Below are 115,343 nucleotides of genomic sequence, written 5' to 3'. Positions count from 1 at the left end.
GCCAATCCGCGTGTCGGCATAAAACGGCGAGCTGCCTTGCGCAATATCAAACAGCGGCTTGCTGACATCGTTATTAACCAGCGTGGTGTGCACAGAGGCCATCGCCGGGATCAGGTTTAATGATTTAAGTTGCGCAAGCGGGAAGGGGCCATGGTCGACTTTTTCATGCAGCACAACGCTCTGCCCCTGCTTCAGCCACGGACTTTCGCTTCCGGCAACATTCTTTACCTGCACGGTAAACTGGCTGGAAAAGACGCCGCGCTGATAATCCTGGGTGGTAAGCTCAAGGTTAGCCTGCGGGGCATTGCGCTTGATTTGCGCATTCGCCTCACTCACCATCTGCGCCATACGGCCTTCGAGCTGTTTCCCCGTATACCAGGCCCCTGCGGTCCAGACGACACCCAGCGCAACAATAATTCCTGCGGCAACAAGCGTTTTTTTCATAGTGTTTATCCATAAATGAAACAGGCGGTATAAACCGCCCGGAGAATTGATTCGCTTACATAAAGCTTAGCAATGCTTGTTAAAAAATACAGTTACTTAGTCTTACTTATTGTATACGCGCGCCACACGCCCCGTGCCGCTTACGGCCACCGGTGATTCAGCGGCAGAAATAAACGCAGATTCCCCTGGTTTTAACACCAGACGCTCGTCACCTTTACTCAGCACAGCTTCGCCTTCCACACAAAATACAATGGCGGCGCTGTTTTGCGCGAGGGCGGTTTCGGCTGCACTCAGCGCATGCAGCGAGAAGGCAAAGTCATCCACCGGGATGGGGAAATCCAGCTCGCTGCCGTTTTGCACCGGTTGGGTCAGCAGCTCATCAGCCGGTTTCGGCGTGAATTTAACGTTCGCCACCAGCTCAGGAATATCAATATATTTCGGCGTCAGCCCGGCGCGCAGCACGTTGTCCGAGTTCGCCATCACTTCCAGCGCCACTCCCTGCAAATACGCATGCGGCGTTTCGGCAAACAGGAACATGGCCTCGCCTGGATTCAGTTTCACCACATTAAGCAGCAGCGGTGAGAACAGGCCGCTGTCCTGCGGGTAAAACTCCGCGATGGTGCGAATGGTCTGCCAGGGTTCACCCGTGTGGCTATCGAGTGCAGATTTCAGCACCGCCAGCGCGCGGGATTTCTCTTCACCCTGCATATTTAAAAGCGCAGCAAACAGCTCACGCAGGCGATCCGCGCCCGGTGCCTGCAAGAAATGCGCGATAGCCGGATGTGCCCCGGCCACCGGTTGCAGCAACGACACAATGTCGGCGAACTCACGAAACGCATTCATCGCCAAAAAGGGCGTCAGCGCGAACACCAGCTCAGGCTTATGGTTGGGATCTTTATAATTACGTTCTGCGGCATCAAGTGCGATACCTGCCGCGTTCTCTTTGGCAAAGCCAATTTCTGAGTTTTTCTTATTCGGATGCACCTGGATGGAGAGCGGCTGATCGGCGCAGAGCACCTTAAACAGAAACGGTAACTCACCGAAACGCGCAGCGACCGCCTCGCCCAGCAGGCGGTTTTTATCCGCATCGATTATCTCGCGAAGCGGGCGGGTTTGCCCGCTGGCATCAACGACTTTTGAGCTGCTCTTCGGGTGGGCACCCATCCATAACTCGGCCATCGGCAGGTTATCCGGATTGGCAACGCCATAGAGATCCGTTAACGCAGTTTTACTTCCCCAGGCATAGTTCTGCACTGAGTTGATTAGCTTTTGCATTATCAAGCCCTTCCATTTGTCGAAATCATGGCGTCATTAAAGCAATAAAGCGGGCTGATGTAACCTGCGGGACTAAAAAGTCGTACTAGTCTCAGTTTTTGTTAAAAAATTGTGTAGGATAGAAGGACTCGCTTTACCAGAGGGCAGAAGGAATTGCTGCCTGTAAAATAACCAGACTGTGCCGTAAGTGAGAGCAAAATGTCGAACAAACCCTTCTATTATCAGGAACCTTTCCCGCTTGGGAAGGATGAGACCGAATACTATCTGCTCAGCCGCGACTATGTTTCAACCGCGCAATTTGACGGGCAGGAGATCCTTAAAGTTGACCCGCAGGCGCTAACGTTACTGGCGCAGCATGCCTTCCACGATGCTTCGTTTTTGCTGCGCCCGGCGCACCAGCAGCAGGTTGCCGATATTCTGAGCGATCCTGAGGCAAGCGAAAACGACAAATACGTGGCGCTGCAATTTTTGCGCAACTCTGAGATTGCCGCCAAAGGCATTTTGCCGACCTGCCAGGATACGGGGACGGCGATCATCATGGGTAAAAAAGGCCAGCGCGTGTGGACCGGCGGCAAAGATGAAGCAGCGCTGGCGCAGGGCATCTACAACACCTATCAGCAGGATAATCTGCGCTATTCGCAGAACGCCGCGCTGGATATGTACAAAGAGGTCAACACCGGCAGCAACCTGCCTGCGCAAATCGATCTCTACAGTGTGGATGGCGACGAATACAAATTTCTGTTTATCGCCAAAGGCGGCGGTTCCGCGAACAAAACCTACCTCTATCAGGAAACTAAAGCCCTGCTCAGCCCGGGCAAACTGAAAAACTACCTGGTTGAGAAGATGCGCACCCTCGGCACCGCCGCCTGCCCGCCATACCATATCGCCTTTGTGATTGGCGGCACGTCCGCAGAAGCGACGCTGAAAACGGTAAAACTGGCGTCAACGAAATATTACGACGCGCTGCCAACAGAGGGCAACGAGCACGGCCAGGCTTTCCGCGATGTGCAACTGGAGCAAGAGCTGCTGCAGGAGGCGCGAAACCTGGGGCTAGGCGCGCAGTTTGGCGGCAAATACTTTGCCCATGATGTGCGTGTGATCCGCCTGCCGCGCCACGGCGCGTCCTGCCCGGTGGGCATGGGCGTTTCCTGCTCGGCTGACCGCAATATCAAAGGGAAGATTAACCGCGACGGCATCTGGCTGGAAAAACTCGAACAAAATCCGGGCAAATACATTCCACCCGCGCTGCGCCAGGCGGGCGAAGGCGAGGCGGTGAAGGTGGATCTGAACCGCCCGATGAGCGAAATCCTTGCCCAGCTAACGCGCTACCCGGTCTCCACGCGCCTGTCGCTCTCGGGAACCATTATCGTTGCCCGCGATATTGCTCATGCGAAGCTTAAAGAGCTGATGGACAGCGGCGAGCATCTGCCGCAGTACGTAAAAGATCACCCAATTTACTACGCAGGCCCGGCGAAAACGCCGGAAGGGTACGCTTCCGGTTCGCTGGGGCCGACCACCGCCGGGCGTATGGACTCCTATGTGGATCAGCTGCAGGCCAACGGCGGCAGCATGATTATGCTGGCGAAAGGCAACCGCAGCCAGCAGGTGACGGATGCCTGCCATAAGCATGGTGGCTTCTATCTTGGCAGCATCGGCGGCCCGGCGGCGATCCTCGCGCAAAACAGTATCAAGAGCCTGGAGTGCGTGGCGTATCCTGAGCTGGGGATGGAGGCTATCTGGAAAATTGAGGTGGAAGATTTCCCGGCGTTTATCCTTGTGGATGACAAAGGCAACGATTTCTTCGCGCAAATCCAGTCAGGGCAGTGCGCCCGCTGTGTGAAATAAGCAAAAGGGCCGTGATGGCCCTTTTTGCCGTTTGATGCCTCTCAATAAGCGCAGCACGTAATTAAAAGCGCAAAAGAAGAGAACACTACTTACACTTATTTGCAAGTGAGCAGAGCCGGTCTTAAACACTTTGTAACTAAGGAGAAGGTAATGACAACGCATCGCAGTGAGAAAGATTCAATGGGCGCAATCGACGTCCCCGCAGACAAACTCTGGGGGGCGCAAACCCAACGATCGCTTGAGCATTTTCGTATTTCGACAGAAAAAATGCCTGTCTCGCTGATCCACGCGCTGGCGCTGACGAAGCGTGCAGCCGCAAAGGTTAATCAGGATCTTGGGCTGTTGCCTGAAGAGAAAGCGCGCGCCATCATTGCAGCGGCGGATGAGGTGCTGGCCGGGCAACATGCGGGCGAGTTTCCGCTGGCTATCTGGCAAACCGGTTCGGGCACGCAGAGCAACATGAACATGAACGAGGTGCTGGCGAACCGCGCCAGCGAAATCCTCGGCGGCGTGCGCGGCATGGAGCGCAAAATCCACCCCAACGATGACGTCAATAAGAGCCAAAGCTCGAATGATGTGTTCCCGACGGCCATGCATGTTGCCGCCGTTATCGCGCTGCGTGAACACCTTTTGCCGCAGCTCAAGGCACTGAAAAATACCTTAAGCCAAAAATCAGCCGCTTTTGCCGATATCGTCAAAATTGGACGCACCCATTTGCAGGATGCGACGCCGCTGACGCTGGGGCAGGAGATCTCCGGTTGGGTCGCCATGCTTGAGCACAATCTTAAGCATATTGAGCTGAGCTTGTCGCATCTTAGCGAGCTGGCGCTGGGCGGAACGGCGGTGGGCACCGGGCTGAACACCCATCCTGAATATGCCAGGCGTGTCGCCCAGGAGCTGGCAAGCTTTACAAAGCAGCCGTTTATCACCGCGCCGAATAAGTTTGAAGCACTCGCAACCTGTGATGCGCTGGTGCACGCGCACGGTGCGTTGAAAGGGCTGGCGGCATCGCTGATGAAAATCGCCAACGACGTACGCTGGCTGGCGTCCGGCCCGCGCTGCGGCATCGGGGAGATTGCCATTCCGGAGAACGAGCCGGGCAGCTCCATTATGCCAGGGAAAGTGAACCCGACCCAGTGTGAAGCGATGACCATGCTCTGTTGCCAGGTGATGGGTAACGACGTCGCGGTGAATATGGGCGGCGCATCCGGTAACTTTGAGCTGAACGTTTACCGGCCAATGGTTATTCATAACTTTCTGCAATCGGTACGCCTGCTGGCTGACGGGATGGACAGCTTCAATACGCACTGTGCCGTAGGGATTGAACCCAATCGCCAGCGTATCAATCAGCTGCTAAATGAGTCGCTGATGCTGGTGACAGCGCTGAATACCCATATCGGCTACGACAAAGCGGCAGAAATCGCCAAGAAAGCGCACAAAGAGGGGCTGACGCTGAAAGCGGCGGCGCTGGCGCTTGGCTACCTGACGGATGAAGAGTTCAACAATTGGGTGCGCCCGGAATCCATGGTTGGCAGCATGAAACCCGCTTCTTAATCCACTCGCCACAGATGCAGCCGCGGAATAAGCAGTGTCAGCGGCTGCGCCTGCGGCTTATAACGGTGCTGAATATTTTCAGCGTTATAATCCAGCAGCTTGCCAATGTCCGGCACCGCTGCGCCATTTTCTTGTGAAATCAACGCAATAATCGGCGTCGGGCAGGCATATTGCACCTGTTTTTGCGATCCGGAATACCAGACGCGGGCAATCGGCTGCACTTTTACCGGTCGTTTGATTTTCAGCCGTGTATTTTCCGGCAAGGCGGCAACATCGTTGTACTCTTTTTCCAGACGCGACTGCCACTGTTCGCGGGTCCAGGGCGGCACCGCGCGGGGTGATTTCAGGCTTTTCTCAAGCTGTGCCAGCACCTCGTCGCGCGTGAGATTCTTGATGATATGCTTATTGGCCCAGCCAAAACGCAGGGTTGCCGGGGAGTGGAGCACGGTCAGCGTGCGGTAGGCATTCAGCGTGATAAGCCCGGGCAAATGGCGATGGACCCACTCGAAACGAGCAGCAGGCGCAAGCTCCGACTCCACCGTGACCATCTTTTCAAACGCCAGTTTCAGCGCATTAATGGTGGCGATACGGCTTTCCAGCGCCGCGCGGGTGTCCGCATCGGTCTGATAACAGAGCACGCCCGGTAGCCGAACGGCGGCTTTGCTGCTGCGGTTTTCCGACTGCTGCTGAATAAAGAGGTGCGTGTAATGGCGAAGCGCCAGCTCTGCAGCCTGCTTGCCGATATGCTGCTTGACATGAATGGTGGTGAGCGGATCGTGCTCGTTGCCTTTGGTGATGTCCGGCAGGGAAAACACGCGGCCTGCCAGCAAGCGGCACGCGTTAAGCTCCGTTTTCAATGCTGCCAGTTCATGCTCCAGCTTGCGGAAAGTGGTTGTCAGACGTTCTGTCAGGTCTAAAGCCGCCATTACAGGCTCCATTAGTTACAACATACTAAAATTTATAGCACAACACTGCTTCGGTGACCATAGCGCCGTTTGCGTTTTTCAGGGCAGGGAAACTGAATGATAGACAGGCCACTGGAAAGTGAATTGCGCGCCCCCCAACTCACTCTGCCCGCAGTGGACTTCGCCGCCAAAAGCCAGCGCAATAGAACGCACGATTGCCAGCCCCAGCCCACAGCCGCCGGTGGCGCGATCGCGGCTGGGATCAAGGCGCACAAAAGGCTCAAAAATGCGCTCGCGGGCGTCAGGCGCGATGCCCGGCCCGTCATCTTCAACAATCAGTTGCGCCCGTTTTCCGTGACGTTGTAACGTTACCTTCACCGTCTGCTGGCAGTAGCGCACGGCATTATTGAGCAAATTATCCAGAACGCGCTCCATCAGGCGCATATCCAGCGCGCCAAATGTTTCGCCCGCCTTGCCTGTCAGCAGCAGGTTCACGTGTGGATTGATATGGCGCGCATCGTCCATATAACGGCAAAGCCAGGCGGGAAGGTCGGGCGTGGTCAGCTGCAGTTCAGTTTGCGGACGATCGAGGCGCGCGTAGGTCAGCAACTCTTCGATTAACCCTTCCAGTTGCCCGATGTCACGGTTCAGCGCAGCGTGCTCCGCTTCGCTCAGGTTTTCACTCATCTCCAGCCGGTAACGCAGCCTGACCAGCGGGGTGCGCAGCTCGTGGGCGATACCGTCAATCAGCTGTTTTTTGCTGGCGATCAGCGCATTAATATTGTCCGCCATCTGGTTAAAGGCGATACCGAGGCGCTCAAAGCTGGAGGCGCTGTCAAAATGGATACGCTCCTGCAGGTGACCCTCGCCAAAGCGTTGTGCGGCTGACTCCAGGCGTAACATCTCCTGCCAGTGAGGCCGCATCCAGATAAACACCGGCACGGCAAGTGAGAACGCGATCAGCACCATCAGCGCCATATCCAGCAGGCGCATTTCGTGCATAAAAAAGAGGTAGGGAACCGGGCCGACCGCCAGCACATAATGGCTGCGGGGGATACGCTGGATAAAAGTGTACTCCTCATCCAGCGCCACGATATCGCCCTTGCGCAACCGTTCCCCGGCGGGAGGCGGCAGGGTGAATTTGCTCAGCGGTTCAATTCGCAGATCGAAGGAAAGATTGAGATCCAGCTCTTTCAGCGTTTTACCCCACTGGTGCGGGGGGATTTCATGCAGTTCACTGCGCATAAGATAGAGCGAACTTTTCATCAGATCGTCAAGCGACTGGCGACCCGCGCGCTCGGCGGTGAATTTATACACCAGGCCGACCAGCATCGTCATCACCAGGAAACAGACAAACAGCAGCAGGTAAAACTGAACAAACAGTTTTTTCATTACGCCCTCAACATTCGCCTGTCAGTTTTCCCACGCATGCGGAGCAAACAGGTAGCCTTTATTACGTACTGTTTTGATGCGGTAAGGTTCACTTGCGCTATCGTGCAGTTTTTTGCGCAGGCGGGAAATCGCTACGTCCACACTGCGATCCAGCCCATCATAGGTGACGCCGCGCAGATTTTTTAACAGCGCGTCGCGATCCCGGATTTGCCCGGCGTGGGTTGCCAGTTCCCAAAGCAGCTCAAAATCGGCCGTTGAAAGCGCCACTTCTTCCCCGGCGAGCAGCACCTGACGATTCACCGGATCAATAGTCAATGTGCCAAAGCGCAACGTTTTATGCTGAATAATCGTTGGGGAAGCAGGCTCAGCCGCCGCGGCGGGACGCTGGCGTAAGTGCAGGCGCAGGCGGGCGAGCAGCACAGCAGGCGGTGTGGTTTTAAGAATATAATCATTTGCCCCCATCTCCAGCGCCAGAATATGGTTCATATCACTGTCGAGCGAGGTGAGGAGCACGATTGGCCCGCTCCATTGCTGGCGCAGGTCGCGGCAGAGTGTCATGCCGTCTTTGCCCGGTAGCATTATATCGAGCAGCACCAGCTCAGGGTTCTCCTGAGCAATCAGCGCTTCGGCCTTATCGCCGCGCGGCTCAACAATAACATCCATATCGTGTTTGCCCAGGTAAGCGGCTATCAGTGCGCCTACCTCCGGGTCATCTTCTACAAATACGATTTTGCTCATAGGCCATCGCGAACGTTTAAAAACGTCAACATACACCGCCTTTTCAGGCGCTGCCATTAATCTTTTCTAAACAAGATGTGTTCCGCTATGCTGTAGTGCCTTGTTGTATAAGAAATAAAGGAAAAAGAATGGGATTGGTTATTAAAGCAGCGATCGGTGCGCTGGTGGTGGTGCTCATTGGGCTACTGGCGAAAACGAAGAATTACTACATCGCCGGGCTGATCCCGCTGTTTCCAACCTTTGCGTTGATTGCGCATTATATCGTTGCCACCGAGCGCGGCATCGAAGCACTGCGCACCACCATTGTGTTCGGCATGTGGGCAATTATTCCCTATTTTATCTATTTGCTCTCTTTATGGAATTTCACCGGCGTGATGCGGGTCTGGCCGGCGCTGGGCTGCGCGGTGCTTTGCTGGTGCCTCAGCGCCTGGCTGCTTATCTTTTTCTGGAGCCGCTGGCACTAACGCAGCGGGCGGCCTCCGTCGACGGCAAAACTGCGCCCGGTAACATAACAGCTGGTCAGCAGGTAATCGACCAGATCGATTATCTCTTTTTCACCCGGCGCAATTTTCATCAGGGATTTATTCAGCGCCGCTTTGCGGTATTCGGCATCGTCGTGTTCATTAAACAGGATCATCGCCGGAGCGATAGCGTTCACTTTAACCTCAGGCGCCAGCTTTTTAGCAAACGATCGCGTCATGTTATCCAGCGCTGCTTTGCTGGCGGCATAGGCGATATGTTTGTCGCTCCCGCGCTCCACCACATAATCCGTAAAGTGAATAATATCACTGGCGGCATGACCAAATCCGCGCAGTAAGCGCTCGAAGGCATGGTTTAGCAGATAGGGCGCGTGAACATGAACCTGGAGCATGGTGTTCAGCGTTTCGGCGAGCGGGGCAGAGCCGACCTCGCTGTCCCAGCAACTGGCGTTATGGATAACCGCACGCAGCCCGTCGCAGCGGGATACCACCTCGTCAGCAAAGGCAAAGATACCTTCGTCGCTGGAAAAATCCGCCTGTATGCAGGTGGCGCCCGCCTCCTGTAGCACTTCAATGGCAGGGTAGTACGAACGGTAGCTCACGATAACCGGCTGATGCAGGTTGAGAAAATGGTGGGCAAGGGCGAGGCCGATACGGCGGCCTCCACCGGTAATTAAGACTGGGCGTGGCGTGTGACCCATCGTTATCTCCTTATTTCTCAAACGATGGGGCGCACATTTCACCCCACCAGTATCCAGGTTGCCGGTACAGCGGCTATCAGCAGCAGCCCAATAAGCGCTTTCTCATGACGATGTAACCTGACCGTCTCATCATGCGTACGGCGGGCGTACATAAACACCAGCAGGCCGGGAGCATAGAGCACAACCGAGAGCAGCAGGTGCATGGGGCCGGACGCATACAGTAACCATAGGCCATAAAGACTTGCGCCAACCGCCACGGCCTTATGCAGGGGCCGACGGGCTATCTTTAAAAGATAGGCTCCCACCAGCAAATAGGGTACCAGAATCATCTCCGATGCGATGGTCAGCAGCGTATTGTAATCAGAACCTGTGAGCCAGATCAGCACCAGGCAGATCTGCACACTGATATTGGTTAACCACAGCGAAGCGGCGGGCGCGTTCTTTTTGTTTTGATGCGCGAAAATGCGCGGAAAGGCTTTATGCCCCGCAGCCAGCAGCGGAACTTCCGCCGCCATTATCGTCCAGCTGAGATACGCGCCGCACACCGAAACAATCAACCCGGCAGCGATGACCACTTCACCCCAGCGGCCCATTAACATCACCATCAGGCCCGCCATCGAAGGGTTACGCATCTGCGCCAGCTCCGGGCGAACGATCACCCCAAGCGACAAAAGCGTGACCAGCAGGTAAACGGCCAGCGCACAGAGCACCGCCAGCAGGGTCGCGCGGCCCACGTCATGTTTGTTGCGCGCGCGGGCGGAGACGACAACTGCGCCCTCAACCCCTATAAACACCCACAGCGTGATAAGCATGGTGTTTTTGACCTGCTCCCAGACGGGAACGCCGAGTGCAACGCCGCTAAAATCAAAGGTGAATTTGTCGAGATTAAACGCAATGGCGGCCAGCACGATAAACAGGCCCAGCGGAACCAGTTTTGCAAGCGTAGCCGCAAGGTTAATGCTTGCCGCCGTTTGTACGCCGCGCAGGATCAGCGCATGCACGACCCACAGCAGCACCGAAGCGCCAACGATAGACTGCCAGGTATTACCATCGCCAAAAAGACGCAGCTGCGGCGTATCGGTAAAAAAGCTCAGGGCAGAAAAAACGATAACCAGGTACGAGACATTCGCAATGACTGCGCATAGCCAGTACCCCCAGGCAGAACAAAACCCTACCAGTTCGCCAAAACCTTCACGCGCGTAGGTAAAAATACCGCCGTCCAGATCCGGGCGAATGCGCGTCAAAATCAGCATCGCAAAGGCGAGCAGCACAATACCCACGCCAGTGATAGCCCAGCCGATAAGTAAAGCAGCGGGACTGGCGACTTCGGCCATATTTTGCGGCAGGCTGAACACCCCTGCGCCGAGCATTGAGCTTAAAACCAGGGCAGTTAAAGCGCTAAGGCCAAGTTTCTTTTCCATCTCTATCCTGTCAAGAACGTCAACAATCCAGAATAATTATTTTGCCGCAGCGCATAAAAATGGTGGATCTCACTAAGGCGCGGGATTTTACGAAGAGTCGCCGGACCATGCAATGAGGTCATGAGAATTTTTTGAGAAATCAGAAAAGCGGCGAAAAAAAAGGCGGCCGTAGCCGCCTGAGTCATACGCTCACTTACTTGTAAAGGTCGGCGCTGATGGTCATGTTGCCACCGCGTTCAGACCACTGGCGGGTAATGTGATAATACTTCGCGCCTTTTTTCGCCGCGCGTTTGGCAACCTGATAGGAGATTTCCGTCATATTGCCGTAGTTACCGGTGAATTTAACACTATCAAACGGCACCATTTGTGCAGCCGTGACTTTATTCACTTCTTCGATTTTAGTGCCGTCAGGTAACGTGACACTGTAACGACCACCGGACGTGGATTGGGTTTCAAAGAAGCGGCCAATACCCAGCCCCGGTGTGGCGTCGCTGGCAACGCCCGGCAGCTCGACTTTCTTCGCCTCTTCGCCACCTTTAGCCAGCGCAGCGCGGCCTGCGTCCGAATCACGCGGGATAGCATCGGCGCTCTGAATCACGCGTTTTTTCGCATCTTTTTTATAGATAAAAGCGGTGATCATCTGGTTGCCGCCCTGGTTGGCATCCACCTGACGCACGATATAGAACGCGTCCGCACCTTTCGCTTTTGCCGCTTTGGTGATGGCATCGTTCACTTCCGGCTGCGAGCGGTAGAAACCCTGCACGGTCACGGTGTCGTAAGGTTCTAATTCGATAGCTTTATCTTTCGGCAGTTCAGTGACGCCGTTGATAACCCTAAAAGCGGCTCGTTCAGCTTTCGGGGCATCTTCTTTATACAGATCGGCGGTGACGCGCTGGTTACCGCTGTTGCCGAAATCAAAAGAGTCGACAACGTAGAATGCTGCTGCACCTTCTTTATCTGCGCGGTCAGAAACAGCCTTCACCACATCGCCGATTGCGTTAAAGCGACCGGTAATCACAATGCGATCGTAAGGTTTTACCGCCGCCGCTTGCTCCGGTGTTAGCTCTGTTGCTGCGTTGGCTGACAGCGCAGTTGCAGACAGGAGTGCTGACGCCAGGAGGGTGTACTTAAGCTTCATAAAAATAATCCTTCGCCTTGCGCAAACCATAAACTGGTGTTGTTGTTGATAAAACGTGGGTGATTATTGCATTTAAACAGAGCGACTGTCTGCGTCATTTTTCACTGACTGTGCGCTGGGAAGATGAATAACGATAACCTTTGGTGATATGTTGAAAAAACAGAGGCTTGATTGGCAAAACGCAAAATAGCGCTAACTTTGTAAGTTAATACATTGTTAAAAAGCGGATCTTGCGTGGAGAATAATCATGTTTTGCCGCTCCGCCTGAGCGTAATATCGGCCTGTGATGGCGATTTAAAGTTAAATTAGCCTGTCTGCTGCGGCAAATGCTTAGTTTTCACAGATAACCGCACAATTTCTCTTTTCAGACGGTGGATCGCAGGCGTTATTTTCAGTAGGTTATAGAAAGTTTGTTACTCTTTTATTTTCCGGGCCGCATTTCGTTTCTGTCGTGCAGATGCAAGGCTGTCCCGGTGACGACTGACAAACCATCATACAAAACCGATGGAAGGGAAAACTATGCGTATTGGTGTACCTAAAGAGCGGTTGGCCAATGAAACCCGCGTAGCCGCCACGCCGAAAACGGTCGGGCAGCTGCTGAAACTGGGTTTTACCGTCGCAATCGAAAGCGGCGCAGGCAAACTGGCCAGCTTTGAAGACGAGGCTTTCACCGCGGCTGGCGCGACCGTTGTCGACGGCGAGGATGTCTGGCATTCGGACGTTATCCTGAAGGTCAACGCGCCGCAAGACGATGAAATTGCGCTGCTCAACCCCGGCTGTACGTTAATCAGCTTTATCTGGCCGGCACAAAATCCGGCGTTGATGGAAAAACTCGCGGCGCGCAATATCACCGTTATGGCGATGGACTCGGTGCCGCGTATTTCGCGCGCCCAGTCGCTGGATGCGCTCAGCTCAATGGCCAATATCGCAGGCTATCGCGCGATCGTTGAAGCCGCGCATGAGTTCGGTCGTTTCTTCACCGGGCAGATAACCGCCGCCGGTAAGGTGCCGCCAGCCAAAGTAATGGTGATCGGCGCGGGCGTTGCAGGTCTTGCTGCCATCGGCGCCGCTAACAGCCTTGGCGCTATCGTGCGTGCATTTGATACGCGTCCTGAAGTCAAAGAGCAGGTGCAAAGCATGGGCGCTGAGTTCCTTGAGCTGGATTTCGAAGAAGACGCGGGCAGCGGCGATGGTTACGCGAAAGTGATGTCAGAAGCTTTTATTAAAGCTGAGATGGCACTGTTTGCCGCCCAGGCAAAAGAGGTGGACATTATCGTCACCACCGCGCTTATTCCGGGCAAACCGGCACCAAAACTTATCACCCGCGAGATGGTGGATTCGATGAATCCGGGCAGCGTGATTGTGGATCTGGCGGCGCAAAACGGCGGCAACTGTGAATACACCGTCCCGGGTGAAATCAGTACTACCGCTAACGGCGTAAAAATTATCGGTTATACAGACCTTGCAGCGCGGCTGCCGACTCAGGCATCCCAGCTGTATGGCACGAACCTGGTTAATTTGCTGAAACTGCTCTGCACGGAAAAAGATGGCAACGTAGTGGTGGATTTTGACGACGTTGTTGTGCGTGGCGTGACGGTGGTGCGCGAAGGCGAAGTGACCTGGCCTGCGCCGCCTATTCAGGTTTCAGCACAGCCGCAGGCCGCACCCAAAGCGGCACCCGAGGCACCTGTCGTTGAAACGCCTCCTGCCTCGCCGTGGCGTAAATATGCATTGATGGCGCTGGCGATTGTGCTGTTTGGCTGGCTGGCGGATGTCGCGCCGAAAGAGTTCCTCGGTCATTTCACCGTTTTCGCGCTCTCCTGCGTGGTGGGTTACTACGTGGTGTGGAACGTTTCACACGCGCTGCATACACCTTTGATGTCTGTCACCAACGCGATTTCCGGCATTATTGTCGTGGGGGCGTTGTTGCAGATTGGCCAGGGCGGCTGGGTCAGCTTTTTCAGCTTTATTGCGGTACTGATTGCCAGCATCAATATTTTCGGTGGTTTCACCGTCACTCAGCGCATGCTGAAAATGTTCCGGAAGAACTAAGGGGTAACACATGTCTGGAGGTTTAGTTACTGCTGCATACATTGTTGCCGCGATCCTGTTTATTTTCAGCCTGGCCGGGCTTTCGAAGCACGAAACGTCCCAGCAGGGGAACAATTTCGGTATTGCCGGGATGGCTATCGCGCTGATAGCGACCATCTTTGGCCCTGATACCGGCAACGTTGCCTGGATTCTGGTGGCGATGATCATCGGCGGGGCGATTGGTATGCGCCTGGCGAAACGCGTCGAAATGACCGAAATGCCGGAGCTGGTGGCAATTCTGCACAGCTTTGTCGGCCTGGCGGCGGTGCTGGTGGGCTTTAACAGCTACCTGTACCACGATGCGGGCATCGAACCGGTGCTGGTGAACATTCATCTGACGGAAGTGTTCCTCGGGATCTTTATCGGGGCGGTGACATTCACCGGTTCTATCGTTGCTTTTGGTAAGCTGCGCGGCAAAATCTCGTCAAAACCGCTGATGCTGCCCAATCGCCACAAAATGAACCTTGCGGCGCTGGGGGTCTCCTTCCTGCTGCTGGTGCTGTTTGTGCGTACCGAAAGCGTTGGCTTGCAGGTACTGGCGCTGCTGGTGATGACCCTGATTGCGCTGGCGTTTGGCTGGCACCTGGTGGCCTCTATCGGCGGGGCGGATATGCCGGTGGTGGTGTCGATGCTGAACTCCTATTCCGGCTGGGCGGCAGCGGCGGCGGGCTTTATGCTCAGCAACGACCTGCTTATCGTCACCGGCGCGCTGGTGGGTTCTTCCGGTGCGATCCTTTCGTATATCATGTGTAAAGCGATGAACCGTTCGTTTATTAGCGTGATTGCCGGGGGGTTTGGTACCGATGGGTCCTCATCGGGGAGCGATGAAGAAGTGGGCGAGCACCGCGAAATCACCGCCGAAGAGACGGCTGAGATGCTGAAAAACTCGCACTCGGTAATCATCACCCCTGGTTATGGTATGGCCGTGGCGCAGGCGCAGTATCCGGTGGCGGAAATCACCGAAAAATTGCGCGCGCGTGGCGTGAAGGTGCGCTTTGGCATTCACCCTGTGGCCGGGCGTTTGCCGGGGCATATGAACGTTCTGCTGGCAGAAGCGAAGGTGCCGTATGATATCGTGCTGGAAATGGACGAAATCAACGATGATTTTGCAGATACCGACACGGTACTGGTGATTGGCGCGAACGATACGGTAAACCCGGCTGCGCAGGACGATCCAAAAAGTCCGATTGCCGGTATGCCGGTGCTTGAAGTGTGGAAAGCACAGAACGTTGTTGTATTTAAGCGCTCAATGAATACCGGCTACGCCGGGGTGCAGAATCCGCTGTTCTTCAAAGAAAATACGCACATGCTGTTTGGCGATGCCAAAGCCAGCGTTGATGCGATCCTCAAAGCGTTGTAAACCACAACGCTTGCAGATACCGCTCTTCGGGGCGGTATTTTTTTGCCTGCAACGCTTTGATTTTAGCGTCTATACTTTTTCTTGATGTTTTTAAACGGAGGAGTAATGACGTTTTTTTCGCGATTCGATTTTTTATCTTTACTGATGCAACCTGCATTCTGGATAGGATTCGCCACCGTTGTGGTGATCACGCTGGTTGTCTACTGGCTTTTTAAGCATTTGCTCAATATGTTACTGAAAGGCGCAAAAGGCTGGGGGCAGAAACATGGCAACCAGGGAGCATTGCAGCATATTCTGGTGGATATGCTAAACCGGACCAGTAAATTTCTGCTCTTTATCGCGGCGCTATTATTCAGTCTCCGTTTTGTTGATTTACCTGACAGGTTATTTGCGACGCTCGGCCACGGCTGGTTTTTAGTCCTGACGATTCAAATAGCGATATGGCTGGACCAGGGCGTTGTTTCCTGGATGCGCCATTTGATGCATACCCCTGGCGGCAGCCGCAACCCGGTCACGATGGTGATTGCCGGGCTGCTGTTACGCATGCTGCTCTGGACCATCATGCTGTTGTCCATTCTGGCTAATGCTGGCGTGAATATTACCGCGCTGGTCGCAAGCCTGGGCGTCGGCGGTATCGCGATTGCGCTGGCGGTGCAAACGATACTCAGCGATGTGTTCGCCTCGCTCTCTATCGGTTTTGATAAGCCGTTTGAAATCGGGGATTTTGTGGTGTTTAACGATGTTGCGGGGACGATTGAGCATATTGGTCTGAAAACCACGCGCATCCGCAGTCTCAGCGGCGAGCAGATCGTCTGCGGGAACGCGATCCTTTTGCAGCAAACCTTGCATAATTACAAACGGATGCAAACGCGACGTATCGTCTTCACATTTGGTCTGGCGTTGAATACGCCGCCGGAAAAATTACGCAAAGTCGGGCAGATGGTTGGCGACATTATCACTGGCGTTGGCGAAACCAAATTCGACCGCGCGCATTTCCTGGGTTTTGGCAGCGATCGCCTGAATTTTGAAGTCGTGCATATTGTGAACACGGCGGATTACAACAAATATATGGATATCCAGCAGGAAATTAATATCCGCATCATGGAAGGGCTGGCGGAGCAGGATATCAATCTGGCGATGCCGGTCACTGTGCTTAAAGGTGGGCTGGCGTTTGAACGTAGCGCACAACGCGCAAGCGCATAAAAGAAACCCGCCGGAGGGCTAACACCGATCGGTTAAGCAAAATGATCGGTTGAACGATCCGGCGGGTAGCCGACAATAGCCTCATCAATTTTCTGATGGGGCTTTTTTATGCTTTCAACCTGGCTTGATGATACCCAGACCTGGGCCGAACCCGCTTCACTTTCCTGTTTCCAGAAGGCCATTCCTCTTGAATGGATTTCTCAGGTCCTTGAATCAACAAATAAAGCCAGTATCCGCAAGCGCAAGTTCCCCGCAGAGCTCGTCGTCTGGCTGATTGTCGGGATGGGACTGTACCGCGACCGCCCCATCACGGACGTTGTGACAAAACTTGACCTCGTCCTGAGTTCGCAGGAAGGGACACGCTTGCAGCCAGCTCCATCGCCCAGGTCCGTCAGAGGCTCAGCGATGAACCTCTCCGGGAGCTGTTTTCCCTGACGGCCAGCCACTGGATTCAGCAGGAAGATAAAGACGATCTCTGGCACGGCTTACAGCTTTTTGCCGTTGATGGAACGCTTTTTCGCACGCCCGATATGCCCGAACTTGCAGACCATTTTGAGTACATAAAGCATCGTCCGGACAGACACACTGAGTACCCGATGGTCAGGCTGTGCGCCATGATGTCACTGCGCAGCCGGTTGATCCATGACGTGAAATTCGGTCCGGCAAATACCGGCGAAGTCAGTTACGCGAAGCAGTTATCGCCGCAGGCGAAAAGCCTGACCCTGTTTGACCGCTGCTACTTATCAGCAGAGTTACTGATTAACTGGCAACGCAGACAGCATGATGCGCACTGGCTGGTTCCGCTGAAGGGAAACACGAAATATCGGGTAGTGGAAACCTACGGCGAAGGAGACCATCTTGTGGAAATGCAGGTCTCACCGCAGGCCCGAAAACAGGACAGCTCTCTGCCTGAATACTGGCGGGCCCGACTAATAGAATGTGAGGATGAATCAGGCGATTACAAAGGTTTTATCAGTTCTCTGACCGGGCCGGAGCAGTATCCGGCAGACTCGCTGCGTTATGTGTATCAGGAGCGGTGGAGCACAGAAAACGGCTACGGAGAGCTGAAGCAGTTCCAGTTGAGCACTGCCACGCTGTTACGCAGCCAGAAAGTGAGCGGTATTTACCAGGAAATAGGGGGTCTGTTGACGGCCTGTAATCTGATCAGGATGGAGATGAGTCAGATAGCGCGGGAAGCGAAGGTAGCCCCACTGCGAATAAGCTTCGTGATGGCGATGAGGCTGATCCAGGATGAACTTATCTGGTGCTCACTGGGTAAACCGGGGACGATCCCGACGAAGCTGAAGAAAATGCGGGAGAATGTGAAGCAATTTATCCTGCCGGAAAAGAGAAAACGGCCCAAAAAGAGGACCGTTCGAATATCAAAAACCCGGTATCCCGTTCACTCAAAACATCTTAAGTGAATGGTGTTAGCCGGAGGGCGGGTTTCTGCTTAATCGTCTTCCTCGTCATCAAGCTCGACAGGGGACTGAAAATCATCCGGCTTGATAACCAACAAGTCGCATCGTAAATGATCGATAACCTGCTCGGCGGTATTGCCCAGGAACGCGGCCGAAAGGCCGGTGCGACCGATAGTGCCGAGCACCACCACGCCCGCCTGCAAATGTTCAGCCAAATCCGGGATAACCTCTTCAGGTAACCCTTTTTCAACGTGAGTATGTTTTTCATCAATGGAAAATTTCTGCCGCAACGCTTTCATCGCCAGTAAATGCTGACCGCGGATCGCGTCGTTATACACGCTGGGATCGAATTCCGGCAGTTCGATAGCGATATTAATGGGCGTCACGGGATAGGCTCCCACCAGATGCACATCAGTATGGTTGACTTGCTCGGCCAGTTGCAGCGTCTCTTTCACCAGCTTTTCGTTCAGCGAGTTATGGTAAATCTCTTCACTGGCGAGATTCACCGCAACGATGGCTTTACCGCCTTCCGGCCACGGCTGATCTTTTACCATCCATACCGGGCAGGGGCATTTACGCAGCAAATGCCAGTCGGTTGGCGTAAATATTACCGACTCGAGTTTGTCGTGCTGATGGGCCATTTTCAACAGCAGATCGTGACCACCGGAAATAATTTCCTGAATAATGGCTTCGAAAGGGCGATTATGCCACACCACTTTAATATCAATTGGTACGCCAGCCTCGACGTAATATTTTGCCTGCTCGCGGATCCACGCGGTGCGCTGGCTAATAACGCCCTGGCGCATAGCGGTACGTTCGTCAGGAGACAGAAGGGTGGTCATTTCATATGAGAAATCATAGATGGGTAAAAAGGCTTTTATCCGGCCACCGATTCGTTGATGCAAATATACAGCACGCCGTAACGCTGGTTGATCGTCCTGATTCGGGTCGATAGCGACCAGCATATTTTGATACTTAGCCATACAGGGTCTCCTTACATCTGTCACCACAGTCTGTAATTAAAAGATAACCTATAAGAACGCAATGAAACAGGGAAAACCCTTTGCCGGATCAACAATTCAGAAAAAAGAGGATGTCCGGCAAAAGGTTATAAGGCAGGAAAAAAATCAGGCTATGTTGCGCGAATGACCGGCGAGCTGCCCCAGCATATCGCTGTTCTCGATGGTGATGTATTTACCTTTCACCGCCAGCATTCCGCTTTTCTGAAAACGGCCCAGCAGGCGGCTAATAGTTTCAACCGTCAGGCCAAGATAATTACCAATATCACCACGGGTCATGGTCAGGCGAAACTCGCGCGGAGAGAAACCACGCTGCGCAAAACGGCGGGAAAGATTATAGATAAATGCCGCCAGACGCTCTTCCGCATTTTTCTTCGACAGCAACAGGATCATATCCTGGTCGCCTTTGATTTCGCCGCTCATCAAACGCATCATCTGCTGGCGCAGGTTCGGCATTTTACCGGACAGATCGTCGAGCGTTTCGAACGGGATCTCGCAAACCATGGATGTTTCCAGCGCCTGGGCAAAACTGGGGTGGTGACCGGTGCCGATAGCATCGAAACCGACTAAATCGCCCGCCAGATGAAAGCCGGTGATTTGTTCATCGCCCTGCTCGGTAATGGTGTAGCTTTTAATCGTACCGGAGCGGATAGCGTAAAGTGATTTCAGTTCATCCCCAGCCTTAAACAGCGTCTGACCTTTCTGGATGGGCTTTTTACGCTCAATGATATTATCAAGCTGATCCAGCTCGTGTTCATTAAGGGTAAAAGGGATGCAAAGCTGACTGATGCTGCAATCCTGGCAATGGATTGCACAACCGCCAGACTGTATGCGTCGTATAATTCGCTTTTCCGGGATCATAAGTCTGCTCAAGCCGTAATTGATATTGGTCAATTTTACCATCTTTTTGCTGAGCACGTAAGCCTGGTAAAACGTCAATCCATGATTATCAAAACGACTAAGAAAAAACGCAGGGGCTGGGCGGGTATCATCTCGTTGAAATTCCTTCATTTCATCAGCGGACGTGATACGAAATACCTTGAAATGAATGGTAATTTAGCGGTTTTTCCTACAATAAAAAGTAGCCTTCATGCCGCAGCAACCACTCTTTACGGTGTACACCGCCCGCATAACCCGTCAGCGTGCCGTTATGGCCAATCACGCGATGGCAGGGAACAACGATACTGACCGGGTTTGCGCCGTTAGCCGCACCGACGGCTCGTGCAGCACCGGCACGCCCAAGCCGTTGCGCCAGTTGCCCGTAGTGCATCACCTGACCGCAGGCGATTGAGCGTAGCGCTTGCCACACTTCGCGCTGAAATGGCGTACCGCCGGTCGCGGTCGGCAGGGTATCGATAACGGCCAGGTCGCCGTCAAAATAATCCTGCAGCTTTTGGCTGAGTCCACCGGGGTTATGTGCCGCGACGCGCTGATAGCCTTCCTTACGGTAATGAATATTGAGCAACTGTTCCATACGGTCGCTGTGCTCTTCCCATTCGACCGCGCGCAAATGCAATGCTTCATCGCACAGAACCCATAACGGGCCAAGCGGGGTAGAGATTTTATCTTCAAGCAACGTCAGCATAGGGAATCCTTTCAGTAACAGGCTGCGCTAATTTATCACGCTGTAAAAGCGGGAGCTATACCCCAAAAGGGCATGCGCTGAGTGAGAAATTTAATCTTCAAATGTCGGTGATATTTAATAGATGATATATTTTCACAAATATTTAAAAAAATAGGGTCTGCCGACATCCGCCAGACCCTACAGTACACACAGCAATGCATCCTTTCGATTATTTGATAGAATTATTCCTTGCGCGGTTAATATAGTTATAGTGTTTTGCAGTAATATTTCAAATTCAATTTGGTGATTGATTTCACAATCATTTAACGCAAATCTCATATATTAATGCGGGTAAAGTTTAAGTTAAGTGTCATTAAAAACATTGCCATATTTAATGCATGATATGCTGTTGTGCAACTAATAAATCGGTCGAAGAGATTGTGGGAGCAGGGTACCCCGGCTATAGTATTTGCTCAGCAGTAGCCGGAGGACTGTCCCATGAACCCTGACGACAAATCTCTTTTTCTTGACGCCATGGAGGATGTCCAGCCCCTGAAGCGCAACACGGATGTGCTCTGGCAGCCGGGTCGCCAGGCCCGCGAGACGCAACGCGTTGATGCTTTGCAGCTGGATAATTTTTTAACCACCGGTTTTCTCGACATCATCCCGCTTGATACGCCGCTGGAATTTAAACGCGAAGGCCTGCAAAACGGCGTTATTGATAAACTACGCGCAGGCAAATATACCCAACAGGCCAGTTTAAATTTGCTGCGCCAGCCGGTGGAGCAGTGCCGCCAGATGCTGTTTCGCTTTATGCATGACGTCAGGCAATCAGGGTTACGTAATGTCCTGATTATCCACGGGAAGGGGCGAGAAGACACCTCTCACGCTAATATTGTGCGCAGCTACCTGGCGCGCTGGTTAGGCGAGTTCGATGATGTGCAGGCGTTTTGCACGGCGTTGCCGCACCACGGCGGTAGCGGGGCCTGTTATGTCGCGCTACGTAAATCTGCTCAGGCGAAGCAGGATAACTGGGAGCGCCACGCCAAACGCAGCCGCTAACCTGACTCAAGCCTGTCCACTCGCAAGCGCCAGCTGCCAGCGTAGCGATAGCAAGCCGCACGGGTCAGTGTACCGGCGGGACATCGTTCAGGCGCGTGGTCCAGGCCGGAGAGAGCATCTCGCGTTTCATCGCCCAGGCCGGGGTGATGCCCTGGCCGGCAAACCACAGCGTATTGCCGGTTTTATTTATTGTGTCGATCGCCTGCATTAAAGCATCGCTATTTGCGCGCGGTGAATAATCATCAAATAAATTAAGCTGGGCGACGCCCTGGCTAAAAAAATCGCCCAGTATGACGCCTGCTTTTTGATAACGCGGCCCTTGCTTCCAGATAATATCCAGGCAATGAGTGGCCGCGTGGATAATATCGCGGGTATCGTGGGTCGGTGTCAGTAAATAGAGTCCGGCACTGTTACTGTAATAAGGTTCCTGCGGATCGTGCGGGCTGCTCTTAATAAAGGTGCCGACATATCGGCAATATTGGTGCCCGGCCCGCAGTTTTTCTGCCGCTCTGGCTGCCCAGTGGCAGACACCTTCGCGTACCGAAGGGTAATCACTGATACGTTTGCCAAAAGAGCGGGAGCTGATTATCTCCTGCTTATCCGGCGCAAATTCATTAAACGCCAGGCAGGGCTCACCGCGTAATTCACGCACCGTGCGCTCCAGCACCACGCTAAAATTTTTACGAATAAACCACAGGTCGCATTGCGCCAGTTTCAGCACGGTGTCGATACCCATCGCGCAAAGCCTTTTACCCAGCCTGCGGCCAATTCCCCACACCTCATCGACCGGCAGGGCGGCCATCAGCTTGTGCTGCTGCGCCTGGCATGATAAATCCACCACGCCGCGACTTTGCACCGGCCACTTTTTGGCGGCGAAATTAGCCAGCTTGGCCAGGGTTTTGGTTGGCGCAATCCCCACGCCAACGGTGAGCATCGTTCGCTGGTAAACCGCCTTGCGCAGCTGGTGACCAAAGGCTTTCAGCGGCGTAATACCGTGAAGATCGACAAACGCTTCATCGATGCTATAAATATCCACGCGCGGGCATAGCTCCTCCAGCACGCTCATTACCCGGTGGCTCATATCGCCATACAACGCATAGTTGCTGCTAAACACCGCCACGCCACAACGCGCTATCGTCTCTTTTTGCTTAAACCATGGCTCAGCCATGGAGATACCCAGCGCTTTGGCTTCTGGCGAGCGTGAGATAACACAACCGTCATTGTTTGACAGCACTACTACCGGTTTACCGGTTAAATCGGGACGCCAGACGGTCTCACAGCTGGTGTAGAACGAGTTCACATCAACGAGTGCATACATTTTTTGCACCTCTCTATACTGTATATATAGACAGTATTATTAATGATTTTTTTCATGATGCAAGCTTTGCATACGCAGTGCGCGTATTTTTTCTTCTGCCTGGAGTACCAGGCTCAGGGAAACCGGCAGGACGGTGAGCGTCACCAGCGTGGCGGCCAGCAACCCACCGATGATGACAAAGGCCATTGGTGCCCAGAAAACCTGACCGGCAATCGGTAACATGCCAAGAATGGCCGCTGAAGCCGTGAGCATAATCGGCCTTGCCCGGTGCTCTGCTGCACGCATAATGGCGGTGTCGGTGCCCAGCCCGTCGCGCACGCTGTGGCCGACCTCGCTAATCAGGATCACGGCGTTGCGCATTATCATTCCGGCTACGGCAATGATGCCGAGAATAGCGGCAAACCCCATCGGTGTGCCGGTTGGCAGCATCAGCAGCACCACGCCCGGCAGGCAAAAAGGGGCCATAAACAGCGCCAGCAATACCAGCAAAACGCGTTGTAACTGGATAATCAGCAGCGTCAGGGTGATGGCAAACGCGAAAGGCAGCACGGCAAATACGGAGCGATTACCTTTTGCCGATTCCGCCACCGTGCCGCCTTCTTCTATGGTGTAGCCTGCGGGCAGCGCGCTCCGTAACGCGTCAACCGTCTGGACGAGCGCGTTGGATACCGTTTCTGCCTGCAAACCCGGCGCGATATCAGCCTGTACGGTGACCAGCGGCAGGCGCTGGCGTCGCCAGATCAGCGGGTCCTCAATGCCCCACTGGGGTGTGGCAATTTCGCTCAGAGGGATTTTGCGGTTATCGCCTGTAGTGAGGATAAGCGACGAAAAACTCTGCAGATCCTGGCGCTCCTCATCCTTCGCGCGCAGCGTGACATCCACTAAGCGGTTACCGTCGCGAATAGCCGTCGCGGTCGTCCCGGTCCATAGCGTATTGAGTTCGCTGGCGAGGCTTGCAGAGGAGATGCCCACCGCCCGCGCCGCGGTCTGATTGACCTTCAGGGTTATCAACCGTTCCGGTTCACCGGCGGTCATATTGACTTCGCGGGTATCCGGCTCGCGCGCAATGCGCGTGCTGAGTTCGCGGGCGTAGCGCTGAACGTGGGCGTAATCCGGCCCGCTGACGCGGTATTTCACCGGCCAGCCTACCGGCGGGCCAAGCTCCAGCGCAGAGACTCTGGCGACAATATCGCTAAACTGGCGGGAAAGCAGGGCGCTGAGCTGGTGCGCCAGGCGATCGCGCGCGGCTAAATCTTTCGCCACAATCACCAGTTGCGCAATGTTTTCGTTTTCCAGCGCGACGTCCATCGGCAGATAAAAGCGGATCGCACCGCTGCCAACCCAGGAGGTGAAATGTGCAATGTCGGGGTTATCCCGCAATATTGCCTCCAGCCTGCGGGTCTGGCGTTCCGTCTCTTGTCGGGAGGCATTGCCCGGTAGCGTCAGGTTAAGCAGCAGTTCCGGGCGATCGGACGGCGGGAAGAAACCGCCCTGCAAAAGTTGGGTAGCCGCACCGGATAACAGCAGAAGCAGCAGGGCGGTGGTCACCGTTGCTCCACGATGGCGCAGCAGCGTCTCCAGCACCCGGCGATAGCCCCGGCGCAGCCTGGAGGGCGGTTTCCCCTGTTTTTGTACATCGCCGGGTAAGATCCACACGCCCGTCAGCGGCGAGAAGAAAATAGCCACCAGCCAGGAGCAGCTCAGGGCTATCAGCACCACGGCAAAAAGGGTGAAGCAATACTCCCCGGCGCTGGAGGCGGCAAACCCCACGGGAATAAATCCGGCAATCATTACCAGCGTACCGGTCAGCATCGGGAACGCCGTCGAGCGCAGAGCATAAATCGCCGCATCCTGCTTGCTGTCGCCCGCTTCGAGCCGCGTCACCATCGCTTCTATCGTTATCATCGCATCGTCGACCAGCAAGCCAAGGGCAATGATAAGCGCGCCCAGCGAGATACGCTGCAGGCCAATATCGCACGCCAGCATCATGCTAAATGTCATGGCCAGCACCAGCGGAATCGCCGCCGCCACGACCAGCCCGGCGCGCAGTCCAAGTGAGACGAATGAGACCGCCAGTACAATAAGCACCGCCTCTGCCAGCACGCGAACAAAATCTTTCACCGCAAGCCTGACCACCTCCGACTGATCCGCAACGCGGATCATTTCAATGCCGTGCGGTAATGTCTGGCGAATATGTTCCATCCTTGCTTTCAGCGCCTGGCCGAATTCAAGCATATTCCCCGTGGCGGCCATTGAGATAGCCAGACCCATTGCCGGTTGCCCGTTCACGCGAAACAGCGGCGCGGGCGGCTCTTTATCTTCCAGACTGACGGAGGCGATATCGCGCAGCGGGATATAATTGCCGTCAATATGCAGGATGATATTTTGCAGGCTCTCAAGCGAGGTAAACGCGCCGGTGACGCGCAGGGCGATATTTTCCTGCGCGGTACGTACCGTGCCCGCAGGCGTGATGGCGTTCTGCGCCTCAAGCGCGTCGGTAATTTGCGCAAGCGTGATCCCCATACCGGCCATTTTGCGCGCAGAGAAGGCAATCACCACTTGTTCATCCTGCTCACCCAGCAGGCGAATTTTTCCGATGTCCGGTAGCGACATCAACTCGCGGCGCAGTAACTCCACACGGTCGCGTAACTCGCGGGCGCTAAACCCATCGCGGGTGAAGGCGTAAATCGTGCCAAACGTGTCATCAAATTCATCATCCACTTGCGGGCCAATGACGCCCTGGGGCAGCGTCGGGCCGATATCCTGCATCTTTTTACGTGCCTGATACCAGATGTCCTTTACCTGAGCCGGGGGCGTATCATCACGCAGATTAATGAAGATCACCGTGCGGCCGCTGCGGGTCTCGCTTTCAACAAAATCCAGCCACGGGATCGCCTGCAATTTTTTCTCCAGCGGATCGGTGACAAAATTTACCGTGTCGTGTAGCGTTGCGCCGGGCCACTGGGCCGAGATAACGGCGGTCTTGATGGTGAACTCCGGGTCTTCATTACGCGACAACAGCTGATAGCTTTGTACTCCGGTCGCCATAATCAGCAGAATAAAAAACACCACGCACTGCGGGTGCGCAAAAACCCAGGACGAAAAGTTAACACCTTTCATTCGCTCGCCTCTCCCGCCGGGACTTTTTCACCGGCGCGCAGCTTTATGACCCCGGCTGTCACCACCTTATTACCCGGCGCAAGGCCCCGGCTAACAAATATGTGTGTGGGCGAAAAACTGCTCAGTACGACCGGAGCCAGCGCAAGCTGCTGGCGCTGCTCATCAATAATAAATACGGCGGGGAGCGAGCCTGAACGGGTCAGCGCCGAGGCGGGCAAGGCGATGACCGGCGGCCCGGCGTCGCCCAGCGCAGCCTGCACGCTGACGCCGGGTGCCATAGCGGAAGGCGGCGATTGAAGCGTCAGCCGTACGCGCCAGGTCCGGGTTTTACTGTCGGCCTGGGGGCTGATATCGCGAAAAAGAGCAGAGGATTGCACTGCAGGCGATGCCAGCAATGACACCCTAAACCGCTTTGCGGGCGGGTTATGTAACTCATCTGGCGAGGCAATATCAAATACCGCGTCGCGCGCATCGCCTGCCGCCAGCGTGGCGACATTTTGCCCGGCGCTGAGCACCTGGCCGACGGACGCGCTGACGGTGGTAATGATACCGTCAGCCGGGGAAATGAGCTGTGACCAGTCAACATTTTCTTTGGCAATGCGCAGGCTGGCCTCGGCGCTTTTACGTTTTGCGGCGGCGGCTTGCCACTCAGCTTGCGCTTTGTCCAGTTCGGCAATGGCTATCGCGCCGGAGGGCATCAGCTGCTTCATGCGGCGTAGATTTGCCGCACTGACGCGCTCTTCGGCGCGCGCGCTGTCAAGCGATGCGCTGGCAGCCAGTAACTCATTATCGGTGGTCTTGCTTTCAAGGCTTGCCAGCACCTGCCCGGCCTTAACCCTGGCGCCAACGTCCACCGCACGCGTAATAAGACGACCGCCAACACGAAAGCCCAGCGCCACTTCGTCGTGGGCGTGGATCTCCCCGACGCGTTGCTGCGCATCCTGTGATGATGGCGGCGGCACCACCATAAATTTAACGGGGCGGGGCGGCGGAGCCTGTTCCTGATATTGCCCGCCGCAGCCGTGCAAAAGCATGGCGACCAGCAGCCCAAACGAGGAGGCTGCGAGTAACAGCAGCCAGGGTTTATGTTTTTTTAGCCTGGAGGTTAATGTGCTTGTCATAATGGTGATTCCTTACCGTAATGACATCAGTTAACGCAGGCTTTATGCAGATTCCTTGTAGATTGTATCAAGGGTTTGTTAAGGGCAGGCGCACCGTGATAGCCAGGCCCTGCGTTGCTATGCATGCGGCGCTAATTTCTCCCTGGTGAGCGGTGCAGATGGCGCGGGCGATAGACAGCCCCAGACCGCTGCCCCCAAAGTGGCGGGCGCGGGAGGTATCGGCGCGGGTAAAGCGCTCAAACATGGTCTCCAGAAACGCCGCAGAGACGCCGGGGCCGAAGTCGCGAAAAATAATCTCCACCGCACGAGCCTGCGGTGTGACGGTTATCAGCAGTTTTTTACCTTCGTGGGCATAGGAGAGGGCATTTTCGATAATAATGGCGGCAAGTTGGCCGATTCTGCCGGCATCGGCGGTTATCATGCAACAACTCCCGGCAAGCGTAATGTCAACCCCAGCCTGTTGTGCCCGCGATCGCAGCCAGCTCACTCTCTCCTGCAACAGCGCGGTGATATCAAAGCGGCTTTTATCGAGCGGCAGGTGGTTTGCATCCGCCAGGGATAACAGTTGCAGATCATCCGCCAGCCGGTTAAGCAGTTGCAGCTGCTTCATGATCATTGCCAGCTGCTGTGCATCGGCGGCAAAGATGCCATCCATAATGCCCTGTAAACGCCCCATCGCCGCGGTTAACGGCGAGCGGATTTCGTGCGCCATCGCCACATGCGAGGCGCGCAACTCCCGGTCATAACGGGCCAGTTGCGTGGTCATGTGGTTAAAGTCATGCACTAAATCCATCAGCTCGGCGGGCGCATTTTTTAACGGCTGCGCCTGAGCGGTAAAATTGCCGCTGGCAACATCGTGTGCGGCAGCGGTTAAGCGACTGAACTGCACGGCGAGGGGGTGAACGGTTTTCAGTCCCCAGAATATCAGGCACGGGATCAGGACGATTATCAGCACGCCAATGGTCATCCAGTCGCCAGAGGCGATATTCGGGTCGGCGTACTGCACGCCCCACCAGCGATCGACAATCTGATGAAAGCGCGTCGGATCCTGTGGCGGATTGGCCTTTATCAGCGCGTATTCCTCGCGAATGGCAGGCGGCATCTGTTGTTTGAGCCACACGGCCTGCAAGGCATAACGTAGCCAGATGGAAGCAACAAACATAAACACGGTAACGATGGAAAAGACCGAGAGGCGGATAAATATCCAGCGCCATAAGGAGTGATGAGCGGCTGTTTTCATGGCTGCCTGAACCTGTAGCCCACGCCGCGCACGTTCAGCAGCACGTCGGTTATGCCTGCCGCTTCAAGCTTTTTGCGCAGATTAGAAATATGGGTATCGACCACACGCTCCAGCGCATCGCTTTCCGGCAGACACTGTTCCAGTAGCCAGAGCCGGGAATGGGCGCGAAGCGGAGCGCGCATCAGGAGCGTGAGCAGGGAAAATTCTGTCGGCGTCAGCTCAAGGAGATGGGGCTTTGCGCCATCACGGGAAACCACGGCGGTGAACGCATCGGTGTCCACTTCCAGCCCCTGCCAGCGCAGGCGCTCCTCGCTCACGGACGGCATATGGTAGCGGCGCAGTACGGCCTGCACCCGCACCACGACTTCGCGCGGGTCGTAAGGTTTGACAATGTAATCATCCGCACCGTAGCGCAGGGCGCCGATTTTATCAGGCAGCCCGCCCATCGCGGTTATCATAATAACCGGCGTCTGCCCGTCGCGACGCAGGGCGGCCAGCACTTCCGTGCCGTTCATCGACGGTAACATGACATCCAGCAAAATAATGTCCGGCTTCCACTGGCGGGCTATCTCCAGCCCGGCGCGCCCATCGCCGGAGATAGCAATCGCGTAGTTTTCTCGTTGTAGATAAGCCTCAAGTACGCCTGCTGCATCGGCATCATCTTCTATTATCAACACCCGTCGTCTGCTCATAACGTGCTTTCCTGCAAAAATCCGGGGAAAACCACATCATACAGGGGGAATAAGACGGAGAGTTTGCACCAGCTCCCGCGCCGGAAAACGCAGTCACAATCATCGCGTGCGGCGCGGCATGGTGATAACAGTGGTGACGACACCGACGATATGGATGCCTTCTTCTTCATCAATATTAACCACAGGATGTGCCGGGTTATCCGCCACAAGCCTGGGGCGGGGCGACAGGCGCAGGCGCTTGACGGTAAAGCCGCTTAACAGCCGCGCAACGACGATATCGCCATCATTGGCTTGCAGGCTGGTATCCACCAGCAACAGCGATCCTGGCAGGATCGCCGCATCGCGCATCGCATCACTCGTGGCCCGCATCACATACGTGGCCGATGGATGGGCGATAAGGTGTTTTACCAGGTCAATCGCATCTTCGCTGTAATCTGCTGCCGGGCTGGGGAACGCGCTGGTGGTCATAATGGTTATGAATAATTTGTTATACTGTATTTATATACAGTATAGCTTAACCCCTTTCATGTTCAAGCATCCTTGCTTAAAAAATGCAGCAACAAGCGGCAACACACAGAGCCTTTATAAAACGCTTTCCCTCTGTTGATTAATCCTTGCAGAGAAATATCTGATGTTATTAGTCAGTGCAGGCAACTAACTGGAATAATTATAAATAAAATACAGTAAGTTAATTCTGCTCCGGAATATAGTTAATGTTTTTACAATCAATGGCTAAATCACTACACTGTACGATTATTTCACCACGGGACGGCTCGCATGACGACGCTTAGAACCAATAATTTTTTCTTTATCGTGCTGTTGTTACTGGTCAGTGCGGCGTTTTTTACGCTTATCCAGCCGTACTATTCTGCCATTATCTGGGCGGTGATCCTGACGCTCATTTTTTATCCGTTACGTATACGATTATCCGCAATTTTGCGTGGGCGTCATGGCCTGGCTTCGCTTATCACGGTGGTGTTGATATGCGTGATTGTGTTTATTCCTATGATGATGGTGCTCTCTTCGCTGGCATTTGAAATAAACAGTCTGTATCAACGTTTGCAAAATAACGCGACCAATTTGCCGCAATTGTTGAGCGATGGTATTGCACATCTTCCTGAGTGGGCAAAAGCCTGGCTACGTGATAATGATTTCGATTCAGTTACGTCTATACGTGAAAAACTTTCCGGCGTTGCGTTAAGCGTTGGCCGCTATCTGGCGGGGAGCGCGGTGATTATTGGCAAAGGCACGGTCGGCATTACTATCGGCTTTTGTTTGATGGTCTATCTGCTGTTCTTTTTATTAAAAGATGGTGCCGTGCTGGTGCGTAAAATTTTCGAGGCGGTGCCGCTGTCTGTGAAAATCAAGCGTCGCCTGTTTCTGAAATTTGCCGGTGTTGCGCGCGCGACGGTGAAAGGCACGCTGGTGGTCGCGATTGTGCAAGGGGCGCTCGGCGGTATCGGGTTCTGGTTTGCTGGCTTTAACGGTATCGTGCTGTGGGCTTCGCTGATGGCGGTACTGTCGCTTATCCCGGCGGTCGGTACAGCGATTGTCTGGGTTCCGGCAGTGATTTTTCTTTATGCCTCCGGCGAGCTGATGACCGCTATTTTGCTGACCGTTTACTTTGTGGTGGTGGTCGGGCTGGCTGACAATATTCTGCGCCCGCTGCTGGTGGGTAAAGATACGCGGATGCCGGACTATTTGATCCTGTTAACAACGATTGGCGGTCTGGAATTTTTCGGTATTAACGGTTTTGTGTTAGGGCCAATGATTGCAGCGCTCTTTATATCGTCCTGGAATTTACTGGCAGAGGCCCGGATCAGTTCAGATAATGCTCAACGGTAAAAAGATTAAAGGCCGCCGCAAATAAATGGCGGCCCGCTATTACGGCGTAAAGAATTGAAAATTCTTTGAGTTCATTCGGTGCCTGTGCTAAAAATGAAATACGTTTAGCTACCATGAGCAGTTTTAATCCGCCACGATGAGAAGCAATGCGCGGATAATAATTGTAAGAATATGGACATTTCGTTCGACACCTTCATCTCAGTTTTAAATCTGCACGTCTCTTGCTGCCCGCCGACAGACGATCGGTACTGGCGCTCCGCACTTTAGTTTTCTCCGGCTTTGTAACATCTGCGCTATGCGCGGTGCTCATTATTTTTCGGTTTACGCCATGGTAAGCCGTAACGCGTGCTATTTTTAAGCTGGAGAAACAAATGTTTTATTGGTTATTGTTAGCATTAGCGATTGTTGCTGAAATTACCGGTACGTTATCCATGAAATGGGCAAGTACCAGCGATAATCACTCAGGTTATATTTTTATGCTGGTGATGATTGCCCTTTCTTATATTTTGCTGGCATTTGCCGTTAAAAAAATAGCGCTCGGCGTAGCCTATGCATTATGGGAAGGTGTCGGTATTTTGCTGATTACGTTATTTAGTGTGGTGTTATTTGATGAGCCGCTCTCCTTAATGAAAGGAGCGGGGCTGGCAGCGCTGGTAACCGGGGTTTTGCTGATTAAGTCGGGAACCTGTAAAGCGCCTGGCCAGGAGCATCATCATGTCTCAGTTTGAGTGGATGCATGGTGCATGGCTGGCGTTAGCCATTGTGCTGGAAATCCTTGCCAATATCTTTTTGAAATATTCCGACGGCTTTCGCCGCAAGCGCTATGGTTGCGGGTCGTTACTGGCGGTGCTGGCGGCATTCAGCGCGCTCTCGCAGGCGGTAAAAGGGATCGATCTGGCCGTGGCGTATGCGCTCTGGGGCGGTTTTGGCATTGTCGCCACGCTTGCCGCGGGCTGGATCCTTTTCAATCAGCGCCTGAATGTGAAAGGCTGGGCAGGGCTGCTGCTATTACTGCTGGGAATGATGTTGCTCAAGTTCGCCTGATCCGGCGCAGCGAAATTTGCTGGCTGTATTACGCTTAGGAATAATCACCCAGTCAATTTCGGGACAAACAGTAACATGTTAAATCCATTTAGCTGGAGAAACATCCCGACGGCACGAACATTGTTCGTTATGATCTTTCTGGCAGGCAGCGGCCTGATTATTTCTATTATTGCACTGCTTTATCTTTCGCTGCATTTAATCAGCACCCGTGCCAATGAAATAGACGCCCAGCGCAGCGCATTATCTGTGCAGGGCGCTATCCAGACATCGGTTAACCGTATCTGGTCATTAGTCATTGATAATTCAGTGTGGGACGATGCGGTCGACAAACTTTATCGCCCGCAGATTGATCGTGAGTGGCTTTATTCTACCTGGGGCGCAGATTATAAAGTTAACAATCTTTATGACGGGACGTTTATTCTCGACGAACATTTTACCGTGCTGTGGGGATCATTTCGTAGCGAGAACTTTACCGAGCGCAACCTGGGCTTTTTTGGCGAGGGGCTGGCCGCGCTTATCCGTAATAATGCCGGGAGCCTGCCTTCCGGAAAAAATATTTACGCAGGCATGACCCGTACGCGTGAAGGCGTGGCCGTTGTCGGTATTGGATTGATTCGCCCGATGCTTGACCGCCTGCCGGTGCACGATGGTATGCGCCGCTATCTGGTTATCACCCGTCATCTTAGCCCGCAGCTAATTCGTGAACTTGGGGACATGTTTCAGATTAAGAATTTGCACTTTTCCGCGAAAAAAATCAGCCAGTCCAGCGTGCCCTTGTACGATTCCGCCGGGGAGTTGCTCGGTTATCTGAACTGGACGCCGCAGCTGCCGGGAGCCGAGGCGGCACGTGCGGCATCGGGAAATATACGCCAGATAGCCTTGCTCGCTGCGGGATTAATTCTGCTGTTTATCACGCTAAGCAGCGCCGGGTTATATAAGCTGGCAAAAGGGGAAAAGAGCGCGCGCCGGATAGCCTTTACCGACTGGTTGAGCCGTTTACCTAATCGCCGCGCGCTCATTGAACATCTGAATACAATGAGCGCGACAGGCAGCAAAGATGTGATAAGCGTGGTGTTTATCGATCTCGATGGCTTTAAAGATGTCAATGATATTTATGGCCATGATGTTGGCGACCGCCTGATTTCCAGTATCGCGCAAACCCTGCGCGAAATGGTGCCGCGTGACGGCATGCTGGCGCGCATGGGGGGCGATGAATTTGCGCTCACGCTCGGCGGGCCGTGGTCGCAGGAACAGGCGACGGACTTTGCCGGGAAAGTGCTGCAATACCTCAGCGCTCCGCTGCGTATCGGTAAACATACGATTCATATCGGCGCCAGCATTGGGATTGCCAGCGGGACGCTGCAAGCGTGCTCCAGCTCAGAGCTGTTTCGCCGGGCGGACATTGCAATGTATCACTCAAAAACCAACGGTAAAGCCCGCATCACCCACTATGATGCAGAGCTTAACCGCGTGCGCGAAAGAGAGCTGCGTATTGAGAGCGATATCCGTGACGGCCTGGAGCGCCAGGAGTTTGATGTGTGGTATCAACCGATTGTTGATGCGCGCACACAGTCGATGTCCGGCGTCGAGGCGCTGGTTCGCTGGCCCCGGCGCGCCGCCGGAGAATTAAAGCCGGATGAATTTATCCCGATTGCGGAAACCAGCGGTCTTATTTATGCGCTGGGGCAGTTTGTGCTGCGCCGCGCCTGTGATGATTTACAGGCATTGAGCGATCTGAAGTTATCGGTGAATATCTCCCCGGCGCAATTTCGCGATCCGGAGTTTGAAAATAAAGTGGCTGAAGTGCTGGAAACCAGTCGCTTTCCGGCGTTTCGCTTGCAGCTTGAAGTGACGGAAACTTACGTGCTGGAAAACCCGGAACGCGCCCGCTCGGCAATTGCTAATTTAAAAGCGCTCGGTACGGCGGTCGCACTGGATGATTTTGGTACCGGTTATTCGAGCATTGGCTATCTGCGGCGCTTTAATTTTGACACCATTAAAATCGATAAATCCCTTGCGGGCCTGGTGGATGATAACGCCCAGGCTGCGGCGCTGGTGAGCGGTACGATTCGTATTGCCAGCGCGCTGGGCATGCTGGTGGTGGCGGAAGGGGTGGAGAACGAAATACAGATGCGCCAGCTTCGCCTCGCCGGGTGCGACCAGCTACAGGGCTATTATTTTAGTGAGCCGAAGCCGCTGCATGAAATATTGAAGCGGCGGCAGTTTTAACTCACTCCACTTCTGCGGCCAGTGCTTCCAGCTTGTCGCGAAAACCGGTCACCGCAATGGCACGGTTATCGGCACGCCAGCGATCTTTTGCGGCGGGCGCAGAACTCTGCACGGCGATGAGCTGCCACCCATCCGGGGTGTGAAGCATCAATGGCGAGCCGCTGTCGCCAGGAAGGGTGTCGCACTGGTGCGACAGCACGCTGTTTTGCGCCCAGCCGGTGACGATGCACGCTTCGTGGCGATAGAGCGTTTGCAGGTGATCCAGCGGGTAACCGGCCTGGGTCACTTTGCGGTCGGCTGTTTTCAACGCGGCAGTCAGCGCCGCTTTGTCCCCGGTAAAAATGGGCAGGGGCGTTATCCCGGAGGGCGAGTAGCGCAGCACAATCAGACCGAAATCCCACGGTGCGGCGGCAGGGGGCACAATCCAGCCATCACCGTCAGGTTTGAGGCGACGCCCAAGCGACGGTTCGACCCGCCCTTCAATACCATGAATTTCATAGCGCCAGATGCCTTTTTGCGAGACAAACCGCAGCGCGATGGCTTTATCGATTTTGCCCTCTGGCGGAGTTAACAAACAGTGCCCGGCGGTGAGCGCCAGGTGCGGGGAGATCAGGGTTGCCGTGCACAAATTGCCGCTGGCCGTTTCCAGCTGGCCGATAGCATCCCAGGGTGCCTGTGTCGGGTTCGTTACCGGCGTGCGATCGTCGCTACCGAAAAACAACGTTTTCACCTCGGCGGATTCATCAGCATGACCCGGTGCGGAAAACATCAGTAGCGATCCCAACAATACAACAGTTTTTCGCATATCACACTCTGGCGGGGTAATTATGGTTATTAAAAGTAAGCCCAGGTTAATAAATATAGACGGGACGAAAGGAAAGGGGGAGTAAAATCAGCGTGCTACATTAGTAAAAGTAAAAACCCAGGGCGATAATAGCGCAAATAATCAGCACCATCAGGATAGCCTCAAAACGATAACGTCGCATCACAGCGCCTCCGGATAAAAAAGGCGCTTCCCCCGCAGGTTCAGCGCCGAGTGTCGACGGCATCATTTCACGCCGCAGGCCAGCTAAAACTTAAGCTGCCGGTTGCGCAGCCGGTTTGCTTGCCGTGTGTTTGGCGTGTTTCACCTGTTTTTTGGCCGCCTGGGCTTTCTGTTCAACAGCCGGTTTGGCGGCTTTGTGGTGTTTTTTCGCTTTCGCCGCCTGGGCTTTTTGCTCAGGTGCTGCTTTAGCGGCTTTGTGGTGTTTTTTCACTTTCGCGGCCTGAGCTTTCTGCTCAACTGCTTTTTTATGATGCTTATGCACTTTCTTCGCCGGTGCGGCTTGCGTGGTGGCTGTCGGTGCTGCAGACGGAGCCTGAGTCGACGTGGCCGCATCAGCAGCAAATGCAGCAGAAGACAGTCCCATAGCAGCGGCAACCACCAGAGCTAATACTTTTTTCATTGCAGGATCCTCGAATTGGTTTTCATGTAACCCCACTGCGGGGCCGTTGAAAACACTATATCCGGGGCAAAGACGCGCTTCCGTGAGTGATTGGTGTCGGCGTGTAACACAATGTACAAAACCGCCGGGCAGCGCAGCCCGGCGGCAGGGGATTACAAATAGCGGCGGGTCAGATGCTGGCGGAAGTAGTCCGCATTCAACGCTTCGCCGGTAGCGTTGGTAATCAGCTGTTCAGTGGTAAACCGGCTGCCATGCTGCCAGATATTTTGCCGCAACCACTCGAACAACGCACTGAAATCCCCTGCGGCGATGGCGGTGTCCAGACCGGGCAGCGCGTTACGCGCCGCGTTGAATAACTGTGCGGCATACATCGCGCCCAGCGTATAAGACGGGAAGTAGCCGAAACCACCATCGGTCCAGTGAATATCCTGCATACAGCCATCACGGTAGTTGCCTTCGGTAGAAAGCCCCAGCCACGCCTGCATTTTTTCATTCCACAGCGTGGGAATATCCTCGACTTCAATCTCGCCATCAATCAGCGCGCGTTCGATTTCATAGCGCAGGATAACGTGCGCCGGGTAGCTGACTTCGTCGGCATCGACGCGAATAAAGCCTGGTTTAACACGCTGATTCCACGCAATAAAATTACTTTCTTCAAAAGCGGGCTGCATACCAAAGCGTGCGATAATCGCCGGTTGCAGGCGGCGCAGAAATGCCTCGCTACGCCCCAGCTGCATCTCAAAAAACAGACTTTGCGATTCATGAATCGCTGTCGAGCGCGCCTGCGCAATCGGCTGGCCTGGCCAGGTGCGCGGCAGGTTCTGCTCATAGCGCGCATGACCGGTTTCATGCACCACGCCGAACAGGGCGCTCAGCAGTTCGTTCTCGTCGTAACGGGTGGTTATTCGCACATCCTCGGGCACGCCGCCGCAAAACGGGTGCGCGCTGACATCCAGGCGCCCGCCGTTAAAATCAAAGCCCAGCGCCTGCATCGTCTCAAGCCCCAGCTCGCGCTGAAGTGCGATAGGGAACGGGCCTTGTGGCGGGAGAAGGGGGTGCTGCGCCTGCTTTTCCACCGCCTGTCTGAGCAAGTCCGGCAGCCAGGTTTTGATATCGCCGAACAACACATCAAGCCGGGCGCTGGTCATATCCGGTTCGTATTTATCAAGCAAGGCATCATACGGCGAACAGCCTTTGGCTTCGGCGCGCAGCCTGGCCTCCTGGCGGCTGAGTGCGACGACCTCTTTCAGGTTGGCGCTAAAGCCTGCCCAGTCATTATTTGGCCGCTGGGTGCGCCACGCATGCTCGCATTTGCTCCCGGCAAGCGACATCGACTCGACCAGCGACGAGGGGAGCAATGAGGCTTCCTGATAATGGCGCGTCATCTCGCGCAGGTTGGCCCGCTCGATATCGTTAAGATCTTCCTGCTGCGCAGCTTTCAGCCACTGACCGACCTGTTTGTCGGTCAGGATCTGGTGGTGCAACACGCTCAGTTCAGCCAGCGCTTCGCCGCGCGCCGCGCTACCGCCGGGCGGCATCATGGCGAACATGTCCCAGCTGGCGATAGCCGAGAGATGGGAAAAGCGCGACAGGCGCAGGAAGGTACGGGCAAGTTGCTGATAGTTTGCGTTGGAGGTCATTATTGTTCTCGTCTGTTTGCCATTTGTCTTATTTAAACAGATTTCACGCCTGTCGTGGTGAGCATTGCGCGCACTGTTAACCGGGCATCAGGCGACGGCTAAGAAATAAATTACTAATATCTTTTAAAACAAACATATATCTTTCACAAATGCAAAGTCTTAAAAAACAGGCCAAACCTGCGGCGGGTTTCTCTCTCTCTGGCTGCAAAGCGTGATCTCTGCGACACCTTGCTGATTTATTTATCTTTTCAGTAAGTAAATACGCTAAAAGTTGCTATGCTGCTTAAGTGTGATTTAAGCCATGCTTTATTAAATCGGTCCGTTTCCATCACGAAAACTTTACAAGCATCGATTATGAATCCGTTTATCTGGGTCATTTTTGCGCTGTTGGTGATGGATGCAGCGCGTGAATTTATAGGGGCTGCGTCCATTGGTGCCATGTTTTAAGGCTCGCTAGCGGGCAAAACAGGCCCCGCATTATGCGGGGCACCTTCCCTTGTTACGGCGTTACCTGTGCCTGATGACCAATGGTGTTGCATAAATATCTGGCCAGCAGGTCGCGGCTAAATACCGGTTCGTGAATATCGCTGCCTTGCAGGAAGTGCTTCACATTATTGCAATCACCGAGAAATCCCCCCTGATACAACTGCACCGCAGACAACCCTTCCGCCAGCTGATCTTTAAACCAGCCAAGCAGCGGGTAGAGCGGAGCGCTGGTGTTGCGATCCCATTGCGCTAACCATTCGCGAAACGGTAGCGGCAAAAAGTGAAAGCCGAAATAGTGCTCCAGCAACTGAAAGAAGGCGCTGAGCGTCAGGTTGTTTTGCCCCTCATGCACAAGATTAAATTTATGGCCCACAGCCTGCGGGTTGCGGCTGATATGGCTGATAGCATGGGTCACATAATCGACAGTAGTCAGCCCTTCGCGCAGATCTTGCAACTGCGGCGTGCTGCCCGTATCAATGCAGGTTTTCACCAGCCCCGCCCACCACTGATCCCAGGCGCTGGCACCGGTCTGGCTGTGGCAGATGGCATAACCCAGCCGGAACGTCATCAGCGGCAGTCCCTGCGCGGCCGCTAAATCCGCCATTTTTTCCATCACCCATTTACTGCGCACATAGCCGCTATCGCTGATGACCGCTGGCAGGTTGTCATCAATATTGTCCTCTTCTCGCATGACACGCTTGCCGGTATGCAGGTAATCCCAGCTATACACCGACAGCGATGACAGCAAAATGAGGGGTTTTGTCCGCACATTCGCTGCAAAACGTAGCAATTCGCGCAGCCCCAGCACATTATCGCGCTTCATCGCGGAGTAGGGCTGCGCCAGGTTGACGGCGCCGGCGCAGTGATAAAGGATATCGATATGGCCACTGATACGCTGCCAGACATCCCAGGGCAGGCCGAAACAGGGTTCGGCAAGATCGCCCGCCAGCACATGAATGCGGGCGAGAGACTCATCGCTGAGTGAAATAAAATTTTGTGCAAGCTGGTCATGGAGCTTTTTCCTGCCATGCACGGCATTTTGGCTGCGCACCAGGCAATAAATATGTGCCTGGGTGCTGTGCAATAAATCGGCTAATAAATGCGATCCGACAAATCCCGTCGCGCCAGTGAGAAAAATAGCGTGCGGCGCTCTGATTTGATACTCATCGAACCACGGTTTAATTGCGATATCGCGCGCCAGATAAATATCGTCTTTCAGCGTGCGTAATAACCGGCTGTCGGCAACCGGTGGGTGAGGGGCTAACATCAGTTGAGTATTAATATGCCCCAGATATTGCACCCGGCCATCCGCTAACCAGCGTGCGCGCTCGCCGCTGCGATAAAGCCTTTTTCCCTTCGCGCAGGCTGGCATAATAAATTTTTCATTGGTCAGTCCGTTATTATTTAAATAACCAATAGCCAGCCCCGGCCCGGCAATAAATATTTCGCCGGGCGTATCATCCGACACCGGTTGTAATTGATCGTTAAGAATATAAATTTCAGCACCGGCGATCGGTAAACCGATACTTTCCAGCGGATTTTTGCTGGCGCAAACGAGCGGATTACAGGTGGTAAAATGTGTTGTTTCCGGCGGGCCATAATAATTAATCAACTGAAAATTGACGTGCTTAAGATTCACCGGTTTCCATCTCGCCCCCACGGTAAACATATAACGTAGCGCCAGGTTAACGGGCTGCGGCAGGCTGACCATTTGCGCGACGAGCGCACCGGGAACAAAGGCATGGGTGATAGCGTGATCGGCCAAAAAATGGTGCAGGGCGCTGGCTTGTAAACAGACGGTGTTATTTTGCGGCAACACAAGCGTTGCGCCGCAGACCAGCGGCGACCAGACTTCGCTCTGGGCGACATCCACATCGGGCGGGTTGCAGAGCGCGCCACGGCTCAGATTATCCAGATCGAAATGCTGGTTATGCCAGTTAATCATATGGTGCAAAGCGGCATGAGAAATCATCACCCCATGCGCTGAACCGGTGCGGTCAGAGCTAAAAATAACGTAAGCAACGTGGTGAGCGCCGGGCAAGTTATACGTCACGGATACCGTGGGGCTGGCTGTCGGCTGGTCAACCAGCACCACGCGCTGGCCGGGTGAAACAGCGCGCATGGCCCCCTCTTTATGGCAGCAGACAATCGCCGGAGAACCGCTTTGCCCGATAATGTACGCCAGGCGTTTTGGCGAGGAGTGACTATCCAGCGGAATATACCCGGCGCCGCTTTTGCTTATTCCCAGCAAGCCGATAATAAATTCTGGCGTCAGTTGCGCCAGTAACGGCACATTATGCCCGGGACCAATACCGGCTTGCTGTAATTGCCAGCACAACCGATCGCTGAGTCTGTCTAATTGATGGTAAGTTATCTGCCGGTTGCCATATATTATGGCTGTATTATCAGGGTGATTAATTGCCTGATGAATAAACTGATGCAAAACGCTACACATTACCTTCTCCTTATAGTGCGATTCCTTGTTGTGTTTGCTTTGATGCGCGTTAAGTATAGTGAAGGAAATAATAAACGAGCGGCGGAATAAAAGAGGGAGAAAGATATATATATTCTCAGTGAATCATTTTCGTGAATATATATTAATTGTGAATGTAGCCCCGCCTGAACGGGGCCATGGATTACGCGTCGTCTTTATTGTAGGCGGGTATGAAGGCGGCCACCGACCACCAGCGCCAGCAGCAGCAGCAGGGCAATAAACCCGCCGACGCCGTTCCAGCCGTAGCTGTGCCAGAAGACGCCGCCGAGTGTACCGGCCACGCTGGAACCCAGATAATAACTGAACAGGTACAAAGAAGAGGCCTGGCCTTTCGCCCGACGGGCGCGTGGGCCAATCCAGCTACTGGCCACCGAGTGAGCGGCAAAAAATCCAGCGGTAAACAGCAGCATGCCAATAAATATCAGCCACAGCGCGCTAAACAGAGTCAGCAGCAGGCCCAGCAGCATAATGGCGGTGGAGGCAACCATTACCGGGCCACGGCCATATTTACTGGTCATTACGCCAGCTTTCGGCGAACTCCAGGTGCCGGTTAAATAGGCCACCGACAGCAAACCGACGACGGCCTGGCTTAACAGCCACGGGGATTGCATCAGGCGATAACCAATATAGTTAAACAGCGTGACGAAAGATCCCATCAGCAGAAAGCCTTCCAGAAACAGCATCGGCAGGCCTTTATCGCGCCAGTGCAGGCGAAAATTGATAAATAACGTTTTAGGGCGTAGCGAGGAAGGGCGGAAGTGGCGCGACTCTGGCAGAATTTTCCAGAACATCAGTGCCGAGGCGAGGGAAAAACAGCCAATCGCCCCCAGCGCAATACGCCAGTTAAAAAAGTCGGTAAAGACGCCGCTGATTAACCGCCCGCTCATCCCGCCAATCGAGTTACCGCTGATATAAAGCCCCATCGAGAAGGCGACAAAACTGGGGTGGATCTCCTCGCTCAGGTACGTCATACCGACCGCCGCCACGCCGCTGAGCGCCAGACCAATCAGCGCGCGCATCACCAGGATGCCGTGCCAGCTGGTCATCATCGTGGACAGCAGAGTACAACAGGAGGCGAGCAACAGAGCGGCGACCATCACTTTTTTGCGCCCGATAGCATCTGACAGCGGGCCGGTGAACAGCAGGCCCAGTGCCAGCATCGCCGTAGAAATGGAGAGCGAAATACTGCTACTGGCGGGCGAGACGCCGAACTCATGCGACAGCACCGGCAGGATCGGTTGCACGCAGTAAAGCAAAGCAAAGGTCGCCAGCCCGGCGGAGAAGAGCGCTAAGGTCACGCGCATAAACTGGGGGGTACCACGTTTAATATATTGTCCCGGCAATACAGCAGGTTTCTCGTTGACGACGCTTGCCAGTTCTGCATCAACGGTAGTTGTACGACTCACTCGTTATCCTTTCATTAAAGACCCGTGATTCTGGTGACGGGCTTACCACTCAGTCAGGGTATGAAAAGTGAAATATTCTGTCTAATATATTAATAATCTCAAATGATATGTGATAAATATGAATATCGAATTGCGTCATCTGCGCTACTTTATCGCGGTCGCAGAAGAGCTGCATTTTGGCCATGCAGCGGCGCGGCTGAATATCTCCCAGCCACCGCTCAGCCAGCAGATCCAGATACTTGAACAACAGGTAGGCGCGCGTTTGCTGGCGCGCACCAACCGCAGCGTATCGCTGACACCGGCAGGCAAGCAGTTTTTGGCCGACAGTCGCCAGATACTGAGCCAGGTGAACGATGCCGCCGCTCGCGCTGCCCGTTTGCATCAGGGCGAAACGGGTGAGCTGCGCATTGGCTTTACTTCGTCTGCACCGTTTATCAAAGCCGTCTCGGATACGCTCTCTTCGTTTCGCCAGCGCTACCCGGATGTCCATATCCTGACGCAGGAAACCAACACGCGTGAGCAGATTGCGCCGCTTAATGAAGGCACGCTGGATCTCGGATTGATGCGCAACACCCAGCTCCCCGATACGCTGGCCTGGCAGCGGATTTTACGCGAGCCGCTGCTGGCGCTGATCCATCGCGATCATCCGTTGGCGGCGCAGGCGGCGCTCTCGCTGGCAGAACTGGCGAGCGAACCGTTTGTATTTTTTGATCCCCATGTGGGCACCGGGCTGTATGACGACATCCTGGGGCTGATGCGCCGTTACCAGCTCGCACCGGTGATAGCCCAGGAAGTGGGTGAGGCGATGACCATAATCGGCCTGGTCGCCGCCGGTATGGGGGTCTCAATTTTGCCGGCCTCGTTTCATCGCGTGCAGCTTAATGAAATGCGCTGGGTTCCCATTCGTGAAGCGGATGCGGTGTCGGAAATGTGGCTGGTGTGGTCAAAACATCATGAACAGAGCGCGGCAGCGGCGCGCTTTCGCCAGCAGCTTCTGAGCAGCGCAGCTGAGTGAATTTTATCCATAAGTCATTGCAAAATGTGCGGTAAATCACAAGCCTGGGTAAATATTTGACGGCGACCGGCGAAGTGCTTCACCATAGCCGCACGATTATTTCGAAGCGCGAAAATAAGGGAGTCAGGGGTGGTTGCTGATAGTCAGCCTGGGCATATTGATCAAATAAAGCAGACCAACGCAGGAGCGGTTTATCGCCTGATTGATCAGCTTGGCCCGGTTTCGCGTATCGACCTCTCCCGACTGGCGCAACTTGCCCCGGCCAGTATCACCAAAATTGTGCGTGAAATGCTCGAAGCGCACCTGGTGCAGGAAACCGAAATTCAGGAGCCGGGCAGCCGGGGTCGCCCGGCGGTCGGGCTGAAGGTGGAGACCGAAGCCTGGCATTATCTCTCGCTGCGCCTGAGCCGGGGCGAGCTTTTTATTTCTCTGCGCGATCTGAGCAGCACGCTGGTGGTGGAGGAGTGCCTGCCGTTAGCGCTTATCGACGAGCAGCCGTTGCTGACGCGCATCATTAACCATATCGACAGCTTTTTTACCCGCCACCAGGCGAAACTGGAACGGCTGACCTCCATTGCTATCACGCTGCCGGGCATTGTTGATACCGAGCATGGTATCGTTCATCGCATGCCGTTTTATGAAGACGTGAAGGATATGCCGCTGGGAGAAGTGCTGGAGAGCCACACCGGCGTGCCGGTTTTTTTACAGCACGATATCAGCGCCTGGACCATGGCCGAAGCGCTGTTTGGCGCGTCACGCGGCGCGCGCGACGTTATCCAGGTGGTGATCGATCATTATGTCGGGGCCGGGGTGATCACCGACGGGCGCTTGCTGCATGCGGGCAGCAGCAGCCTGGTGGAGATTGGTCACACCCAGGTCGATCCTTATGGCAAGCGTTGCTACTGCGGCAATCATGGTTGCCTGGAGACCATTGCCAGTATCGACAGCGTGCTGGAGCTGGCGCAGCTGCGCATGAGCCAGTCGATGAGCTCGATGCTGCACCAGCAACCGTTGAGCGTCGAATGGCTGTGTCAGGCGGCACGCCAGGGCGATTTGCTGGCAAAAGATATCATCAGCGGTGTAGGGGCCAATATTGGCCGCATTCTCGCGATTATGGTGAATTTGTTTAATCCGCAGAAAATCCTGATTGGCTCGCCGCTGAGTGCGGCGTCAGAGGTGCTGTTCCCGGCCATTCTTCAGTGCATTCGCCAGCAGGCGCTGCCCGCGTACAGCCAGCATATCAGCGTGGAAAGCACGCAATTTCCCAATCAGGGCACGATGGCCGGAGCCGCGCTGGTTAAAGAGGCGATGTATAACGGATCGCTGCTGATTCGTTTGTTGCAGGGTTAACATTTTTACACAGTTACCGCAAATATTGCGCTACCTCAAGCCGGAGCACCGGCACTTCTTTTAGACTTTCCCGACTGAATTATTTTCCAGGCTTATATTTTCGTAGAATAACGGTGGGATCGTGATGCTAAAGCGTTTCTTTGTTACGGGTACAGACACTTCTGTTGGCAAGACAGTAGCGTCCCGCGCGCTGCTCCAGGCGCTGGCCGCCAGCGGCAAAACGGTCGCGGGTTACAAGCCTGTGGCTAAAGGCTGTAAAGTGACGCCGGAAGGGTTACGCAATAAAGATGCGTTGGTACTGCAAAGTGTTTCCTCCCTTTCTCTGCCTTATCAGGCGATAAATCCGGTCGCTTTCAGTGAAGAAGAGAGCAGCGTCGCGCACAGCTGCGCCATTAATTACTCCCTGTTGTCAAACGGGCTGGCGAACCTTTGTCAGAGCGTTGACCATGTGGTGGTCGAAGGGACGGGCGGCTGGCGCAGTTTGATGAACGATTTGCGCCCGCTCTCGGAGTGGGTCGTGCAGGAGCAAATGGCGGTCGTGATGGTGGTGGGGATTCAGGAAGGCTGCATTAATCATGCGCTGCTCACCGCGCAGGCCATCGCCAGCGACGGGTTACCGCTGATTGGCTGGGTGGCAAACCGTATCAATCCGGGGCTGGCGCACTATGCTGAAATCATCAATGTGCTGAGCAAAAAGCTGCCCGCACCGCTGGTGGGCGAGCTGCCTTATCTGCCGCGCCCGGAACAGCGCGATCTGGCGAAATATATTAATTTGCAGATGGTGACCGGTATGCTGGTGGCCGAGCGCGTCACCGCATAAAAAAATCCCCTCCGTGGGAGGGGATAGCCTTAGTTATCGCTATGAATGTTCAGTACCCGGCGCGTTCTGCCGGAGCTTAAGTATTCAGCAATGTAATCCTGGGAAATCTCGCCGTTGTAACGCCCCTCTTCATCAACGATAGGCATCCAGCTGGTATTGCTTTCATAAAGCCTTGAGAGCACCACGCGCAGATTATCTTCGGCTTTGCCGGTAATGCGAAACGGGTGCAGCAGCCCGGCGCAGTCGCCTTGTGCATTGCGCGCTTCCCGGCGCTTCACAAAACCGAGCGGCTTGCCGCTACCATCCACCACGGTGATGGCGCGGATATCGTTATCATCCATCATCATAAAGGCTTCGGCGGCGGCGGTGGACTCCCGCACGGTATGGGTCGGTTGCTGATCGGTCACGTCACCTGCAGAAACCAGCAGCAGGCGTTTGAGCGTGCGGTCCTGGCCGACAAAACTGCCGACAAACTCGTTGGCAGGTTTCGCCAGTAGCTCGTCCGGGCTTGCGCATTGCACGATCCGCCCCTGGCGGAACACCGCGATACGATCGCCAAGTTTCAGCGCTTCATCAATATCGTGGCTGACCAGCATCACGGTCTTTTTCAGTTTCCGCTGCATCTCTAAAAACTGATTTTGAATAACCTCACGGTTGATCGGATCGACAGCGCCAAAAGGTTCATCCATCAGCAACACCGGCGGATCGGCGGCCAGCGCGCGAATCACGCCGATACGCTGCTGTTGCCCACCGGAAAGCTCGCGCGGGTAGCGCTGGAGGAACTTTTTCGCATCCATCGCCACCATCTCCATCAGCTCTGCCGCGCGGTTTTTACAGCGTGCTTTATCCCAGCCCAGCATACGCGGCACCACGGTGATGTTCTCTTCGATGGTCATGTTCGGAAACAGACCAATCTGCTGGATAACGTAGCCAATATTGCGCCGCAGGGTCACCGTATCCATCCCGCTGGTATCTTCACCATTAATAAAAATCGAACCGCTGCTCGGCGTGATAAGCCGGTTGATCATCTTAAGTGTGGTGGTTTTCCCGCAGCCGGACGGGCCAAGCAGCACGCACATTTCGCCTTCCGGCACGTTAAGATTGACATTATCGACGGCCTTCATCGTCTGGCCGCTTTTCTGGGTAAATTGTTTGGTCAGATTTTCCAGTTTTATCATTATCGGATCCCCTTCGGCGTCAGCACAATTTGTAGGCGGTTGAGTAACCAGTCGAGCACAATAGCCAGCAGACAAATCAGCAGCGCGCCGGCAATTAACATACGGATATCGCTACCGCCGATACCGTTAAGTAGCAGTAACCCCAGGCCACCGGCACCAATCACGGCGGCAATTGCCATCACGCCAATATTCATCACTACGGCGGTACGAATGCCGCCAAAAATCACCGGCAGCGCCATGGGGATTTCCACCCAGCGCAGGCGCTGCCAGAAGGTCATGCCAATCCCGCGACCGGCTTCGCGAAGCCCCGGCGGCAGACTATCCAGCGCGGTGTGCGTGTTGCGGACAATCGGCAGCAGCGAATAGAGAAACACCGCGGTGATTGCTGGCAGGGCACCGATGCCCTGACCAATCATGGAAAACAGCGGGATCATCAGGCCAAACAGCGCGATGGACGGAATGGTCAGTACCAGCGTTGCCAGCCCCAGCACCGGGGTTGCCAGCCACTTGTGGCGGACAATTAAAATCCCCAGCGGCACGCCAATCACTATCGCCAGGCCTACCGCCAGCAAAACCAGCCACAGGTGCTGAAAGGTCAGGCTCGCCAGATAGCCGGTGTTTTCCATCATGTAATGCAACGTGTCCATAGGCTCTCCTTACAACAACCCTTTTTCGCGCAGAAAATCGTTGGCGACTTTCTGCGGCGACTGGTGATCGATATCGACTTTGGCATTCAGCGTGGAAATAACATCATTGCTGAGCAGCCCGGAGAGGGTGTTGAGCGCGTCAGCCAGCCCCGGGTTCGCCTGCAAAATTTCCTCGCGCACCACCGGCGTCGCCTGATAGCCCGGGAAGAAACCTTTGTCATCTTCCAGCACTTTTAAATCGAACCCTTTCACGCGCCCGTCGGTGGTGTAGACAAGCCCGGCATCGACAAAGCCATCACGCAATGCGTTATAGACAAGACCCGGGTCCATCTGGCGGATTTGCGCGCGATCAAGCTGCAGGTTGTAGGCTTTTTGCAGCGGTTTCATGCCATCGCTGCGCCCGGAAAATTCCAGATCCAGACCCAGTAGCCAGTTGTTTTTCGCATCGGTCTGGCGGATGTGTTCAATTTTCGCCACCATCTCAGAGACAGTGTTGATATTCTCCGCTTCCGCCCGCTTGCGCTGCATCGCAAAGGCGTAAGTGTTGTTCATGGCTGCAGGTTGCAGCCAGACCAGACCATGCTTAGCATCAAGGCGTTTTACCGTTTCGTAAGACTCCTTTTCCGACATGCGTTTGTCGATGTGGTTATAGATAATCAGCGAGGTCCCGGTGTACTCCCAGGTCATATCTATCTGTTTATTGACCATCGCGTTGCGGGAGATAACGGCAGCGATATTGGTGCGCGGTTCGACCTGAAACCCTTTCTTTTGCAAATACTGCACGGTCATGGCCGACAAAATATGCTGCTCGGTGAACCCTTTGGTGGCCAGAATCAATGGTCTGGCGTGGGCGCTGGCACAAAACAGGGCGGCAAAAGCCAGCGCGCCGAGCCAGCGGGATAAATGTTTCATATGGTTTCCTTATTATTGTTATCAGCTTGCGTGTGGGCTAAGCAGGCGGCCAAGCGCGGCCAGCAGGCTATCAAGGATCAAGGCGAATAACGCGGTCGCAGCAGCGCCCAGGATTAGCGTCGGGAAGTCATTGAGATAGATACCGGGAAAAATCATCTCGCCGTAGCTGCTGGCACCGATAAGAAACGCCAGCGGCGCAGTACCCACATTGATGGCGGTCGCTATCCGTACCCCGGACAGGATAACCGGCATGGCATTGGGCAGTTCGACCTGGCAAAGCCGCTGCCATTTGGTCATGCCGATACCGTTGGCGGCTTCCAGCATCGCCGGGGGAACTGAGCACAGCCCGGCGTAGGTGTTGCGCACAATCGGCAACAACGAGGCGAGGAACAGAGCGATAATTGCCGGCGTGTCGCCGATGCCAATCACCACCATCGCCAGTGCCAGCACCGCCAGCGGCGGCAGCGTATTGCCGACGTTAAAGATTTGCATGATATGTTCGGCGAATCCGCGCGCTGCGGGACGGCTTAACAACACGCCGCTCGGTATACCGACCAGTAAGGCAAAAAACATCGAACTAAAGACCAGAAACATATGCTGCTGGCCCAGATAGACCAAATCAACTTTGCGCTCTTTGAGCGTTTCCGGCCCAACTCCCCAGACAATAAGCGCCAGAACAGCCGCGATCCCGATAATAAACAGCAGGACGCGTGTTAGCGTAGATTTATGCATTGCAGTGTGTCTCCCTGTTTGCATGTGTTATGGCAACCAATGTTGCGTGTTGTTATGCCATGTTCGGCAGGGTGCACTGTTCTATAGCAAGCGGGCGGGAAGGATACCAGTTTAGACGGGCGCTTTTGCGTGAGGTTTTTTGCCCGCAGGCAGAGGTTAGCCCTTATGGTGTAACGGCTGTATACCGATACTGCAGAATTATCTTAAAAAGGCAGGGATGAGGTGACGTTGTCACAGAAACGTAGGGTTAATCCCGGCAATGGTTACCGGGAAAATGCTCAGCGAAACAGAGGCTTTTGCGCGACGGGCATCAGAAGTTGCGATTGCCACTCGCTAAGCGTGAGCTGTGCCAGTTGCCCCAGAGAGCGCCAGAAGGGGTGCTGCGCATTCCCGGTAAATACCTCAAGAAAACGCGCGGACCACGGTAGCAGGTGCCAGGCCAGCAGGGCGTCGCGGGCAGCCAGGTTACCCTGTTCCGTAAGCCAGGCGACCATCAGCAACAGCGCGCCGAAGTGGTCTTCCGGCTCATTCTGTCGGGTGTCGAAAACAATGTTGTGTTCGCGCATCCACTGACGCAGCGCCAGGGTGGACTCGCCAAACAGCACGCTCTCTTTATCAAGCCACACGGAACCCCACGGCGGAGCCGGTAGCGCCCAGGGGCCGATAAACAGGCGCTGCCAGGCCTCTTCCAGCGATTCGTCACTGTCGGCGCAAAACCCTGCACGCAGCGGTGCCAGCGCTGGCCCGCCGGGCTGCCAGTCGTCGGCCCAGCAATTGTTGCGAAATGCCGCCACCAGCGACGCAGCTTGCGGGCTATCCGGTGGGTAGTAAAACAGCGCGCCCAGCACACGGGCGGTGACTAAAAAGGTTGCATCAGACATGTTTACTCCAGAAACACGCGGGTTGCCCCGCGTGGTAAATATTTTATCCTGCCACCGCCATGCCGACGGTCATATGCAGCCCGTAAAACAGACCCCGGCCAATCACTTCGCCTGCGCCCACCAGCACGAAACCGGCCAGAAGCGCTAGCGCATGCGGCTGCTTGCGCAGAACAAGCGGGCAAATCCAGCAGCCCAGGCCGAGCACAATAAGCAGCAAACGCAGCGCCTGCAGCAGGCCGTAATCCGCCACCAGCGCGCTTGCCTGCTGCACCGAACTGTGGATATCCCCCAGAGCGGCGCTTTGCAGGATAATCAGCGCGATGCAGATAAGCAGCGCAATGATGCTTATCGTCGCAAAACGCGTAGCGTTAAACGCGCAACCCGCCAGGCGTAGCAGCAGGGCGGCCAGTACCGGCCCGCCAAGCAGCATGGTGAGGAAAAAGCCCCAGGTGGTGTAGGCGTTGTGCCAGGTCGGGACGGTGTCTATCTGATAAACACGCGTCATCGCCAGCACAAACAGCACCCCGAGCACCATGCTGATAGCCAGCCAGACCTTGCTCAGCGTCGCAGGCATTTTGTTCAGCACCGTGAGTAACCACCAGAAGCCGCCGACGGCGAAAAAGAGCGAACCGGCAGCAATCTCATTACTGAGCGCCGACGCGCCGACGCGGTTCAGGGAGTTAAACGCGCGCAGCGGCGAGCCGAGGTGCATCATGGACGCAATAAACCCTACGCCCATTAATACCCAGAGGAAGAACATACTGCGCGCAATGCGCATTTGCCCGGCTTTGTCATCCTTCGCTGCCATCCAGGCAAAGCCGGTGACAAGTAAACCGCCCGCCACGCACTGGCCCAGCACGGTAAAAAGCACCAGCGGCCATTCATGCCATCCGTTTCCCATCTCACACCTCCTGCGGGTTTGCCAGATAGCCGGTGGTATCACCCGTCGGGCGGCTGTTGGCGTTAGGTTTGATAACAATATTCGGTTGGGTAAAGTGCGAGGCAGGGAGAGGCGCGACCTGAGCCAGCGAACCGTGCTGTTTGCGCAGCTCTTCTATTGGGCCAAAATCCAGCGCCCGCAGCGGGCAGGATTCCACGCAAATCGGTTTTTTGCCGTCCGCTACCCGGTCGTGGCAGCCGTCGCATTTTGTCATATGACCTTTCGCTGCATTGTATTGCGGCGCGCCGTACGGGCAGGCCATATGGCAATAGCGACAGCCAATACACACCTCCTCGTTAACCACCACAAAGCCGTCTTCGCGTTTATGCATGGCACCGCTTGGGCACACTTTTGTGCAGGCCGGATCTTCGCAGTGGTTGCAGGATATCGACAGATAGTAGGCAAAAACATTTTGCCGCCAGACGCCGTTATCCTCCTGCCAGTCACCGCCCGCATATTCATAAATGCGGCGGAAGCTGACCTCCGGGGTTAAATCTTTATAATCTTTGCAGGCCAGTTCGCAGGTTTTGCACCCGGTGCAGCGAGCCGAATCGATAAAAAAGCCGTATTGGGTTGTCATCGGCTACTCCTTAAACCTTTTGAATGTCGACCAGATTGGTGTGTTGCGGATTGCCTTTCGCCAGCGGCGATGGTCGGTGGGTGGTCAGGGTATTGACACAGCCGCCGTGATCGACGCGATCTCCGTCCATATTCGCCTGGTGCCACGCACCCTGGCCCATTGCACTGACGCCTGGCATAATGCGCGGCGTCACTTTTGCCGGGAGCCGCACTTCGCCGCGATCATTAAAGACACGCACCATATCGCCGTTAGCAATGCCGCGCCGTTGCGCATCGACCGGGTTGAGCCACACTTCCTGGCGGCAGGCTTGCTTGAGCACATCGATGTTGCCATAGCTTGAGTGGGTGCGGGCTTTATAGTGGAAGCCAAAAAGTTGCAGCGGGTAGGTACGGCGCGCCGGATCGTCCCAGCCTTCGGGCGTAGACGCATAAACTGGCAAGGGGCTGATAACGTCATGCTCGGCAAGTTCCCAGCTCGCGGCAATTTTCGCCAGCCTGTCGGAGTAGATTTCAATTTTGCCTGACGGCGTTTTCAACGGATGCGCTTGCGGGTCTTCGCGGAATTTTTTATAGGCGACAAAATGGCCGTTCGGATCTTTACGCTTATAGATCCCCATCGCTTTCAGCTCTTCATAAGCGGGCAGCGCAGGATCTTTTGCCACCATTTTGGCGTACAGATATTTCAGCCACTCCTCCTGCGTGCGCCCTTCGGTGAACTGTTGGTAGATATCCGGCCCCAGGCGGCGGGCTATTTCGCTCATTACCCAGTAAATCGGTTTGCGCTCGAATTTCGCCTTCGTCACCGGTTGCAGGAATATCAGGTAGCCCATATTCCCGGCATAATCATTCGGGATGATATCTTCCTGCTCAACGGTCATCAGATCCGGCAGCAAAATATCCGCATACATGGCGGACGAGGTCATAAAGTTTTCAATCACCACGATCATTTCGCACTGTTTATCATCCTGCAAAACATCGTGCGTACGGTTAATATCGCCGTGCTGATTGACGAGGGTGTTACCGGCGTAGTTCCAGATAAACTTAATCGGTACGTCCAGCTTCTCTTTACCCCGCACACCGTCGCGCGTGGCCGTCATCTCTGGCCCGCGCGCAATTGCGTCAGTCCAGGTAAAACAGGAGATCGCCGTTTTTACCGGGTTTTCAGGAACGGGCATCCGCTCAATGGTGATAGTGTAAGTGGATTCCCGCGCGCCGCTGTTGCCGCCGTTGATGCCGACGTTGCCGGTAAGGATGGGCAACATGGCGATGGCGCGGGAGGTCAGCTCGCCGTTGGCCTGGCGCTGCGGCCCCCAGCCCTGGCAGATATAAGCAGGTTTGGTGCTGCCGATTTCGCGCGCCAGCTTGATGATTTTATCGGCAGGAATACCGGTGATTTGCGACGCCCACTGCGGCGTTTTGGCAATACCGTCATCGCCGTCGCCGAGAATATACGCTTTGTAATGGCCGTTGCGCGGCGCGTCGGCGGGCAGGGTGGTCTCGTCGTAGCCAACGCAATAGTTATCAAGGAAGGGTTGATCGACCAGATTTTCAGTGATCAGCACCCACGCCAGACCTGCCACCAGGGCGGCATCTGTACCGGGGCGAATCGGTAACCACTCGTCCTCGCGCCCGGCGGCGGTGTCCGTATAGCGCGGATCAATCACCACCATGCGCGCATTAGAGCGCTCCCGCGCCTGCTCAAGATAATAAGTGATCCCGCCGCCGCTCATCCGGGTTTCGGCAGGGTTGTTGCCAAACATCACCACCAGTTTACTGTTTTCAATATCTGAGGTGCTGTTGCCTTCGTTAGAACCATAGGTGTAAGGCATTGCACAGGCGATTTGCGCGGTGCTGTAGGTGCCATACTGACCCAGGAACCCGCCATAGAAATTCATCAGGCGGGCAATCAGTGAGGCGGAGGGTGAGGAACGGGTGATATTGCCGCCAACAATCCCGGAGGAGTAGTTGATGTAGACCGCTTCGTTTCCGTATTTTGCTACCACATCTTTCAGGCTGTTGGCGATGGTGTCCAGCGCTTCTTCCCAGCTAATGCGGGCAAATTTGCCTTCGCCACGTTTGCCCACGCGCTTCATTGGGTAATTCAGACGATCCGGGTGGTTGATACGGCGGCGAATGGAGCGCCCGCGCAAACAGGCGCGCACCTGATGGTCTCCGTACCGGTCGTTGCCGGTATTATCGGTTTCCACCCAGTAGACTTCCTCATCACGCACGTGCAAACGCAGGGCACAGCGGCTGCCGCAGTTAACCGAACAGGCGCCCCATACCACTTTATCTGCCGTGGGTTGCATCGCCTGCTGGACAGCCGCGGCAGCGCTACGCATACCGAATGGCAAGGAAAATTGGTTTGCCATCAGCGCCAGCGACCCGAGCGCGGTGGTTTTTACCAGCGTTCGTCGGCTGATGCCGCCGCTGTTTTCGGTCTCAGACATAGCTCACTCCATTATTATTTATAATAAAAAGAAATTACCCACGAAAATTAAAAGCGGGCTAACAATAGGAGTATGCTAATCATTAGGGAGTAAAATAATATTATCTTCGATCAATGAGAGGCGTATCCCCCTAAAAAACGGGGGATATCGTTATTGTGCGTCGGTGTTTTCGCCTGGGGTGGCACCGTCGTTGCGGGTATAGAGGATTTTATAGCTGTCATTGGCGCAATGCCCAACCACCTGTGCGCCCGGCTGGTCGGCCTGATCATTCGGCACAATGGTCAAACTAAAGGCGGACTCAGGGACGCCATTTTGCATAATTTTCTGCTGGATATCGGCTCTGATGCGTTCGCACGAGTCCGGTGCTGCGAACGCGGGAACCGATCCCACCAGCAGTACTGCGCATAACCAACGTGAATAATGCATCGTTTTCTCCTTTCTCTTACTCTTTTTTAAGCTTAGCAGCCTTACTGTAAGCAAAGGTCAAGGGGGATGACTATCGGAATTGTGCCGTTCCGAATGACATGACCTGTTAGTGAAATTAATAACTCATTGTCCTAAATACTTAAGGATTTGCTAATATAGGCAGCGTACAAAAGAAAAATCTGGTGAACCCTTTGAATAAAAAGATATTCCTTCTCTCTGCGGCAGTTTTGTTGGCCGGGTGTGATGATGCGAAAGAACCCGTTTCGTTTACCCCCGAGATGGCGAGTTTTTCCAATGAGTTTGATTTCGATCCGCTGCGTGGGCCGGTAAAAGATTTCAGTCAGACCCTGTTAAATGAAAAAGGCGAAGTGTCGAAACGTGTGACCGGTTCGCTGTCAAAAGAGGGCTGCTTCGATACGCTTGAGCTGCACGATCTGGAAAATAATAGCGCGGTATCGCTGGTACTGGATGCAAACTTCTATCTTGACGCCGAGTCTTCGGAAAAACGCCTGCGCTTGCAGGGCAAATGCCAGCTGGCGGAATTCCCGGCTGCCGGGGTAATCTGGGATACCGATGACAACGGTTTTGTGGTACTGGCGCGCGGTAAAGATATGGAAGTGAAATATCTTTATGACGCCGAAGGTTATCCTCTGGGTAAATCGACGACCTCGAAAGACGATCATTTAACCGTCTCTTCCACGCCGTCGTCTGATAAACAGAAAAAGCTGGATTACACGGCGGTGAGCACCTTAAACGATAAACCGCTGGGGAACGTAAAACAGACCTGTGAATATGACGGGCATGATAACCCGGTAACCTGTAGCCTGGAGATTGTGGATACCAGCGTTACCCCAACGGTTGCTCGTAAATACAGCATCAAAAATACCATCGATTATTATTAATGCTGCATACCATCGCGCTTATTGCGCGGTGGGTTTCAGCAGTGAGCTACCGCCGGGTTTTAAATTATCCAGGTACTGCTGCTGGAAAATACACATGCGAATAGTGTTGCGGTACTCACCATTAATAAAGAACTCATGTACGAGTTCACCTTCCACCATAAAGCCCAACTTGCGATAAATATGAATCGCTTTGGCGTTCTCTTTATCGACAATCAGATAGAGCTTATACAGGTTAAGTACCGTAAAACCATAATCCATCGCCAGTTTAGCCGCTTTTGACGCGAGGCCTTTGCCCTGATATTCCGGTGAAATAATTATCTGGAATTCAGCGCGGCGGTGTACGTGGTTTATTTCAACCAGCTCCACCAGACCGGCTTTTTCGCCGTCGCACTCCACAACAAAGCGCCGCTCGCTCTGGTCATGAATATGCTTATCGTAGAGATCCGAGAGTTCGACAAAGGCTTCGTACGGCTCTTCGAACCAGTAACGCATCACGCTGGCGTTGTTATCCAGCTGGTGGACAAAGCGCAGATCTTCGCGCTCAAGGGGGCGAAGGCGCACAGTATAGGCATCACTCATAAAAATCCTTTTGATGTGGTGAACGCGGGCGCATTGCGCCCGTCAGCTTACTGAATTTCGCGACCGGTACGGCGGTCAAGGCAGCGCAGGGTGTTCGGCTCCCAGTAGGCATTGAGATTGCTGCTTTTCAGGCAGTTATCCTGCGCGTCAAAGGCGACGTCTGCCTTATCCCACTCTTTTTCCGTACGCTTATTGATTTTATGGCGCAGGGTGCGGGTGTCATCCCACTGCTCTTTTTCCATTGCCGCATGCTGGCGGGTTTGCGCGGTATCGCCGGATTCAATCACCAGGCGATTGGTTTCAGCCTGTGCACAAGCGGTGTACACGATGGCACCCAGCGTCAGCATTGCGGTCAGGCACAGGCGTTTGCTCAGTGAGTTAATCATTGTGATTTCCTATGGTTCAGGGGTAATAAATAGCCAGACTATTCTAAGCGAACTCTGCCCGCCAGGATACTGCAAGCCGCATTTACGTCCACCGTATCGCCTGTTTTGCTACGGTGATGATTTGCCCAAAGGATTGCCTTTTTCATCCACCACCTGTTCTCCATCTTCTTTGATAAACGCGCCACGCTGCTTATCCGGTAAAATCGCCAGCACTGCTTCGGACGGTCTGCATAAGCGAGTGCCGAGCGGCGTCACCACAATCGGGCGATTAATCAGTATCGGGTACTGCAGCATAAAATCAATAAGTTGCTCGTCCGTAAACCTGTCGTCCTCAAGATTGAGTTGTTCGTAAGGCTCGACATTTTTGCGCAGCAGTGCGCGCACCGATATACCCATATCAGCGATAAGCTTCCTGAGCGTTTCGCGCGAGGGCGGCGTCTGCAGATAATAGATAATGGTTGGTTCCGTGCCACTGTTACGGATAATCGCCAGCGTATTGCGCGATGTGCCGCAGTCTGGATTGTGATAAAGGATGATATCGCTCATCGTATTCGCCCACTATAAGGTGATGGAAAGCCGCAGCGCCAGCGCCGCCAGCGTGACAAACAGAACCGGCAACGTCATGATAATCCCGGTCCGGAAATAATAGCCCCAGCTGATGGTCATATTTTTCTGTGCCAGCACATGCAGCCAGAGCAGGGTTGCCAGGCTCCCGATAGGGGTAATTTTCGGCCCCAGATCGCAACCGATCACGTTGGCATACACCATCGCTTCTTTAATCACGCCGGATGCGCTGCTGCTATCAATGGAGAGGGCGCCAATCAACACGGTGGGCATATTATTCATCACCGAAGAGAGGAACGCGGTCAGAAAACCTGTTCCTAACGTCGCACTCCAGAGTCCTTTCGTTGTAAGCCAGTTCAGCACGCCGGAAAGGTAATCCGTCAGTCCCGCATTGCGCAGCCCATATACCACCAGATACATGCCCAGCGAGAAAATCACAATCTGCCACGGCGCGCCGCGCAGTACATTACCGGTATTGATGGTTTTACCTTTTTTGGCCACCGCAAACAGTACGGCGGCAGCCGCAGCAGCAATCGCGCTGACTGGAATACCGAGCGGCTCCAGCACAAAGAAACTGACCAGCAAAAGGATAAGCACCGCCCAGCCTGCCTTAAATGTGGCGCGGTCTTTAATGGCGTCAGCAGGTTTTTTCAGACGGGAGACGTCGTAGGTCGCCGGGATATCTTTGCGAAAAAAGAGGTGCAGCATCACAAGCGTTGCGGCTATCGCGGCAATATCGACAGGCAGCATCACGGCGGCGTACTCAGTAAAGGCGAGATGGAAAAAGTCCGCAGAGACAATGTTCACCAGATTGGAAACGATTAACGGAAGGCTTGCTGTATCAGCAATAAATCCGGCGGCCATCACGAACGCAAGCGTTGTGTTTGTACTGAATCCCAGCGCCAGCAGCATGGCGATAACAATGGGCGTCAGGATAAGCGCCGCGCCATCGTTGGCGAAAAAGGCCGCCACTATCGCTCCCAGCAATATCATCCAGGTAAATAATAGCCGCCCGCGCCCTTTCCCCTGGCGGGCCATATGCAACGCCGCCCACTCAAAGAAGCCTGACTCATCGAGCAACAAGCTAATAATGATGACCGCGACAAAGGTTGCTGTCGCATTCCAGACGATATGCCAGACCGCCGGAATATCGCTAAGCTGAATCACTCCGCACACCAGCGCCAGCACGGCCCCAAGAGTTGCACTCCAGCCGATACTCAGCCCTTTGGGCTGCCAGATAACGAGGGTCAGCGTCAGTAAAAATAGTGCTCCTGCCAGTAACATCCTTTACTCCATCACATATGAAAAATTATATATGTTATCTTATGCGCAGCTGCCACCGCGCGAGTTGGCCAGCGTGCTGCGCACCTCGTCGCGTAAGCAGCGCCACGCAGAATCGATGGCATCTGCCGCCCAGGCGGGCATATGGGGTGAGAGACGATAGTGCACCCATTTCCCTTCACGGCGGTCGAGCACCAGCCCGGCTTCGCGTAAAATAGCCATATGGCGGGATATTTTGGGTTGCGACTGCGCCGTGACCGCACAAATATCGCACACGCAAAGCTCGCCAGCTTCTCTGAGCAGCATAATGATGGAGAGCCGGGTCTCATCGGAAAGCACTTTAAAAAGTTGCACAGGATGTCGCATATTTATCTCGGGCCGCGTTAAAATACATATGCTAAACCATATGTATTGAGTTTAAAACACCAAGATGCAAACAGAGGAATATGTTGTGGAAAATTTTCCGGCCCTGAGTGCTGAACATTTCGATAATCACATCGCCGGGCGGCTTAATGCAGACAGCGCGCCACGGATATTGATTCTGTATGGTTCCGTGCGTCAGCGCTCATTCAGCCGCTTTGCGGCAGAAGAAGCAGGGCGACTGCTGACAACAATGGGGGCGGAGGTGCAGTTTTTTCACCCGTCCGGCCTGCCGCTGCCGGACGACGCCCCCGACACGCATCCGAAAGTGCAGGAACTGCGTGAGCGAGTCAGGTGGTGCGACGGGATGATCTGGAGTTCACCTGAACGGCACGGGGCGATGAGTTCGGTGATGAAAGCGCAAATTGACTGGATCCCGTTAAGTGAAGGCGCCGTGCGCCCGTCGCAGGGAAAGACCCTGGCGCTGATGCAGGTGTGCGGTGGTTCACAGTCGTTTAATGCGCTAAATCAGATGCGGATTCTGGGGCGCTGGATGCGTATGTTTACCATCCCTAATCAATCGTCCGTGGCCAAAGCCTGGCAGGAATTTGATGAGGAGGGGCGGATGAAACCGTCTGCTTATTACGACCGGATTGTTGATGTCGCCGAAGAGTTATTCAAAATGACCTTACTGTTGAAAGGGCATACGGACTACCTTGCCGACCGCTACAGTGAAAGAAAAGAGAGCCATCAGGCGTTGTCGGCACGGGTCAATCAGGCAAAGATTTAAACCAGGCAAACAGGCGTAATGAGACCCTGTTGCGCCTGTAATCAGGTAAGATGGCGAAAAGGTTATGTAAAAAGTGACATCTATGTTTAAAACCACGCTGCTTTTCTTCGCTACTGCACTATGTGAAATCATCGGTTGTTTCCTGCCCTGGCTGTGGCTCAAACGCGGCGCCACGCCGCTGTTATTGATCCCGGCGGTGCTTGCGCTGGCGATGTTTGTCTGGCTGCTCACCCTGCATCCTGCGGCCAGTGGCCGGGTGTATGCGGCTTATGGCGGCGTCTATGTCTGCACTGCGTTGATTTGGCTGCGTGTGGTTGATGGTATAAAGCTCAGCGTTTATGACTGGCTGGGAGCCGCCATCGCAATATGCGGCATGCTGATCATTGTTTCCGGTTGGGGACGCGCCTGAGCGTCCGTTAATTTTTTGTGATCAAAAGCGCCTTTTTTGTAATTTATACTTGTATGGTAGTGACTCGGATGGGTAAATTTCCTTCATCACATTAAGCAGATGCAAGGAATATCGCATGAAGATCGTAGGCGCAGACGTTTTTGTTACCTCTCCGGGGCGCAACTTTGTCACCCTGAAAATCACCACCGACGACGGGTTAGTGGGGCTGGGCGATGCAACGCTCAATGGTCGCGAACTCTCCGTTGCGTCATACCTTAAAGATCACCTCTGCCCGCAGCTGATAGGCCGGGACGCGCAGCGCATCGAAGACATCTGGCAATTCTTTTATAAAGGCGCGTACTGGCGGCGCGGCCCGGTGACGATGTCAGCCATTTCCGCCATCGATATGGCGCTGTGGGATATCAAGGCCAAAGCCGCGGGGATGCCGCTGTACCAACTGCTCGGCGGTGCTTCGCGAGAAGGCGTGATGGTTTACTGCCACACCACCGGACACACCATTGATGATGTGCTGGAAGATTACGCCCGGCATAAAGAGATGGGGTTTAAAGCTATTCGCGTGCAGTGCGGCGTGCCGGGAATGAAAACCACCTACGGTATGGCCAAAGGCAAGGGGCTGGCTTATGAACCGGCGACCAAAGGCCAGTGGCCGGAAGAGCAGTTATGGTCGACGGAGAAGTATCTCGATTTCACGCCGAAACTCTTTGCTGCCGTACGCGATAAGTTCGGTTTCCACGAACATCTGCTGCACGACATGCACCACCGGCTGACGCCCATCGAAGCGGCGCGTTTTGGTAAGAATATCGAAGATTACCGCCTGTTCTGGATGGAAGATCCGACCCCGGCGGAAAACCAGGCCTGTTTCCGGCTGATCCGCCAGCATACCGTGACACCCATTGCCGTTGGCGAAGTCTTTAACAGTATCTGGGACTGCAAACAGCTGATTGAAGAGCAGCTCATTGATTATATCCGCACCACCATTACCCACGCCGGAGGGATCACCGGTATGCGCCGCATTGCGGATTTCGCCGCGCTCTACCAGGTGCGAACCGGCTCGCATGGCCCGTCGGATTTGTCGCCCATTTGCCACGCCGCCGCGCTGCACTTTGACCTGTGGGTGCCGAACTTCGGCGTGCAGGAGTATATGGGCTACTCAGAACAGATGCTTGACGTTTTCCCGCACAGCTGGCGCTTTGACAACGGCTATATGCACCCTGGCGACAAACCTGGCCTTGGCATTGAGTTTGACGAAAAACTGGCGGCGAAATACCCCTACGATCCTGCCTGTTTGCCGGTCGCCCGACTGGAAGATGGCACGCTGTGGAACTGGTAATAAAGGAAGAAGCGATGAAAAGTGTTGTGATTGAACACCCCAACCAGCTGACGATTGCTGAACGACCGCTCCCGGCGCCTGCTGCAGGTGAAGTGCGCGTTAAGGTTAGCCTGGCAGGGATTTGTGGCTCCGACAGCCATATCTACCGGGGGCATAACCCCTTTGCCCGCTACCCGCGTGTTATCGGCCATGAATTTTTCGGCCTGATTGACGCCGTAGGCGAGGGCGTCGCACCGTCGCGCCTGGGAGAACGTGTTGCGGTTGACCCGGTTATCAGTTGCGGTCACTGCTACCCGTGCGCCATCGGCAAGCCAAACGTCTGTACCGAACTGGTGGTGCTGGGCGTACACCGGGATGGCGGGTTCAGCGAATATGCGGTGGTGCCCGCCGACAACGCCTGGGTTATCCCGCCTGCCATTCCTGATGAGCACGCGGTGATGGTCGAGCCGTTTACCATCGCCGCCAATGTCACCGGCCAGGTCAATCCTCGCGAGCAGGATATTGCCCTGGTGTATGGCGCCGGGCCGATGGGGCTGACCACCGTGCAGGCGTTAAAAGGTGTCTATAACGTAAGCCAGGTGATTGTCGCAGACCGTATCGACGAGCGCCTGCAAATGGCGCAGCGCAGCGGTGCGGACTGGGTAATTAATAACAGCCAGCAACCGGTGCAGGCTGCGCTGGAAGCGCGCGGCATCAAACCGACGCTGATTGTGGACGCCGCCTGCCATCCGTCGATTTTGCAGGAGGCCATTACGCTCGCCTCGCCTGCCGCGCGCATTGTGATAATGGGTTTTTCCAGCGAGCCGAGCCAGATAATTCAGCAAGGGATCACCGGCAAAGAACTCTCCATTTTCTCCTCGCGTCTTAACGCGCGGAAATTCCCCGTGGTTATCGACTGGCTGGCGCGCGGCCTTATCGACCCCGGCAAATTAGTGACCCATAAATTTCACTACCAACAGGTCACAGACGCGATTGAACTGTTTGAAAAAGACCAGCGGAAGTGCTGCAAGGTTTTATTAACGTTTAATTAATGACGAACCAAAGTGCGGTTATGCGGTACGCAACTTCTCTTTTTCGGGATACCGATTATGACGCAAGTGAAAACTGAAAGAACGACCGCCGATCTGGTGAAGGCCGCGGTGTCCGGCTGGTTAGGCACCGCGCTGGAGTTTATGGATTTCCAGCTCTACTCGCTCGGCGCGGCGCTGGTGTTCCACGAGATCTTCTTTCCTGAACAGTCGGCGGCGATGGCGCTGATCCTGGCGATGGGCACCTACGGCGCAGGCTATATCGCGCGGATTATCGGCGCCTTTATCTTCGGCAAGATGGGCGATCGCATCGGGCGTAAAAAAGTCCTGTTCATCACGATTACGATGATGGGGATTTGTACCACGCTTATCGGTGTCTTGCCGACCTATGCGCAAATCGGCATCTTCGCGCCGCTGCTGTTGGTGACCTTACGTATCATTCAGGGACTGGGCGCAGGCGCAGAAATCTCCGGTGCCGGGACGATGCTTGCGGAGTATGCCCCGAACGGCAAGCGCGGCATTATCTCCTCGCTGGTAGCGATGGGGACAAACTGCGGCACGCTGAGCGCCACGGCAATCTGGGCCATCATGTTTTTCGCGCTCGATCGCGAAGCATTGGTCTCCTGGGGCTGGCGCGTACCGTTTCTCGCAAGCGTCGTGGTGATGGGTTTTGCCATCTGGCTGCGCTTGCACCTCAAAGAGAGCCCGGTGTTCGAGCAGGTTCAGGAGGAAGAAACGCCGTCAAAAGAGACCAGCCTGGGCGCGATGTTTCGCAGCAAAACGTTCTGGCTTGCCACCGGGCTGCGTTTCGGCCAGGCCGGGAACTCCGGGCTGATTCAGACTTTCCTCGCCGGATACCTGGTGCAGACCTTGCTGTTTGAAAAACGCATCCCGACCGATGCACTAATGATAAGTTCGATAATCGGTTTTCTCACCATCCCGCTGCTCGGCTGGTTATCCGATAAAATCGGGCGTCGCCTGCCGTACATTTGCCTCTGTATCGCGTCTATTGTGCTGGCCTGGCCGATGATGGCGGTGATTGTCGACAAAAGCTACGACCCTGGCGTGATTATGCTGTCGATCATTGTTATCCATAACGTTGCGGTTCTTGGGCTGTTTGCGCTGGAAAATATCACCATGGCTGAGATGTTCGGTGCGCGAAATCGTTTTACCCGTATGGCGATATCAAAAGAGGCGGGGGGGCTTGTCGCGGTAGGTTTCGGGCCGGTGCTGGCCGGGATCTTTTGCGATATCACTGGCTCCTGGTGGCCGATTGTGGTGATGCTGATAGCGTATTCAGCGATTGGTTTGCTGGCTGCCTTGCTGATGCCGGAAGTGCGCGACCGGGATTTAAGCATCCTTGAAGACGCCGCCGAATCGCCGCGCAGCGTGCAGAGGGCAGGCTTGAGTCCTACGCACTGATAACGGTAACCGGCGCTGAATTCAGATACATTTAGTTACCATTCTAGTTGGTGTAGTCCGCAAAAACTGTCGCAAATCATAGTCCGGTTTACGGCAGTCCGTAATCTATTGAACCACTGTTTCACTTAATTAGATGAGTCTCACCATGGAAAATAAGCTGTTAACGGCGAAAGCCACGTTGCCTGTTTACGATCGTAATAAACTGGTTGCGCGTATTGTCCATCTGGGTTTTGGCGCGTTTCACCGCGCACATCAGTCGGTTTATACCGATATCCTGGCCGCCGAGCACGGTAGCGACTGGGGATACTGTGAGGTCAATTTGATTGGCGGCGAGCAGCAAATTGCCGACCTGAAACAGCAAGATAACCTGTATACCGTTGCCGAAATGTCGGCCGATGCCTGGACTGCCAGGGTTGTAGGCGTGGCAAAACGCGCGCTGCATGCGCAGGTTGATGGCCTGGAAACGGTGCTGGCTGCACTGTGCGAACCGCAGGTCGCGATTGTTTCGCTGACGATCACCGAAAAAGGCTACTGCCACTCACCGGCGTCCGGTGAATTGATGCTGGATCACCCGTTGATTACCGCTGATTTGCAAAACCCGCACCAGCCAAAGTCTGCCGCCGGGGTGATTGTCGAAGCGCTGGCGCGGCGTAAGGCGGCGGGACTGCCCGCCTTCAGCGTGATGTCCTGCGATAATATGCCCGAAAACGGTCACGTAACGCGCAATGTTGTGTGTGCATATGCGCGCGCGCTGGATGCTGAGCTGGCCGCGTGGATAGAGGCGAATGTGACTTTCCCGTCAACAATGGTGGACAGAATTGTGCCCGCAGTGACGGAAGAGACGCTGGAAAAAATCGCTCAGCTTACCGGTGTGCGCGACCCGGCAGGCGTTGCCTGTGAACCGTTCCGCCAGTGGGTGATAGAGGACAATTTTGTTGCCGGTCGCCCGGCCTGGGAAAAAGCCGGTGCCGAGCTGGTGGCAGATGTGGTGCCGTTTGAAGAGATGAAGCTGCGTATGCTCAATGGCAGCCACTCTTTCCTCGCTTACCTTGGCTATCTGGCGGGCTATCAACACATTAACGACTGTATGGAAGATGAGAACTACCGCCGCGCAGCGCATGCGTTGATGCTCAAAGAGCAGGCACCGACGTTAAAAGTAAAAGGTGTTGATCTGGCGCGTTATGCCGACCGGCTGATTGCGCGTTACAGCAACCCGGCGCTGCGCCATCGCACATGGCAAATTGCGATGGATGGCAGCCAGAAGCTGCCGCAGCGTATGCTGGACTCCGTGCGCTGGCATATTGCGCACCAGAGCGACTTCTCTTTGCTGGCGCTTGGCGTGGCGGGCTGGATGCGGTATGTGGGCGGTGTCGATGAGCAGGGGCAGGTGATTGAGGTTTCCGACCCGCTCTTGTCCACCCTTCAGGCGGCGGTCAAAGGCAGCGAGCAGGGCGAAGCGCGCGTGCGGGCGTTGTTGGCAATCGAGGCGATTTTCGGCAATGAATTACCCAAAGAAGCTATCTTTGTAAACCAGGTGCAAAAAGCCTATCAAATGTTGCGGGAAAGAGGTGCGAAAGCGACCGTGGCACATTATGCGGCGGCGTTGTAACGCCTGTCTGTGAGAGGTTAGAAAACAATGAATGCCGCCGTGGGCGGCATTCTCACCATCAGTGAAAGCCCAGACGAATCAGTTCCATCGGTTCGTACTTTTCGCTAATGCCTTCGATTTCGACCGTTTTATTGCGACGCACCTGATCATCCGTTAATCCATCCGCATGGATAGCAACAATTTTGCCGGTACGGCCAGTGCCGCTAATCATCACCTGGCTGCCGATGGTGATAGCATTACGGTTGCGATCGTAAGTCTTCATGGTGGTTTCTCCTTGTTAAATATCTCAAAACGAACCGGGCAGAAGATGTCCCGGCACGAACGCCTTATAAATACGCTTCTGACGTGATGAGTTTTTGTTTTTGATCAACATCACACTTTTTTTGCACAAAAAAAAGCGTGATTTTGGCACAAAACAAGGAGAAGAGAGGGACTAATCTTCGCTGAACCAGTCGCGGTTTTCCTGGCGGATGGTTTTCACTGACTCGCTGATTTCCTGCAAATGCAGGGTCATCGCAGTAACGACGGCCTCGGCATCGCGTTTTTCCAGCGCGGTATAAATGTCCAGGTGCTGGCGCAACAGCATCTCCGGCGGAGAAACATGATCGAGGCTCATATAGCGCACGCGATCGATGGTTGCTTTGATATTTTCCACCGTGTCCCAGGCCAGCTGGCAGTCGGCAATCTGCGCCAGCTTCTGATGAAAATCATCATCCAGTTCGAAGAAGTCGTTTAGCTGCTTGCGCTCTATCGCCGTACGCTGCTGGTTCAGATTTTGCTCAAGCTGATAGCAGGCCGCGTCGTCAATCATCGACGCCGCCCGGCGGGCAACGGCGCACTCAATGGCCTGGCGAACAAAGCAGCCGTTACGCACCTGGCTGAGTGAAATTTTGTTCACATAGCTGCCGCGCTGCGGGCGAATCTGGATCAGACCGTTTTCCGCAAGCTTTATAAATGCCTCGCGCACCGGCTGGCGCGACACGTCAAAACGCACCGACACCTCCTTTTCCGACAGCGGCGTACCGGGCGGGATCAGACAATGCACGATATCCCGGCGTAAAATGCGGTAGATTTGTTGATTGACGGGTTGCGTCGGATTGAGTTGCGTTTCAGCGGCCATTGCTCTTACTTTTTAAAAGGTTAACCTGTCTACCATACCATTTATTTCCCTGCCGTCCCATACCCGGCCCGCAGGCCGGGCAGGAAATTTACCCTTCGCGATGAACGCTCAGCCCGGCGTAAGTCTGGCTGACCGGCATCATCTCCAGCGTGTTGATATTCACATGTTTTGGCAGGGTGGCCACCCACCAGACCGCCTCGGTGATATCTTCCGGGGTCAGCGCCTGGGTGTTTTCATAGGTTTTACCTGCTTTGGCATCATCACCCTTAAAGCGCACGTTCGAGAACTCCGTTCCGCCCACCAGCCCTGGCTCGATATTGGTCACCCGCACGGCGGTACCGCTCAAATCGGTACGCAGGTTCAGGCTGAACTGGCGCACAAAGGCTTTGCTCGCGCCGTAGACGTTACCGCCGGCATAAGGCCAGCTGCCTGCGGTGGAGCCAATATTGATGATATGGCCGCGATTGCGCTCCACCATTCCCGGCAGCACGGCGCGGGTCATATACACCAGGCCTTTATTATTGGTGTCGATCATCGTTTCCCAGTCATCCAGGTTCGCTTTGTGCGCCGGTTCAAGGCCGAGCGCCAGCCCGGCATTGTTCACCAGGATATCGATATCGCGCCAACCGGCGGGCAGCGCGGCGATAAACTCCTCAATCGCCGCACGGTTACGCACATCCAGCTGCGCCGTGTACAGGTTCTCGCCAAGCTCCTCTTTCAGCTCCAGCAAACGCTCCTCGCGACGCCCTGTGGCGATGACTTTGTGACCATGTTGAATAAAACGACGCGTAATGCCTTCGCCGAAACCCGCGGTTGCCCCGGTAACCAGAATAATCATCTCACTGTTCCTCAACGCATTTTGTGGTGTTTTAACATAGCATGCGCCGTTTAGTCGCGCTGACGCAAGTTATCCTCCTACAGTGTGGCAAAAAACACGGACTACGAAAGAGAAATGATTGCGATGCGCGCAGGGGATGCCTACTCTGAGGTAAAACAGCGTATTCAGGAGTGAACGATGGCTACCGCAAACCCATTTTTAACCGCTAACCCGTTGCCGTATCAGGCACCGCCATTTGATCTGATCAAACAGGAACATTACCGCCCGGCCTTTGATAAGGGCGTTGAGCAAAAGCGTGCTGAGATTGATGCTATCCGCCAGAACAGCGCGGCGGCAGATTTCGACAACACCATCCTTGCGCTGGAAAAAAGCGGTCAGTTGCTCGACCTGGTTACCCACGTTTTTTTCGCTATGACCTCGGCGCATACCAATGATTTTCTGCAACAGCTGGACGAAGCATTCTCCGCCGAACTGGCAGCGCTGGAGAATGATATCTGGCTGGATGATAGCCTGTTTGCACGCGTAGAAGCGGTGTGGCAAGCACGCGAAACGCTCGGCCTGGACGCCGAAGCGCTGCGTCTGGTGGAAATCACTTATCAGCGCTTTGTCCTGAAGGGCGCAAAGCTCAGCGCACAGGATAAATCGGCGCTCAAAGCACTCAACACCGAGGCGGCGACCCTGACCAGCCAGTTTAACCAGCGTTTGCTGGCGGCGGATAAAGCAGGTGGTCTGGTGGTGGACGATGTGCAGCAGCTTGATGGTTTGAGCGATGAAGAGATTGCGCAGGCCGCACAGGCCGCGCAGGCGAAAGGGCTGAATGGACGCTGGCTTATCACTCTGCTTAATACCACCCAGCAACCGGCGCTGGCAGCATTACGCAATCGCCAGACCCGCGAGCGCCTTTTTACGGCGTCATGGCTGCGCACGCAGCGCGGCGATGCGAACGACACGCGCGCGCTGGTGCTGCGCCTGGCGACATTACGCGCAACACAGGCGGCGCTACTTGGATTTGCCGACTATGCCAGCTGGAAAATCGCCGATCAGATGGCGCAAACACCTCAGGCGGCACTGAATTTTATGCGTAATATTGCGCCAGCGGCTCGCGCCCGCGCTGAGCGGGAGCTGGCGGATATCCAGCAGGTGATTGACGCGCAGCACGGCGGGTTTAGCGCGCAGGCGTGGGACTGGTCTTTTTACGCCGAGCAGGTGCGGCTGGCGAAATATGATCTTGATGAATCGCAAATCAAACCCTGGTTTGCGCTTGATAATGTCCTGACGGACGGCGTGTTTTGGGCCGCCAGCACGCTGTTTGGCATTCGTTTTATTGAACGTACCGATATCCCGGTTTACCACCCTGACGTGCGGGTGTGGGAGATATTCGATGCCGATGGCAGCGGTCTGGCGCTCTTTTACGGGGATTTCTTCGCCCGTGACTCAAAAAGCGGTGGGGCGTGGATGGGCAATTTTGTCGAGCAATCCACGTTGCAGGGGACAAAACCGGTCATTTATAACGTCTGTAATTTCACCAAACCCGCAGCCGGGCAGGCTGCGCTGCTCTCCTGGGATGAAGTCATCACGCTGTTCCATGAGTTTGGCCATACGCTGCATGGTTTGTTCGCCAGCCAGCGCTACGCCAGCCTTTCCGGGACCAATACACCGCGGGATTTTGTTGAGTTCCCGTCACAAATTAATGAGCACTGGGCCAGCCACCCGCAGGTTTTTGTACGCTATGCGCGGCATTATCAAAGCGGTGAACCCATGCCGGACGCGTTACGTGAGAAGATGCTGCGGGCGACGCAGTTCAATAAAGGTTATGACATGACCGAGCTGTTGAGCGCTGCGTTACTGGATATGCACTGGCATAGCCTGGCGGGCGGTGAAGCGCTGAGCGATGTCGATAGCGTCGAAGCGCAGGCGATCCGCAGCGAGCATCTGGATCTTGCGCCGGTGCCACCGCGCTATCGCAGCAGCTATTTCGCCCATATTTTTGGCGGTGATTACGCCGCAGGCTATTATGCTTATTTATGGACGCAAATGCTGGCGGACGATGGCTATCAGTGGTTTGTTGAGCGGGGCGGGTTAAGCCGTGACAACGGGCAGATTTTCCGCGAAGCGATTTTGTCGCGCGGGAACAGCCAGCCGCTGGCGGCGCTCTACCGGCAGTGGCGCGGGCACGATCCGCAGCTGGAGCCGATGCTAAAAAACCGTGGGCTGAGTGATTAATGCTTTAAAAAGTTACATAACGCTCAGGGTCATTGACCATGATAGCCAAACAGATACCGTAAATGCTGGTGATGAATCCCCCTGCGCGGCGGGGCTACCAGTCAGACCTTTTTGGGTAAAAGCGGGTTTTGCGGACTGGCGCAAGCTCACCGGGAGGCACCCGGCGTCACCAAACTCTTTCCGCCAGAGCGTCGCTCTGGCGATACCTTAGCCACATTGTATTCATGGGATTAGTGCTCATGAATTTTCTTATTTGTGCCAAAAATGGTTTGTTTGGCGCAGAACTGTGGGCTACTTCACACTTCAAGGCGTAGCGTTCTTCGCGTCATTAAGCCAAATTAAAGGACTTGATTAGAACGCTTAACATTCTGTGGCAATAACGCAGGCATAAAATAATGACTGCGGTGATGCCGAATGCACTTTTAAGCAACTGAGGTAACCGACATGACAAAAAATGTAGTGGTAATTCGCGCCGGTGGTAAGGTCGAAAACGTGGCCGTGGAAGATAATGCAAAATCGGTCACGTTTAAAAACGAACAGAGCGCATTTCTTGAAATCCCTATTGAATCCTATGATCTGGATGGCGAAACGTTTCTTGTCGCCAGATTTTCTGACCTCGTCAGTCAACAGGAAACCGAACAGGCAATACGCCAGTTCTATTAAATAACCACCGCCTGCGGGCGGTTTTTTTAATCCAGTACGCGGAGAAGTCAATGGAAAATCAACGTGAAGTACCCAGGGCTGTCACTCCGACCATCAGTACTCAGGACAGCGCCTTATCGCATCTTGTCTCCTGCGCTAATTTTGGCGCGGGCATGGTCGTCACACTGGTTGTCGGTGGGCAGGTGGTGGCCGGAGAATTAGTGTCCGGGCAAGAGTATGCGCTCTTTACGGCGAAAACCATTCGCAGTGTTTCCGGGGATGAAGCACTTAAAGATACCATCGCGCATTTTTTTGATGAGCTGGCGAATGATTATGTTGTGGAAGAGGGGCGCGAAATTCCCCTGAATTATTTACATATAAAAGATCCATCCTGGCTTATTGGTAATGGCGGATGGAGCAGTGTGAAGGGCACAATATTGCGTATTCATATTGCTAAAGTCAGCGGCTTTGCTTTAGGAAAAGCGAAAAACGCCTGAGTTTTTTCAAAAGGGCCTCATAGCGAGGCCCGGATTATAATACCGCCTTCGGCCACCTTCCTCTTCGCAGTACGGGAATACAGGTTCTGACTGTAAGCCTTGTACCACAAACCGAGCAAATAGCCCCATGCGGCTGGTGTTGGCCCGGACGAAATGCTGTAAATAAAAACGTCTGACTGTTGCAAACCGGGCATCGAAATTTGATATTCGGAATATCCCCTCCGGTCTGTTGAGTGGAATCCCGACGTTAACACACTCAGGGTAATGTGGAAGATATATCGTTAAAATTTCAATAGCAAAACGTTTCGCCAGCCATTTTTCAGACATATTTTTTTGTATACAGTGAATATTAACAATTTATTTACTACGAAAACGTTGCCGTTTGGTTTAGGCGCTATTGAAGTTTACGTTGATACAGTAATAACCAACACGGCTCTTCCTATATGTGGCCTGTTTTACACAATATAACAAATATCCATGCAAGCATTTGCCGCCGGTTATCCGGCGGTTTTTTTTTATCGATACAAAATAAACGGCCCCTGGCATAAATGCATAAAGGGCCGCTGTTAAAAGAAATATCACCGGAATTTAATCATCCCAATTATGGCTAAAATAAGCAGCGAGAAAACCAGTCAGTAAGATAATCCCAATGATCTCCATAAAGACATACATATTTCCATGCATATGAACCTCCTTTTACTGTACCACCTGACGATTTACCTTAATTCTTCTGTTGTGCTGAACAAATAATAACCTGGCGAATATCAATAGATCCTGAACTGGAAAATGAGTCCGAATGTATACTGTGCCGCGCCTTTAGCGGGCGCGGCAGCGAAGTGAGTCCAGCGCTTTTACTAGTATAGTGTGGGCGAGTGGCGAAAATTCTGGATTTTGTTAGATTAGTGTTAACACTAACCGGAGAGCCACTATGAGCTATGTCACCGACATTCCCGCCGCCTCACCCGAAGAAGCCGTCAGCCATTTTCAGCACCGTCTGAGCGTAGAAACAGACTGCGCGGATGTGCACCACGCCATGACCCATAACGAGCAAGACTTTGTGCTGCTGCATGTCGTTGGCAGCCCGCAAGCTTTTGCCCGCCGCCATCTCCCGGGTGCACTGCATTTGCCGCACGCGCAGATGACCGCTGAGCGAATGCAGCAGTGGCCTGCCGATACGCTGTTTGTTGTTTATTGTGCCGGGCCGCACTGCAACGGTGCCGATCGGGCTGCGCTGAAACTGGCGCGGATGGGCCTTGCGGTGAAGATTATGCTCGGTGGCGTGACCGGCTGGGAAGATGAAGGCTATAGCTTTGCCAGCAGCGAAGAGTACGCAGGCGCGTAAAAGACATTTTTTCACCCAGCACGCATGAACATGAAACTTATTCATGTGACGTGAAATTTTCTCGATTGCTGCCCGGCGGTGGATATGACATTTTATTTGGACATTTAGCCGTCCGGAAGGCTAAAGATTTCCATAATAAACTATCACGCCGGGCAATCATTTGTCGGGCTATTGAGGAGAGTATCATGCAGCGACATCAGGCCCCGTTCCGTGCAGACGTCGTCGGAAGTTTTTTACGCCCCGACGCTATCAAACACGCCCGCCAGCAATTTGCTCAGGGTGCGCTTTCCGCTACGGAATTACGCCGTGTCGAAGATGAAGCTATTCGCCATGTGGTTGAGCAACAGTGCGCCTGCGGTCTGCATGTGGTGACCGATGGCGAGTTCCGCCGCGCCTGGTGGCATTTCGATTTCTTTGATGGCCTGGAAGGGGTGGAGCGCTATGACTCTGACCAGGGCATTCAGTTTAACGGTGTGCAGACTAAAGCTCACGGGGTGCGTGTGACCGGTAAGCTTGGCTTTGGCAGCCACCCGATGCTGGACGATTTCCGCTTTCTGAAAAGCATCAGCGGTAACGCCGAGCCAAAAATGACCATCCCCAGCCCAAGCGTGCTGCATTTTCGCGGCGGGCGTAAGGACATCGACGCGCGCGTTTACCCGCAGCTCGATGCCTATTTTGACGATCTGGCGACCACCTGGCGTGATGCTATCCAGGCGTTTTACGCCGCTGGCTGCCGCTATCTCCAGCTGGACGATACCGTCTGGGCTTACCTTTGCTCAGACGATCAGCGCCGCCAGATCCGCGAGCGCGGCGAAGACCCGGATGAGCTGGCACGCATTTATGCCCGCGTCCTGAATAAAGCGCTGGAAGGGAAACCGGATGATTTGACTATCGGTTTACACGTTTGCCGCGGTAATTTCCGTTCGACCTGGATCTCCGAGGGCGGGTATGAGCCGGTCGCTGAGGTGCTGTTTGGTAGCGTGAATGTGGACGCCTTCTTCCTTGAGTATGATAACGACCGTTCAGGTGACTTTGCGCCGCTGCGCTTTGTCCGCCCCGGTAAACAGCAAGTAGTGCTGGGCCTGATAACCACCAAAAACGGTGAGCTGGAAAACCCGGACGGTGTGAAAGCACGGCTTCAGGAAGCGGCTCAGTATGTTGATATCAACCAGATTTGCCTTAGCCCGCAATGTGGCTTCGCCTCGACGGAAGAGGGAAACAGCCTGACGCCGGAGCAGCAGTGGGAAAAAGTGCGCCTGGTGACGCACATTGCTGAGCAGGTATGGTAAACAAGCGGCGCATGATGCGCCGTTTTTTTACACCGGGATCGCGTTCCATGGCTTGATCTGCATCCCGCGCAGCATCATCAGCCAGGCCAGCATAATCAATACGCTGAGAATGACAAACAGTGACCAGGGCGGCAGCGCCGTAAGGATTATCCCGGTGAATAGCGGGTTCATCGCCGCCCCGAACCAGCCTAAGGCCTGGGCGGAGAAATAAGTGGCTTTCATGCCTGGCGGCGCGATGTTATCAATAAGAAGGTATTCGCCGGGTGCATAAATCACCTCGCCAAGTGTGAATACCGCCGCCGCAAAGCCCCACAGCCAGAGGTTATTGCCTGACAGCATAAAGCCATACAGCCCAAGAATGAAACATACCGTACCGAAGGCCATCAGCGGGCGCAGGTTTGTGGCGGTCAGCCTGCGGCCCACCGCATATTGCAGCGTGACGACAACAGCCGCATTGACCGGCAGTATGACCGCGATGACTTTTTCAGCAAATTCGTTATTGGCAACGACCATCACATATTGTGCAAGGCAGGAGGCAAAAGAGCCGCAAACAAACGAGGCCAGCACATTGGAGAGGGTAAACCAGCCCAGCGCCCGGTCTTTGAGCAACACCGAAGGCGTCCAGTTTGCCGCGCCGTCAGGGCCGCTGCCCACGGCGATTCGCTGCACAAAAACGTGGATAAAGACTAACGGGAAAGCCGCGCACACGGCGGCCAGCAAAAACGGCAGGTTGATACTGTACATCACCAGCAGCGTGCCGAGCGGCGGGCCGACAGTCCAGCCGATATTCAAAAAGGTGTAGTTGAGTGAAAACACCTTTGTTTGGTGGCGGCAGGCAGCGTGTCGGAAAAATACGCTTTCAGCACGGTAGAAAAGACCGAGTAGGAGCAGTTGATTAACGCAAAAAAAAGCACAACCAGCACGGCGTTGTTTGAAAGCGGAATACCTGCAAAGCCTGCAATAAAGGCAACGATTGCCAGCACCATATAGCGTTTTTTATCAAACTTATCGGCCAGCATGCCAAACCCAAGGCCAAACGCCACGCCGATGCTTAACGCAATCGACATCGCATAGCCGACTTGCTCAACGCTCATCCCGTATTGGCGATTCAGGTAGATAGTCATAAAGGGCAGGGTAGCGCCGCGCCCGATTGTCAATAAAAGTGAAGAAAGAAGCAGCGCAGCGGTGGAGCGTGTTTGTGTTGTTATCATCATGTACCCGACATGCTTGTTCTAATTTTTACGTTCTTTTAACAGATAGCATGCCATATAAGGCCAGCACAACAGATGATTTGTCGTCAGGTGCCATTTTACCCTGCCCAAATTAAGGATCTGTTACTCGACGCATTTTTAAGATAACGTAAATTTGTTGACAAAAATTTAAACAACGAGGGCGCAAGATGGCGCGAAAAGATGTGCTGCTGGCGATGCTGGTGGTGGTTGCGTGGGGGCTAAACTTTGTGGTCATCAAAGTGGGGCTGCATAATATGCCTCCGCTTCTGCTGGCAGGGTTGCGTTTTGTGCTGGTGGCCTTTCCGGCTATTTTGTTTGTCGCGCGCCCAAAAGTGCCGCTGCGTTTGCTGCTCGGTTACGGTTTGACCATCAGTTTCGGGCAATTTGCCTTCCTTTTTTGCGCCATCAAGTTTGGCATACCCGCCGGGCTGGCGTCTCTGGTGCTACAGGCACAGGCGTTTTTTACCATTATCCTTGGCGCAGGGGTGTTTGGCGAACGCTTACAGGCAAAACAACTGGTGGGGATAACGCTTGCCGTGTTTGGCGTGCTGGTGTTGATAGAGACCAGTATGACGGGGCAGCATGTGCCGCTGCTGGGTTTTATGCTGACGCTGGCTGGCGCGTTTAGCTGGGCCTGTGGCAATATCTTCAACAAAAAAATCATGCAGCACAGCTCGCGACCGGCCGTGATGTCGCTGGTGGTCTGGAGCGCGTTAATCCCTATTGCGCCCTTCGCAGTGGCTTCCCTTATTTTTGACGGCCCGGCAACGATTTTACAAAGCGTGGTCGCTATTGATACCACGACCTTGTTGTCGCTGGTTTACCTGGCGTTTATCGCCACCATTCTTGGCTATGGTATCTGGGGCGCGCTGTTAGGGCGATATGAAACCTGGCGCGTGGCACCGCTCTCTTTGCTGGTTCCGGTAGTCGGGATGGCGAGCGCGGCCTTGTTGCTTGATGAAAAACTCTCGGTGTTACAGCTGGCGGGGGCGGGGCTGATTATGGCCGGACTGTATATTAATGTCTTTGGTTTGCGTCTGCGTCGCAAGGTTATTGCGGGGTAAAAAAAGCCCCGCATCATGCGGGGCAAAACGATTAGCTGCGCTGATTATAATAGGGCACACCTAACTCGTCGGATTTGTCACTGCCCGCGCCCATATGGTTGAAGTCATAGGGTGAAGCGTGCCCGGCGGCGGGTAATACCATCGAGCCGGGCGTGCTTTGCTGTGCAGGGTGTGTAACCTGTTCCGCATAACTCTGGCCACAAATCAGCACCATCAGGGCGACGGCAGCACAGGCAATACGTTTCATACTTTCCTCGATACGTCTTTTAGCAGGCGATTAGCAATTACAATGATTGAGCGGGTAGAGATACCGGGATTCAGCGGGTATATCTGTTACGCGAAATTTATGCGGCGGCACGTCGAAATAGTTTTTAAACGTGCGCGTCAGGGTCTGCTGAGATTCAAATCCGTAACGCTCCGCCAGATACAGGATCGGCTCATTGCTTTCCTTAAGCTTCTGCGCAATTTCGGTCAGCTTGCGGCTGCGAATGTATTGACCCAGTGAATGACCAGTCTCTTTCTTAAACATCCGTTGCAGGTGCCACTTTGAGTAACCTGAGCGCTCTGAGACCTTTTCCAGCGACAGCGGCGACTCCAGATTGTCCTCGATCCAGTCCAAAATGCTATGAATGGTGATAGCGTCAGTATTGCGTCTGGACATCGTCATACCTCTTTGTTTTTTTTTACGGCAGGATTTTCTTAAGCAAATACTCAAGGGTTGCCACTTCTTCTGCCGTTAAGTTTTTTGTTAATTCTTGATGCAGGTTTTGCCCTACCAGTGAATGACATTGCTCACATAACGCTGCGCCTTCGGCAGTCAGTTGCACCAGCACGCCGCGTTTATCATTCGGGTTCGGGTTTCGTTCGATCCAGCCTTTGCACACCAGTCTGTCCAGCATGCGGGTCAGGGCGCCAAGATCGACGGAAAGCACTTTTTTCAGTTCGACCGGGGTAATGCAGACTTCACAGCGAATGGAGCAGAGCACCTTGAACTGCGTCGCGGTGATGTCCAGCGGCGAAAGATAGTCGTTGAGTAAACGATCTTTTTTTTGATTAACCATATGGATCAAGCGACCAAGCGGAATGATTTCGTTAAACAGATCACTCGTGCTTTTCATAATGGTTGCCCCGGCAAGTAGATTAGTCACGGCAGATATTATTGCTCAGGCAAATATAAGTCAATCGAATGAATTCATGGATGCCACTAATTGCTAAAACGTGTCGTGCAAAACGCATGGCTAACCTAACAGGCTGAATTGATGTGTCTTATGGCAGGTTACGCTTTGAAGGGATACAAAAGGTTTGCTCAACTAGCGGGAGAAGCAATGCCGGAGCGTGAGGTTCTGCTCCGGCTCTGAGGCTTAAATATGCGCGGTGTGCTCGTCGAGTTTTACCGGCCAGCGGCGGAAAATCACCACCGACCACACCAGCGCGACGATGGCGGGAAGCGCGCCTGCATAGCCAATCGCTTCCATAGACCCGTGCAGGCTGACCTGATTACCGACCAGCGCGCCCGCGCCGATACCGATATTGAAAATACCGGAAAACAGCGCCATCGCCACATCGGTCGCATCCGGTGCCAGCGCCAGCACTTTGACCTGCATACCCAGGCCGATAATCATGATAGCCACGCCCCAGAAAATGCTCAGTAGCGCCAGATGCATTTCGCTACCGGAAGCGGGCAGCAGCCCAAGCAGTGACAGCACCAGCAGGCCGATGGCGCTACTGACAAGCGTCGAAGCGTGCTGGTTGCCCAGCTTGCCAAACAGCAGGCTTCCCACAATCCCCGCAGCGCCGAGGATCAGCAGTAAAACGGTCGCGAAACTGGCACCGAAACCGGCAACATTTTGCACAAAAGGTTCGATATAGCTGTAAGCGGTATAGTGCGCGGTTACGACAACCACGGTTAACAGATAAATACACATCAGCGCCGGGCGGCGGAACAGCACCGGCAGGCTTTTCAGCGAGCCGGAGTGTTCGCTTGGCAGAGGCGGAAGCAGCTTCACCAGGCACACCAGCGTGACGAGCGCGCCCATACCGATGGCAAAAAAAGTGCTGCGCCAGCCAAAATATTGCCCGACTAACCGGCCTATGGGTAAGCCGAGCACCATCGCCAGCGCCGTACCGGTAGCAATCAGGCTCAGCGCCTGCGCGCGTTTGCCCGCCGGGGCAAGGCGAATCGCCAGCGAGGCGGTAATCGACCAGAAAATAGCGTGGGCGAAAGCAATACCGATACGGCTCATCACCAGCACGGTAAAGTTCCAGGCAAGGAACGACAACACATGGCTGGCAATAAATAAAACAAACAGGCCAATCAGCAACTTACGCCGCTCCATCTGGCTGGTCAGCAGCATAAACGGCAGCGACATAAGCGCGACCACCCAGGCGTAGATGGTCAGCATGATCCCCACCTGCGCGGTTTCCATATGAAAACTACTGGCGATATCCGACAGCAGGCCAACGGGCACAAACTCGGTAGTGTTAAAAATAAAAGCAGCAACGGCCAGCGTCACTACCCGTAGCCACGCGACTTTTCGGGAAACCGTATTCGTAGTCATAAATGTTTTTTAAGCAGGATTGGGGAAAAAGAAGAGGAGAAGATCTTAAAGCTTTTGCTGGCGAAAATACAAACATTTTGTGATGTAGATCCCGTTTTTTATTTGTGGTGGTGATGCCTGTTGAATCCGCAAAAAATAAGGGGCAAAACAGAAAGCCAGGAGGAGACCAGATGCAAACAATTGACATCTATTTTGTGGATGCATTTAGCGACAGGACTTTTGGCGGCAACGTTGCTGCCGTTTGCCCGCTCACTGAATGGCTGCCTGATGCGCTGTTGTTGAAAATGGCGCAGCAACATAATCAGTCAGAGACCGCTTTTTTCGTGCGTAACGACAGTGGTTTCGAGCTGCGCTGGTTTACCACGCAGTATGAAATCGACCTTTGCGGCCATGCGACGCTTGCCGCCGCACATGTGATTTTTGAATACCTTGATTACCCGGCGACGGAAATCCTGTTCGCGACCCGTTTTGCTGGCCCGCTAAGCGTGTCGCGTAACGGCGACTGGCTGGCGCTCAATTTCCCGGCCTGGTCTACCGAAGCGGTAGCGCAGCCGCCCGCGCTGCTGTTCGAAAGCCTGGGTATTAATAGTGCTGTGGAGGTGCGCCTCGGGCGTGATTACCTGGTGGTGCTGCAAAGCCAGGCGCAGGTGGAAGCGCTACAACCGGACATCAGCGCTATGCAGGGGCTGGGCAAAATGGTCTGCGTGTCGGCGCCAGGCGAGACGGTGGATTTTGTCAGCCGCTTTTTCTGCCCCGGTGAATCGGTCGCCGAAGATCCGGTGACCGGCTCCGCGCACAGCATGCTCATCCCGTACTGGCACGATAAGCTTAATAAAACAGCGATGCAGGCCCGGCAGGTTTCCGTGCGCGGCGGCGATCTGCGCTGCGAATGGCAGGGCGATCGCGTGCTGATTAGCGGCCAGGCGACGCTCTACCTGCTGGGTAAGATCTTTTTGCGCTGAGTGCTCAGGGAGTCTCGATATCCAGTAAATCGATAAAGGCCTCCAGGTGGCGGGTTTTCGCGCCGCGCCGCCACACCAGCCAGGTCGTGAGCCAGCGCCACTCCTGCGCCAGCGGCCAGGCGTCAACCTGCTGATGACCAGGCATACTTTCCAGCATGCTGCGCGGTATCAGCGCCAGCCCTGCGCCCGCAATTACACATGCCAGCATGCCGTGATAGGACTCCATCTCGTGGATTTTACCCGGCGTTGCGCGCCCGGCCTGAAACCAGCTTTCAAAATGGCGGCGATAGGAGCAGTTGGCGCGAAAGGCGTAAATGCTGGCACCGTTGACCTGCGATGCGCAGGTTATCGGTTCATGCCCGCGCGGGGCGACAATCATCATCTCCTCACGATAGACAGGAATGCCTTCCAGCCCCGGATGCATCACCGGGCCGTCAACAAACGCTGCGCTCAGCTCGCCCTCCAGCACACCATCGATCATCGTACCGGAAGGACCGGTCGAGAGATCGAACTGAATGCGCGGGTAGCGTTGGTTGTACTGTGCCAGCGTTTGCGGAATGCGCACCGCCGCCGTGCTTTCCAGCGCGCCGAGGGAAAACAGCCCCTGGGGTTCATCCCCGGCCACCACCATCCGCGCTTCATCCACCAGCGCCAGGATCTGCTGGCTGTAGCGCAAAAAGCTGTGCCCGGCGGGGGAGAGGCGCAGGCGCTGGTTCTCGCGAATAAACAAATCCACCCCCAGGTCAGCCTCCAGCTGACGGATACGCGTTGTCAGGTTTGACGGAACGCGGTGCACCTTTTGTGCGGCCTGGGTAATACTGCCGGTCTGCGCCACGGCGTTAAACATCTCCAGCTGCGTTAAATCCATACCGTTCTCGATTTGTGAATAGTGGCGTTAATATTATTCATTTTTCAGAAATAGTAAATCGGGCCACTATTATGCAAGACCTTTAATCTGTATACCGCAACATGATAAGAGAGAACAGAATGTCGATAACGCCTGTGACCCATGCTATTTCTATTAACCCGGCGACGGGTGGAACCCTCAGCACGACGCCCTGGGCGAGCCGTGAAGAGGTAGACGCCGCGCTCGAACTGGCCGCCAGCGGCTATCGCCAGTGGCGCCAGACAAGTGTTGCCGAGCGCGCGCAAAAACTGCGTGATGTTGGCGCAGTGCTGCGTGTGCGTGGCGAAGAGATGGCGCAAATGATGAGCCGGGAGATGGGCAAACCTATCCTGCAGGCGCGGGCCGAAGTCAATAAATCCGCCGCGTTGTGCGACTGGTATGCTGAACATGGCCCGGCCATGCTAGCAAGCGAGCCGACGCAGGTTGAAGAGAACCGCGCGCGTATTGAGTACCGTCCACTGGGGCCTGTGCTTGCCGTGATGCCGTGGAACTTCCCGCTGTGGCAGGTGCTGCGCGGTGCCGTACCGATTCTGCTGGCCGGAAACAGCTATTTGCTGAAACATGCGCCGAACGTGCTGGGAAGTGCGGCGCTTATTGCGGAAATTTTCGTGCAGGCGGGCGTAGCGAAAGGCGTGTTTGGCTGGATTAATGCCACCAACGATGGCGTCAGCCAGGCGATTAATGACCCGCGAATCGCTGCCATCACCGTGACCGGCAGCGTGCGGGCAGGAGCAGCCATTGGCGCGCAGGCGGGTGCCGCGCTGAAAAAATGCGTACTGGAGCTGGGCGGGTCCGATCCTTTTATTGTGCTCAAAGATGCGGACATCGATCTGGCGGTGAAAGCCGCGGTTGCCGGGCGTTACCAGAACACCGGGCAGGTTTGCGCTGCCGCTAAACGTTTTATCGTGGAAGAGAGCATCGCACAGGCCTTTACCGATAAATTTGTCGCCGCTGCCGCTGCGCTAAAACAGGGCACGCCGGAAGACGAAGAAAACTACCTCGGCCCGATGGCGCGTTTTGATTTGCGTGACGAGCTGCATGCGCAGGTGCAGGCGAGCGTGAAAGAGGGAGCGAAGCTGGTGCTGGGCGGCGAAAAAACGCCGGGCACGGGCAACTACTATCCTGCCACGGTATTGACCCATGTCACGCCGGAAATGACGGCGTTTCGCCAGGAACTGTTTGGCCCGGTGGCGGCTATCAGTATCGTCCGTGATGCACAGCATGCGCTGGAACTGGCCAATGACAGCGATTTCGGCCTCTCTGCGACGGTCTTTACGGCAGATGAAGCGCTGGCTGCCCAGTTTGCCGAACGCCTTGAGTGCGGCGGGGTGTTTATCAATGGCTACAGCGCCAGTGATGCTCGCGTTGCCTTTGGCGGCGTGAAGAAGAGCGGTTTTGGCCGTGAGCTGTCGCACTTTGGCCTGCACGAGTTTTGTAATGTGCAAACGGTCTGGAAAGATCGTCTCTAAGCGCCAGGCGCGCCCCGACGGGGTGCGCCATCACTCGCTGTAATGGAAGTGTCATGATCCTTTTGTAGACTCGCACTACCCGTGTGGTTATAGAAGAATATCATGAACTTAATGCAAATTTTCCGCCGGTTTTTTCGGCGTATGACTCCCCGACAGTTTGGTTTGTTAGCCGGCATTTTTTGCATCATTGCACTCTTTTCCGCGCTGCAAATAACCTCTTCCGTGGTGCTTTCCGCTTCATTGCGCAACGCACAGCATAATGAACAGCAAAATCAACAGGCACATTTACAGCAAGTCAGGGTTGATGAAGCCCGCGTCGCGCTGCTTACCGCAAGCGATCTGCTTAACCGGGCAGGCGTCTATTTTATGCAGGATAAAGAAACCGGTTCAGAAGGCAGCTGGCATAGCCTGATGGATGAAACGCACAGCGCGCTCGAGGCCTCGCAGAACGCCTGGCAAGCGTGGCTGGCACTGGATCCTCCGCCGGATGAGGGGCTGGTAAACAGCTATCAGCTGTTTTACGGCGCGCTGAAAGAGCAGGCGGACGGGCTGGTAAAAAACCAGTCGATTGATGCGTTTTTTGCCGTTCCGGCGCAGGCGTTTCAGGCGGATTTTAACGATAATTACGCGCGCTTCCAGCAGGCCAGCGAAATCCAGGCTGAACAAGGCCGCCAGACGTTGATGGATAATCTTACCCGCCTGCAACACGTCTTTTTGCTGGTTCCTGTGGTGTTGGTGGCGATCGCCGTGCTGGTGTGGTTTGCTATGTCCCGCTGGGTTATCGTGCCGCTGCGCCGGTTGATTGCGCACATTAATATTCTGGCGGCAGGCGATCTCGGCACGCCGCTGCCGCAGGTGGCCTGTTTCAACCGCGAGATAAACCAGCTCAGCCAGAGTATCGACAGCATGCAGCAGGGGCTACAGCAACTGGTGATGCAGGTCAGCGATGCCACCACTTCGATGGTGAATACGATAGAGAGCCTGGCCCAGGGCAATCAGTCGCTGTTTCAGCAATCGGCAAAACAGGCGCAGGAGCTGGCCGATGTCACTGAGCACATTGCTACCCTGGAGTCGCACATCGAGGGCAATAACGGCTTTGCCGAGCAGGCGCGCCAGCAGGCGGACGAAGCGCGTGAGGTGGCGGCCGGTGGCGACAGAATGATGGATACGGTGAATCAGTCCATGCGGGAGATCGTCGAACGCTCGGCGGAGATGCGCAATATTGTGGCCATGATTGATGGCGTCGCTTTCCAGACAAACATTCTGGCGCTGAATGCGGCAATTGAAGCGGCGCACGCAGGCGAGCATGGGCGCGGCTTTGCGGTCGTCGCCAGAGAGGTCGGTTTGCTGGCGCGTAAGAGCAGCCATTCCACGCAAACTATTCAGGAGCTGATTAACCACTCATTACAGGGCATCACGGATGGCACGCAGGCGGTCAGTAAACTGGAAGATAACCTGCAAAAAGTCACCGGCCTGGTAGGGCATTTAAGCGGCGTGCTGAATGAAATCTCAATGGCAACGCTGAGCCAGGGAGAGAGCATTCACCAGATGACGCGACGCCTGCACTCGCTTGGCAGCGTTGCGCGCCGTACCGGCGAGCTGGTCAGTACGGCGAGCGAAGCATCGCAGCGGCTGCATAATGATTCCCACCAGTTATTGCAGGCCGTTGCGCGTTTTCGCCTGCCTGCGCTGGCGTGACCCGGATGCTTTGATATACTCACAGCCCGTTTTTGGCTGTGGGCAAGGAGTCAGTGTGGTTTTGGCGATGGATAATGGCGTCCTGGAGGCAGTACTTGCCCAGGTGCGCCCGCTGCTTGGCCGGGGCAAAGTGGCGGATTATATTCCGGCGCTGGCCTCGGTGAGCGGCAACAAACTGGGTATTGCTGTCAGTACCGTCACCGGAGAGCATTTTCAGGCCGGGGATGCCAGTGAGCGCTTCTCTATTCAGTCGATTTCCAAGGTGTTAAGCCTGGTGGTCGCCATGAATCACTATCCGGAAGAGGAGATCTGGCGGCGCGTGGGCAAAGATCCCTCCGGGCAGCCTTTTAACTCCCTGCTACAGTTAGAAATTGAGCAGGGTAAACCGCGCAATCCGTTTATTAATGCCGGGGCGCTGGTGGTCTGCGATATGCTGCAAAGCCGCCTCAGCGCGCCGCGCCAACGTATGCTGGAAGTGGTACGTAAGCTCGCCGGTGTGGATTCCCTGGCGTATGACAGCACCGTGGCACGTTCTGAGTTCGAACACTCCGCGCGCAATGCGGCCATCGCCTGGCTAATGAAGTCTTTTGGTAATTTCGACAACGATGTTGCCACCGTCCTGCAAAACTATTTTCACTACTGCGCGCTGAAAATGAGCTGTGTCGAACTGGCGCGAACCTTTTTATTTCTCGCGCATGGCGGCCATGCCAGCCACCTTGCATCACCGGTGGTGACGCCGATGCAGGCACGCCAGGTGAACGCGCTGATGGCGACGAGTGGTATGTACCAGAACGCCGGGGAATTCGCCTGGCGTGTCGGGCTTCCGGCAAAATCGGGCGTCGGCGGGGGGATTGTGGCGATTGTGCCGCATGAGATGGCGATTGCCGTCTGGAGCCCGGAACTGGATGCGGCGGGCAATTCGCTGGCGGGCGTTGCGGCGCTGGAAGCCCTGACGCAGCGGCTGGGGAGATCGGTGTTCTGATGAGTGATTTAGCGCCGCTGTTTGCGCGCCTGTCGCGCTCCACTTTTCGTTCACGCTTTCGTCTTGGTACGAAAGAGCGGCAATACTGCCTTGATAAGGGCGCGCAAGTGATAGCATCCCATGCCGCGGATTTTGTTGCGCAGCGCCTGGCGCCGGCACAGCCACATAATGACGGCAAGCAGACTCCGATGCGCGGGCATCCGGTGTTTATCGCCCAGCACGCAACGGCCACCTGTTGTCGCGGCTGCCTGGCGAAATGGCACAATATCCCTTACGGAAATCCTTTAACAGAAGCACAACAACAGTATATTGTTGAGGTTATCTATCACTGGTTGGTGTTACAGATGAATACACCACGCTAAAAACATTGCACCAGGCTGCGAACCGTAAGGTAAGCCCGCCACGCTGCAAGCCAACGTCGCGCTTGCCCAACTGCTCTGTGCGTGTTACGGATCGAAATTTGATGCATTCTTTTTTTTCAACATCTTTCCTGCCCTTCAGGGAAGATAGGCCGCTAATCAATGCGGCACTGATTTTCGTACTGACGACGCTGTTCTATTTTCTTGGCGCGATGCTGCGTCTGGTCGAAGAGCTTTCCCTGTTCTGGCCGCTCAATGGCGTGATGGCCGGGGTGTTCGCCCGTTATGCGTTTTTGCACCGCTGGCACTACTATCTGATGAGCTACCTCGCGATGCTGGCATATGATGCGGTGACCACCCGTTGGGGCATTGCATCGCTCATTATTAATTTCTCCAATATGGTGTTTATCATCACCATGGCGTTGCTGATTGCGCGCGAACGGCGGCAGATGACCAAAGCGCCGCAGCCAATGAATGCGCTGAAGCTTTTTGGCTACTGCTTTGTGGCCGCGCTGCTGTGCGCCTTTTTTGGCGCAATCGGCTCGGTCGGGCTAAACGATCACGGCTTCTGGCCGCTATTTGCCGACTGGTTTGGCGAGCAGTTTTCCACCGGGGTGCTGATTGTGCCTTGCATCCTGACCATGAGCAGGCCGCGCTCGCCGCTGAAATTACATGCGCAGCAACTGATGCCGCTGGTGGCCGTCGCCGTGTCGGTGCTGGCATCGGTATTCATTGGCGGCGCGGGGAGCCTTGCTTTTGCGCTACCTGCATTAATTTGGTGCGCCGTGCGCTATCCGCTGCCGGTAACATGCCTGGTGACGCTGCTGACCGGCGGGGTGGAAATCATTCTGGTGGCAAATCAGATAATCGAGATAACCGTCGGCTCGCCGCTGGCGGTGTCGCATATGTTCTCCGCGCGTCTGGGCATCGCCACGATGGCCATCTGTCCGGTGATTGTTTCGGTGAGTGTCGAGGCGATTAACCGACTGATGCGCCAGGTTTCACTGCGCGCCGATTTTGACTTTCTTACCCGCGTCTATTCACGATCGGGCTTATATGAAGCGCTAACGCGCGGCGACAAACGCTTCACCGGTCAGCATCTCACCGTGATGTTGCTGGATATTGATTATTTTAAAAGCATTAATGATAACTATGGTCACGAGTGTGGTGACAAAGTGCTGATGTCGTTTGCGCAAAAAGTGCAGCAGGTTTTGGGTGAGCACGGGGTAGTGGCACGCATGGGCGGCGAAGAGTTTGCCATTGTTGCTGCAACGAAAAATGCCGCAGAGGGGGTCGCTCTTGCCGAAACGATCCGCTGCGCCGTGGAAGGGCATCTGTTTAACTGGCGGCAACAAACGTTGCACCTGACGGTCAGCATCGGGTTAAGCAGTGGTCAGGCACAAGCCGGGCCGTTGACGGAGACATTTGAGACCTTACTGGTCGTGGCGGATGAAAACCTTTATCGTTCCAAGCGTATGGGGCGCAATTGCACAACCGCTGGCGATGAGGCGCAAACGGTGGATGGCACGGCGCAGCCTGCCGGTAGCATTTCTTAACGTTCTGCCCGCAGGGCAGAACTCAACAGATTGTATAAAGTATTAAATTACTTGCTACTCATTTTTTTCATCAATACTATGACCGCTGATATGTAGCAGAATAAATTGCGGTATGAGCGGATCTGATAATATTAATAAAAAAGAACGGATCCCTGGCAGACGTTTTGTCAGGCGTATGTATCTGATGCGTATCCTCGGAACGCTGCTCTGTTTTTTCCCTATTCTTTCTGTTTTGCTGGAATTACATCGCCCGATGTGGCTCCTGATGCTGCTGGCGGTTAATGCATTTATCTGGCCAACACTTGCCTTTTTACGCGCCCGCCATTCCCCTGTGCCGCTGCACATTGAGCATCAAAACCTGGTGTTTGATGCGGCGGTGGGCGGCTTCTGGATTGCGCTGATGGCGTGCAGCCCGCTGCCGTCGGTCGTTATCGCGACGATACTTCTCTCCGATCGTCTCTCTGCCGGAGGCATAAAGTTGCTGCGTACAGGTGCGCTGACGATGGCGCTGGTGTTTCTGCTTAGCTGGCTTGCGCTCGGCCTGCCGGTTAGCCCGGAGGTCACGCAGCGCACGATGTATGCCACGCTGCCGCTGATTGCTGTCTATATGCTGGCGTTGAGTGCGCTAACAAACGGCATCGCTTCTCAGCTGCGCGTGAAAAGCCGCAAGCTTGAGCGCATCGCGATGATGGATCCGCTACTGGATATTGCTAACCGGCGCTTGCTGGAGCAACGCGTTCAGTTAGAACTGACGCAATTGCACACCCAGCCGCGCCAGTCGTCGTTGATGTATATAGATATCGACAATTTTAAAGAAGTTAACGACAAGTTTGGTCATAAAGCGGGCGATGCGCTGCTGGTCGATATCTCACGGATTTTACATGTCGCCACCCGCAACACCGACACGCCAGCGAGGATGGGAGGCGATGAGTTTGTGATTCTGCTGCCTGATACCCCGCCTGAAGAGGCGAAAAATGTGGCGCAACGCATTATGCAGGCGACAGCTGGCATGGAATTAGGGCAAGAGCAGGTGTTTCGCTGCACGCTAAGCATCGGCATCGCCAGCGCCTTACCGGAAATGGGCAGCGCAGCCGCATGGCTAAAATCTGCCGATGATGCGCTATACAAAGCGAAAAGGTTAGGAAAGAACCAAATCTACGCACATTGACACGGTGCGAAATAAGCTACGCTTTATGCTGTATAACGTGGATTGACCCGTAAGTGGTTATCATATTATTGAGTAATACAGCCTGAGACTGATAAAAAGGCACCTTATGAAGATACCTGCTATTCCCACGGACGAAGAAAAACGTCTGGCATCCCTTAACGATTCCGGACTGCTGGACAGCGGTTCAACGGTACGCCTCGATCGCCTGACGCGACTGGCTAAGCGGATGTTCGATGTTCCGGCTGCGCTCATTACGTTAGTTGATAAAGATCAGCTGCACTTCAAATCCAGCGACGGTTTTCCTGCGGACAGTATTCCGCGCAAAATCTCGTTTTGCGGGCATGCAATTTTGTGCAACACACCGCTTATTGTCCCGGATGCGACCTGTGACGATCGTTTCGACAATAATCCGCTGGTAACGGGCGATGCGCATATCCGTTTCTATGCCGGGCACCCGCTGCGCCTGCCGGATGGCGCGGTGGTGGGATCATTTTGCCTGCTTGACCGTGAACCGCGGGAACTGGATGCTGCGGAAATCGACAGTCTCAAAGATTTTGCCATGATCGTGGAAGATGAATTCGCAGCAATGAGCGCGGCCAGTACCGATGCGCTGACGGGGCTGTTTAACCGACGTGGCTTCGACAGTCTGGCAAAATTTGCGATTTCCGCCTCTCGTCGTCGCGCGGAGCCGATAACACTTGCATGGATAGATCTGGATAACTTTAAAGAAATCAATGATACCTGGGGCCATGCTGAAGGGGATGAAGCCCTGAAAGCGTTGGCTTCGTTAATGACCACCAGCTTGCGCGAAGCTGACTTGCGTGTACGTATTGGTGGCGATGAGTTTGCTATTGTCTTTTCCGATACGCATGAGCAGGGGGCATGGATTGCCATGCAGTATCTGGTCGAACAGGTTGATGCGTGGAACAAGGCTTCGGGAAAACCGTGGAAACTGCAATTTTCATGGGGGATTAGCGAGTTTGACCATAATGGCAAAGGCGATTTAAAGGAATGGATGAAGGACGCAGATGAAAAGATGTATGCCATGAAGCTGAAACATCATCATGGGCGTTAACATATAAGTTAATCCTCTTATTCCGGCGCTTGTGTTGCCGGAATGTAAATCAGATAGTGGTTATTTTTGAAGGACCTGAAAATGACCACTGTTTCTGTCCGCACCCCGAGCTGCGATGAACTCTCCCAACGAATCAATGAATTGTGCGAGCTGCTGGAAAACTGCGTTGCCGGCGGCGCATCCGTCAGTTTTATGCATCCTCTTGCACGTGCTAAATCTTTACCCTTCTGGTCAGGTGTGGCCGCAAGCGTTGCGCGAAGCGAGCGCATCGTACTGGTGGCTGAAGATGAGTCAGGCACGATTGTCGGCAGCGTGCAGCTGGTGCTCGAACAAGCTGAAAATCAGAAGCATCGTGCCGATGTCAGTAAATTACTGGTGCATGAAAAAGTACGCCGTCAGGGGCTTGCCAGCCGGTTAATGGCGGCGCTGGAAAGCGAAGCACGCGTGCAGGGCAAAAGCGTGCTGGTGCTGGACACCGCAACGGGCAGCGGGGCGGAAAGCTTCTACCTGCGCGGCGGCTGGCAGCGCGTTGGCGAGATCCCGTGCTATGCCCTGATGCCGGACGGAACTGTGACGGCGACGACATTTTTTTACAAGCTCTTATAATTCACCTCAATAAGACGTCTCATTTTGATCAAAACAGGGTTTCATGGTCTTAAAGTCTGATAAGTTATTACACCAATCTCACCAGGTTGTATGACTAATCAAAAAAGGAACCCACTGTGAACACATTAAACCGTCGCAACTTTCCCGGCGCTGAGTATCCTGAACGTATCATTCAGTTCGGTGAAGGGAACTTTTTGCGCGCTTTTGTCGACTGGCAAATTGATCTGCTGAATGAACACACCGACCTTAATGCAGGTGTGGTGGTGGTGCGTCCGATTCAGAGTGATTTCCCGCCATCGCTCAGCACCCAGGATGGTCTTTACACGACAATTATTCGCGGTCTGAATGAGCAGGGCGAAGCGGTGAGCGATGCACGTTTGATTCGCTCCGTAAATCGTGAAATCAGCGTCTATTCACAGTACGAGGAGTTCCTGAAACTGGCGCATGACCCCGATATCCGCTTTGTGTTCTCTAACACCACCGAAGCGGGCATTAGCTATCATGAAGGCGATAAATTCGATGATGCGCCAGCGGTGAGCTACCCGGCGAAACTGACTCGCCTGCTGTTTGAACGCTTCCGCTGCTTCTCCGGCGCAGTGAACAAAGGCTGGGTTATTATTCCGTGCGAACTGATTGATTATAATGGTGACGCTCTACGCGAGCTGGTGCAGCGTTATGCCCGGGAGTGGGCGCTGGGCGAAGAGTTCCTCCAGTGGCTGGATGCGGCAAACACGTTCTGCTCAACGCTGGTTGACCGTATTGTGACCGGCTACCCGCGCGATGAAGTGGCGAAACTGGAAGCCGAACTGGGGTATCAGGACACGTTCCTGGATACGGCCGAGCATTTCTATCTGTTTGTGATCCAGGGGCCGAAATCCCTCGCTCGCGAGTTGCGCCTGGATAAGTATCCGCTTAACGTATTGATCGTTGACGATATTAAACCTTATAAAGAGCGAAAAGTAGCCATCCTTAACGGCGCGCATACTGCGCTGGTGCCTGTGGCTTACCAGGCAGGGCTTGATACGGTGGGCGAGGCGATGAACGACAGTGAAATCTGCGCGTTTGTTGAAAAGGCTATTTACCAGGAGATTATCCCGGTACTCGATTTGCCGCGAGATGAACTGGAGTCATTTGCCAGTGCGGTCACCGGGCGTTTTCGTAACCCGTATATTAAGCATCAATTGCTCTCCATTGCTCTCAACGGTATGACCAAATTCCGCACGCGTATTCTGCCGCAGCTGCTGGCAGGGCAGAAGGCCAACGGCAAGTTGCCTGCACGCCTGACATTTGCGCTGGCGGCGTTGATTGCTTTTTATCGCGGCGAGCGCAATGGTTTGTCTTATCCGCTCCAGGATGACGCGCACTGGATCGACCGTTATACGCAACTGTGGAGCCAGCATCACGATCGCCAAATCAGTACCAGCGAGCTGGTGAAAGCGGTGTTGTCGGTAAGCGATCACTGGGAGCAGGATCTGACGAAGGTGGAAGGTCTGGTGGAGCAGGTCACACTCGATCTGGATGCTATTCTGCTGCGTGGAATGCGTGAAGCGGTGAAACCGTTGTGTTAATCAACGCGTAATTTATCAACCCGGCCTGGTCCGGGTTTTTCTTTCATTGGATTTAGTTACAACATACTAAATAGTTGTATAACAAGTTCCAGCCACCTCTGCGCCGGAACAGTGCTTAGCAGGGCATTTTTTATCACAATTCGTTAGCAACCTTGCAACTGTGACTGCGATCACGTTTAATACCCCGGTTCTTCACCTGCAAATGATAAAAAATGATTGTCCGACCGCAACAACACTGGCTTCCTCGTCTCTTTGTCTGGCATGGCTCGGTGCTACCGAAGATTCGCTCACGGCTTGTCATGAATTTCCTGCTCTCTATCGCCGTCGTAGTGATGCTGCCGTGGTATACCTCGCTGGGGATCAAATTCACCCTCGCGCCGTTCAGCATTCTCGGGGTAGCCATTGCTATCTTCCTCGGTTTTCGTAACAACGCCTGTTTTGCGCGTTATACCGAAGCCAGGTTGTTGTGGGGGCAACTGATGATTGCCTCGCGATCCCTATTGCGTGAAGTGAAAACAGCGCTACCGGGCGATACGGCGCTGCAACCCTTTATCCGCCTGCAAATCGCGTTTGCTCATAGCCTGCGCATGACGCTTCGTCGCAAACCGCAGGGTGAAACATTGGCACGCTACTTGTCGCCTGCGGATCTGCAAAAAGTGCTGGATGCGCATTCACCTGCCAACCGCATATTGTTGCTGATGGCTGAATGGCTGGCGGAACATCGCCGCCAGGGACAATTGCCTGATGTATTGTTCCATAGCGTTACCCAGCGTTTGCACGATATGTCTGTCGTGCTATCAGGTTGTGAGCGCATTTTCACGACACCCATTCCATTTGCGTATTCGCTGATTTTGCATCGTACGGTCTATCTGTTTTGCATCATGCTGCCGTTCGCGCTGGTTGTCGATTTGCACTATATGACGCCTTTCGTTTCCGTATTGATTTCCTATACGTTTATTTCGCTGGATTCGCTGGCGGAAGAGCTGGAAGACCCGTTTGGTGAGGAAGATAACGATCTGCCACTTGATGCAATTTGTAATGCAATTGAGATCGATTTGCTGCAAATGAACGATGAAGTTACACTGCCTGTGAAATTAACACCGGGCAAAAATTATCAATTAACCTAAACTTTCGTAAAGAGAGTGTGGCAGTCTGGTCATTTTCTCTGTTTAATGGCACAAACCAGTATCGAGGGGGAGGTGTGATGGAAAGGTCAGACAAAACGATTTCGTTAGTTGCGACACTGGTACTCAGCTTATCTCTTCTCGCAACGGCCTGGGATTTATCGTTTTTCAGTAATATTCCCTGAACCATCGTTATTTGCCAGCCAGCGCCCGCGTCATCTGCGCCGGGCGCTGCAATAACGCAACAGCCTCTGCAAACGTCGCCACATTGGTGTAGCCAATAATCAAACCGTAGCGTTTGGGTGTATTTTGATACCATATGGAAAGCGGGCTGACCTGCAATTGATGCGTCTGCCAGAGCGCGGCCATTTCTTCATCCTGCGTGCCGCTGCGCAAATACGCAATAATATGCATCCCACCATCGGTCACTTCTACAGTAAAAATTTCCGGGTAAACTTCAGCCAGCGCAGCCAACATATTTTTTCTGCGCCGTGAATAGAGTGCTCGCATCTTTTTAAGATGCCTGAAAAAATGCCCTTCGCGAAGAAATGAAGCCACAATTTTCTGTGTCAGCACAGGCTGGCCGCCTTCGCTGTGCTCTGCCTGCGCACGAAAGCTGTCAACCAGTTTGTGCGGCAATACCAGGTAACTTATGCGCAGCGCAGGCATGATTGTTTTACTGAAGGTGCCCATATAAATGACTCTGTCATGCGTATCCAGGCTTTTCAGGGCGGGCAGTACCTGGCGGGTATAATGAAACTCGCCATCATAATCATCCTCTACTATCCAGCTCTCATTTTGCCTTGCCCACTCCAGCAACTGGTGTTTTCGCGGCAAGGAAAGGGTGACAGCCAGCGGACTATGATGTGACGGTGTCACAAATACCAGTCGTGCATCGGCGTGATGTTGCTGCAAGTATTCAGTCTGTAGCCCCTGATTATCGACCGGTACTCTATGCAGTCGCTGCACCGCGCGTTTAAGCAGCTGCTGGCCTAAAAAATAGCCAGGTTCTTCAAACAGCACTTTATCGCGCTGATTCGCGAGCGTGTTAAGGATTAAACGCAGGTTGTTTTGATAGCCGCTGGTAATGAAAATTTGCGCGGGCGAGCAGGAAAGCCCGCGGGAAATATTCAGATAGTGCGCGAGTGCTTCACGCAGCGGCGCATAGCCCATCAGTGGGGGCTGCGTCATCTCCTCAGGACGCATCGCGCGCACGGCTTTGCCGGAGAGCAGCAGCCATTTTTTATAGGGAAAAGCATCCAGCGAAGGGATCCCCAGGCGCAAAAATCCGGGCCGATCGCGCAGCGACTTCCCGAACCCCGCCGTCGTTGGCGTGGGTTTCTCGCCAATGACCGGATATTTTTTCGCAAGGTTAAGGAGGTCAGGATTGACGCGTGTACCGCGAGCGCCCTGGCTGACCAGATAACCTTCACCAACCAGGATGGCCCATGCGCTTTCCACCGTTTTACGCGCCACGCCCAGCTCACTTGCCAGTAACCGAACAGAGGGCAGCTTATCGCCGGGCTTTAGTATGCCGCGCAATATGCTCTGCCGATACTGTTCATATATCGCTTTATAGCCCGGCTTCATGTCCTACCTTTATTTTGCATTTTTGCGTCTTTTGACTATGCCATAAGTCAGTAATATATCTCGCGTCAAAACAATAAACGAGGAAAAGGATTATGAATATGCGCGTCAATCTTTTTGAAACCATTCCTGCATTAATTAAAACCCTGGGTGATGCAAGCCAGGCGTCACATAACAGTAGCCTGGACATTGGTCTTAAAAATCTTATTGATATCCGGGCTTCACAACTCAACCGCTGCACATTTTGCCTCGATATGCATGTGAAGCAGGCGAAAATCCACGGTGAAAGCGAACTTCGTCTTTACCATGTTGCGGTCTGGCGTGAGTCTCCGCTGTTTAGTGCAAAAGAGAAAGCCGCGCTGGCGCTGACGGAAGCATTAACACAGCCTGGTGAACACGGTGTAACGGAGGCGGTCTACGAAAATGTGCGGGAATATTTCAGCGAGGTCGAGCTGTCTGAACTGGCGTTTGCGATCGCGATGATAAACAGTTGGAACCGGTTAATGATTTTGTCACAAACCGCTCCAGGCGCGTTTGATAAAGCGTATGGTCTGGAGCGGGCTGATCTTAAATAATAAAGCGGGATACCGACCAGCCAGTATCCCTTGCTGTTTTAACGCTCTACCGGCGTATGTGCCGCTGCTTTAAACGGTCTGATGGCGTGCATCGTGACGCCATCGTTATAATTGAAGGAGAGGTGATATCCGCCGGTATGGTATTTTGAATTTACCGCACATATTTGCGCGCCAATAATATCAGTGAGGCAGGAAACGCCGACAGGCTTAGAATTCTGCTGGCGCATTTCTTCATGATAGAGATTGTTCAATAAATTCCCATGTTCGCGCATTTCTTTCATGTGCGGGTTTTCTGCTTCTCGTTGTTTTTGAACGTTTAACATCTCGTGTGTTGGCACGACGCGGCAGAGGCATTTTATAAATGTAGTAACTATCTGCTGCGCGGGATTTGTATTATTAGTGAGCCGGGAAGCTAAATGACGGGAAATACTTAAGGTGGGTAAAGTAACAGGCATACATTTCTCCAGAGTAGGCAATAAAAATATAGAAGTAACATGAGGGAAATGTATCAACTATCAAAAAACGCTCTCCGCTTTGCGCCCGGCTAACGTTACGCCGCCGGGCACTCGCCCATTAACGTGCGTTTTGTGGCTGTAACTGGAAGAATCGCACGGAATCACGCAATACTTCACTCTGCTCGGTCATGGATTGTGCAGCCACCGCGGCTTGTTCCACCAGCGCAGCATTCTGCTGAGTCACCTGATCCATCTGCTCAATCGCCACACTGATTTCCTGAATACCCTGATGCTGCTCTGTTGATGCGGCAGAAATTTCTGCAACGATGTCCGTAACTTTATTGACCGACTGCACAATTTCAGCCATTGCGTGGCTGGCAGTGTCGGCGTAACGGGAACCGTCGGTAATTTTCTCAACCGTGCCTTCAATCAGTTGTTTAATCTCTTTGGCTGCCTCTGCGCTTTTCTGCGCAAGATTACGCACTTCTCCGGCAACAACAGCAAACCCTTTGCCTTGTTCTCCGGCGCGCGCAGCTTCCACCGCCGCATTCAACGCCAGAATATTGGTCTGAAATGCGATACCCTCAATAACCGAGATTATATCGACAATCTTTTGCGAACTGTCGGAGATCTCCTGCATACGCGAGAGCATGTCATTGACCTCTTTCCCGCCTTTGACCGCCGTCTGGGATGTCTGCCTTGCCAGATCGCTCGCTTTGCGCGCATTCTCCGCATTACTCTTCACATTCTCTGTGATTTGCTGCATGTTCGACGACGTTTGTACTAATGAGGCTGCCTGCTCTTCGGTACGTTGCGACAGATCGTTATTGCCTTCAGCGATTTCACTCGCCGCCAGTGAGATAGATTCGCTGCCGTGAATGATCCCGTTGATAATTTCCGCCAGTTGGCTATTCATAAATTTAATGGTCGCCAGCAGGCTCTGGCTGTCGTTGTTGCGCAGCGCAACTTGCGCACCAAGATTACCGGCGGCTATCTCTTTCATAATCGTGACGGCATAAGCGGGTTCACCACCCAACTGGCGTGACAAATTACGCGAAATAAGCAGGGCGATGGCGCCTGTTGCGAAAAGCGCCAGCAGCAGTAAGCCGCTTAGCAGGTAGAGCGCCTGGCGATAACCCGTCTGTGATGCCGCACCCGCGTTTTCGCCGGTCGCGACCTCCATTTCCACCAGCGTGGCGAGATCTTTCATCAACTGAGTACGGTACTTCGCCGAAACCGCGCCGCTTATTTTTGAGGCTTCATCGGTGTCTCCACTATTTACCGCCTCTATCACTTTGCCATTCACATCGACAAAATTTTTAAAGTTGTCGACTACGGTTGCAAAAAGCGCTTTCATTTCCGGCGACGCATCGGCAGAGGTGTTGGCGTAGTGCTGTTGTGCGTTGAGGAAAATATCCTGATTTTGCAGTAATTCGCCGCGATGCTTTTCGCGTTCCTCCGGGGTAGGAGAGCTAATGTACTGAATCTGCTGCAAGCGCATTTCTGACAAGACGCCACGCATTTCGAGGCTATAACGCACGCCCGGCATGCGGTTTTCCCGGAAGGTATCAATATGGTGGTTGCTGGCATTAAGCTGGTAAATAGATACCATTCCCAGCAACAACATCATAACAATTAATATAGAGAATCCGACCAACAATTTGGTTAAAACAGTAGCCTGCGCGAGTTTTTTCATAATGATACGCTATGTAAAGGAAGGTAATATTAATAACGGCAATAATTTGCGAATGATTGATCTTTTTATCTGATCTCAATCACATATTTTCGTTATTTTTGGGCAAAAGCACACGGCGGAGAATTAATTTAACTTAAGGTTTTTTCTGGTGTGAATTAATTGTATTTAACTATATTGAAATAATGTTTCATTTTCATGTTCGCAGAGGCGGCATTTTATCTACAGTTTGTGCGCAAAACTTAACGAGAAACGCTGATCGGCAATCCATCAGCCCAGGTGGCGGCCTGGTTCATCATTTCGGCGACAGCGGAACCGGGCAGACCGATTTCGTGTGCCACGTCGCTGGCTTCCTCCCACATTCGCTGTTCGTACAGGCGGGCAAGCTGAACATACGGGTAGAGTTCGCCGCTGTTATTTTTTAGCGCTTTTCCGACGTCTGGCGATACGGCAATCTGCTCCATAAGCTCCTCCAGCGGCAGGCCGAGGATCACGTCCAGCAGAGAGAATAAACCTACCATAAACGCATCGTTGGCAATATTAATGCTGGACGTACGCATCGCAACAAGTTCACAAAATTTTGCCCGGATCAGGCTCAGATAATAGATTTCGGTATTAGTGACATTATCAAAAGAGGTCAGGCAGGCCATCAGGACAAAGCGGCGCATTTCATCAATACCAAGATAAACAACAATATCTCTTAACGACTGATTACGAAAACCGCTCACGCCACGTGTATTATAGAGAATATTCTGGGCGTAACGCATAATTTTAAATGACAGCGAGACATCGCGTTTTAACAAATCTTCAATCTTATTTAAATCGGGTGCTTCGACATTAACTTCCTGCATTAATTTCAGTGTAAAGGCACGGTTTTGCACCAATTTATTTCGTTTGGTCACAATCGGTTTACTGAAAAAATAGCCCTGGAATAAATGAAAACCTAATTTTTTAAATGTCTCGAACTCCCCATAGGTTTCCACTTTTTCCGCCAGAAAGACCACGTGACGTAACATTTCGCGGTTGCTGGCAATATAGTTTGCGATAGCATCCTGTGTGCTAAGCCGGATATCAAATTTGAGCACATTGACGTAGGGCATAAAGGCTTCCCATTCACTGCCGGGGACAAAATCATCCAGCGCAATGCGAAAGCCTTGCGTGTGCATACGTCTGACCGTTTCCAGAAGTTGCCGGTCAGGTTGTGCTGTTTCCAAAATTTCGATAACCACGCGGTGTTTTGGTAGCGTCTCCGCAAGGCCTTCAACCAGCAGTTGATAAGGAAAATTGACATACACAGTGCTGTTATCGTTTTTGCGCCCAACTGGCGCGCTAAGGAACTGTTCCTCAATCAGCTGTGTGGTAGCTTGCTCCGCAGAGACATCGGGAAAGCGGTTATCCATGCTGTTTCGAAAGAGAAGTTCGTACCCAACGGTGTTCAATTTATCATCAAATATCGCCTGTCTGGCCACAAATGAATACATTCGCTACCTCGTGCACTCGTCTGCTTTCTATCGTTTTCCCAAATGTATAAGCTACAGTAACACCCTTGCTACAAGAAGCGAGTGACTACAGTAAAATATTTAACATTCTCGTTGAAATAATAGGACAGCCAGGCGGGGAATGCATGTGAAGTCAGCGGAGTCTTGCAGAAGAGGGAACCCGGCAGCGCAGGCGTGCCGGGTGTAAACGTTGCTCGTTAACGAGGCGTGTTGTTCGTTAGCGGTGCGGTTGGGATGTGATCCGGGTGCACCGGTGCGGTGCTGTGGATTTCATTGACGCGTTTGCGCACGCCAAACCAGCCCGCAACCAAAAGGAGCGCCAGCAGCGGAATTGACGCAATAGTGAAAGTGCCGTTCGGGTAATCGAACGCCATCAGTACCAGCACACTGAGCAAAAACAGCAGCGTCAACCAGGAGGTATAAGGTGCACCCGGCAAACGGAAGGCCACCGGCGCAGCTTTACCTTCTTTAATCGCCTGGCGCAGACGCAACTGGCACACAACAATAAAGCCCCATGAGGCGATAATTCCCAGAGAGGCGATATTCAGCACAATCTCGAATACCTGCGACGGCACCAGATAGTTAAGGAATACGCCAATGATATAGATAGCGATGGTGGCAAGGATACCGGCGTAGGGCACCTGATGTTTGCTCATCTTCGACATAAATTTCGGCGCTGAGCCGCCCATCGACATGGACCGCAGAATACGACCCGTCGAGTAAAGCCCGGAGTTGAGGCTGGAGAGCGCAGCGGTCAACACCACGATATTCATCACATCACCAATATAGGGAACGCCAAGCTTAGAGAAGAAGGTAACGAACGGGCTTTGCCCCGCCTGGTATGCATTCCAGGGCAACAGAAGCACCAGCAATACGACTGAGCCAACATAAAACAGCCCGATGCGCCAGATAACGCTATTAATCGCCTTAGGCACCATGGTCTGAGGATCTTTGCACTCGCCGGCAGCGGTACCGACCAGCTCAATAGAGGCAAAAGCAAACACCACCCCCTGAACCAGTACCAGCGCCGCCATCATGCCATGGGGGAAAATCCCGCCGTTATCGGTAATCAGATGAAAACCGGTGGTGCCGCCATCAATCGGTTTGCCGGAGCCAAGAAACACGGTGCCGACGATAAGAAACGCCACAATTGCCAGCACTTTTATCAGCGCAAACCAGAACTCCATCTCTGCAAACCATTTGACGCCAATCATATTCATGGTGCCAACAATGGCCAGCGCCCCAAGCGCGAAGACCCATTGAGGAACATCACCGAATGCGCCCCAGTAATGCATATAGAGCGCGACAGCGGTGATATCAACGATCCCGGTCATCGCCCAGTTAACGAAATACATCCATCCGGCAACGTACGCGGCTTTTTCGCCCAGAAATTCACGGGCATAGGAGACAAAATTACCGCTGGAAGGGCGGTGCAACACAAGTTCGCCCAGCGCACGGAGAATAAAGAAAGAGAAAATCCCGCAGACCAGATAGACAATAGCCAGCGACGGCCCCGCTATCTGAAGCCGCGCGCCTGCACCCAGAAATAACCCGGTGCCGATAGCGCCGCCAATGGCAATCATTTGTACCTGCCGATTCCCCATCGCCCGGTGATATCCCTCTTCATGAGAATTTAACCAGCGTCGTCTCGCGGCGTGATGCTCCGCATTTTTATCATTGTTTGTTTTCATTGCTTTACCTGTTTACCTGTCTGATCCTTGCGGAATGCGTCGACCCGAACGGGAAATAAGGCATATTTCTACCCGCGGGCAAATGCGCTGCCTTTCCAGAGTTTCTGTGCGTGGATAAGGCAGAACATGGCGCAGCATCCTACCTGTAATCAGGAATTGACGCAAAAGATACGCACTGCGTAGGGCAACACTTTTTCTGTAAATTGTGACGTGGGTTAACGTTAACCGTATTATTGATAATGTTAATGAATAGTGTGATTCTGGTTATTTTATTTTACGATGATTAAATAAAAAGCGATAATTAATCTGAGATTAATGTTATTAATTTCTGTGTTTAATATGGCTTAGAAAATAATAAAAATATAATAAAATTATAACGTATTTTAATGTCAAAAAACGCAATAGACTCTGCGCAATACCGCTACTCCTCGCCGATTCTCCTTATTGAACTTATATCAGTAATACACCGGCAAGGGGTATCCACCCGTATTTGTATTGATAGCACGCCACTCTCCTGGCGGTTTTTCTATGAGGTTTATTGTGAGCACAACACACAGGGAAAAGTTTTCTTCCTTAACAAAATTTTTTGCCTGGCTAAATATTGGTACTCAAATAGCATTTCCACTGGCCATCGCATTTACACCGGCAGTCGTCAGCGCCAAACTTTCAGAAGTGAGTGCAGCGACACGCTTTAATACCCACGTTTATACCTTGCGTAAAGGTGAAAATGTTTCTACCGTTGCAGGCAAATATAAAATCAGCGTTGAGGAATTACGCAAATTAAATCAGTTGCGTACCTTCGCGCGTGGTTTTGATAACATTCATGCGGGCGATGAAATTGATGTGCCTGCTGAAGCGACGGCTGCAAAAAAACAGACCAAAAAGACCAGAGCGCTCGCTGAGCGCGAGACGAATGCGACCGAAAGAAAAATTGCCGGAGTAGCATCACATGTTGGTTCAGCGCTGAACAACTCGGACAGCAGTACGATGTCTTCGATGTTTCGCGGCATGGCTGTAGCTGAAATGTCTGCGCAAATCCAGGAGTGGCTGGGTGGGGCGGGTACAGCCCGCGTGCAGCTTGATGCTGACGAAAACTTCTCCTTTAAAAACTCCCAGCTTGATCTGCTGGTACCGCTTTATGACAAGCCAGAACACCTGATCTTTACCCAGGGCAGCGTACACAGAACTGACGAGCGTATGCAGGCCAACCTGGGTCTGGGCTATCGCTGGTTCAACGGTAGCTGGATGCTCGGCGGTAATACCTTCCTGGATTATGATATCTCTCATGGCAACGCCCGTATGGGTCTGGGCATGGAGTACGGTCGCGACTTCCTTAAATTTGGCGCGAACAGCTACCTGCGTTTGACCAACTGGCGTGACGCGCCGGACCTGGAAGATTATGAAGAACGCCCGGCAAATGGCTGGGATGTCCGCGCTCAGGCCTGGTTACCTGCGCTGCCGCAGCTGGGCGGTAAGCTCGTTTATGAGCAATATTACGGTAAAGAGGTCGCGCTTTTTGGTAAAAATGAGCGCCAGAGCAATCCGCACGCCGTGACCGTTGGCGTCAATTATACGCCGTTCCCGCTGCTGACCCTTAATGCCGATCACCGTCAGGGAACCGATGGCAACAACGACACCCAGTTTGGCGTGACGATGAACTATCAACTCGGCATGCCGTGGCAGCAACAGATCGACCCGGCAGCAGTTGGCGCGATGCGCAGCCTGAAAGGCAGCCGCTATGACCTGGTCGAGCGCAATAACAATATTGTGCTGGAATACCGTAAAAAGGTGGTGATCCGTCTGCGTACTGCTGAGCTTATCACCGGCTATGCCGGTCAGATGAAATCGCTGGGTGTGGCGGTTAACAGCAAATATGCGCTGGATCGTATTGACTGGACTGCGCCGGCGTTTATCGCCGCAGGCGGTAAAATCATTAAAGAGAACCTCTCTTCTTACAGCATCGTTCTGCCGGACTACCAGTCCGGACCTAACGGTAACAACACTTATACGATAAGCGGCGTCGCTGTGGATGAAAAAGGTAACACATCGGCACGCGCGAGCACGCAGGTTACCGTAACGCAGGCAGCGATTGAGTTAAAAACCAGTTCGCTGACGCCAGAAAATGTGTTGCTGCCAGCCGATGGTAAAACCCAGCAGGCGCTACTGCTTAAAATCGCCGACCGTGAAGGTAAACCGGTTGATGTTGCCGTTGAAGAGTTAAGTGTGGAAAACAGCGCAAAAGTACGCGGCGCTGGTATGGCTATGCTGACGCCATTTACTCGCCGTGCAGCGGGCGAATATGTTGCGACTGTTACTGCGGGCACGCTGCCTGAGTCGTTTTCCATTACGCCGTCGGCGCGCAACAGCCGTTTCTCTCCAAGTAATATTGTGGTGGTCGCGGATAAAAAAACCGCCCTGGTGAGCGCATTATCTATCGAACACGACGGTGCGCTGGCCGACGGTAAAGCGGAAAACAGCGTGAAAGTCGTGCTGATGGATGCGCAGAAAAACCCCGTGCCGTCTCAGGCATTTAATCTGAGCGCAAACAACAGCGCGGTGGTGAGCGCCACTGCCTCCACCAATAATCAGGGTGAGGCGATTGTGCCGGTGACCAGCGTTCATGCGGGTGTCAGCACCTTAACCGCCAGCATCAATGGCAGCAGTAAAAATGTTGCGCTGACCTTTAATGCAGACCAACAAACCGCGCAGGTGACGAATAAAGATCTCTCTGTGCTGCCTGCTGTTTCCGTTGCGGATGGTAAAGCGCGTAAAACGGTGCGCGTTGTCGTGACTGATGCGCATGCGAACCCGATACCGGACGCGGCGGTAACCTTTGCTGCTGATAATGGCGCTATCCTGGGTGCAACTTCCGTGAAAACAGATGCACAGGGCGTGGCACAAACGACGCTGACCAGCAAAATGGCCGGGCTTAGCCATGTCACGGCGACGATTAATAATAAATCAGCAACCCAGGATACGACCTTTACCGGCAATACCGCGACTGCGCTGGTCAATGCGGTGACAACCACTGCAAGCAACGGCCTTGCCGATGGCACCACCGGGGTTAAATTCCAGGCTGTCATTAAAGATCAAAACAATAACCTGTTGACAAATGTGCCGGTGGACTGGAAATCCGATCGCGATAATAACGCAGTGACCTTCAGTGTCGTACAGAGCCGTACCAACGATCAGGGTATCGCTGAAACCACTGTATTCAGCACCAAAGCCTATGACGTTGTGGTAACGGCATCCACCAATGCTTCGTCAAAAGCAGCGGCACCGTTTACCTTTATTGCGGACACCACCAAAGGCAGCATCACGCAACTGAGCAGTAACCGCCAGACCTTGACCGCGAATGGCAAAGAGAGTGCCGTACTGACGGCGAAAGTGGCAGACCGCTTCGGCAACCCATTGTCGGGCGTAACGGTATCGCTGAGTAATGGCCAGGGCGCAATTATTACCCCTGTGCAGGCAACCACCGATACCAACGGTACCGTTCAGGTGGACTTAACCACGCAGTACGCCGGTACCATTAATGTTACGGCAGCGCTGGATAACGGGGCGAAATCGACCCTGGCGCTGAATGCCGTAGCGGATAACAGCTCTGCAACGGTTGCTGTCAATACTTCTTCGCTTACTGCAACGGTTGGCGGAAGCCCGGTGACGATGACGGCTAAAGTTGTCGATGCGCACAATAACCCGGTTATTGGCACCAGCGTGGCCTGGCGCAGTGATTACAACCAGCTGGACGCGTCTGTCTCCACGACCAACGATCGTGGGGAAGCCACAGTTCATCTGTCGGCCACGCAGGCTGTACTCACCACCGTGACTGCCGTGCTCTATAACGGCAACAAAGCGACGGCGCAAACAACCTTTGCTCCGGCGGCACCAGTAACGGCGAACAGCCTGCTGAGCGTGCTCCCGCAAACCATCACAGCAGACGGTAGCTCTGCTTCTACGGCCACGCTTACCCTGCGTGACCGCTTTGGCAACCCTGTGCCCGCGCAAAATATTAGCTGGAGCGCGAACGAATCCAGCGTGAAGTTTACCCCCTCCGAAAAAGGTGACGGCGTCTATCTGGCACAAATCACCGGCACGAAAGAAGGTACCTGGTCGCTGACGGCTACCAGTGGCAGTGCAACGCTGCAAACCTCGCTGGGCTTCCTGGCAAACCAGAACACCGCGCTGATTGACAGCGTCACGGTGTATGGCAAGGACACGGCAAAAGCGGATGGTGTGGATACCGTTACGCTGCGTGTTCAGGTGAAAGATAAAAACGGCAACACGGCGATGCCGGGCGTGGCAGTAGGCTGGCGTACTGCGCTGGGCACACTTTCTGCTCCGCTGAGTAAAACCGATGCCCAGGGTGTTGCAGAGATAAGACTCAGCAGTACCCTGGCAGGCCAGGTCACCGTTGCGGCACTCCTCGGCGGCGGTCAGCCGGTGAATGCAGACAAGAGCGTCACCTTTAGCGCAGGCACGGTCTCGGCGACCACGTCTTCACTGAGCGTACTGCCGGGCACCATTGTGTCTGAAGCGGAAAACGCCACGGTCACCGTTACCGCACGTGATGCGTTTAACAACCCGCTTTCCGGGCTGAGTGGTGATATCGCGCTGCAATACGCGCCGGATCTGTCGCTGACGGCTTCTGCGTTCAGCGAAGTGGCTGCCGGAACGTATCAAGCGCAGTTGACCGGTAAGAACGCGGGCACAACGACAATCACAGCCCTTGTTCAGGGCACGGCACTGGCGCAGAAAGCCATGCTGACCCTGGAGGCGAATAACAACTCAGCCGTTGTCAGCGGTGCCATTAGCGTAACGCCAGCATCTGCGGTAGTAGGTGACACTGTAACCTATAGTGCCGTGCTGACAGATAAAAACGGTAATGCGCTCGGAGCCGGTATCCCGGTAACCTGGAGCGCCAACGGCGGCAGTATGCTGAGCGCGCAGATAACCAACACCGACAGCACTGGTAAAGTGCAGGTTACCCTGACGCGTGATGTAGCCGGTACGGCGACTGTCAGCCTGATGTTGCCTTCCGGGGCGACCGCGGCACCGAATGTTGTCTTCAGCGCGGATGCGCCGGATGAGAGCCAGTCGGTGCTGACGCTGACCCCGGCGGTCATCATCGCAGGTAAAGAGACGGCAACCCTGCAACTGGTACTGCGTGATAACAAAGGCAACCTGTTAACCGGCCAGAGCGTCAGCGGCATGAGTAACAACGCGGATGTCACTATCGCTAATGCGCAGGAAACAGCAAAGGGCACGTACACGATGACTGTCAGCAGTAACAAAATGGGCACGGCGACGCTGTCAGTAAAAGCGAGCAGCACGACCTTTAAGCAGACGAAATCGTTAACCATTAAAGGGGATACCAGTAGCTGGAAAGTTACGCAAATTACGCCAAACAGAACCAGCTTTACAGCCGGTGACGCGCAAGGCGTTACCTACAGCGCCACGGTAGTTGATGCGCAGGGCAACACCCTGCCGGACGTGGTCGTCTCCTGGCAGCTGGCAGGTAAAGCGGACAGTTTTGCTGAATCCTCACGCACTAATCAGAGCGGTGTCGCCACCTCTCAGGTGCTCAGTAAAACGGCAGGTCTGTTAAATATGAGCGTATGGCTGGACCCGACGAACCATGCTAACGCCAGCGTGGTGACGGTCAACCACGGTGCCGTGGATGCCAGCCATTCTTCCTTTACCGCTGATAAGACCGATATTGGTGCCGACGGTATTGATGCCGTCACCATGACGGTACGACTGAACGACAGCTACGACAACCCGATAGCCGGGAAAACAGTCACAATGGATGGAGGCAGTGCGCTGTCTGGCTTTACCGTCTCTTCCGTGACGGATAACCAGGACGGTAGCTATACCGTCAAAGGGACCTCAACCGCGAAGGGTCAGGTCACGCTGAGTGCGAAGGTTGACGGGAAAACGATCGGTGCGGGTATTACCATCGATATCGGCCCGATTAACCTGAACCTCTCCTTTGCCAACGCGCAACAGGGCGTTACCTGGATGCGTAATTTCCAGAATTCGCAGGCTGTCAAAGGATTGCCGTCAGGTCTGACACAAACCTGGGTTTCCTCAGACGATAGCGTGGCGAAAGTGGATGGCACCGGTAAAGTGACCCTGCTCAAATCAGGTGATGCAAGGATAACCGTGTATACCGCCGGTAACGCGCAGTACAACCCGGCAATCGCCAGTTATGATTTGACTGTGGAAAAAGCCGACCCGCAGATGTCAGTCACCAGCGGAAATCTGATGACCTCCACCTGGGGTGATGGGAAAAGCTATACGATCACTGCGCAGTTTGGTAACAGTGACGCAGACAGTATGCTGACGACCACGTACAAGAGCGATAATACCGCCATTGTGCAGGTGGACAGCAAAGGGGATCTCACGTCAGTGAAACCGGGTGCGGCGATGGTAACGTTAAGTACGCCGGAGACCGAGCAGTTTAAAGCGGCGACCTATACCGTGGCTTATGTGCTGAATAAAGCCACGCCGACGATTAGCTTTAAAAACGCGTCGCAGACGACGAAGATAGTGTCCGGTTCGTCAACGCAACTGCAGACGCCTGATATTACGGGTATTGCGGCCAGCAATTTGAAATGGACATCGTCGAACACATCTGTTGCCAGTATCAGCGGTGATAAAGCGGCATTTGCCGGCGGTCTTGGCGATTCAGTGATTACCGCAGAAGTGCTGGCGGATGATTACTATATCGGTGCCAAAGCGCAATATACCCTCTCGGTGTATGATTCGCCTTCGGCAAGTCTCGCGGGAGTTACCCACACCAGCCTTGGGGACAACACCTCGGGTAATGTATGGCAGCCGGTAATGACCTCCGATGTGGTTCAGGCAACGGTAACACTAGACGGGGATGAGAAGACTCGCCCGGTCACCAAAATTGTCACGACACTGTATCAGAATGGTGTAGAGAGGGGCAGTTTTGAAATGTCAGGTCGAAATATTAAATACGGCACGCCGATGACCTTGCCTGTCTATGCATCAAATGCAATCAGCTTCTTCGCGGCAGAGAAAAATGGCAGTCTGAAAACGACCATAACCGGTGTTAATAATGAGGTGTTAACCCTTCCTGAACAGGCTATTACCTTCAGCGCAAGAACCAAGGACATGCTGCGTATGGTGGAGCCGCGTGTAAAAATGGCCCAGCGGCTGTGGGACACCGATCCGAACCCGACAACTATTTGTTCCGGTAATGACTGGGCGACGTTAGCCGTCGATATTAACATGCCGGCAAAACCAGGGTTGTTATCTTATTACAGCAGTTCATTGCAATACCGGGTTTATTTAAACTATCAGCATAGCGAAAGTTCATGGGGGACTGATATGGCTCCGGATAAAGGTGATAAAGGCATGCTCACGCCGGTTCCGCTTTCAACCGCAGTAGCGGTAGAAAACAACCCGATGCCCAGTAATTATTTAATCTCTGCTCAATGTGGCAGGTATAGCCTCTCTACCCCCTATATGGGCACGTATCAAGTTCATTTGGAGATGTCAATGGGACCGACGGTAGAAGATACGGTTTCGCCAACCATCTTTAGCTGGCAATACACCAGCCCGACGACCAGACCACCGTTACAGCTGTGGAACTTCTGATAACGGATAGCCTGCAAACCATCACCGGTTCGCGCTGGGCAATTATCAAGCATAAGGGGGAAACCTCTTATGCTTTTTTAATCTGACGCATTTTTATCTGGTTGCAAACAATTATCTCGCCAAAATGGTTATCTAACGCGCTGATTTCAAAAGCAAGGCAGGCATTGAGACGAGAAAAAGGTATACTTTCAAAAAACGCTTTATTTCAGGCTGCATAGCAGCCTGATTTTGTGAGGGAACATGCCGAAAACGTCTCGCTCTTTAACGCCGCGCGCACCGACGCTTGATGATGTCGCCCGCGCGGCAGGGTTGTCTTCCATGACGGTCAGCCGGGCGCTCAATACGCCCCAGGTGGTACGGCCAGCAACCTTAGAAAAGGTGCTGGCCGCCGTCAAAACGACCGGTTATATCCCCAACGCGCTGGCCGGTGGGCTGGCATCCCGGCGCAGCAAACTTATCGCTGTGGTGGTGCCGCAAATCAATAACAGCATGTTTGTCGATACCATCCAGGCCATCAGCGATACGCTGGCGGCGCGCGGCTATCATATGCTGCTGTGCGTCGCGGGCTATACGACGCAAACCGAAGCAGAACTGGTGGCAGCATTGTTATCCCGCCGCCCGGACGGCATTGTGTTGACCGGTATCCATCACGCGACTGAACTGAAAAAAGTGCTGCTGAATGCAAACGTACCGGTGGTGGAAATCTGGGATCTGACGCCGACGCCGCTGGATATGTTGGTGGGGTTCTCGCACGAAAAAGTGGGGCAGGCGACGGCGGAGTATCTGCTGCGTAAAGGCTATCGCAAGCCAGGGCTACTTTGGGCAGTCGACCAGCGGGCCATGCAACGAAAGCATGGCCTGTGCGAAACGCTGGCAAACCGGGGCATCGCGCCGCCGGTTTGCGTAGAAGTAGCGCTTCCTGCCCGTTTTATTTCTGGTCGCACCGGTGCGGCGCAGTTGCTGGACGCCGGAACGTTTGATGCTATCGTTTGCAGTTCAGACACGCTGGCGCAGGGGGCAATTACCGAGGTGCAGTCCCGCGGATTGCGCGTACCGCAAGATGTGGCGGTGATAGGTTTTGGCGATCTGGAGTTTGCCGCCGTAAATCAGCCTGCCATTACAACCGTCAGTGTCGACAGGCTGGTGATTGGTCAGCGTGCGGCGACAATGCTTGCCGATCGTATAGAAGAGAAGCCTTTCGAACAGAAGATCGTCGACATCGGTTTTCATTTTGTTGAGCGCGCATCAGCGTAACCATATTGACCTTGTTTGCCGGATAAAGCCGCGCGTTTTATCCGGCGTCGTTCGCTTAATTTGCGAAGCATTTATTGAAATATTCCGAAAGTAAAATCCAGACGCATATTAACGAGTGTTTTGCTTGTCTTTTGCTTTATATTAATTTTTTTATTAAAGGCAAGTCTATGCGCGGAATAATGTTTGCAGACAGGATTCGTTTTCCTGGTGATATAATTGACCCTCAAAATAGAATAGCCAGCGAAGTAACGGAGTATGCGGTTATTTCACACCGGTTGACTCGCGTAACGCCGGAAGAATATTGCCCGCTGCCTCAACGAAACAGTGCTGCGGTTGTTTATTCACGAAATACGTTTCCTGTGGTGAGAAATATTAAATCAATACACCATGATGATGTTAATAAAAACTCAGCAGTGGATTTTCGCAATTTATATTCTGAAGTGCAAAAAATTCGGGAGCTACGTCGCAAATTGGCTTATTCACCTGCACGGTCGTTGCCATTCAGGCTAATGTATAATGATTTGCGCAGTTTTGATTTTACCAATATCAACAAAGGGAAGTATGAAATACGCGAGCCAGTGGCTGTGGATTTTTCATACGCCAATATGGAGAGGGCCGATCTGCGCCTCGCCTGGTTAAATGGTTCTAACTTTACCTATGCAAATTTAAATGAAGCAAAATTATTTATTCAGTGTGCTAATTTCTTTGGCGCTGCGTTAAACGGAGCAAAAATATTACTGGACCTGCCTTGTCATTGGCGAGAGCAGGATGTTGACGCGTTGCTCAATAACCCCGAAACGCGCGGGAATTTATTCCATACCATCGCGTCGGTCAGTGATGAGTATGTTTTACTGAAAACAGCGATGATGCAACAACTTAGCGAGTCCATTATAGGATCTCCAGGCGCAATCGCGTCATGCTCTTTTCCTGCCAGTACGTTCATTAAAAATATACTTGAAAAGGAGTTTTATATGGAAAACACAGTAATAAAAGGATTTGTTGGTGGTCTGGTGCAGAAGGTTATTAATCAGTCTTCAGGTCAGTTTATGCTCAACAAAGTCAGTAATTCCACGCTGTCGAATATCATTAAATTTACTTTTGAATCTGACGAACAGCACGAGCTGGAATGCGATGTCATTACCAATAACGGTTTTTTTATTCAGTTAATTATGCGCAGCGTGTACAGCGATAGCCCGACGCTTCAGCAACAGGGCAGAACGCTTTATGCGACTTACCTGGAAAGAGAAGAAATAAAGCCTTACACCCTGAAAGAGGAATTTGGCGATGGAGCGGGCAAACCTGACTGGTCAGCGCAGAATAATCTAAATTATATTCTTGTTAGCGGTGATAAAACCATGATTATCGATCATGAAAATATCGCCAGAATGTTGCGCCAGGACTATAAAGAGGGTGAGATTAAATGGAATAATTTCTTTCTCTACGATAATGATCAACTCCAGGCGACCGGGAGTATTGATTATGAGGAACTGTTTAATAAGCACTTTAAAATTTTCGCCAACAGTTATCGCTTCGATAGTCATAAGTCCAGCCTCAAAAAATTGCTCGCATTATTAGAGCTGGCAGAATATGACGAGAAATTTTACGCCGTTTTATCGGGGAAAACGCTCGCCGAAAATGAATCTTTAACCGGAGCAGACGATCAGTTCAGGTTAAATGCTATATTCTGCAAAGTATTAACGCCAGTGGGCGAGAGCGTAAAAGAGACGACATTGCTTGCCGAACACTACAGAGAAATTATGGATGTGTTTCAGCTCCGGCAAGCCGAAAACACCCTTAAAGCACAAACGTTGTTATGCCTTGCCGCCGTATTTTGCCGTTACTCTTCAAGCTTCGCTTTTGGTACGGTGAAAGAGTCGCCGCAGGTGCTTCGCCAGTACGCCTATGCGTTGATGCATAAAGCGAACGAACTTTGCCCGCAAATAACTGAAGGGCAGTTTGAGGAGTGGAAAGCGTGCTTGCTGGGACTGAATGCAGCGTTCACCTGCTCGGGGGTGCTTTCCGCTACCATGATAGAACATGTCAGAACGCATTTTCCTGATGTCGCGAGCACGCTTTTACCTCCGGTATGGTGACGCTCAGTAGCTGAACTAGACTTAGGGTTTCATCTTGCAAAGGGTAAACCCTATGTTAACCGTCTATGGCGTACCTGGCTGGGGCTCGGCAATTAGCGAAGTTATGCTGACGCTGGCAGAGATTCCGTATCAGTTCGAAAATGTTGATGGTTTTGATGTTCCAGGGCCGCAGCAGGAAACGTTACTGGCGATGAACCCACTGTGCCAGGTACCAACAATCAAACTGGATGATGGCAGCATAATGACCGAAACGGCTGCCGTCGCGTTGATTATCCTCGACAAGCGCCCTGATTTAGCCCCCGCAGAAGGCACTGCGGAACGCCAGCAATTCTGGCGCTTGCTGATATGGCTGGTCGCCAATGTCTACCCGACATTTACCTACGCCGATTACCCTGAACGGTGGGTACAGGAAGCGCCACAGCAGCTTCGCGAAAACTGTGTCGCTTATCGTAAATTTCTTTATGTCTGGCTCGATGGTCAGTTGCAGGCGACACCTTATGCATTTGGCGAAACGCTGACGTTACTGGATATTTATATCTGCATAGTGCGCACCTGGGGTCCGCGCCATGCATGGTTTGCGGAAAACACGCCGAGAATAACCGCTATTGCGGACGCCGTCTGTGCGCTGCCGTCATTACAGACGGTGCTGCGCAATAATGACATCATTTGATAATTAACGTTTTATCTCTGTGCTAGTGTTACTTTCTCTCATATAAGGAGCCTGTTATGCCGCACGTAGATATCAAATGTTTTCCTCGCGATCTGAATGAAGAGCAACAAGCTGCGCTGGCAGCTGATATTACAGACGTTATTTTTCGCCACTTTAACAGTAAAGAAAGCTCTGTCAGTGTCGCGCTCAGGCAGGTTGCGCAGGAAGAGTGGAAAGGGCAGGTGTGGGATAAAGAGATTGCCCCACAGATGGAGCAGTTGATTAAAAAACCGGGCTATAGCATGTGATCATTACTGGCTCTGAATACTTCTTCTCTGCCTGAAAGCAATTTATCGTTGTGTTGCTGACGCTGGTTAATCAGCAACCCAAAAGGCAGGAAGACAAGTGAAAGCCTGAACAGATTACGCTTACCCGCCATGCGTTAAACCATCGCGCCGCACGCATTTTCTGTGCGGCTTACATGGTTAATTAAAATGAAAAAGCGCAGGCGTAAATAAATTATTAATAAACTTAGTATTGCGCAGCGTTGTACTGGTTACAGGAGAAAGCCGCGGCAACGAGCAGTTAATTTCGGGTGGATTCAATTGCGACAAAAAACAGTCTGGCTGCAACCATGGCGCATCCGTTATTAAAAAAGTACGAGGGTGTAAATAGCTGTCCATAGAAAAACCTCCTGACACACGTACCTGATGTTTAACTGATTCTGCGCTCTCCATGTATAAGTTGCAAATATGAAATTTCCGAAACTCAAGTTCCGCTATAAATAACGCGATATCTCGGCATTCAGAAGCAGAGCGTCTTCCTCGACAGTGATTTTTCAGTAGCATCAGTAAATACTGATATTTGTCGTTATCAGCGCTATAAAAACATAAGCATTTTTTTATCGGCCAGCGTGCATGGGGGAATGGCAATATTTCATAGATGCTTCGACAGGTTTCTGGTTAAAAGGCAATATCATTTTGCTTTATATTGCCTTTTTTAATTATCCGACGGGTAAAGCGTAAACATAAAATGTCCGGGTTATCCGGCAGCAATAATTTGTTTCCCGCTGGTAACAAAAACACCACCACCAAGATGGTGAATGGTATTGAGTTTATCGTCATCAAACTGCCAGCGGCCATTAATAAACGCGCGCTCATCGGCGGCGGCAGAAACCACCTCGCCAAATAACGTATCGTATTTGTCCTGCGCTGCCGTGGGCGGTAACAGTCGGCACTCCATCCAGGCGAGGCATTTTTCTTCAATGACCGGTAGCCCCAACACAGGCCCGGAAAATGCAGGGATGCCATAGCAGTTGAATTTATCTTCATCACGACCGGTAATATTACCTACCGCATAGCTCCAGTTGGTTGCCGCAACGCCTGGCACAACGATACCAAACATCCCGCTGCGCTCGATTAATTCACGCGACCAGGCACTTTTATCCACCACGATAGCGATACGTGGCGGGGAGAATTCTACCGGCATCGACCAGGCAGCGGCCATTACGTTACGGCGATCGATTTCATCATCCCGGCTGGTAATTAAAATCGTCGGGCCGTGGTTGAGCAGGCGACTGGCATGCTCTAATGCTACCGGGCGAAAATGACTCATAAAGAACTCCCTGGTTTGCGGATTTCCTGCATTAAACGACTGAACTGCCGGAGAACGCAAGTGCGGACTAACCTGCGTGCCTTGCGACCACAATTTTCCCGCGGCCTTGCTCTTTAGCAAGGTAGAGTGCCAGATCCGCTGCGCGCACCAGATTGTCAGCGCTGGCGTGTCGCGGCCAGGTTGCCACTCCGATAGAGACGGAAACGGGACCAATATTTTGCGACTCAAAGAGAATAGGGTGATTTAACACATTGCTCAGTAACGTCCCGGCGACCTGCTTTGCCTGTGTTTCGTTAGTATCCGGTAAGATTATCAGAAACTCCTCACCACCGTAGCGAAACGCGACACTGTTTTCATCCAGCGTATCAGTCATCAGCTTCGCAAGCTCCCGCAATACTTTATCGCCCGCATCGTGGCCGTGCTGGTCGTTGAACGTTTTAAAATAGTCCACGTCCATCATCAGGCAGCTCAACATGCTGCCTTCAACCATCGCTTGCTCAAGCATGGTGCGTAGCGTCTCATCCAGGCTGTGGCGGTTGCGTAAACCGGTCAACGAATCATAGGTGGCCTTTTCAGTCAGCGTATCGCGCAGGATCTGATTGGCAAACGCCAGCGCCAGCGTCTCTGCCAGCAGCTCAAGGTAGGCATAAGGCGGCTCTTTTTGCGGCGTGTAATTATCAAACGTTAACAGGCCAATGCTTTTGTTTTGCGCATTGAGCGGCACGCAGACCGCGCGGGCGGCAATATCCGGCTGGATATGTTCGCACGGCATATCCACCGCATCTTTAGCCGGGCTGTGTAACTGCCCGCGTTTCAGCGCCCAGCAGCTCTCCGGGGTGATAGGCGCATCTTCTCCCGGCGGTAATCCCCAACGGGCAACGCATTTCATACGGTGGGTACGCGGGTTAAGAATATAAAGACGACCGCCCATATCCGGGATAATTTCCGGCGCAAAACGGCTGACCACCCGAACGATAGCCTGCTGGGAGTCACAGCCCTGCAAGCGCTGCGTCATTCGGGCCAGCAATGTGCGGGTGCCCCATTCGGCATCACGCTCCTGTTCGAGACGCTGTCGCGCGAGGCCATTTTCGCGAAAGATGCGGATGGCTTGTGCCATATCACCTATTTCATCGACCTGCGCCAGCATTGGCGCTTCGACCGCGTAATCCTGGGTAGCCAGGCGATTTATCACATCGCTGAGAGTCACAACCGGGCGCAGGATGCGGTGCTTAATGATAAAGCCGAGTACAAACAAAAACAGCAAAGCCGTCAGGCCGACCATCACTTCAGAAAGCGTACGCAGGCGCACGGAGCGCTCCGTGGCTCCGGTCATTTCAGCCTGCAGGCGTTGATCTGCAAGGCTGCGAAAATGGGCGAAACGGTATTCGGCCTCGCTGACTTTTTCATCATAATTACCGTTAAACAGTAAATTGATCGCGTCAGGCGTTTTGCCGGCTTCGGCATCGGCTAGTGCAATACGCTGCTCCTCTTCAAGCTGCGCAAGGGTGGTAATACCATCATGCAATACGTGCAGCTCTTCACTGGAAGCGCCCTGGCTGCGTAACTCCTCCAGCTGGTTTTCCAGGGTGATATCTTGCTGGACGCGGGTTTTCCAGCTTTGCACATTTTCCGCCAGCGGTTTGAGCACGGCTTCACGCGCGAGATTACTTAACGCAAACGCCTCTTTTTCCAGGTTGTCCGTCAGCGCATCAAACAGACGGATCCTGGCAACCGTGGTGCGTTCGTCGCGTTCAGCATGCGATGCCAGAAACAGTGCCACACCGGAAATCAACGTCAATGTCACAGTGGCGACATAAGCAAAATTAGTGATTGTCGCAATACGCACAAAAAAGCCTTATTTACTCTCAGTCAAAGGTATGACTATCAGTGTAGTCATGTTGTTGAAAACCAACGCGCAATAATGGCGTCATTTCTTCGTCATACTCGCAACCTATAGTCAGCGGCTATCAAATCCCAAAGAGGATAACAATATGTATGCTCCCCTGACTTTCGTGCAGGTGGATGCGGCCCGCTGGATGAAAACCGTGGGTCATTTACGTTCTGCCATTAAGGGAGGGCGTTAATGAGCGCATTCACTGACATCCGCCTGGAAGGCGTTTCTTATGCCTTCGGCACACATACCGTTCTCAATCGTATCGATTTATCTATCAAGGCAGGCAGCATCGTTGCGCTGCTTGGCCCCTCCGGCTGCGGCAAAAGTACGCTCTTGCGTCTTCTGGCGGGCTTAAGTGAGCCAAAAGAAGGGCATGTGTGGTTTGGCGAGCGTCTGGTAGCTAAATCCGGCTGGATGTTGCCGCCGGAAGCGCGCGATATCGGTATGGTCTTTCAAGACTATGCCCTCTGGCCGCACATGAGTGTGGCGCAAAACGTTGCTTTCCCACTGAAAATGCGCAATGTGCCGGGGGGCGAGCGCGCGCAGCGCGTCAGGCAGGCGCTGGAACGGGTCGGCCTGGCGGAGTTTGCCAGTCGCAAGCCATCCGGACTGTCCGGTGGGCAACAGCAACGTGTGGCGCTGGCCAGGGCTATTGTCGCTGAGCCTGGCATCCTGCTGTTTGACGAACCGCTGTCGAATCTTGACAGCGCGCTGCGTAAATCCTTATGCCATGAGATGGCGCACCTGCTGCGTGCGCTGGGTACGACGGCCGTCTACGTGACACACGATCGCCAGGAAGCCCAATGGCTTGCTGACCGTATTGTTCACCTTGATGGCGGCGAAATAGCATCTGTACGAACCGTTACTTCATCCTCAGGGGAAATTGCATGAAAACGCTGTTATCTGTCAAAAAAGGAGTGGTTTTTGCCATGGTGCTGTCATCCATGATGCTCTCCAGCGCGCACGCGCTCACTGTTTACACCGCAGGCCCTGGATCGCTTGCGAAAAATCTTGCCAGCGGTTTTGAACAAAAAACCGGGGTAAAGGTGAATATTTTCCAGGCCACGACCGGAAAAGTGATGGCGCGGCTTGAAGCGGAGCAGGCGAATCCGCAGGCAGACGTGCTGATTTCCGCCTCCTGGGACACAGCGGAGGATCTCCATCACCGTGGCTGGCTGCTGGCGTTCAATAGCACCAATGCCGACAATGTTCCTGACTCCCTGAAAAGTGCCGACTATGTTGCTCAGGGGATCTCCGCGCTGGGTATCGTCTGGAACACGAAAAGCGGCACACCGGAACCTAAAGAGTGGCAGGATCTGACGCTGCCTGACTTTAAAAATAAAGTCACCACGCCTGACCCGGCGCTCTCCGGGGCCTCGCTGGATTTGTTGATCGGGTTGCAAAACGGCATGGGCGAGAGTGCGTGGCAACTCTTCGATGCGTTGAAAAAGAACGGCATGCTGGTCAGCGGCCCGAACGCGCAGGCGGTGACACCGGTGATGCAGGGGGCGAAAGCGGCGGTGTTCGGTGCCGTGGATTATGTGACCTACGGCAATATTGCCCAGGGCGAATCCCTGAAAGTGATTTTCCCTGCCAGCGGTACGGTCATTGCGCCGCGCCCAATGATGATCCTCAAAACCTCGCAGCATGCGCAGGATGCCAAAGCCTTTATTGATTATGTGCTGTCGCCCGAAGGGCAGAAAATGGTGGCGGATGCCTGGCTGATGCCTGCCCGTACCGATGTGCAGGCAAAACGACCGCTGTTTACTGAACTGAATATTTTGCCCACACAAAGTGATGGCTCCAGTGAGCGTGGCGAGGTGCTTAAGCGTTTTAACATGCTTTTCGCCGGGTAATAGCTAATACGGGGGCGACCCCGCTATCAGGATATCTGCCGTGAACCAGAGATTTATGTCGTTGGCGACGCTGGTGCTGCTTGTCGTACTGGTTGCGCTGCCGTTGCTGTTTATTCTGTTGCAGGCAATCTTCCCACACTTCAGCGCCGGGGAGTTCAGCGGCGCGTTCTCAACCGTTGGGGCGCTATTGACTGAGCCTCAGCTGCCCGCGATGGTTAGCGGCACGTTGCAAATTGCCATCAGCGTGGCCTTACTCAGTGGGGCCGTCGGTTTACCCCTCGGCGTGGCGCGCG

The 115,343-nt window shown here is 53.7% G+C and carries 101 protein-coding genes and 2 pseudogenes (2 of these 103 running past the window's edge); 49 read left to right on the top strand and 54 right to left on the bottom strand.

The annotated features are described in order from the left end of the window. Together ACTU3N_RS10950 and manA are read right to left on the bottom strand one after the other, a co-directional pair. On the bottom strand, positions 1 to 444 hold the 5' portion of the coding sequence (locus ACTU3N_RS10950; RefSeq protein WP_443086155.1) for a YdgA family protein. Its footprint begins 1,083 nt before the window's first position; 444 of the gene's 1,527 nt are visible here — the first part of the coding sequence; the start codon lies at positions 442 to 444; its stop codon lies off the left edge, out of view. Between the two features lie 102 nt (positions 445 to 546). After that, on the bottom strand, positions 547 to 1,719 hold the full coding sequence (gene manA / locus ACTU3N_RS10945; protein ID WP_443086154.1) for a mannose-6-phosphate isomerase: 1,173 nt from the start codon (positions 1,717 to 1,719) through the stop codon (positions 547 to 549). A gap of 198 nt (positions 1,720 to 1,917) precedes the next feature. Here manA and fumA point away from each other — a divergent pair, with 198 nt between their 5' ends. Then, positions 1,918 to 3,564 carry a class I fumarate hydratase FumA gene (gene fumA, locus ACTU3N_RS10940; RefSeq protein WP_443086153.1) on the top strand — a complete coding sequence of 549 codons (1,647 nt, stop codon included), beginning with the start codon at positions 1,918 to 1,920 and terminating at the stop codon, positions 3,562 to 3,564. 150 nt (positions 3,565 to 3,714) lie between these two features. Further along, entirely contained in the window at positions 3,715 to 5,118 is a 1,404-nt protein-coding gene (gene fumC / locus ACTU3N_RS10935; RefSeq protein WP_443086152.1) for a class II fumarate hydratase, read from the top strand. Here fumC and tus read toward each other — a convergent pair. The 3 genes from tus to rstA form a co-directional block, all read right to left on the bottom strand. Continuing rightward, positions 5,115 to 6,044, bottom strand: a complete 930-nt coding sequence (gene tus, locus ACTU3N_RS10930; protein ID WP_443086151.1) for a DNA replication terminus site-binding protein — start codon at positions 6,042 to 6,044, stop codon at positions 5,115 to 5,117. The two genes, fumC and tus, sit on opposite strands and share 4 nt — an antisense overlap. Positions 6,045 to 6,122: 78 nt before the next feature. Beyond that, positions 6,123 to 7,415, bottom strand: coding sequence for a two-component system sensor histidine kinase RstB (gene rstB / locus ACTU3N_RS10925; RefSeq protein ID WP_443086150.1), 1,293 nt, complete (start codon positions 7,413 to 7,415; stop codon positions 6,123 to 6,125). Between the two features lie 21 nt (positions 7,416 to 7,436). Then, positions 7,437 to 8,153: a two-component system response regulator RstA gene (rstA, locus tag ACTU3N_RS10920; protein ID WP_443086149.1), complete on the bottom strand. Its 717-nt coding sequence runs from the start codon at positions 8,151 to 8,153 to the stop codon at positions 7,437 to 7,439. Between the two features lie 128 nt (positions 8,154 to 8,281). Between rstA and ACTU3N_RS10915 the strand changes: the two genes are divergently transcribed. Next, positions 8,282 to 8,617 (top strand): GlpM family protein, encoded by a 336-nt coding sequence (locus tag ACTU3N_RS10915; protein ID WP_443086148.1) that lies wholly within the window; start codon positions 8,282 to 8,284, stop codon positions 8,615 to 8,617. Here ACTU3N_RS10915 and folM read toward each other — a convergent pair. The 3 genes from folM to ydgH form a co-directional block, all read right to left on the bottom strand. After that, positions 8,614 to 9,333, bottom strand: a complete 720-nt coding sequence (folM, locus tag ACTU3N_RS10910; protein ID WP_443086147.1) for a dihydromonapterin reductase — start codon at positions 9,331 to 9,333, stop codon at positions 8,614 to 8,616. The two genes, ACTU3N_RS10915 and folM, sit on opposite strands and share 4 nt — an antisense overlap. A gap of 38 nt (positions 9,334 to 9,371) precedes the next feature. After that, positions 9,372 to 10,754, bottom strand: coding sequence for an amino acid permease (locus ACTU3N_RS10905; RefSeq protein WP_443086146.1), 1,383 nt, complete (start codon positions 10,752 to 10,754; stop codon positions 9,372 to 9,374). Between the two features lie 193 nt (positions 10,755 to 10,947). Then, the gene (gene ydgH / locus ACTU3N_RS10900; RefSeq protein WP_443086145.1) at positions 10,948 to 11,892 is read right to left on the bottom strand and encodes a DUF1471 family protein YdgH; all 945 of its coding nucleotides are present in this window, start codon (positions 11,890 to 11,892) and stop codon (positions 10,948 to 10,950) included. 519 nt (positions 11,893 to 12,411) lie between these two features. Here ydgH and pntA point away from each other — a divergent pair. The 3 genes from pntA (at position 12,412) to ACTU3N_RS10885 (ending at position 16,546) form a co-directional block, all read left to right on the top strand. Continuing rightward, positions 12,412 to 13,944 carry a Re/Si-specific NAD(P)(+) transhydrogenase subunit alpha gene (pntA, locus tag ACTU3N_RS10895; protein ID WP_443086144.1) on the top strand — a complete coding sequence of 511 codons (1,533 nt, stop codon included), beginning with the start codon at positions 12,412 to 12,414 and terminating at the stop codon, positions 13,942 to 13,944. 10 nt (positions 13,945 to 13,954) lie between these two features. Further along, complete coding sequence (gene pntB, locus ACTU3N_RS10890; protein ID WP_443086143.1) at positions 13,955 to 15,343, top strand: Re/Si-specific NAD(P)(+) transhydrogenase subunit beta; 1,389 nt, start codon at positions 13,955 to 13,957, stop codon at positions 15,341 to 15,343. Between the two features lie 105 nt (positions 15,344 to 15,448). Continuing rightward, the gene (locus tag ACTU3N_RS10885; RefSeq protein ID WP_443086142.1) at positions 15,449 to 16,546 is read left to right on the top strand and encodes a mechanosensitive ion channel family protein; all 1,098 of its coding nucleotides are present in this window, start codon (positions 15,449 to 15,451) and stop codon (positions 16,544 to 16,546) included. Between the two features lie 32 nt (positions 16,547 to 16,578). Here the strand turns inward: ACTU3N_RS10885 and ACTU3N_RS10880 are convergent, their stop codons facing one another. Next, on the bottom strand, positions 16,579 to 16,728 hold the full coding sequence (locus ACTU3N_RS10880; RefSeq protein WP_443086184.1) for a hypothetical protein: 150 nt from the start codon (positions 16,726 to 16,728) through the stop codon (positions 16,579 to 16,581). On the opposite strand from ACTU3N_RS10880, the pseudogene ACTU3N_RS10875 reads away from it, so the two are divergent. After that, positions 16,655 to 17,970, top strand: a pseudogene (locus ACTU3N_RS10875) (IS4 family transposase). The gene ACTU3N_RS10880 and the pseudogene ACTU3N_RS10875 sit on opposite strands and share 74 nt — an antisense overlap. 29 nt (positions 17,971 to 17,999) lie before the next feature. Here the strand turns inward: ACTU3N_RS10875 and uspE are convergent. The 3 genes from uspE to ogt all read right to left on the bottom strand — a co-directional run bounded on the left by uspE (position 18,000) and on the right by ogt (position 20,571). Further along, entirely contained in the window at positions 18,000 to 18,950 is a 951-nt protein-coding gene (gene uspE, locus ACTU3N_RS10870; RefSeq protein ID WP_443086141.1) for a universal stress protein UspE, read from the bottom strand. A 144-nt stretch (positions 18,951 to 19,094) separates the two neighbouring features. Beyond that, positions 19,095 to 19,847: a fumarate/nitrate reduction transcriptional regulator Fnr gene (gene fnr, locus ACTU3N_RS10865; protein ID WP_443086183.1), complete on the bottom strand. Its 753-nt coding sequence runs from the start codon at positions 19,845 to 19,847 to the stop codon at positions 19,095 to 19,097. 208 nt (positions 19,848 to 20,055) lie between these two features. After that, positions 20,056 to 20,571 (bottom strand): methylated-DNA--[protein]-cysteine S-methyltransferase, encoded by a 516-nt coding sequence (ogt, locus tag ACTU3N_RS10860; RefSeq protein WP_443086140.1) that lies wholly within the window; start codon positions 20,569 to 20,571, stop codon positions 20,056 to 20,058. Between the two features lie 477 nt (positions 20,572 to 21,048). Between ogt and smrA the strand changes: the two genes are divergently transcribed. Then, entirely contained in the window at positions 21,049 to 21,612 is a 564-nt protein-coding gene (gene smrA, locus ACTU3N_RS10855) for a DNA endonuclease SmrA (protein WP_443086139.1), read from the top strand. A gap of 64 nt (positions 21,613 to 21,676) precedes the next feature. Here smrA and umuC read toward each other — a convergent pair whose 3' ends face one another. The 6 genes from umuC to umuD all read right to left on the bottom strand — a co-directional run bounded on the left by umuC (position 21,677) and on the right by umuD (position 29,571). Then, a complete protein-coding gene (umuC, locus tag ACTU3N_RS10850) occupies positions 21,677 to 22,930 on the bottom strand; it encodes a translesion error-prone DNA polymerase V subunit UmuC (RefSeq protein WP_443086138.1) in 1,254 nt (417 codons plus the stop codon). Positions 22,931 to 22,969: 39 nt separating this feature from the next. Next, the gene (locus ACTU3N_RS10845) at positions 22,970 to 26,050 is read right to left on the bottom strand and encodes an efflux RND transporter permease subunit (protein ID WP_443086137.1); all 3,081 of its coding nucleotides are present in this window, start codon (positions 26,048 to 26,050) and stop codon (positions 22,970 to 22,972) included. Beyond that, entirely contained in the window at positions 26,047 to 27,171 is a 1,125-nt protein-coding gene (locus ACTU3N_RS10840; protein ID WP_443086136.1) for an efflux RND transporter periplasmic adaptor subunit, read from the bottom strand. Before ACTU3N_RS10840 ends, ACTU3N_RS10845 begins: the two co-directional genes overlap by 4 nt. Before the next feature lie 67 nt (positions 27,172 to 27,238). Next, entirely contained in the window at positions 27,239 to 28,411 is a 1,173-nt protein-coding gene (locus ACTU3N_RS10835) for a sensor histidine kinase (RefSeq protein ID WP_443086135.1), read from the bottom strand. Next, the gene (locus tag ACTU3N_RS10830; RefSeq protein ID WP_443086134.1) at positions 28,408 to 29,103 is read right to left on the bottom strand and encodes a response regulator; all 696 of its coding nucleotides are present in this window, start codon (positions 29,101 to 29,103) and stop codon (positions 28,408 to 28,410) included. The genes ACTU3N_RS10835 and ACTU3N_RS10830 overlap by 4 nt, the downstream gene beginning before the upstream one ends. Positions 29,104 to 29,202: 99 nt before the next feature. Then, a complete protein-coding gene (gene umuD / locus ACTU3N_RS10825; RefSeq protein ID WP_443086133.1) occupies positions 29,203 to 29,571 on the bottom strand; it encodes a translesion error-prone DNA polymerase V autoproteolytic subunit in 369 nt (122 codons plus the stop codon). 309 nt (positions 29,572 to 29,880) lie between these two features. Here umuD and ACTU3N_RS10820 point away from each other — a divergent pair, with 309 nt between their 5' ends. The 4 genes from ACTU3N_RS10820 to ACTU3N_RS10805 all read left to right on the top strand — a co-directional run bounded on the left by ACTU3N_RS10820 (position 29,881) and on the right by ACTU3N_RS10805 (position 34,221). Further along, a complete protein-coding gene (locus ACTU3N_RS10820; RefSeq protein WP_443086132.1) occupies positions 29,881 to 30,948 on the top strand; it encodes an AI-2E family transporter in 1,068 nt (355 codons plus the stop codon). 371 nt (positions 30,949 to 31,319) lie between these two features. After that, positions 31,320 to 31,676, top strand: a complete 357-nt coding sequence (mdtJ, locus tag ACTU3N_RS10815) for a multidrug/spermidine efflux SMR transporter subunit MdtJ (protein WP_443086131.1) — start codon at positions 31,320 to 31,322, stop codon at positions 31,674 to 31,676. After that, complete coding sequence (gene mdtI / locus ACTU3N_RS10810) at positions 31,663 to 31,992, top strand: multidrug/spermidine efflux SMR transporter subunit MdtI (protein WP_443086130.1); 330 nt, start codon at positions 31,663 to 31,665, stop codon at positions 31,990 to 31,992. Before mdtJ ends, mdtI begins: the two co-directional genes overlap by 14 nt. Positions 31,993 to 32,067: 75 nt before the next feature. Beyond that, a complete protein-coding gene (locus ACTU3N_RS10805) occupies positions 32,068 to 34,221 on the top strand; it encodes a bifunctional diguanylate cyclase/phosphodiesterase (protein ID WP_443086129.1) in 2,154 nt (717 codons plus the stop codon). A gap of 1 nt (position 34,222) precedes the next feature. Here ACTU3N_RS10805 and ACTU3N_RS10800 read toward each other — a convergent pair whose 3' ends face one another. The 3 genes from ACTU3N_RS10800 to ACTU3N_RS10790 all read right to left on the bottom strand — a co-directional run bounded on the left by ACTU3N_RS10800 (position 34,223) and on the right by ACTU3N_RS10790 (position 37,306). Next, positions 34,223 to 35,026, bottom strand: a complete 804-nt coding sequence (locus ACTU3N_RS10800) for a trypsin-like serine peptidase (RefSeq protein WP_443086128.1) — start codon at positions 35,024 to 35,026, stop codon at positions 34,223 to 34,225. A gap of 271 nt (positions 35,027 to 35,297) precedes the next feature. Next, the gene (asr, locus tag ACTU3N_RS10795; protein WP_443086127.1) at positions 35,298 to 35,666 is read right to left on the bottom strand and encodes an acid resistance repetitive basic protein Asr; all 369 of its coding nucleotides are present in this window, start codon (positions 35,664 to 35,666) and stop codon (positions 35,298 to 35,300) included. 152 nt (positions 35,667 to 35,818) lie between these two features. Next, positions 35,819 to 37,306: a carboxypeptidase M32 gene (locus tag ACTU3N_RS10790; RefSeq protein ID WP_443086126.1), complete on the bottom strand. Its 1,488-nt coding sequence runs from the start codon at positions 37,304 to 37,306 to the stop codon at positions 35,819 to 35,821. 276 nt (positions 37,307 to 37,582) lie between these two features. Here ACTU3N_RS10790 and ACTU3N_RS10785 point away from each other — a divergent pair, with 276 nt between their 5' ends. Then, positions 37,583 to 37,753, top strand: coding sequence for a KPN_01571 family protein (locus ACTU3N_RS10785; RefSeq protein ID WP_443086125.1), 171 nt, complete (start codon positions 37,583 to 37,585; stop codon positions 37,751 to 37,753). A 52-nt stretch (positions 37,754 to 37,805) separates the two neighbouring features. Here ACTU3N_RS10785 and ACTU3N_RS10780 read toward each other — a convergent pair whose 3' ends face one another. Together ACTU3N_RS10780 and ACTU3N_RS10775 are read right to left on the bottom strand one after the other, a co-directional pair. Then, a complete protein-coding gene (locus ACTU3N_RS10780; protein ID WP_443086124.1) occupies positions 37,806 to 40,247 on the bottom strand; it encodes a thioester reductase domain-containing protein in 2,442 nt (813 codons plus the stop codon). A 194-nt stretch (positions 40,248 to 40,441) separates the two neighbouring features. Beyond that, positions 40,442 to 41,692 (bottom strand): MFS transporter, encoded by a 1,251-nt coding sequence (locus ACTU3N_RS10775; RefSeq protein ID WP_443086123.1) that lies wholly within the window; start codon positions 41,690 to 41,692, stop codon positions 40,442 to 40,444. A gap of 118 nt (positions 41,693 to 41,810) precedes the next feature. On the opposite strand from ACTU3N_RS10775, the gene ACTU3N_RS10770 reads away from it, so the two are divergent. From ACTU3N_RS10770 to bioD, 3 genes are all read left to right on the top strand, one after another. Then, the gene (locus ACTU3N_RS10770; RefSeq protein WP_443086122.1) at positions 41,811 to 42,707 is read left to right on the top strand and encodes a LysR family transcriptional regulator; all 897 of its coding nucleotides are present in this window, start codon (positions 41,811 to 41,813) and stop codon (positions 42,705 to 42,707) included. Between the two features lie 129 nt (positions 42,708 to 42,836). Further along, on the top strand, positions 42,837 to 44,057 hold the full coding sequence (mlc, locus tag ACTU3N_RS10765; protein ID WP_443086121.1) for a sugar metabolism global transcriptional regulator Mlc: 1,221 nt from the start codon (positions 42,837 to 42,839) through the stop codon (positions 44,055 to 44,057). A gap of 124 nt (positions 44,058 to 44,181) precedes the next feature. Continuing rightward, the gene (gene bioD / locus ACTU3N_RS10760) at positions 44,182 to 44,877 is read left to right on the top strand and encodes a dethiobiotin synthase (RefSeq protein WP_443086120.1); all 696 of its coding nucleotides are present in this window, start codon (positions 44,182 to 44,184) and stop codon (positions 44,875 to 44,877) included. Between the two features lie 29 nt (positions 44,878 to 44,906). Here the strand turns inward: bioD and osmV are convergent, their stop codons facing one another. The 9 genes from osmV to ACTU3N_RS10715 all read right to left on the bottom strand — a co-directional run bounded on the left by osmV (position 44,907) and on the right by ACTU3N_RS10715 (position 53,622). After that, complete coding sequence (gene osmV, locus ACTU3N_RS10755) at positions 44,907 to 46,055, bottom strand: osmoprotectant ABC transporter ATP-binding protein OsmV (RefSeq protein ID WP_443086119.1); 1,149 nt, start codon at positions 46,053 to 46,055, stop codon at positions 44,907 to 44,909. Beyond that, positions 46,055 to 46,702 carry an osmoprotectant ABC transporter permease OsmW gene (osmW, locus tag ACTU3N_RS10750; RefSeq protein ID WP_443086118.1) on the bottom strand — a complete coding sequence of 216 codons (648 nt, stop codon included), beginning with the start codon at positions 46,700 to 46,702 and terminating at the stop codon, positions 46,055 to 46,057. Before osmW ends, osmV begins: the two co-directional genes overlap by 1 nt. A gap of 9 nt (positions 46,703 to 46,711) precedes the next feature. After that, on the bottom strand, positions 46,712 to 47,614 hold the full coding sequence (locus ACTU3N_RS10745; protein ID WP_443086117.1) for a glycine betaine ABC transporter substrate-binding protein: 903 nt from the start codon (positions 47,612 to 47,614) through the stop codon (positions 46,712 to 46,714). A 21-nt stretch (positions 47,615 to 47,635) separates the two neighbouring features. Next, positions 47,636 to 48,346: an osmoprotectant ABC transporter permease OsmY gene (osmY, locus tag ACTU3N_RS10740; protein WP_443086116.1), complete on the bottom strand. Its 711-nt coding sequence runs from the start codon at positions 48,344 to 48,346 to the stop codon at positions 47,636 to 47,638. 278 nt (positions 48,347 to 48,624) lie between these two features. Further along, positions 48,625 to 49,227, bottom strand: coding sequence for a Tat proofreading chaperone DmsD (gene dmsD / locus ACTU3N_RS10735; RefSeq protein ID WP_443086115.1), 603 nt, complete (start codon positions 49,225 to 49,227; stop codon positions 48,625 to 48,627). 43 nt (positions 49,228 to 49,270) lie between these two features. Beyond that, the gene (locus ACTU3N_RS10730; RefSeq protein WP_443086114.1) at positions 49,271 to 50,128 is read right to left on the bottom strand and encodes a DmsC/YnfH family molybdoenzyme membrane anchor subunit; all 858 of its coding nucleotides are present in this window, start codon (positions 50,126 to 50,128) and stop codon (positions 49,271 to 49,273) included. A 1-nt stretch (position 50,129) separates the two neighbouring features. Further along, positions 50,130 to 50,747, bottom strand: coding sequence for a DMSO/selenate family reductase complex B subunit (locus ACTU3N_RS10725; protein WP_443086113.1), 618 nt, complete (start codon positions 50,745 to 50,747; stop codon positions 50,130 to 50,132). 10 nt (positions 50,748 to 50,757) lie between these two features. After that, a complete protein-coding gene (gene ynfE / locus ACTU3N_RS10720) occupies positions 50,758 to 53,196 on the bottom strand; it encodes a selenate/tellurate reductase subunit YnfE (protein ID WP_443086112.1) in 2,439 nt (812 codons plus the stop codon). Between the two features lie 150 nt (positions 53,197 to 53,346). Then, positions 53,347 to 53,622: a DUF1161 domain-containing protein gene (locus tag ACTU3N_RS10715; RefSeq protein ID WP_443086111.1), complete on the bottom strand. Its 276-nt coding sequence runs from the start codon at positions 53,620 to 53,622 to the stop codon at positions 53,347 to 53,349. A 191-nt stretch (positions 53,623 to 53,813) separates the two neighbouring features. Between ACTU3N_RS10715 and ACTU3N_RS10710 the strand changes: the two genes are divergently transcribed. After that, complete coding sequence (locus tag ACTU3N_RS10710) at positions 53,814 to 54,524, top strand: YnfC family lipoprotein (protein WP_443086110.1); 711 nt, start codon at positions 53,814 to 53,816, stop codon at positions 54,522 to 54,524. 18 nt (positions 54,525 to 54,542) lie between these two features. Here ACTU3N_RS10710 and speG read toward each other — a convergent pair whose 3' ends face one another. The 5 genes from speG to ACTU3N_RS10685 all read right to left on the bottom strand — a co-directional run bounded on the left by speG (position 54,543) and on the right by ACTU3N_RS10685 (position 57,700). Then, complete coding sequence (gene speG / locus ACTU3N_RS10705; protein WP_443086109.1) at positions 54,543 to 55,103, bottom strand: spermidine N1-acetyltransferase; 561 nt, start codon at positions 55,101 to 55,103, stop codon at positions 54,543 to 54,545. A 47-nt stretch (positions 55,104 to 55,150) separates the two neighbouring features. Beyond that, positions 55,151 to 55,489: a DUF1283 family protein gene (locus ACTU3N_RS10700; protein WP_443086108.1), complete on the bottom strand. Its 339-nt coding sequence runs from the start codon at positions 55,487 to 55,489 to the stop codon at positions 55,151 to 55,153. Between the two features lie 108 nt (positions 55,490 to 55,597). Then, positions 55,598 to 56,035, bottom strand: a complete 438-nt coding sequence (gene arsC / locus ACTU3N_RS10695; RefSeq protein WP_443086107.1) for a glutaredoxin-dependent arsenate reductase — start codon at positions 56,033 to 56,035, stop codon at positions 55,598 to 55,600. A 12-nt stretch (positions 56,036 to 56,047) separates the two neighbouring features. Continuing rightward, positions 56,048 to 57,337, bottom strand: coding sequence for an arsenic transporter (locus ACTU3N_RS10690; protein WP_443086106.1), 1,290 nt, complete (start codon positions 57,335 to 57,337; stop codon positions 56,048 to 56,050). A gap of 39 nt (positions 57,338 to 57,376) precedes the next feature. Then, positions 57,377 to 57,700: a metalloregulator ArsR/SmtB family transcription factor gene (locus ACTU3N_RS10685; protein WP_443086105.1), complete on the bottom strand. Its 324-nt coding sequence runs from the start codon at positions 57,698 to 57,700 to the stop codon at positions 57,377 to 57,379. Positions 57,701 to 57,785: 85 nt separating this feature from the next. Here ACTU3N_RS10685 and arsH point away from each other — a divergent pair, with 85 nt between their 5' ends. From arsH to ACTU3N_RS10655, 6 genes are all read left to right on the top strand, one after another. Beyond that, positions 57,786 to 58,484: an arsenical resistance protein ArsH gene (arsH, locus tag ACTU3N_RS10680; RefSeq protein WP_443086104.1), complete on the top strand. Its 699-nt coding sequence runs from the start codon at positions 57,786 to 57,788 to the stop codon at positions 58,482 to 58,484. Positions 58,485 to 58,566: 82 nt separating this feature from the next. Then, positions 58,567 to 58,893, top strand: coding sequence for a YnfA family protein (locus ACTU3N_RS10675; protein ID WP_443086103.1), 327 nt, complete (start codon positions 58,567 to 58,569; stop codon positions 58,891 to 58,893). A gap of 115 nt (positions 58,894 to 59,008) precedes the next feature. Continuing rightward, a complete protein-coding gene (manD, locus tag ACTU3N_RS10670) occupies positions 59,009 to 60,223 on the top strand; it encodes a D-mannonate dehydratase ManD (protein ID WP_443086102.1) in 1,215 nt (404 codons plus the stop codon). Between the two features lie 14 nt (positions 60,224 to 60,237). Continuing rightward, a complete protein-coding gene (locus ACTU3N_RS10665; RefSeq protein WP_443086101.1) occupies positions 60,238 to 61,254 on the top strand; it encodes a Zn-dependent oxidoreductase in 1,017 nt (338 codons plus the stop codon). Positions 61,255 to 61,311: 57 nt separating this feature from the next. Then, positions 61,312 to 62,673: an MFS transporter gene (locus ACTU3N_RS10660; protein WP_443086100.1), complete on the top strand. Its 1,362-nt coding sequence runs from the start codon at positions 61,312 to 61,314 to the stop codon at positions 62,671 to 62,673. A gap of 145 nt (positions 62,674 to 62,818) precedes the next feature. After that, positions 62,819 to 64,282: a mannitol dehydrogenase family protein gene (locus ACTU3N_RS10655; RefSeq protein WP_443086099.1), complete on the top strand. Its 1,464-nt coding sequence runs from the start codon at positions 62,819 to 62,821 to the stop codon at positions 64,280 to 64,282. A gap of 58 nt (positions 64,283 to 64,340) precedes the next feature. Here ACTU3N_RS10655 and ydfZ read toward each other — a convergent pair whose 3' ends face one another. From ydfZ to ydfG, 3 genes are all read right to left on the bottom strand, one after another. Next, positions 64,341 to 64,544 carry a putative selenium delivery protein YdfZ gene (gene ydfZ / locus ACTU3N_RS10650; protein WP_443086098.1) on the bottom strand — a complete coding sequence of 68 codons (204 nt, stop codon included), beginning with the start codon at positions 64,542 to 64,544 and terminating at the stop codon, positions 64,341 to 64,343. A gap of 171 nt (positions 64,545 to 64,715) precedes the next feature. Further along, positions 64,716 to 65,402 (bottom strand): GntR family transcriptional regulator, encoded by a 687-nt coding sequence (locus ACTU3N_RS10645; protein ID WP_443086097.1) that lies wholly within the window; start codon positions 65,400 to 65,402, stop codon positions 64,716 to 64,718. Between the two features lie 88 nt (positions 65,403 to 65,490). Continuing rightward, positions 65,491 to 66,240: a bifunctional NADP-dependent 3-hydroxy acid dehydrogenase/3-hydroxypropionate dehydrogenase YdfG gene (gene ydfG, locus ACTU3N_RS10640; RefSeq protein ID WP_443086096.1), complete on the bottom strand. Its 750-nt coding sequence runs from the start codon at positions 66,238 to 66,240 to the stop codon at positions 65,491 to 65,493. A 177-nt stretch (positions 66,241 to 66,417) separates the two neighbouring features. On the opposite strand from ydfG, the gene dcp reads away from it, so the two are divergent. The 3 genes from dcp (at position 66,418) to ACTU3N_RS10625 (ending at position 69,602) form a co-directional block, all read left to right on the top strand. After that, positions 66,418 to 68,463, top strand: a complete 2,046-nt coding sequence (gene dcp, locus ACTU3N_RS10635; protein WP_443086095.1) for a peptidyl-dipeptidase Dcp — start codon at positions 66,418 to 66,420, stop codon at positions 68,461 to 68,463. Between the two features lie 444 nt (positions 68,464 to 68,907). After that, entirely contained in the window at positions 68,908 to 69,126 is a 219-nt protein-coding gene (locus tag ACTU3N_RS10630) for a hypothetical protein (RefSeq protein ID WP_443086094.1), read from the top strand. 50 nt (positions 69,127 to 69,176) lie between these two features. Continuing rightward, the gene (locus ACTU3N_RS10625) at positions 69,177 to 69,602 is read left to right on the top strand and encodes a hypothetical protein (protein WP_443086093.1); all 426 of its coding nucleotides are present in this window, start codon (positions 69,177 to 69,179) and stop codon (positions 69,600 to 69,602) included. Between the two features lie 588 nt (positions 69,603 to 70,190). Here ACTU3N_RS10625 and mgtS read toward each other — a convergent pair. Next, entirely contained in the window at positions 70,191 to 70,274 is an 84-nt protein-coding gene (gene mgtS, locus ACTU3N_RS10620; protein WP_443086182.1) for a protein MgtS, read from the bottom strand. A gap of 256 nt (positions 70,275 to 70,530) precedes the next feature. Between mgtS and ACTU3N_RS10615 the strand changes: the two genes are divergently transcribed. Continuing rightward, positions 70,531 to 70,944 (top strand): rhodanese-like domain-containing protein, encoded by a 414-nt coding sequence (locus ACTU3N_RS10615; RefSeq protein ID WP_443086092.1) that lies wholly within the window; start codon positions 70,531 to 70,533, stop codon positions 70,942 to 70,944. Between the two features lie 185 nt (positions 70,945 to 71,129). Continuing rightward, entirely contained in the window at positions 71,130 to 72,233 is a 1,104-nt protein-coding gene (locus ACTU3N_RS10610; RefSeq protein ID WP_443086091.1) for a cobalamin-independent methionine synthase II family protein, read from the top strand. Positions 72,234 to 72,260: 27 nt separating this feature from the next. Here ACTU3N_RS10610 and ydeE read toward each other — a convergent pair. Then, positions 72,261 to 73,444, bottom strand: a pseudogene (ydeE, locus tag ACTU3N_RS10605) (efflux MFS transporter YdeE). Positions 73,445 to 73,632: 188 nt separating this feature from the next. Here ydeE and eamA point away from each other — a divergent pair. Further along, positions 73,633 to 74,529, top strand: a complete 897-nt coding sequence (eamA, locus tag ACTU3N_RS10600) for an O-acetylserine/cysteine exporter (RefSeq protein WP_443086090.1) — start codon at positions 73,633 to 73,635, stop codon at positions 74,527 to 74,529. Between the two features lie 31 nt (positions 74,530 to 74,560). Here eamA and marB read toward each other — a convergent pair whose 3' ends face one another. The 4 genes from marB to ACTU3N_RS10580 form a co-directional block, all read right to left on the bottom strand. Next, entirely contained in the window at positions 74,561 to 74,776 is a 216-nt protein-coding gene (marB, locus tag ACTU3N_RS10595; RefSeq protein ID WP_443086089.1) for a multiple antibiotic resistance protein MarB, read from the bottom strand. A 30-nt stretch (positions 74,777 to 74,806) separates the two neighbouring features. After that, positions 74,807 to 75,190: an MDR efflux pump AcrAB transcriptional activator MarA gene (gene marA, locus ACTU3N_RS10590; RefSeq protein WP_443086088.1), complete on the bottom strand. Its 384-nt coding sequence runs from the start codon at positions 75,188 to 75,190 to the stop codon at positions 74,807 to 74,809. Between the two features lie 22 nt (positions 75,191 to 75,212). After that, a complete protein-coding gene (gene marR, locus ACTU3N_RS10585) occupies positions 75,213 to 75,647 on the bottom strand; it encodes a multiple antibiotic resistance transcriptional regulator MarR (RefSeq protein WP_443086087.1) in 435 nt (144 codons plus the stop codon). A gap of 243 nt (positions 75,648 to 75,890) precedes the next feature. Next, the gene (locus tag ACTU3N_RS10580) at positions 75,891 to 77,087 is read right to left on the bottom strand and encodes a sugar transporter (RefSeq protein WP_443086086.1); all 1,197 of its coding nucleotides are present in this window, start codon (positions 77,085 to 77,087) and stop codon (positions 75,891 to 75,893) included. Positions 77,088 to 77,257: 170 nt separating this feature from the next. Here ACTU3N_RS10580 and ACTU3N_RS10575 point away from each other — a divergent pair, with 170 nt between their 5' ends. Then, positions 77,258 to 78,049, top strand: coding sequence for a PhzF family phenazine biosynthesis protein (locus tag ACTU3N_RS10575; RefSeq protein ID WP_443086085.1), 792 nt, complete (start codon positions 77,258 to 77,260; stop codon positions 78,047 to 78,049). Positions 78,050 to 78,053: 4 nt separating this feature from the next. Here ACTU3N_RS10575 and ptrR read toward each other — a convergent pair whose 3' ends face one another. Further along, positions 78,054 to 78,917, bottom strand: a complete 864-nt coding sequence (gene ptrR / locus ACTU3N_RS10570; RefSeq protein WP_443086084.1) for a putrescine utilization regulator PtrR — start codon at positions 78,915 to 78,917, stop codon at positions 78,054 to 78,056. 119 nt (positions 78,918 to 79,036) lie between these two features. Between ptrR and sad the strand changes: the two genes are divergently transcribed. The 10 genes from sad (at position 79,037) to ACTU3N_RS10520 (ending at position 90,564) form a co-directional block, all read left to right on the top strand. Then, complete coding sequence (gene sad / locus ACTU3N_RS10565; protein WP_443086083.1) at positions 79,037 to 80,425, top strand: succinate-semialdehyde dehydrogenase; 1,389 nt, start codon at positions 79,037 to 79,039, stop codon at positions 80,423 to 80,425. Between the two features lie 141 nt (positions 80,426 to 80,566). Then, entirely contained in the window at positions 80,567 to 82,123 is a 1,557-nt protein-coding gene (locus tag ACTU3N_RS10560; protein ID WP_443086082.1) for a methyl-accepting chemotaxis protein, read from the top strand. Between the two features lie 55 nt (positions 82,124 to 82,178). After that, the gene (gene glsB / locus ACTU3N_RS10555; protein WP_443086081.1) at positions 82,179 to 83,105 is read left to right on the top strand and encodes a glutaminase B; all 927 of its coding nucleotides are present in this window, start codon (positions 82,179 to 82,181) and stop codon (positions 83,103 to 83,105) included. Next, positions 83,105 to 83,467 carry a DUF4186 domain-containing protein gene (locus tag ACTU3N_RS10550; protein ID WP_443086080.1) on the top strand — a complete coding sequence of 121 codons (363 nt, stop codon included), beginning with the start codon at positions 83,105 to 83,107 and terminating at the stop codon, positions 83,465 to 83,467. The genes glsB and ACTU3N_RS10550 overlap by 1 nt, the downstream gene beginning before the upstream one ends. 101 nt (positions 83,468 to 83,568) lie before the next feature. After that, positions 83,569 to 85,020, top strand: coding sequence for a diguanylate cyclase (locus ACTU3N_RS10545; RefSeq protein ID WP_443086079.1), 1,452 nt, complete (start codon positions 83,569 to 83,571; stop codon positions 85,018 to 85,020). A gap of 112 nt (positions 85,021 to 85,132) precedes the next feature. Next, positions 85,133 to 86,188 (top strand): diguanylate cyclase, encoded by a 1,056-nt coding sequence (locus ACTU3N_RS10540; protein ID WP_443086078.1) that lies wholly within the window; start codon positions 85,133 to 85,135, stop codon positions 86,186 to 86,188. A gap of 106 nt (positions 86,189 to 86,294) precedes the next feature. Further along, complete coding sequence (locus ACTU3N_RS10535) at positions 86,295 to 87,263, top strand: sensor domain-containing diguanylate cyclase (protein ID WP_443086077.1); 969 nt, start codon at positions 86,295 to 86,297, stop codon at positions 87,261 to 87,263. Between the two features lie 81 nt (positions 87,264 to 87,344). Then, positions 87,345 to 87,869 (top strand): GNAT family N-acetyltransferase, encoded by a 525-nt coding sequence (locus ACTU3N_RS10530; protein WP_443086076.1) that lies wholly within the window; start codon positions 87,345 to 87,347, stop codon positions 87,867 to 87,869. Between the two features lie 116 nt (positions 87,870 to 87,985). After that, on the top strand, positions 87,986 to 89,437 hold the full coding sequence (locus tag ACTU3N_RS10525; protein WP_443086075.1) for a tagaturonate reductase: 1,452 nt from the start codon (positions 87,986 to 87,988) through the stop codon (positions 89,435 to 89,437). A 212-nt stretch (positions 89,438 to 89,649) separates the two neighbouring features. Beyond that, positions 89,650 to 90,564: a bestrophin family protein gene (locus tag ACTU3N_RS10520; protein ID WP_443086074.1), complete on the top strand. Its 915-nt coding sequence runs from the start codon at positions 89,650 to 89,652 to the stop codon at positions 90,562 to 90,564. A 189-nt stretch (positions 90,565 to 90,753) separates the two neighbouring features. On the opposite strand, the gene pdxR is transcribed toward ACTU3N_RS10520, so the two are convergent. After that, on the bottom strand, positions 90,754 to 92,151 hold the full coding sequence (pdxR, locus tag ACTU3N_RS10515) for a MocR-like pyridoxine biosynthesis transcription factor PdxR (RefSeq protein ID WP_443086073.1): 1,398 nt from the start codon (positions 92,149 to 92,151) through the stop codon (positions 90,754 to 90,756). Between the two features lie 92 nt (positions 92,152 to 92,243). Between pdxR and ACTU3N_RS10510 the strand changes: the two genes are divergently transcribed. Beyond that, entirely contained in the window at positions 92,244 to 92,723 is a 480-nt protein-coding gene (locus ACTU3N_RS10510; RefSeq protein ID WP_443086072.1) for a carboxymuconolactone decarboxylase family protein, read from the top strand. Positions 92,724 to 92,761: 38 nt separating this feature from the next. On the opposite strand, the gene ACTU3N_RS10505 is transcribed toward ACTU3N_RS10510, so the two are convergent. The 4 genes from ACTU3N_RS10505 to ansP all read right to left on the bottom strand — a co-directional run bounded on the left by ACTU3N_RS10505 (position 92,762) and on the right by ansP (position 98,061). After that, on the bottom strand, positions 92,762 to 93,178 hold the full coding sequence (locus ACTU3N_RS10505) for a hypothetical protein (RefSeq protein WP_443086071.1): 417 nt from the start codon (positions 93,176 to 93,178) through the stop codon (positions 92,762 to 92,764). A gap of 118 nt (positions 93,179 to 93,296) precedes the next feature. Continuing rightward, a complete protein-coding gene (locus tag ACTU3N_RS10500; protein WP_443086070.1) occupies positions 93,297 to 94,874 on the bottom strand; it encodes a methyl-accepting chemotaxis protein in 1,578 nt (525 codons plus the stop codon). A gap of 239 nt (positions 94,875 to 95,113) precedes the next feature. After that, positions 95,114 to 96,352, bottom strand: a complete 1,239-nt coding sequence (locus ACTU3N_RS10495; RefSeq protein WP_443086069.1) for an EAL and HDOD domain-containing protein — start codon at positions 96,350 to 96,352, stop codon at positions 95,114 to 95,116. A gap of 215 nt (positions 96,353 to 96,567) precedes the next feature. Then, on the bottom strand, positions 96,568 to 98,061 hold the full coding sequence (gene ansP, locus ACTU3N_RS10490) for an L-asparagine permease (protein ID WP_443086068.1): 1,494 nt from the start codon (positions 98,059 to 98,061) through the stop codon (positions 96,568 to 96,570). 540 nt (positions 98,062 to 98,601) lie between these two features. Between ansP and ACTU3N_RS10485 the strand changes: the two genes are divergently transcribed. The 5 genes from ACTU3N_RS10485 (at position 98,602) to pptA (ending at position 109,994) form a co-directional block, all read left to right on the top strand. Then, a complete protein-coding gene (locus ACTU3N_RS10485; protein ID WP_443086067.1) occupies positions 98,602 to 105,690 on the top strand; it encodes an Ig-like domain-containing protein in 7,089 nt (2,362 codons plus the stop codon). A 240-nt stretch (positions 105,691 to 105,930) separates the two neighbouring features. Then, complete coding sequence (locus ACTU3N_RS10480) at positions 105,931 to 106,944, top strand: LacI family DNA-binding transcriptional regulator (RefSeq protein ID WP_443086066.1); 1,014 nt, start codon at positions 105,931 to 105,933, stop codon at positions 106,942 to 106,944. 74 nt (positions 106,945 to 107,018) lie between these two features. Beyond that, the gene (locus ACTU3N_RS10475) at positions 107,019 to 109,037 is read left to right on the top strand and encodes a pentapeptide repeat-containing protein (RefSeq protein WP_443086065.1); all 2,019 of its coding nucleotides are present in this window, start codon (positions 107,019 to 107,021) and stop codon (positions 109,035 to 109,037) included. 52 nt (positions 109,038 to 109,089) lie between these two features. Further along, entirely contained in the window at positions 109,090 to 109,707 is a 618-nt protein-coding gene (locus ACTU3N_RS10470) for a glutathione S-transferase family protein (protein WP_443086064.1), read from the top strand. A 56-nt stretch (positions 109,708 to 109,763) separates the two neighbouring features. Beyond that, entirely contained in the window at positions 109,764 to 109,994 is a 231-nt protein-coding gene (gene pptA, locus ACTU3N_RS10465; RefSeq protein ID WP_443086063.1) for a tautomerase PptA, read from the top strand. Between the two features lie 733 nt (positions 109,995 to 110,727). Here the strand turns inward: pptA and ACTU3N_RS10460 are convergent. Together ACTU3N_RS10460 and ACTU3N_RS10455 are read right to left on the bottom strand one after the other, a co-directional pair. Then, positions 110,728 to 111,300, bottom strand: coding sequence for a flavin reductase family protein (locus ACTU3N_RS10460; protein WP_443086062.1), 573 nt, complete (start codon positions 111,298 to 111,300; stop codon positions 110,728 to 110,730). A gap of 67 nt (positions 111,301 to 111,367) precedes the next feature. Beyond that, positions 111,368 to 113,146, bottom strand: coding sequence for a diguanylate cyclase (locus ACTU3N_RS10455; RefSeq protein WP_443086061.1), 1,779 nt, complete (start codon positions 113,144 to 113,146; stop codon positions 111,368 to 111,370). Positions 113,147 to 113,383: 237 nt separating this feature from the next. Between ACTU3N_RS10455 and ACTU3N_RS10450 the strand changes: the two genes are divergently transcribed. The 3 genes in view from ACTU3N_RS10450 to ACTU3N_RS10440 are tightly spaced (at most 40 nt apart) and all read left to right on the top strand, a layout consistent with a single transcriptional unit that may run on beyond the window. Beyond that, positions 113,384 to 114,085, top strand: a complete 702-nt coding sequence (locus ACTU3N_RS10450) for an ABC transporter ATP-binding protein (RefSeq protein ID WP_443086060.1) — start codon at positions 113,384 to 113,386, stop codon at positions 114,083 to 114,085. Next, positions 114,082 to 115,050 (top strand): ABC transporter substrate-binding protein, encoded by a 969-nt coding sequence (locus tag ACTU3N_RS10445; RefSeq protein WP_443086059.1) that lies wholly within the window; start codon positions 114,082 to 114,084, stop codon positions 115,048 to 115,050. Before ACTU3N_RS10450 ends, ACTU3N_RS10445 begins: the two co-directional genes overlap by 4 nt. 40 nt (positions 115,051 to 115,090) lie before the next feature. Then, positions 115,091 to 115,343, top strand: partial view of an ABC transporter permease gene (locus ACTU3N_RS10440; protein ID WP_443086058.1) — the beginning only. 1,403 nt of this gene lie beyond the right edge of the window; the window shows 253 of its 1,656 coding nt (coding positions 1-253); it begins with the start codon at positions 115,091 to 115,093; its stop codon lies off the right edge, out of view.

This window comes from Vagococcus sp. WN89Y (assembly GCF_052220145.1).
Classification (GTDB): domain Bacteria; phylum Pseudomonadota; class Gammaproteobacteria; order Enterobacterales; family Enterobacteriaceae; genus Kosakonia.
Note: the sequence above shows the minus strand (reverse complement) of the source record. Positions and strands in the feature narration are given on the sequence as shown.

Coding starts and splice junctions, on each gene's coding strand:
- manA (WP_443086154.1), bottom strand. CDS start 1,719: ATGCAAAAGCTAATCAACTCAGTGCAGAACTATGCCTGGGGAAGTAAA.
- fumA (WP_443086153.1), top strand. CDS start 1,918: ATGTCGAACAAACCCTTCTATTATCAGGAACCTTTCCCGCTTGGGAAG.
- fumC (WP_443086152.1), top strand. CDS start 3,715: ATGACAACGCATCGCAGTGAGAAAGATTCAATGGGCGCAATCGACGTC.
- tus (WP_443086151.1), bottom strand. CDS start 6,044: ATGGCGGCTTTAGACCTGACAGAACGTCTGACAACCACTTTCCGCAAG.
- rstB (WP_443086150.1), bottom strand. CDS start 7,415: ATGAAAAAACTGTTTGTTCAGTTTTACCTGCTGCTGTTTGTCTGTTTC.
- rstA (WP_443086149.1), bottom strand. CDS start 8,153: ATGAGCAAAATCGTATTTGTAGAAGATGACCCGGAGGTAGGCGCACTG.
- ACTU3N_RS10915 (WP_443086148.1), top strand. CDS start 8,282: ATGGGATTGGTTATTAAAGCAGCGATCGGTGCGCTGGTGGTGGTGCTC.
- folM (WP_443086147.1), bottom strand. CDS start 9,333: ATGGGTCACACGCCACGCCCAGTCTTAATTACCGGTGGAGGCCGCCGT.
- ACTU3N_RS10905 (WP_443086146.1), bottom strand. CDS start 10,754: ATGGAAAAGAAACTTGGCCTTAGCGCTTTAACTGCCCTGGTTTTAAGC.
- ydgH (WP_443086145.1), bottom strand. CDS start 11,892: ATGAAGCTTAAGTACACCCTCCTGGCGTCAGCACTCCTGTCTGCAACT.
- pntA (WP_443086144.1), top strand. CDS start 12,412: ATGCGTATTGGTGTACCTAAAGAGCGGTTGGCCAATGAAACCCGCGTA.
- pntB (WP_443086143.1), top strand. CDS start 13,955: ATGTCTGGAGGTTTAGTTACTGCTGCATACATTGTTGCCGCGATCCTG.
- ACTU3N_RS10885 (WP_443086142.1), top strand. CDS start 15,449: ATGACGTTTTTTTCGCGATTCGATTTTTTATCTTTACTGATGCAACCT.
- ACTU3N_RS10880 (WP_443086184.1), bottom strand. CDS start 16,728: ATGGCCTTCTGGAAACAGGAAAGTGAAGCGGGTTCGGCCCAGGTCTGG.
- uspE (WP_443086141.1), bottom strand. CDS start 18,950: ATGGCTAAGTATCAAAATATGCTGGTCGCTATCGACCCGAATCAGGAC.
- fnr (WP_443086183.1), bottom strand. CDS start 19,847: ATGATCCCGGAAAAGCGAATTATACGACGCATACAGTCTGGCGGTTGT.
- ogt (WP_443086140.1), bottom strand. CDS start 20,571: ATGCTGACGTTGCTTGAAGATAAAATCTCTACCCCGCTTGGCCCGTTA.
- smrA (WP_443086139.1), top strand. CDS start 21,049: ATGAACCCTGACGACAAATCTCTTTTTCTTGACGCCATGGAGGATGTC.
- umuC (WP_443086138.1), bottom strand. CDS start 22,930: ATGTATGCACTCGTTGATGTGAACTCGTTCTACACCAGCTGTGAGACC.
- ACTU3N_RS10845 (WP_443086137.1), bottom strand. CDS start 26,050: ATGAAAGGTGTTAACTTTTCGTCCTGGGTTTTTGCGCACCCGCAGTGC.
- ACTU3N_RS10840 (WP_443086136.1), bottom strand. CDS start 27,171: ATGACAAGCACATTAACCTCCAGGCTAAAAAAACATAAACCCTGGCTG.
- ACTU3N_RS10835 (WP_443086135.1), bottom strand. CDS start 28,411: ATGAAAACAGCCGCTCATCACTCCTTATGGCGCTGGATATTTATCCGC.
- ACTU3N_RS10830 (WP_443086134.1), bottom strand. CDS start 29,103: ATGAGCAGACGACGGGTGTTGATAATAGAAGATGATGCCGATGCAGCA.
- umuD (WP_443086133.1), bottom strand. CDS start 29,571: ATGACCACCAGCGCGTTCCCCAGCCCGGCAGCAGATTACAGCGAAGAT.
- ACTU3N_RS10820 (WP_443086132.1), top strand. CDS start 29,881: ATGACGACGCTTAGAACCAATAATTTTTTCTTTATCGTGCTGTTGTTA.
- mdtJ (WP_443086131.1), top strand. CDS start 31,320: ATGTTTTATTGGTTATTGTTAGCATTAGCGATTGTTGCTGAAATTACC.
- mdtI (WP_443086130.1), top strand. CDS start 31,663: ATGTCTCAGTTTGAGTGGATGCATGGTGCATGGCTGGCGTTAGCCATT.
- ACTU3N_RS10805 (WP_443086129.1), top strand. CDS start 32,068: ATGTTAAATCCATTTAGCTGGAGAAACATCCCGACGGCACGAACATTG.
- ACTU3N_RS10800 (WP_443086128.1), bottom strand. CDS start 35,026: ATGCGAAAAACTGTTGTATTGTTGGGATCGCTACTGATGTTTTCCGCA.
- asr (WP_443086127.1), bottom strand. CDS start 35,666: ATGAAAAAAGTATTAGCTCTGGTGGTTGCCGCTGCTATGGGACTGTCT.
- ACTU3N_RS10790 (WP_443086126.1), bottom strand. CDS start 37,306: ATGACCTCCAACGCAAACTATCAGCAACTTGCCCGTACCTTCCTGCGC.
- ACTU3N_RS10785 (WP_443086125.1), top strand. CDS start 37,583: ATGCTGCTTAAGTGTGATTTAAGCCATGCTTTATTAAATCGGTCCGTT.
- ACTU3N_RS10780 (WP_443086124.1), bottom strand. CDS start 40,247: ATGTGTAGCGTTTTGCATCAGTTTATTCATCAGGCAATTAATCACCCT.
- ACTU3N_RS10770 (WP_443086122.1), top strand. CDS start 41,811: ATGAATATCGAATTGCGTCATCTGCGCTACTTTATCGCGGTCGCAGAA.
- bioD (WP_443086120.1), top strand. CDS start 44,182: ATGCTAAAGCGTTTCTTTGTTACGGGTACAGACACTTCTGTTGGCAAG.
- osmV (WP_443086119.1), bottom strand. CDS start 46,055: ATGATAAAACTGGAAAATCTGACCAAACAATTTACCCAGAAAAGCGGC.
- osmW (WP_443086118.1), bottom strand. CDS start 46,702: ATGGACACGTTGCATTACATGATGGAAAACACCGGCTATCTGGCGAGC.
- ACTU3N_RS10745 (WP_443086117.1), bottom strand. CDS start 47,614: ATGAAACATTTATCCCGCTGGCTCGGCGCGCTGGCTTTTGCCGCCCTG.
- osmY (WP_443086116.1), bottom strand. CDS start 48,346: ATGCATAAATCTACGCTAACACGCGTCCTGCTGTTTATTATCGGGATC.
- dmsD (WP_443086115.1), bottom strand. CDS start 49,227: ATGTCTGATGCAACCTTTTTAGTCACCGCCCGTGTGCTGGGCGCGCTG.
- ACTU3N_RS10730 (WP_443086114.1), bottom strand. CDS start 50,128: ATGGGAAACGGATGGCATGAATGGCCGCTGGTGCTTTTTACCGTGCTG.
- ACTU3N_RS10725 (WP_443086113.1), bottom strand. CDS start 50,747: ATGACAACCCAATACGGCTTTTTTATCGATTCGGCTCGCTGCACCGGG.
- ynfE (WP_443086112.1), bottom strand. CDS start 53,196: ATGTCTGAGACCGAAAACAGCGGCGGCATCAGCCGACGAACGCTGGTA.
- ACTU3N_RS10715 (WP_443086111.1), bottom strand. CDS start 53,622: ATGCATTATTCACGTTGGTTATGCGCAGTACTGCTGGTGGGATCGGTT.
- speG (WP_443086109.1), bottom strand. CDS start 55,103: ATGAGTGATGCCTATACTGTGCGCCTTCGCCCCCTTGAGCGCGAAGAT.
- ACTU3N_RS10700 (WP_443086108.1), bottom strand. CDS start 55,489: ATGATTAACTCACTGAGCAAACGCCTGTGCCTGACCGCAATGCTGACG.
- arsC (WP_443086107.1), bottom strand. CDS start 56,035: ATGAGCGATATCATCCTTTATCACAATCCAGACTGCGGCACATCGCGC.
- ACTU3N_RS10690 (WP_443086106.1), bottom strand. CDS start 57,337: ATGTTACTGGCAGGAGCACTATTTTTACTGACGCTGACCCTCGTTATC.
- ACTU3N_RS10685 (WP_443086105.1), bottom strand. CDS start 57,700: ATGCGACATCCTGTGCAACTTTTTAAAGTGCTTTCCGATGAGACCCGG.
- ACTU3N_RS10675 (WP_443086103.1), top strand. CDS start 58,567: ATGTTTAAAACCACGCTGCTTTTCTTCGCTACTGCACTATGTGAAATC.
- manD (WP_443086102.1), top strand. CDS start 59,009: ATGAAGATCGTAGGCGCAGACGTTTTTGTTACCTCTCCGGGGCGCAAC.
- ACTU3N_RS10665 (WP_443086101.1), top strand. CDS start 60,238: ATGAAAAGTGTTGTGATTGAACACCCCAACCAGCTGACGATTGCTGAA.
- ACTU3N_RS10660 (WP_443086100.1), top strand. CDS start 61,312: ATGACGCAAGTGAAAACTGAAAGAACGACCGCCGATCTGGTGAAGGCC.
- ACTU3N_RS10655 (WP_443086099.1), top strand. CDS start 62,819: ATGGAAAATAAGCTGTTAACGGCGAAAGCCACGTTGCCTGTTTACGAT.
- ydfZ (WP_443086098.1), bottom strand. CDS start 64,544: ATGAAGACTTACGATCGCAACCGTAATGCTATCACCATCGGCAGCCAG.
- ACTU3N_RS10645 (WP_443086097.1), bottom strand. CDS start 65,402: ATGGCCGCTGAAACGCAACTCAATCCGACGCAACCCGTCAATCAACAA.
- ydfG (WP_443086096.1), bottom strand. CDS start 66,240: ATGATTATTCTGGTTACCGGGGCAACCGCGGGTTTCGGCGAAGGCATT.
- dcp (WP_443086095.1), top strand. CDS start 66,418: ATGGCTACCGCAAACCCATTTTTAACCGCTAACCCGTTGCCGTATCAG.
- ACTU3N_RS10630 (WP_443086094.1), top strand. CDS start 68,908: ATGACAAAAAATGTAGTGGTAATTCGCGCCGGTGGTAAGGTCGAAAAC.
- ACTU3N_RS10625 (WP_443086093.1), top strand. CDS start 69,177: ATGGAAAATCAACGTGAAGTACCCAGGGCTGTCACTCCGACCATCAGT.
- mgtS (WP_443086182.1), bottom strand. CDS start 70,274: ATGTATGTCTTTATGGAGATCATTGGGATTATCTTACTGACTGGTTTT.
- ACTU3N_RS10615 (WP_443086092.1), top strand. CDS start 70,531: ATGAGCTATGTCACCGACATTCCCGCCGCCTCACCCGAAGAAGCCGTC.
- ACTU3N_RS10610 (WP_443086091.1), top strand. CDS start 71,130: ATGCAGCGACATCAGGCCCCGTTCCGTGCAGACGTCGTCGGAAGTTTT.
- eamA (WP_443086090.1), top strand. CDS start 73,633: ATGGCGCGAAAAGATGTGCTGCTGGCGATGCTGGTGGTGGTTGCGTGG.
- marB (WP_443086089.1), bottom strand. CDS start 74,776: ATGAAACGTATTGCCTGTGCTGCCGTCGCCCTGATGGTGCTGATTTGT.
- marA (WP_443086088.1), bottom strand. CDS start 75,190: ATGTCCAGACGCAATACTGACGCTATCACCATTCATAGCATTTTGGAC.
- marR (WP_443086087.1), bottom strand. CDS start 75,647: ATGAAAAGCACGAGTGATCTGTTTAACGAAATCATTCCGCTTGGTCGC.
- ACTU3N_RS10580 (WP_443086086.1), bottom strand. CDS start 77,087: ATGACTACGAATACGGTTTCCCGAAAAGTCGCGTGGCTACGGGTAGTG.
- ACTU3N_RS10575 (WP_443086085.1), top strand. CDS start 77,258: ATGCAAACAATTGACATCTATTTTGTGGATGCATTTAGCGACAGGACT.
- ptrR (WP_443086084.1), bottom strand. CDS start 78,917: ATGGATTTAACGCAGCTGGAGATGTTTAACGCCGTGGCGCAGACCGGC.
- sad (WP_443086083.1), top strand. CDS start 79,037: ATGTCGATAACGCCTGTGACCCATGCTATTTCTATTAACCCGGCGACG.
- ACTU3N_RS10560 (WP_443086082.1), top strand. CDS start 80,567: ATGACTCCCCGACAGTTTGGTTTGTTAGCCGGCATTTTTTGCATCATT.
- ACTU3N_RS10550 (WP_443086080.1), top strand. CDS start 83,105: ATGAGTGATTTAGCGCCGCTGTTTGCGCGCCTGTCGCGCTCCACTTTT.
- ACTU3N_RS10545 (WP_443086079.1), top strand. CDS start 83,569: ATGCATTCTTTTTTTTCAACATCTTTCCTGCCCTTCAGGGAAGATAGG.
- ACTU3N_RS10540 (WP_443086078.1), top strand. CDS start 85,133: ATGAGCGGATCTGATAATATTAATAAAAAAGAACGGATCCCTGGCAGA.
- ACTU3N_RS10535 (WP_443086077.1), top strand. CDS start 86,295: ATGAAGATACCTGCTATTCCCACGGACGAAGAAAAACGTCTGGCATCC.
- ACTU3N_RS10530 (WP_443086076.1), top strand. CDS start 87,345: ATGACCACTGTTTCTGTCCGCACCCCGAGCTGCGATGAACTCTCCCAA.
- ACTU3N_RS10520 (WP_443086074.1), top strand. CDS start 89,650: ATGATTGTCCGACCGCAACAACACTGGCTTCCTCGTCTCTTTGTCTGG.
- pdxR (WP_443086073.1), bottom strand. CDS start 92,151: ATGAAGCCGGGCTATAAAGCGATATATGAACAGTATCGGCAGAGCATA.
- ACTU3N_RS10510 (WP_443086072.1), top strand. CDS start 92,244: ATGAATATGCGCGTCAATCTTTTTGAAACCATTCCTGCATTAATTAAA.
- ACTU3N_RS10505 (WP_443086071.1), bottom strand. CDS start 93,178: ATGCCTGTTACTTTACCCACCTTAAGTATTTCCCGTCATTTAGCTTCC.
- ACTU3N_RS10500 (WP_443086070.1), bottom strand. CDS start 94,874: ATGAAAAAACTCGCGCAGGCTACTGTTTTAACCAAATTGTTGGTCGGA.
- ACTU3N_RS10495 (WP_443086069.1), bottom strand. CDS start 96,352: ATGTATTCATTTGTGGCCAGACAGGCGATATTTGATGATAAATTGAAC.
- ansP (WP_443086068.1), bottom strand. CDS start 98,061: ATGAAAACAAACAATGATAAAAATGCGGAGCATCACGCCGCGAGACGA.
- ACTU3N_RS10480 (WP_443086066.1), top strand. CDS start 105,931: ATGCCGAAAACGTCTCGCTCTTTAACGCCGCGCGCACCGACGCTTGAT.
- ACTU3N_RS10470 (WP_443086064.1), top strand. CDS start 109,090: ATGTTAACCGTCTATGGCGTACCTGGCTGGGGCTCGGCAATTAGCGAA.
- pptA (WP_443086063.1), top strand. CDS start 109,764: ATGCCGCACGTAGATATCAAATGTTTTCCTCGCGATCTGAATGAAGAG.
- ACTU3N_RS10460 (WP_443086062.1), bottom strand. CDS start 111,300: ATGAGTCATTTTCGCCCGGTAGCATTAGAGCATGCCAGTCGCCTGCTC.
- ACTU3N_RS10450 (WP_443086060.1), top strand. CDS start 113,384: ATGAGCGCATTCACTGACATCCGCCTGGAAGGCGTTTCTTATGCCTTC.
- ACTU3N_RS10445 (WP_443086059.1), top strand. CDS start 114,082: ATGAAAACGCTGTTATCTGTCAAAAAAGGAGTGGTTTTTGCCATGGTG.